The organism is Mycolicibacterium chubuense (assembly GCF_001044255.1).
Taxonomy (GTDB): domain Bacteria; phylum Actinomycetota; class Actinomycetes; order Mycobacteriales; family Mycobacteriaceae; genus Mycobacterium; species Mycobacterium chubuense.
In genome coordinates, this window is sequence record NZ_JYNX01000031.1 from 114,276 (window position 1) to 229,044 (window position 114,769).

The 114,769-nt window shown below is 69.7% G+C and carries 101 protein-coding genes and 7 pseudogenes (2 of these 108 only partly in view); 74 read left to right on the forward strand and 34 right to left on the reverse strand.

Annotated features, from left to right (window positions below; all coding sequences use genetic code 11):
* The 5 genes from MCHUDSM44219_RS08890 to mptB all read right to left on the reverse strand — a co-directional run.
* Positions 1-14 carry the beginning of a quinone oxidoreductase family protein gene (locus tag MCHUDSM44219_RS08890; RefSeq protein ID WP_048417869.1) on the reverse strand. 961 nt of this gene lie to the left of the window's left edge, so the window shows 14 of its 975 coding nt (coding positions 1-14); its start codon is at positions 12-14; the stop codon falls past the left edge of the window.
* A gap of 856 nt (positions 15-870) precedes the next feature.
* Entirely contained in the window at positions 871-1,899 is a 1,029-nt protein-coding gene (locus MCHUDSM44219_RS08895) for a COX15/CtaA family protein (RefSeq protein ID WP_048417870.1), read from the reverse strand.
* 44 nt (positions 1,900-1,943) lie between these two features.
* Complete coding sequence (locus MCHUDSM44219_RS08900) at positions 1,944-2,723, reverse strand: ABC transporter permease (RefSeq protein ID WP_048417871.1); 780 nt, start codon at positions 2,721-2,723, stop codon at positions 1,944-1,946.
* A complete protein-coding gene (locus MCHUDSM44219_RS08905; RefSeq protein WP_048417872.1) occupies positions 2,720-3,634 on the reverse strand; it encodes an ABC transporter ATP-binding protein in 915 nt (304 codons plus the stop codon). The genes MCHUDSM44219_RS08900 and MCHUDSM44219_RS08905 overlap by 4 nt, the downstream gene beginning before the upstream one ends.
* A gap of 20 nt (positions 3,635-3,654) precedes the next feature.
* Positions 3,655-5,313, reverse strand: a complete 1,659-nt coding sequence (mptB, locus tag MCHUDSM44219_RS08910; RefSeq protein WP_048417873.1) for a polyprenol phosphomannose-dependent alpha 1,6 mannosyltransferase MptB — start codon at positions 5,311-5,313, stop codon at positions 3,655-3,657.
* A gap of 48 nt (positions 5,314-5,361) precedes the next feature.
* On the opposite strand from mptB, the gene MCHUDSM44219_RS08915 reads away from it, so the two are divergent.
* Genes MCHUDSM44219_RS08915 through MCHUDSM44219_RS08945 form a run of 7 tightly spaced genes read left to right on the forward strand, consistent with a single transcriptional unit; the run spans position 5,362 to position 11,719 of the window.
* The gene (locus MCHUDSM44219_RS08915) at positions 5,362-6,165 is read left to right on the forward strand and encodes a helix-turn-helix transcriptional regulator (RefSeq protein ID WP_109777646.1); all 804 of its coding nucleotides are present in this window, start codon (positions 5,362-5,364) and stop codon (positions 6,163-6,165) included.
* Between the two features lie 58 nt (positions 6,166-6,223).
* A complete protein-coding gene (sufB, locus tag MCHUDSM44219_RS08920; protein WP_048417874.1) occupies positions 6,224-7,663 on the forward strand; it encodes a Fe-S cluster assembly protein SufB in 1,440 nt (479 codons plus the stop codon).
* Positions 7,663-8,853, forward strand: coding sequence for a Fe-S cluster assembly protein SufD (sufD, locus tag MCHUDSM44219_RS08925; protein ID WP_048417875.1), 1,191 nt, complete (start codon positions 7,663-7,665; stop codon positions 8,851-8,853). Before sufB ends, sufD begins: the two co-directional genes overlap by 1 nt.
* A gap of 2 nt (positions 8,854-8,855) precedes the next feature.
* Positions 8,856-9,626 (forward strand): Fe-S cluster assembly ATPase SufC, encoded by a 771-nt coding sequence (gene sufC, locus MCHUDSM44219_RS08930; RefSeq protein ID WP_048417876.1) that lies wholly within the window; start codon positions 8,856-8,858, stop codon positions 9,624-9,626.
* A 1-nt stretch (position 9,627) separates the two neighbouring features.
* A complete protein-coding gene (locus MCHUDSM44219_RS08935; RefSeq protein ID WP_048417877.1) occupies positions 9,628-10,872 on the forward strand; it encodes a cysteine desulfurase in 1,245 nt (414 codons plus the stop codon).
* A complete protein-coding gene (sufU, locus tag MCHUDSM44219_RS08940; protein ID WP_048417878.1) occupies positions 10,869-11,336 on the forward strand; it encodes a Fe-S cluster assembly sulfur transfer protein SufU in 468 nt (155 codons plus the stop codon). The genes MCHUDSM44219_RS08935 and sufU overlap by 4 nt, the downstream gene beginning before the upstream one ends.
* The gene (locus tag MCHUDSM44219_RS08945; protein ID WP_048417879.1) at positions 11,336-11,719 is read left to right on the forward strand and encodes a metal-sulfur cluster assembly factor; all 384 of its coding nucleotides are present in this window, start codon (positions 11,336-11,338) and stop codon (positions 11,717-11,719) included. The genes sufU and MCHUDSM44219_RS08945 overlap by 1 nt, the downstream gene beginning before the upstream one ends.
* On the opposite strand, the gene MCHUDSM44219_RS08950 is transcribed toward MCHUDSM44219_RS08945, so the two are convergent.
* Complete coding sequence (locus tag MCHUDSM44219_RS08950) at positions 11,709-12,401, reverse strand: haloacid dehalogenase type II (protein ID WP_048417880.1); 693 nt, start codon at positions 12,399-12,401, stop codon at positions 11,709-11,711. The two genes, MCHUDSM44219_RS08945 and MCHUDSM44219_RS08950, sit on opposite strands and share 11 nt — an antisense overlap.
* Before the next feature lie 101 nt (positions 12,402-12,502).
* Between MCHUDSM44219_RS08950 and MCHUDSM44219_RS08955 the strand changes: the two genes are divergently transcribed.
* The 6 genes from MCHUDSM44219_RS08955 (at position 12,503) to MCHUDSM44219_RS08980 (ending at position 18,330) form a co-directional block, all read left to right on the forward strand.
* Positions 12,503-13,219 (forward strand): flavodoxin family protein, encoded by a 717-nt coding sequence (locus MCHUDSM44219_RS08955; protein ID WP_048417881.1) that lies wholly within the window; start codon positions 12,503-12,505, stop codon positions 13,217-13,219.
* Positions 13,220-13,578: 359 nt separating this feature from the next.
* Positions 13,579-15,102, forward strand: coding sequence for a glycoside hydrolase family 16 protein (locus tag MCHUDSM44219_RS30840; protein WP_236695405.1), 1,524 nt, complete (start codon positions 13,579-13,581; stop codon positions 15,100-15,102).
* Positions 15,103-15,143: 41 nt separating this feature from the next.
* Positions 15,144-15,506 (forward strand): thioredoxin, encoded by a 363-nt coding sequence (trxA, locus tag MCHUDSM44219_RS08965; RefSeq protein WP_048417882.1) that lies wholly within the window; start codon positions 15,144-15,146, stop codon positions 15,504-15,506.
* A 31-nt stretch (positions 15,507-15,537) separates the two neighbouring features.
* The gene (locus MCHUDSM44219_RS08970; RefSeq protein ID WP_048417883.1) at positions 15,538-16,359 is read left to right on the forward strand and encodes an enoyl-CoA hydratase; all 822 of its coding nucleotides are present in this window, start codon (positions 15,538-15,540) and stop codon (positions 16,357-16,359) included.
* 94 nt (positions 16,360-16,453) lie between these two features.
* Positions 16,454-18,082 (forward strand): ABC-F family ATP-binding cassette domain-containing protein, encoded by a 1,629-nt coding sequence (locus tag MCHUDSM44219_RS08975; RefSeq protein ID WP_048417884.1) that lies wholly within the window; start codon positions 16,454-16,456, stop codon positions 18,080-18,082.
* A gap of 59 nt (positions 18,083-18,141) precedes the next feature.
* Positions 18,142-18,330, forward strand: a complete 189-nt coding sequence (locus tag MCHUDSM44219_RS08980) for a helix-turn-helix domain-containing protein (protein WP_048417885.1) — start codon at positions 18,142-18,144, stop codon at positions 18,328-18,330.
* Position 18,331: 1 nt separating this feature from the next.
* Here MCHUDSM44219_RS08980 and MCHUDSM44219_RS08985 read toward each other — a convergent pair whose 3' ends face one another.
* Together MCHUDSM44219_RS08985 and acnA are read right to left on the reverse strand one after the other, a co-directional pair.
* Positions 18,332-18,895 (reverse strand): TetR/AcrR family transcriptional regulator, encoded by a 564-nt coding sequence (locus MCHUDSM44219_RS08985; protein ID WP_048417886.1) that lies wholly within the window; start codon positions 18,893-18,895, stop codon positions 18,332-18,334.
* Between the two features lie 3 nt (positions 18,896-18,898).
* A complete protein-coding gene (gene acnA, locus MCHUDSM44219_RS08990) occupies positions 18,899-21,712 on the reverse strand; it encodes an aconitate hydratase AcnA (RefSeq protein WP_048417887.1) in 2,814 nt (937 codons plus the stop codon).
* Positions 21,713-21,868: 156 nt separating this feature from the next.
* Between acnA and MCHUDSM44219_RS08995 the strand changes: the two genes are divergently transcribed.
* The 9 genes from MCHUDSM44219_RS08995 (at position 21,869) to MCHUDSM44219_RS09035 (ending at position 30,645) form a co-directional block, all read left to right on the forward strand.
* The gene (locus MCHUDSM44219_RS08995; RefSeq protein ID WP_048417888.1) at positions 21,869-22,408 is read left to right on the forward strand and encodes an Rv1476 family membrane protein; all 540 of its coding nucleotides are present in this window, start codon (positions 21,869-21,871) and stop codon (positions 22,406-22,408) included.
* Between the two features lie 175 nt (positions 22,409-22,583).
* Complete coding sequence (gene ripA / locus MCHUDSM44219_RS09000) at positions 22,584-24,005, forward strand: NlpC/P60 family peptidoglycan endopeptidase RipA (RefSeq protein ID WP_413783595.1); 1,422 nt, start codon at positions 22,584-22,586, stop codon at positions 24,003-24,005.
* Positions 24,005-24,691 (forward strand): NlpC/P60 family peptidoglycan endopeptidase RipB, encoded by a 687-nt coding sequence (gene ripB, locus MCHUDSM44219_RS09005; protein ID WP_048417997.1) that lies wholly within the window; start codon positions 24,005-24,007, stop codon positions 24,689-24,691. The genes ripA and ripB overlap by 1 nt, the downstream gene beginning before the upstream one ends.
* A gap of 131 nt (positions 24,692-24,822) precedes the next feature.
* Positions 24,823-25,980: a chaperone MoxR1 gene (gene moxR1, locus MCHUDSM44219_RS09010; RefSeq protein WP_048417998.1), complete on the forward strand. Its 1,158-nt coding sequence runs from the start codon at positions 24,823-24,825 to the stop codon at positions 25,978-25,980.
* Positions 25,981-26,029: 49 nt separating this feature from the next.
* A complete protein-coding gene (locus MCHUDSM44219_RS09015) occupies positions 26,030-26,938 on the forward strand; it encodes a DUF58 domain-containing protein (RefSeq protein ID WP_048417999.1) in 909 nt (302 codons plus the stop codon).
* A 31-nt stretch (positions 26,939-26,969) separates the two neighbouring features.
* Positions 26,970-27,977: a VWA domain-containing protein gene (locus tag MCHUDSM44219_RS09020; protein ID WP_048417890.1), complete on the forward strand. Its 1,008-nt coding sequence runs from the start codon at positions 26,970-26,972 to the stop codon at positions 27,975-27,977.
* Between the two features lie 48 nt (positions 27,978-28,025).
* Positions 28,026-28,754, forward strand: coding sequence for a 3-oxoacyl-ACP reductase FabG1 (fabG1, locus tag MCHUDSM44219_RS09025; protein ID WP_048417891.1), 729 nt, complete (start codon positions 28,026-28,028; stop codon positions 28,752-28,754).
* Between the two features lie 24 nt (positions 28,755-28,778).
* Positions 28,779-29,585 (forward strand): NADH-dependent enoyl-ACP reductase InhA, encoded by an 807-nt coding sequence (inhA, locus tag MCHUDSM44219_RS09030; protein WP_048417892.1) that lies wholly within the window; start codon positions 28,779-28,781, stop codon positions 29,583-29,585.
* Between the two features lie 22 nt (positions 29,586-29,607).
* Positions 29,608-30,645 (forward strand): ferrochelatase, encoded by a 1,038-nt coding sequence (locus tag MCHUDSM44219_RS09035; protein ID WP_048417893.1) that lies wholly within the window; start codon positions 29,608-29,610, stop codon positions 30,643-30,645.
* Here MCHUDSM44219_RS09035 and MCHUDSM44219_RS09040 read toward each other — a convergent pair.
* Complete coding sequence (locus MCHUDSM44219_RS09040) at positions 30,642-31,508, reverse strand: Rv1486c family protein (protein WP_048417894.1); 867 nt, start codon at positions 31,506-31,508, stop codon at positions 30,642-30,644. The two genes, MCHUDSM44219_RS09035 and MCHUDSM44219_RS09040, sit on opposite strands and share 4 nt — an antisense overlap.
* A 59-nt stretch (positions 31,509-31,567) precedes the next feature.
* Between MCHUDSM44219_RS09040 and MCHUDSM44219_RS09045 the strand changes: the two genes are divergently transcribed.
* From MCHUDSM44219_RS09045 to MCHUDSM44219_RS28820, 3 genes are read left to right on the forward strand one after another with little or no spacing between them, the layout of a single operon-like run.
* Positions 31,568-32,002 carry an NfeD family protein gene (locus tag MCHUDSM44219_RS09045; protein WP_048417895.1) on the forward strand — a complete coding sequence of 145 codons (435 nt, stop codon included), beginning with the start codon at positions 31,568-31,570 and terminating at the stop codon, positions 32,000-32,002.
* 14 nt (positions 32,003-32,016) lie between these two features.
* The gene (locus MCHUDSM44219_RS09050) at positions 32,017-33,234 is read left to right on the forward strand and encodes an SPFH domain-containing protein (RefSeq protein ID WP_048417896.1); all 1,218 of its coding nucleotides are present in this window, start codon (positions 32,017-32,019) and stop codon (positions 33,232-33,234) included.
* A gap of 3 nt (positions 33,235-33,237) precedes the next feature.
* Entirely contained in the window at positions 33,238-33,627 is a 390-nt protein-coding gene (locus MCHUDSM44219_RS28820; protein WP_131722300.1) for a DoxX family protein, read from the forward strand.
* Here MCHUDSM44219_RS28820 and MCHUDSM44219_RS09055 read toward each other — a convergent pair.
* The gene (locus tag MCHUDSM44219_RS09055; protein WP_048418000.1) at positions 33,509-34,285 is read right to left on the reverse strand and encodes a TVP38/TMEM64 family protein; all 777 of its coding nucleotides are present in this window, start codon (positions 34,283-34,285) and stop codon (positions 33,509-33,511) included. The genes MCHUDSM44219_RS28820 and MCHUDSM44219_RS09055 overlap by 119 nt on opposite strands.
* A gap of 68 nt (positions 34,286-34,353) precedes the next feature.
* Between MCHUDSM44219_RS09055 and mutA the strand changes: the two genes are divergently transcribed.
* From mutA to lipL, 4 genes are read left to right on the forward strand one after another with little or no spacing between them, the layout of a single operon-like run.
* Positions 34,354-36,198 (forward strand): methylmalonyl-CoA mutase small subunit, encoded by a 1,845-nt coding sequence (mutA, locus tag MCHUDSM44219_RS09060; RefSeq protein WP_048417897.1) that lies wholly within the window; start codon positions 34,354-34,356, stop codon positions 36,196-36,198.
* A 1-nt stretch (position 36,199) separates the two neighbouring features.
* Positions 36,200-38,458, forward strand: coding sequence for a methylmalonyl-CoA mutase (scpA, locus tag MCHUDSM44219_RS09065; RefSeq protein WP_048417898.1), 2,259 nt, complete (start codon positions 36,200-36,202; stop codon positions 38,456-38,458).
* On the forward strand, positions 38,459-39,451 hold the full coding sequence (meaB, locus tag MCHUDSM44219_RS09070) for a methylmalonyl Co-A mutase-associated GTPase MeaB (protein ID WP_048417899.1): 993 nt from the start codon (positions 38,459-38,461) through the stop codon (positions 39,449-39,451).
* 54 nt (positions 39,452-39,505) lie between these two features.
* Complete coding sequence (lipL, locus tag MCHUDSM44219_RS09075) at positions 39,506-40,777, forward strand: esterase/beta-lactamase LipL (protein WP_048417900.1); 1,272 nt, start codon at positions 39,506-39,508, stop codon at positions 40,775-40,777.
* Between the two features lie 192 nt (positions 40,778-40,969).
* Here lipL and MCHUDSM44219_RS09080 read toward each other — a convergent pair whose 3' ends face one another.
* From MCHUDSM44219_RS09080 to MCHUDSM44219_RS09090, 3 genes are read right to left on the reverse strand one after another with little or no spacing between them, the layout of a single operon-like run.
* The gene (locus MCHUDSM44219_RS09080) at positions 40,970-42,559 is read right to left on the reverse strand and encodes a class I adenylate-forming enzyme family protein (protein WP_236695406.1); all 1,590 of its coding nucleotides are present in this window, start codon (positions 42,557-42,559) and stop codon (positions 40,970-40,972) included.
* Positions 42,535-43,269 carry a hypothetical protein gene (locus MCHUDSM44219_RS09085; protein ID WP_048417901.1) on the reverse strand — a complete coding sequence of 245 codons (735 nt, stop codon included), beginning with the start codon at positions 43,267-43,269 and terminating at the stop codon, positions 42,535-42,537. Before MCHUDSM44219_RS09085 ends, MCHUDSM44219_RS09080 begins: the two co-directional genes overlap by 25 nt.
* Before the next feature lie 12 nt (positions 43,270-43,281).
* On the reverse strand, positions 43,282-43,644 hold the full coding sequence (locus tag MCHUDSM44219_RS09090) for a hypothetical protein (protein ID WP_048417902.1): 363 nt from the start codon (positions 43,642-43,644) through the stop codon (positions 43,282-43,284).
* Positions 43,645-43,779: 135 nt separating this feature from the next.
* Here MCHUDSM44219_RS09090 and MCHUDSM44219_RS09095 point away from each other — a divergent pair, with 135 nt between their 5' ends.
* Both MCHUDSM44219_RS09095 and ileS read left to right on the forward strand, forming a co-directional pair.
* Entirely contained in the window at positions 43,780-44,388 is a 609-nt protein-coding gene (locus MCHUDSM44219_RS09095; RefSeq protein WP_048417903.1) for a hypothetical protein, read from the forward strand.
* Positions 44,389-44,618: 230 nt separating this feature from the next.
* Complete coding sequence (gene ileS, locus MCHUDSM44219_RS09100; protein WP_048417904.1) at positions 44,619-47,744, forward strand: isoleucine--tRNA ligase; 3,126 nt, start codon at positions 44,619-44,621, stop codon at positions 47,742-47,744.
* A gap of 3 nt (positions 47,745-47,747) precedes the next feature.
* On the opposite strand, the gene MCHUDSM44219_RS09105 is transcribed toward ileS, so the two are convergent.
* Positions 47,748-47,954: an RNA-binding S4 domain-containing protein gene (locus MCHUDSM44219_RS09105; protein WP_407661851.1), complete on the reverse strand. Its 207-nt coding sequence runs from the start codon at positions 47,952-47,954 to the stop codon at positions 47,748-47,750.
* A 32-nt stretch (positions 47,955-47,986) separates the two neighbouring features.
* Between MCHUDSM44219_RS09105 and MCHUDSM44219_RS09110 the strand changes: the two genes are divergently transcribed.
* The gene (locus MCHUDSM44219_RS09110) at positions 47,987-49,375 is read left to right on the forward strand and encodes a DNA polymerase IV (protein WP_082162119.1); all 1,389 of its coding nucleotides are present in this window, start codon (positions 47,987-47,989) and stop codon (positions 49,373-49,375) included.
* On the opposite strand, the gene MCHUDSM44219_RS09115 is transcribed toward MCHUDSM44219_RS09110, so the two are convergent.
* Positions 49,340-50,242 carry an asparaginase gene (locus MCHUDSM44219_RS09115; protein WP_048417906.1) on the reverse strand — a complete coding sequence of 301 codons (903 nt, stop codon included), beginning with the start codon at positions 50,240-50,242 and terminating at the stop codon, positions 49,340-49,342. The two genes, MCHUDSM44219_RS09110 and MCHUDSM44219_RS09115, sit on opposite strands and share 36 nt — an antisense overlap.
* A gap of 41 nt (positions 50,243-50,283) precedes the next feature.
* On the opposite strand from MCHUDSM44219_RS09115, the gene lspA reads away from it, so the two are divergent.
* The 6 genes and pseudogenes from lspA (at position 50,284) to dnaE (ending at position 56,935) form a co-directional block, all read left to right on the forward strand.
* Positions 50,284-50,865 (forward strand): signal peptidase II, encoded by a 582-nt coding sequence (gene lspA / locus MCHUDSM44219_RS09120; protein ID WP_048418003.1) that lies wholly within the window; start codon positions 50,284-50,286, stop codon positions 50,863-50,865.
* 392 nt (positions 50,866-51,257) lie between these two features.
* Positions 51,258-51,356 (forward strand): annotated as a pseudogene (locus MCHUDSM44219_RS30845) (aconitase family protein); the annotation flags it as partial.
* A gap of 1 nt (position 51,357) precedes the next feature.
* Positions 51,358-51,724, forward strand: a pseudogene (locus MCHUDSM44219_RS30850) (pseudouridine synthase); the annotation flags it as partial.
* Positions 51,721-52,611: an EamA family transporter RarD gene (gene rarD / locus MCHUDSM44219_RS09130; RefSeq protein WP_048417907.1), complete on the forward strand. Its 891-nt coding sequence runs from the start codon at positions 51,721-51,723 to the stop codon at positions 52,609-52,611. The pseudogene MCHUDSM44219_RS30850 and the gene rarD, both read left to right, overlap by 4 nt.
* Positions 52,612-52,664: 53 nt before the next feature.
* Positions 52,665-53,324, forward strand: coding sequence for a TetR/AcrR family transcriptional regulator (locus tag MCHUDSM44219_RS09135; RefSeq protein WP_048417908.1), 660 nt, complete (start codon positions 52,665-52,667; stop codon positions 53,322-53,324).
* A gap of 71 nt (positions 53,325-53,395) precedes the next feature.
* Positions 53,396-56,935, forward strand: a complete 3,540-nt coding sequence (gene dnaE, locus MCHUDSM44219_RS09140) for a DNA polymerase III subunit alpha (protein WP_048417909.1) — start codon at positions 53,396-53,398, stop codon at positions 56,933-56,935.
* Positions 56,936-56,946: 11 nt separating this feature from the next.
* Here the strand turns inward: dnaE and MCHUDSM44219_RS09145 are convergent, their stop codons facing one another.
* The gene (locus MCHUDSM44219_RS09145) at positions 56,947-57,189 is read right to left on the reverse strand and encodes a hypothetical protein (protein WP_048418004.1); all 243 of its coding nucleotides are present in this window, start codon (positions 57,187-57,189) and stop codon (positions 56,947-56,949) included.
* A gap of 89 nt (positions 57,190-57,278) precedes the next feature.
* On the opposite strand from MCHUDSM44219_RS09145, the gene ilvA reads away from it, so the two are divergent.
* Positions 57,279-58,568 (forward strand): threonine ammonia-lyase IlvA, encoded by a 1,290-nt coding sequence (ilvA, locus tag MCHUDSM44219_RS09150; RefSeq protein WP_048418005.1) that lies wholly within the window; start codon positions 57,279-57,281, stop codon positions 58,566-58,568.
* A gap of 18 nt (positions 58,569-58,586) precedes the next feature.
* Here ilvA and MCHUDSM44219_RS09155 read toward each other — a convergent pair whose 3' ends face one another.
* From MCHUDSM44219_RS09155 to MCHUDSM44219_RS09175, 6 genes and pseudogenes are all read right to left on the reverse strand, one after another.
* Positions 58,587-59,015, reverse strand: a complete 429-nt coding sequence (locus MCHUDSM44219_RS09155) for a hypothetical protein (protein ID WP_048417910.1) — start codon at positions 59,013-59,015, stop codon at positions 58,587-58,589.
* Between the two features lie 75 nt (positions 59,016-59,090).
* Positions 59,091-59,933 (reverse strand): annotated as a pseudogene (locus tag MCHUDSM44219_RS30855) (DUF3459 domain-containing protein); the annotation flags it as partial.
* Position 59,934: 1 nt separating this feature from the next.
* Positions 59,935-60,796: pseudogene (locus tag MCHUDSM44219_RS30860) on the reverse strand (alpha-amylase family glycosyl hydrolase); the annotation flags it as partial.
* The gene (gene treY, locus MCHUDSM44219_RS09165) at positions 60,789-63,089 is read right to left on the reverse strand and encodes a malto-oligosyltrehalose synthase (RefSeq protein WP_048417911.1); all 2,301 of its coding nucleotides are present in this window, start codon (positions 63,087-63,089) and stop codon (positions 60,789-60,791) included. The gene treY and the pseudogene MCHUDSM44219_RS30860, both read right to left, overlap by 8 nt.
* Entirely contained in the window at positions 63,089-65,215 is a 2,127-nt protein-coding gene (gene glgX, locus MCHUDSM44219_RS09170; RefSeq protein ID WP_048418006.1) for a glycogen debranching protein GlgX, read from the reverse strand. The genes treY and glgX overlap by 1 nt, the downstream gene beginning before the upstream one ends.
* Positions 65,212-67,395: an acetyltransferase SucT gene (locus tag MCHUDSM44219_RS09175; RefSeq protein WP_048417912.1), complete on the reverse strand. Its 2,184-nt coding sequence runs from the start codon at positions 67,393-67,395 to the stop codon at positions 65,212-65,214. Before MCHUDSM44219_RS09175 ends, glgX begins: the two co-directional genes overlap by 4 nt.
* Before the next feature lie 23 nt (positions 67,396-67,418).
* On the opposite strand from MCHUDSM44219_RS09175, the gene MCHUDSM44219_RS09180 reads away from it, so the two are divergent.
* The 5 genes from MCHUDSM44219_RS09180 to MCHUDSM44219_RS09200 are packed head-to-tail and all read left to right on the forward strand — an operon-like array spanning position 67,419 to position 71,895.
* A complete protein-coding gene (locus MCHUDSM44219_RS09180; RefSeq protein ID WP_048417913.1) occupies positions 67,419-68,720 on the forward strand; it encodes an adenosylmethionine--8-amino-7-oxononanoate transaminase in 1,302 nt (433 codons plus the stop codon).
* Positions 68,721-68,756: 36 nt separating this feature from the next.
* Positions 68,757-69,899: an 8-amino-7-oxononanoate synthase gene (locus MCHUDSM44219_RS09185; protein WP_048418007.1), complete on the forward strand. Its 1,143-nt coding sequence runs from the start codon at positions 68,757-68,759 to the stop codon at positions 69,897-69,899.
* Positions 69,896-70,573 carry a dethiobiotin synthase gene (bioD, locus tag MCHUDSM44219_RS09190; protein ID WP_048417914.1) on the forward strand — a complete coding sequence of 226 codons (678 nt, stop codon included), beginning with the start codon at positions 69,896-69,898 and terminating at the stop codon, positions 70,571-70,573. Before MCHUDSM44219_RS09185 ends, bioD begins: the two co-directional genes overlap by 4 nt.
* Positions 70,573-71,097, forward strand: coding sequence for a 2'-5' RNA ligase family protein (locus MCHUDSM44219_RS09195; RefSeq protein ID WP_048417915.1), 525 nt, complete (start codon positions 70,573-70,575; stop codon positions 71,095-71,097). Before bioD ends, MCHUDSM44219_RS09195 begins: the two co-directional genes overlap by 1 nt.
* A 21-nt stretch (positions 71,098-71,118) precedes the next feature.
* Complete coding sequence (locus tag MCHUDSM44219_RS09200; protein WP_048417916.1) at positions 71,119-71,895, forward strand: hypothetical protein; 777 nt, start codon at positions 71,119-71,121, stop codon at positions 71,893-71,895.
* On the opposite strand, the gene MCHUDSM44219_RS09205 is transcribed toward MCHUDSM44219_RS09200, so the two are convergent.
* Positions 71,892-72,470, reverse strand: a complete 579-nt coding sequence (locus MCHUDSM44219_RS09205) for a TetR family transcriptional regulator (RefSeq protein WP_048417917.1) — start codon at positions 72,468-72,470, stop codon at positions 71,892-71,894. The two genes, MCHUDSM44219_RS09200 and MCHUDSM44219_RS09205, sit on opposite strands and share 4 nt — an antisense overlap.
* An 85-nt stretch (positions 72,471-72,555) precedes the next feature.
* Between MCHUDSM44219_RS09205 and bioB the strand changes: the two genes are divergently transcribed.
* From bioB to MCHUDSM44219_RS09220, 3 genes are read left to right on the forward strand one after another with little or no spacing between them, the layout of a single operon-like run.
* Positions 72,556-73,551, forward strand: coding sequence for a biotin synthase BioB (gene bioB / locus MCHUDSM44219_RS09210; RefSeq protein ID WP_048417918.1), 996 nt, complete (start codon positions 72,556-72,558; stop codon positions 73,549-73,551).
* Entirely contained in the window at positions 73,551-73,778 is a 228-nt protein-coding gene (bsaP, locus tag MCHUDSM44219_RS09215; RefSeq protein ID WP_048417919.1) for a biotin synthase auxiliary protein BsaP, read from the forward strand. Before bioB ends, bsaP begins: the two co-directional genes overlap by 1 nt.
* Positions 73,775-74,404, forward strand: coding sequence for a DUF2567 domain-containing protein (locus tag MCHUDSM44219_RS09220; RefSeq protein WP_048417920.1), 630 nt, complete (start codon positions 73,775-73,777; stop codon positions 74,402-74,404). The genes bsaP and MCHUDSM44219_RS09220 overlap by 4 nt, the downstream gene beginning before the upstream one ends.
* Here MCHUDSM44219_RS09220 and MCHUDSM44219_RS09225 read toward each other — a convergent pair.
* Together MCHUDSM44219_RS09225 and MCHUDSM44219_RS09230 are read right to left on the reverse strand one after the other, a co-directional pair.
* Entirely contained in the window at positions 74,340-75,692 is a 1,353-nt protein-coding gene (locus tag MCHUDSM44219_RS09225) for a lipase family protein (protein WP_048417921.1), read from the reverse strand. The genes MCHUDSM44219_RS09220 and MCHUDSM44219_RS09225 overlap by 65 nt on opposite strands.
* 42 nt (positions 75,693-75,734) lie before the next feature.
* Entirely contained in the window at positions 75,735-76,439 is a 705-nt protein-coding gene (locus MCHUDSM44219_RS09230; RefSeq protein WP_048417922.1) for an NUDIX hydrolase, read from the reverse strand.
* 46 nt (positions 76,440-76,485) lie between these two features.
* On the opposite strand from MCHUDSM44219_RS09230, the gene nadA reads away from it, so the two are divergent.
* From nadA to MCHUDSM44219_RS09250, 4 genes are read left to right on the forward strand one after another with little or no spacing between them, the layout of a single operon-like run.
* Positions 76,486-77,529, forward strand: coding sequence for a quinolinate synthase NadA (nadA, locus tag MCHUDSM44219_RS09235; RefSeq protein WP_048418008.1), 1,044 nt, complete (start codon positions 76,486-76,488; stop codon positions 77,527-77,529).
* A complete protein-coding gene (locus tag MCHUDSM44219_RS09240; RefSeq protein WP_048417923.1) occupies positions 77,526-79,088 on the forward strand; it encodes an L-aspartate oxidase in 1,563 nt (520 codons plus the stop codon). Before nadA ends, MCHUDSM44219_RS09240 begins: the two co-directional genes overlap by 4 nt.
* Positions 79,085-79,951, forward strand: a complete 867-nt coding sequence (gene nadC / locus MCHUDSM44219_RS09245; protein ID WP_048418009.1) for a carboxylating nicotinate-nucleotide diphosphorylase — start codon at positions 79,085-79,087, stop codon at positions 79,949-79,951. The genes MCHUDSM44219_RS09240 and nadC overlap by 4 nt, the downstream gene beginning before the upstream one ends.
* Before the next feature lie 3 nt (positions 79,952-79,954).
* Positions 79,955-80,404 (forward strand): hypothetical protein, encoded by a 450-nt coding sequence (locus tag MCHUDSM44219_RS09250; RefSeq protein ID WP_048417924.1) that lies wholly within the window; start codon positions 79,955-79,957, stop codon positions 80,402-80,404.
* A gap of 3 nt (positions 80,405-80,407) precedes the next feature.
* Here MCHUDSM44219_RS09250 and MCHUDSM44219_RS09255 read toward each other — a convergent pair whose 3' ends face one another.
* On the reverse strand, positions 80,408-81,046 hold the full coding sequence (locus MCHUDSM44219_RS09255; RefSeq protein WP_048417925.1) for a LysE family transporter: 639 nt from the start codon (positions 81,044-81,046) through the stop codon (positions 80,408-80,410).
* Complete coding sequence (locus MCHUDSM44219_RS09260) at positions 81,043-81,414, reverse strand: nitroreductase family deazaflavin-dependent oxidoreductase (protein WP_048418010.1); 372 nt, start codon at positions 81,412-81,414, stop codon at positions 81,043-81,045. Before MCHUDSM44219_RS09260 ends, MCHUDSM44219_RS09255 begins: the two co-directional genes overlap by 4 nt.
* A 90-nt stretch (positions 81,415-81,504) precedes the next feature.
* Between MCHUDSM44219_RS09260 and hisD the strand changes: the two genes are divergently transcribed.
* From hisD to hisI, 8 genes are read left to right on the forward strand one after another with little or no spacing between them, the layout of a single operon-like run.
* Complete coding sequence (gene hisD, locus MCHUDSM44219_RS09265) at positions 81,505-82,848, forward strand: histidinol dehydrogenase (protein ID WP_048417926.1); 1,344 nt, start codon at positions 81,505-81,507, stop codon at positions 82,846-82,848.
* Positions 82,845-83,951, forward strand: coding sequence for a histidinol-phosphate transaminase (locus MCHUDSM44219_RS09270; protein ID WP_048417927.1), 1,107 nt, complete (start codon positions 82,845-82,847; stop codon positions 83,949-83,951). Before hisD ends, MCHUDSM44219_RS09270 begins: the two co-directional genes overlap by 4 nt.
* On the forward strand, positions 83,948-84,565 hold the full coding sequence (gene hisB / locus MCHUDSM44219_RS09275) for an imidazoleglycerol-phosphate dehydratase HisB (protein WP_048417928.1): 618 nt from the start codon (positions 83,948-83,950) through the stop codon (positions 84,563-84,565). Before MCHUDSM44219_RS09270 ends, hisB begins: the two co-directional genes overlap by 4 nt.
* On the forward strand, positions 84,562-85,182 hold the full coding sequence (gene hisH, locus MCHUDSM44219_RS09280; protein ID WP_048417929.1) for an imidazole glycerol phosphate synthase subunit HisH: 621 nt from the start codon (positions 84,562-84,564) through the stop codon (positions 85,180-85,182). The genes hisB and hisH overlap by 4 nt, the downstream gene beginning before the upstream one ends.
* Positions 85,179-85,931 (forward strand): bifunctional 1-(5-phosphoribosyl)-5-((5-phosphoribosylamino)methylideneamino)imidazole-4-carboxamide isomerase/phosphoribosylanthranilate isomerase PriA, encoded by a 753-nt coding sequence (priA, locus tag MCHUDSM44219_RS09285; RefSeq protein ID WP_109777655.1) that lies wholly within the window; start codon positions 85,179-85,181, stop codon positions 85,929-85,931. Before hisH ends, priA begins: the two co-directional genes overlap by 4 nt.
* Positions 85,928-86,746 carry an inositol monophosphatase family protein gene (locus MCHUDSM44219_RS09290; protein WP_048417931.1) on the forward strand — a complete coding sequence of 273 codons (819 nt, stop codon included), beginning with the start codon at positions 85,928-85,930 and terminating at the stop codon, positions 86,744-86,746. Before priA ends, MCHUDSM44219_RS09290 begins: the two co-directional genes overlap by 4 nt.
* Complete coding sequence (hisF, locus tag MCHUDSM44219_RS09295) at positions 86,743-87,528, forward strand: imidazole glycerol phosphate synthase subunit HisF (RefSeq protein WP_048417932.1); 786 nt, start codon at positions 86,743-86,745, stop codon at positions 87,526-87,528. The genes MCHUDSM44219_RS09290 and hisF overlap by 4 nt, the downstream gene beginning before the upstream one ends.
* On the forward strand, positions 87,525-87,872 hold the full coding sequence (gene hisI / locus MCHUDSM44219_RS09300) for a phosphoribosyl-AMP cyclohydrolase (RefSeq protein WP_048417933.1): 348 nt from the start codon (positions 87,525-87,527) through the stop codon (positions 87,870-87,872). Before hisF ends, hisI begins: the two co-directional genes overlap by 4 nt.
* On the opposite strand, the gene MCHUDSM44219_RS09305 is transcribed toward hisI, so the two are convergent.
* A complete protein-coding gene (locus MCHUDSM44219_RS09305) occupies positions 87,860-88,324 on the reverse strand; it encodes a peroxiredoxin (RefSeq protein WP_048417934.1) in 465 nt (154 codons plus the stop codon). The genes hisI and MCHUDSM44219_RS09305 overlap by 13 nt on opposite strands.
* A 32-nt stretch (positions 88,325-88,356) precedes the next feature.
* Here MCHUDSM44219_RS09305 and MCHUDSM44219_RS09310 point away from each other — a divergent pair, with 32 nt between their 5' ends.
* The 14 genes and pseudogenes from MCHUDSM44219_RS09310 (at position 88,357) to MCHUDSM44219_RS09375 (ending at position 107,505) form a co-directional block, all read left to right on the forward strand.
* On the forward strand, positions 88,357-89,880 hold the full coding sequence (locus MCHUDSM44219_RS09310; protein ID WP_048417935.1) for an anthranilate synthase component I: 1,524 nt from the start codon (positions 88,357-88,359) through the stop codon (positions 89,878-89,880).
* Positions 89,877-90,455, forward strand: coding sequence for a TIGR02234 family membrane protein (locus MCHUDSM44219_RS09315; RefSeq protein ID WP_048417936.1), 579 nt, complete (start codon positions 89,877-89,879; stop codon positions 90,453-90,455). Before MCHUDSM44219_RS09310 ends, MCHUDSM44219_RS09315 begins: the two co-directional genes overlap by 4 nt.
* 72 nt (positions 90,456-90,527) lie before the next feature.
* The gene (gene trpC, locus MCHUDSM44219_RS09320) at positions 90,528-91,346 is read left to right on the forward strand and encodes an indole-3-glycerol phosphate synthase TrpC (protein WP_048417937.1); all 819 of its coding nucleotides are present in this window, start codon (positions 90,528-90,530) and stop codon (positions 91,344-91,346) included.
* Positions 91,347-92,609 carry a tryptophan synthase subunit beta gene (gene trpB / locus MCHUDSM44219_RS09325; protein WP_048417938.1) on the forward strand — a complete coding sequence of 421 codons (1,263 nt, stop codon included), beginning with the start codon at positions 91,347-91,349 and terminating at the stop codon, positions 92,607-92,609.
* Entirely contained in the window at positions 92,606-93,394 is a 789-nt protein-coding gene (gene trpA, locus MCHUDSM44219_RS09330; protein WP_048417939.1) for a tryptophan synthase subunit alpha, read from the forward strand. Before trpB ends, trpA begins: the two co-directional genes overlap by 4 nt.
* A pseudogene (lgt, locus tag MCHUDSM44219_RS31695) lies at positions 93,391-94,362 on the forward strand (prolipoprotein diacylglyceryl transferase); the annotation flags it as partial. The gene trpA and the pseudogene lgt, both read left to right, overlap by 4 nt.
* A 2,263-nt stretch (positions 94,363-96,625) precedes the next feature.
* Complete coding sequence (locus MCHUDSM44219_RS09340; RefSeq protein WP_048417940.1) at positions 96,626-98,053, forward strand: HNH endonuclease signature motif containing protein; 1,428 nt, start codon at positions 96,626-96,628, stop codon at positions 98,051-98,053.
* Between the two features lie 25 nt (positions 98,054-98,078).
* Positions 98,079-98,507 carry an NINE protein gene (locus MCHUDSM44219_RS09345; protein WP_172506255.1) on the forward strand — a complete coding sequence of 143 codons (429 nt, stop codon included), beginning with the start codon at positions 98,079-98,081 and terminating at the stop codon, positions 98,505-98,507.
* On the forward strand, positions 98,497-98,910 hold the full coding sequence (locus MCHUDSM44219_RS09350; protein WP_048417941.1) for a DUF2752 domain-containing protein: 414 nt from the start codon (positions 98,497-98,499) through the stop codon (positions 98,908-98,910). The genes MCHUDSM44219_RS09345 and MCHUDSM44219_RS09350 overlap by 11 nt, the downstream gene beginning before the upstream one ends.
* 83 nt (positions 98,911-98,993) lie before the next feature.
* Positions 98,994-99,739, forward strand: a pseudogene (locus tag MCHUDSM44219_RS09355) (glutamate synthase subunit alpha); the annotation flags it as partial.
* A gap of 1 nt (position 99,740) precedes the next feature.
* Positions 99,741-103,668, forward strand: a pseudogene (gene gltB / locus MCHUDSM44219_RS09360) (glutamate synthase large subunit); the annotation flags it as partial.
* The gene (locus MCHUDSM44219_RS09365; RefSeq protein ID WP_048417943.1) at positions 103,661-105,169 is read left to right on the forward strand and encodes a glutamate synthase subunit beta; all 1,509 of its coding nucleotides are present in this window, start codon (positions 103,661-103,663) and stop codon (positions 105,167-105,169) included. The pseudogene gltB and the gene MCHUDSM44219_RS09365, both read left to right, overlap by 8 nt.
* A gap of 27 nt (positions 105,170-105,196) precedes the next feature.
* Positions 105,197-106,615: a pyruvate kinase gene (gene pyk / locus MCHUDSM44219_RS09370; protein ID WP_048417944.1), complete on the forward strand. Its 1,419-nt coding sequence runs from the start codon at positions 105,197-105,199 to the stop codon at positions 106,613-106,615.
* Between the two features lie 14 nt (positions 106,616-106,629).
* Positions 106,630-107,505 (forward strand): acyl-CoA thioesterase II, encoded by an 876-nt coding sequence (locus tag MCHUDSM44219_RS09375; RefSeq protein ID WP_048417945.1) that lies wholly within the window; start codon positions 106,630-106,632, stop codon positions 107,503-107,505.
* Here the strand turns inward: MCHUDSM44219_RS09375 and MCHUDSM44219_RS09380 are convergent.
* From MCHUDSM44219_RS09380 to MCHUDSM44219_RS09405, 6 genes are all read right to left on the reverse strand, one after another.
* Complete coding sequence (locus tag MCHUDSM44219_RS09380) at positions 107,489-107,977, reverse strand: DUF4190 domain-containing protein (protein WP_048417946.1); 489 nt, start codon at positions 107,975-107,977, stop codon at positions 107,489-107,491. The two genes, MCHUDSM44219_RS09375 and MCHUDSM44219_RS09380, sit on opposite strands and share 17 nt — an antisense overlap.
* Positions 107,974-109,431: an ATP-binding cassette domain-containing protein gene (locus tag MCHUDSM44219_RS09385; protein ID WP_048417947.1), complete on the reverse strand. Its 1,458-nt coding sequence runs from the start codon at positions 109,429-109,431 to the stop codon at positions 107,974-107,976. The genes MCHUDSM44219_RS09380 and MCHUDSM44219_RS09385 overlap by 4 nt, the downstream gene beginning before the upstream one ends.
* On the reverse strand, positions 109,418-110,980 hold the full coding sequence (cydD, locus tag MCHUDSM44219_RS09390; protein WP_048417948.1) for a thiol reductant ABC exporter subunit CydD: 1,563 nt from the start codon (positions 110,978-110,980) through the stop codon (positions 109,418-109,420). Before cydD ends, MCHUDSM44219_RS09385 begins: the two co-directional genes overlap by 14 nt.
* A gap of 50 nt (positions 110,981-111,030) precedes the next feature.
* Positions 111,031-112,071 (reverse strand): cytochrome d ubiquinol oxidase subunit II, encoded by a 1,041-nt coding sequence (gene cydB, locus MCHUDSM44219_RS09395; protein ID WP_048417949.1) that lies wholly within the window; start codon positions 112,069-112,071, stop codon positions 111,031-111,033.
* Positions 112,072-112,085: 14 nt separating this feature from the next.
* The gene (locus MCHUDSM44219_RS09400) at positions 112,086-113,543 is read right to left on the reverse strand and encodes a cytochrome ubiquinol oxidase subunit I (protein WP_048417950.1); all 1,458 of its coding nucleotides are present in this window, start codon (positions 113,541-113,543) and stop codon (positions 112,086-112,088) included.
* Positions 113,544-113,638: 95 nt separating this feature from the next.
* On the reverse strand, positions 113,639-114,232 hold the full coding sequence (locus MCHUDSM44219_RS09405) for an HdeD family acid-resistance protein (RefSeq protein WP_048417951.1): 594 nt from the start codon (positions 114,230-114,232) through the stop codon (positions 113,639-113,641).
* Positions 114,233-114,392: 160 nt separating this feature from the next.
* Between MCHUDSM44219_RS09405 and MCHUDSM44219_RS09410 the strand changes: the two genes are divergently transcribed.
* Positions 114,393-114,769, forward strand: the beginning of a protein-coding gene (locus MCHUDSM44219_RS09410; RefSeq protein ID WP_048417952.1) for an ABC transporter substrate-binding protein. Its footprint extends 562 nt past the window's final position; only the first 377 of its 939 coding nucleotides appear in the window; its start codon is at positions 114,393-114,395; its stop codon lies beyond the right edge, outside the window.

Consider the following 114,769-nt stretch of genomic DNA (forward strand, 5'->3'; position numbering starts at 1 on the left):
TCGATGGCGTACATAGGTACCCATCATGCCTTCCTCGGTAGCATCGGTCCGGCCATGAAGCTCGCGCGTCCGGACGTCTTCCATCCCCGCATCGTGCTGGCCGGCTGCCCGGCGCTGCCCGAGGGCGACGGCGATGACGCGGGGTTGGTGGAGGCGCTGCGCGCACGAGGTCTGCATCCGCGCTGGCTGTCCTGGGACGACCCCGCGACGCTGCGTGCCGACCTGGTGATCCTGCGGGCGACGTGGGACTACACCGAGCGGCTCGCGGAGTTCCTCGCCTGGACGCGGCAGGTGCCGCACCTGCTCAACCCCCCGGCGGTCGTGGCGTGGAACACCGACAAGCACTACCTGGCCGACCTGGCCGCCGCCGGCGTGCCGACGGTGCCGAGCGCGTTCTTCGCGCCGGGCGAGCGGGCGCACATCCCGGACGGGGAGGTCGTGGTGAAGCCGGCCGTCGGCGCGGGATCGGTGGGCGCGTTGCGCTTTCGGGACGCCGACGCGGCACGCGCGCACGCGGCGGCGCTGCAGGACACCGGACAGACCGCGCTGGTGCAGCCGTTCGATCCGCGAGTGGCCGACGGCGAGACGGCGCTGGTGTTCCTGCGCGGCCAGCAGTCGCACGCCTTCACCAAGGGGCCGATGCTGCCCCCGCCGGGGCGGGCGCCGGTGTTCGACGAGTCGGGCACCTACGCCGAGGAACGGCTCCGGCCCGCCGAGCCGGATTTCGAGCTGTGGGACCTCGGGCACGCGGCGCTCGCCGCTGCGGCCGGGCATCTCGGCATCCGGGTCAGCGATCTGCTCTACGCGCGCGTCGACGTGCTCGGCGACGCCGCGGCGCCGGCGCTGCTGGAGTTGGAGCTCGTCGAGCCGTCACTGGGTTGGCGGCAGCTCGACCCCACCGGCCGGTCCCGGCAGCAGCGCCTCTTCGCCCTCGGTGTCGAGGCGGCGCTCGAGGAGTTCGGGCTGGGCCCGTTCGCGCATCGACGCCCATAGCGCAGCCGTCGCCGCGGTGCAGGCAGCCGCCCCCGCGACGTGGAAGGCCACCAGGACGGCGGGCACCCCGGTGTTGAACTGCACCGCACCGAGCAGGCCCTGCGCGACGACCAACGCCACCAGGACGCCGAGCCGCCTCAGCACCGGCCGTGACGTGCGGGCCGCGACCAGACCGAACGCCAGCCCGATCAGCAGCGCCAGATACGCCACCAGCAGCGACGAGTGCAGGTGCACGAGCGTGGTGATCTCGACCTGCAGGCGCGGCACCGGCCGCTCGACGCTCTTGTCGCCGGCGTGCGGGCCCGCGCCGGTGACCATCGTTCCGGTGACCAGGACGGCCGACAAGGTGACGCCGCACAGCGCGGTCAACTGGCGCAACGGTTTCGGCGCCCGTCGCACCGGTACCCCGTCGTCCGGTTGCCCGATCTTGGCGTAGAGCAGCACCGCCAGCCACACCATCGCCATCGACACGAGCAGGTGCACAGCCACGGTCCACCACAGCAGCCCGGTGAGCACGGTGATGCCCCCGATGACGGCCTGCAGCACCGTCGACGCCGGCATCAGCCACGCGTAGATCAGCACCTCGCGGCGGCGGCGGGCCCGGGTGACCGCGAGGACGGCGGCGGCCGCGGTCAGCACGACGAGGAACGTGATCAACCGGTTGCCGAACTCGACGGCCTGGTGGATGACAGGCACCTCGGCGTGCGGCACCGGCGTGAAACTTCCGGGGAAGCACTGCGGCCAGGTCGGGCAGCCCAGCCCGGAGGCGGTGACGCGGACGATGGCCCCGGTGACGGCGATGCCGCCCTGGGTCAGGATCACGGCCGCGGCGACGATGCGCTGCACCCGCAGGCTGGGTTCGGGGAGCAGGTCGACGAGCCGCAGGAAGAGTCGTCCGACGGGCACGTGTCGATGGTAGAGCCCGGCTAACTACCGCTCGTAGTAGGGGCTCAGGTGAAGCGGAACCAGCGCAGCGCGCACAGGGCGGCGACCGCCCCCCAGACCGCCATCACCGCCAGGCCGAACCAGTCCACCGACAGCGTCATCGCCCGGGTCAGCGCCTCGGTCAGCGCACCCGACGGAGTCAGCCGCGCCACCCACTGGACGGCGCGCGGGACCACGGAGCCCTCCACGGTCAGCGCGCCCAGCCCGGCGAACACGAACCACATCAGGTTGGCGACCGCGAGCACGATCTCGGCTTTGAGCGTGCCGCCCAGCAGCAGACCCAGCGCGGCGAACACCGCCGTGCCCACTGCGATGATCACGGCGCCCAGCGCCAGCCCGGCCACCGCGGGCCGCCAGCCCAGCGCGACGCCGATCACGCCGAGCAGGATGGACTGCAGGAACACCACGGTCACGACGGCCAGCGACTTGCCGGCGATGATGCCCCACACGGGCAGTGCCGTGGCGCCGAGTCGCTTGAGCGCGCCGTAGCGGCGGTCGAACGCGACGGCGATCGCCTGGCCGGTGAAGGCGGTGGAGATGACGGCCAGCGCCATGATCGCGGGTGCGAACGTCGCTGCACGGTCGGGGCCGAACGAGCCCAGCGGCAGCAGCGTCAGCCCGATCAGCAGCGTGATGGGGATGAACATCGTCAGCAGCAGCTGCTCGCCGTTGCGCAGCAGCAGCCGCAGCTCCAGCCCGTACTGCGCGGTCAGCATCCGCGGCACCGCGGCCGGGCGCGGATCGGGGCGGAACGTGCCCGGCGCGAAGCGATTCGGCTGGGTCATTTGCGCAACTCCCGCCCCGTCAGTTCGAGGAAGACGTCCTCGAGGCTGCGCTGCTCGACCCGCATGTCGGTGGCCAGCACGTCGAGCCGGGCGCACCACGCGGTGACGGTCGCCAGGACCTGCGGGTCGATGCGGCCCTCGACGAGGTACTCACCTGGAGACGTCTCGGTGGCCCGGTAACTCTCCGGGAGCGCGGCGATCAGCAGTGACAGGTCGAGCATGCGGGGCGCACGGAACCGCAGCTGGTTCTCGGCGCCGTTGCGCATCAACTCCGTCGGGGTGCCGCTCGCCACGGCCGCGCCGCGGTCGATGATCAGGATGCGGTCGGCCAGTTCCTCGGCCTCGGTGAGCTGGTGGGTGGTCAGCACGACGGTGACGCCGTCGCGTCGCAGCGCGTCGATCAGCTCCCACACCACCAGGCGGGCGTGCGCATCCATCCCGGCCGTCGGTTCGTCGAGGAACACCAGCTCGGGCCGTCCGACCACGGCGCAGGCGAGCGCGAGCCGCTGCTGCTGACCGCCGGAGAGCCGCCGGTAGGTGGTGCGCGCCGAGTCGGTCAGGCCGAGCGTGTCGAGCAGCCACTTCGGATCCAGCGGGTTGGCGGCGTAGGAGGCGACGAGGTCGAGCATCTCGCCCGCGCGGGCGGCCGGGTAGGCACCGCCGCCCTGCAGCATCACGCCGGTGCGGGCACGCACCGCGGCGTTGTCGGACACCGGGTCCAGACCCAGGATCTCGATGGTGCCGCCGTCGGGCCGCAGGAACCCTTCGCACATCTCGACCGTGGTCGTCTTACCGGCCCCGTTCGGGCCGAGCAGGGCGAAGACTTCGGCGGGACCGACGTCGAGGTCGAGGTCGGACACCGCCACCGTCGAGCCGTACTGCTTGCGCACACCACGCAGCCGCACGGGCATCGACGAAGCGGGGTGGGGGGTCACGGAGATTCAGCGTAGGCGTCGGACTTCGCGGGCGGCGCGACCGGCTCGTCCACCCGGCCCGACGCCGCCTTCGGCACCGCCCGCCACGGCAGCCACCGATAGGTCATCGCGATCAGGGCCAGCACGATCACGGTGCTGGCCAGCGTCGCCAGCACGATCTGGAACAGGGCGAACCGGTCCCCGTTGGCGGTGGGGCCGAAGATCCCGACGATCAGCGTGACCGCGATGACCGCGGCGCGGAATCCCGGCCGGGTGGCCCACGCGGCGAGCGGGATGATCGCCCACAGCAGGTACCAGGGCTGGACGACGGGGAACAGCAGCACGGTCACCCCCAGCGCGACACCCAGGCCGCCCACCGGGTGCAGCCGGCCGCGCAGCACCGCGAACAGCAGCCAGGTGACGATGATCGCGATCAGGCTCACACCGATGGCACGGGTCAGCGCCAGGACAGCGGTGGTGTGGTCGCCGAGGCCCAGCAGGATGCCGACCTGCCCCGTGCCCAGCGCCAGCAGCGTCGGCGGCGACATCCAGCTGCGCACCACGTTCGCGGTGCCCAGCGTGAACAGCCAGCCGAACCCGAGGCCGCTGGCCCAGCCGATCAGCGCCATCACCGCCAGCGACACGGCGCCCAGCGCGCCGCCGGCGAGGAAGAACGCCTTCACGGTGCCGCCCCAGCGGTTCGCCAGCGCCATCGCGACGAACCCCAGCGCCAGCAGGCCCGGCAGCTTCACCTGCGAGGACATCGTGATCAGCACCGTGCCGGCCAGCAGCATGCCGGGGGCGTACCAGCGGCCGCGCGCGGCCACCGAGGAACTCGAGATCGCCGCGATGCCGCGCAGCGCGAACTCGGTGCCGGCGAGCATCAGCCCGAGCATCAGCGCCTCGTTGTGGATGCCGGCCACCAGGTGCATGAACAGCAGCGGGTTGGTCGCGCCCAGCCACAGCGCGCTGACCTCGGCGACGCCGCAGCGGCGTGCCAGCCGGGGTGTGGCCCAGACGATCAGGCCGACCCCCAGCAGCACCATGAGCCGGTGGAAGAGCACCGCCTCGACGATGTTCTCCCCGGTGATCGCCGAGATGCCGCGCCCGATCCACAGGAACAGCGGCCCGTACGGCGCGGGGGTCTCCCGCCACAGGCTCGGCACCGACAGCGTGAACACATGGTCGAGGCCCAGGCCGGGTGCCGGTCCCACCCGGTAGGGATCGCTGCCCTGCAGCGAGATCTCGCTCTGCGCGAGGTAGGAGTAGACGTCCTTGCTGTACATCGGCGGCGCGATCAGCAGCGGCAGCGCCCACAGCAGCAGCGTGCGGTCGACCTGGCTGCGCGTCATTCGCCGCTTGCCCAGCGCGAAACGGCCGAGCATCAGCCAGGCCAGGGTCATCATCACCGCGCCGGTGGTCGTCATGGTCAGCGAGACCGTCTGGATGCGGGACGGCAGGTTGAGCAGCCGGACCCCGAACGTGGGATCCTGGACCACGGGTCGTGCGCCGGCGCCCAGGGCGCCGATCGCCATCAGCACGGTGCCCGTCGCCCCGAACAGGCGGGTGCGGTGCAGCGCCACCACTTCGGCGTCGTCGAGGGGGCTGCCGACGGTCCGCTCATCGCCGTGCAGGCCGGCGATCGACGTGCTGAGCGAATGTCGGCGGGCTGCCACTCAGGCAGCGTAGCGGGCGGATATTCCCGCTCCTTCGGCCATCGCGGTGTGATGATCCCGACGGTGCCGATAAGGGTGGCCTTGGTGGACCCGCCCCCCGAATTGCGTCACACTGGTGTTGTGAAAATCCGTTCGGAGGGCACGACTGTGCCGTCGACGGCGCCTTCCGGGGCGCCTTCCACGGTGCCGCCGCATGCTGCCGACGGTGACACCAGGACGGCGATCGTCAAGTTGCTGCTGGAGTCGGGCCCGACGACCGCGGGCAGCATCGGCGAGCGCCTCGGGCTCTCGGCCGCCGGCGTACGCCGGCACCTCGACGCATTGATCGAGGCCGGTGACGCCCAGGCGAAGTCGGCCGCGGCGTGGCAGCAGGAGGGCCGCGGCAGGCCCGCCAAGCGCTACCAGCTCACCGCGGCCGGCCGCGCCAAACTCGAGCACACCTACGACGACCTGGCTTCGGCGGCCATGCGGGCGCTGCGCGAGATCGGCGGTGACGACGCGGTACACACCTTCGCCCGCCAGCGCATCGACACGATCCTGGCCGGTGTCGAACGGGTTGCGGCCAGCGCCGGCCCCGACGACGTCGAAGCCGCGGCCGACCGGGTCGCCGACGCGTTCAGCCGCGCCGGATACGCGACCACCACCACGCAGGTGCGCGGACCGGTGCGCGGGGTGCAGATCTGCCAGCACCACTGCCCGGTCTCGCACGTCGCGGAGGAATTCCCCGAACTCTGTGAAGCCGAACAGCAGGCGATGGCCGAGGTTCTGGGTACCCACGTGCAGAGGCTGGCGACCATCGTGAACGGCGACTGCGCCTGCACCACCCACGTCCCGCTGAACCCGACCGCATGACAGCCTCGGCGCACGGCCCGCGCCGAAGCCCCGACACGAACAAAAGGAGTGTGTCGCAATGACACTCACACCGGAGGTCAAGCCCGAGGCGTTGACCCAGGAGGAGACCATCGCCTCCCTGGGCAAGTACGGCTATGGCTGGGCCGACTCCGACGTCGCGGGGGCCAGCGCGCAGCGCGGCCTGTCCGAGGCGGTCGTCCGGGACATCTCGGCGAAGAAGAGCGAGCCCGAGTGGATGCTCGACATCCGCCTCAAGGCGCTGCGCACCTTCGACAAGAAGCCGATGCCCAACTGGGGTTCCAACCTCGAGGGCATCCACTTCGACAACATCAAGTACTTCGTGCGGTCCAGCGAGAAGCAGGCCGCCACGTGGGACGACCTGCCCGCCGACATCAAGAACACCTACGACAAGCTCGGCATCCCCGAGGCGGAGAAGCAGCGCCTGGTCTCCGGTGTGGCCGCGCAGTACGAGTCCGAGGTGGTCTACCACTCGATCCGGGAGGACCTCGAAGCCCAGGGCGTCATCTTCCTGGACACCGACTCGGGTCTGCGGGAACACCCGGAGCTGTTCCGGGAGTACTTCGGCACCGTGATCCCGGCCGGCGACAACAAGTTCTCCGCGCTGAACACCGCGGTGTGGTCGGGCGGCTCCTTCATCTACGTGCCCAAGGGTGTACACGTCGACATCCCGCTGCAGGCCTACTTCCGGATCAACACCGAGAACATGGGCCAGTTCGAGCGCACGCTGATCATCGTCGACGAGGACGCCTACGTGCACTACGTCGAAGGCTGCACCGCGCCGATCTACAAGAGCGACTCGCTGCACAGCGCGGTCGTCGAGATCATCGTCAAGCCGGGTGGCCGCTGCCGCTACACGACCATCCAGAACTGGTCGAACAACGTCTACAACCTGGTGACCAAGCGGGCCCGCGCCGAGGCCGGCGCAACCATGGAATGGGTCGACGGCAACATCGGCTCGAAGGTCACGATGAAGTACCCGGCGGTGTGGATGACCGGTGAGCGCGCCAAGGGCGAGGTGCTGTCGGTGGCGTTCGCCGGCGAGGGCCAGCATCAGGACACCGGCGCCAAGATGCTGCACCTGGCGCCGAACACGTCGAGCAACATCGTCTCCAAGTCGGTGGCGCGCGGCGGTGGCCGGGCGTCCTACCGCGGCCTCGTCCAGGTCAACAAGGGTGCGCACGGGTCACGCTCGAGCGTCAAATGCGATGCGCTGCTGGTCGACACGATCAGCCGCAGCGACACCTACCCCTACGTCGACATCCGCGAGGACGACGTCACGATGGGCCACGAAGCCACCGTGTCCAAGGTCAGCGAGGATCAGATGTTCTATCTGATGAGCCGCGGGCTGACGGAGGACGAGGCGATGGCGATGGTCGTGCGCGGCTTCGTCGAGCCGATCGCCAAGGAGCTCCCGATGGAGTACGCGCTGGAGCTCAACCGGCTGATCGAGCTGCAGATGGAAGGCGCGGTCGGCTAGTGGCGGGTACGAATCTGAGCGAGGCAGTGGAGGGTTCGGCACTGTCCGCGGCGAACAAGGGTGAGCTCTTCGCCTCGTTCGACGTCAACGCGTTCGAGGTGCCGGGCGGCCGCGACGAGATCTGGCGGTTCACGCCGCTGAAGCGGCTGCGCGGCCTGCACGACGGTTCGGCGGTCGCGACCGGCACCGCGACCATCGAGGTCGCCGCGCCCGACGACGTCCGCGTGGAGACCGTTGCGCGCGATGACGCTCGCCTCGGCGAGGCCGGTGCGCCGGCCGATCGGGTTGCCGCGCAGGCCTACTCGTCGTTCACCTCCGCGACGCTGATCGACATCCCGAAGAACGCCGTGGTGCGCGACCCGATCGAGGTCACGATCACCGGCCCCGGCGAGGGGGAGACGGCGTTCGGGCACCTGCAGATCCGGGTCGGCGAGCTGGCCGAGGCGGTCGTCGTCATCGACCAGCGCGGGAGCGGAACCTACGCCGACAATGTCGAATTCGTCGTCGGCGACGCGGCGACGCTGCGCGTCGTGTGGATCGCCGACTGGGCAGACGACGTAGTGCACGTCAGCACCCACCACGCGGCGCTGGGCCGCGACGCCGTGCTGCGTCACGCCGCGGTCACCCTCGGCGGTGACGTGGTCCGGATGACCGGCCGCGTCCGCTACACCGCGCCCGGCGGCGATGCCGAACTGCTGGGGCTGTACTTCGCCGACGACGGCCAGCATTTCGAATCCCGGCTGCTGGTCGATCACGCTCAGCCGAACTGCCGCTCCAACGTCATGTACAAGGGTGCGCTGCAAGGCGATCCGGAGTCGCGTAAACCCGACACCCACACCGTCTGGGTGGGCGACGTGCTGATCCGGGCCGAGGCCGCCGGCACCGACACCTTCGAGGTCAACCGCAATCTGGTGCTGACCGACGGGGCCCGGGCCGACTCCGTGCCCAACCTCGAGATCGAGACGGGCGAGATCGTCGGCGCCGGACACGCCAGCGCCACCGGTCGTTTCGACGACGAGCAGCTGTTCTATCTGCGTGCGCGCGGCATTCCGGAGGACCAGGCCCGGCGCCTGGTGGTCCGCGGCTTCTTCAACGAGATCATCGCCAAGATCGCCGTGCCGACCGTCCGCGACCGTCTGACCGAAGCCATCGAACGAGAACTGGCCATCACCGAAGCGAGAAGTAACTGAACATGACCACTCTGGACATCAAAGACCTGCACGTCTCGGTGATCACTCCCGAGGGCGACGAGATCCCGATCCTCAAGGGTGTGAACCTGACCGTGAGGTCGGGGGAGACGCATGCGGTGATGGGGCCCAACGGGTCGGGCAAGTCGACGCTGTCGTACGCGATCGCCGGCCACCCGAAGTACACCGTCACCTCCGGGTCGATCACCCTCGACGGCGAGGACGTGCTCGAGATGAGCGTCGACGAGCGCGCGCGCGCCGGCCTGTTCCTGGCCATGCAGTACCCCGTCGAGGTGCCCGGCGTCTCGATGTCGAACTTCCTGCGCACCGCCGCCACCGCCGTGCGCGGCGAGGCCCCGAAACTGCGGCACTGGGTCAAAGAGGTCAAGGGCGCGATGACCGACCTCGGCATCGACCCCGCCTTCGGGGAACGCAGCGTCAACGAGGGTTTCTCTGGTGGCGAGAAGAAGCGCCACGAGATCCTGCAGCTCGGCCTGCTCAAGCCGAAGATCGCGATCCTCGACGAGACCGACTCCGGTCTGGACGTCGACGCGCTGCGCGTGGTCAGCGAGGGCGTGAACCGGTACGCCGAGGCCGAGGACGCCGGCGTGCTGCTGATCACCCACTACACGCGGATTCTGCGCTACATCCATCCGCAGTTCGTGCACGTGTTCGTCAATGGCCGGATCATCGAGTCCGGCGGCCCGGAACTGGCCGACGAACTCGAGGAGAACGGCTACGAGCGCTTCGCTCAGGCCGCCGCCGCCGGAGCCTGACATGACGGTCGCGCGCACGCTGGACCTCAGCGCGATCAGGGCGGACTTCCCGATCCTGCAGCGGGTGATGCGCGGCGGACAACAACTCGCCTACCTCGACTCCGGGGCGACGTCGCAGAAGCCGCTGGCCGTGCTCGACGCCGAGCGGGAGTTCCTGCTCACGTCCAACGGCGCGGTGCACCGCGGCGCGCACCAGTTGATGGAGGAAGCGACCGACGCCTACGAGCAGGGCCGTGAGGACATCGCGGCGTTCGTCGGCGCCGACGCCGACGAACTGGTGTTCACCAAGAACGCCACCGAAGCCATCAACCTGGTCGCCTATGCGTTGGCGGACAAGCGGTTCGACCATGCGGTCGGCCCCGGGGACGTCATCGTCACCACCGAGATCGAGCATCACGCGAACCTGGTGCCCTGGCAGGAACTCGCGCAGCGCACGGGTGCGACGCTGCGCTGGTACGGCGTCACCGACGACGGCCGCATCGACCTGGACTCGCTCGAGCTCGACGAGCGGGTGAAACTCGTTGCCTTCAGCCATCATTCGAATGTCACCGGAGCGGTGGCGCCGGTCGCCGAACTGGTGGCGCGGGCCCGTGCTGTCGGAGCACTGGTGCTGCTCGACGCCTGCCAGTCCGTCCCGCACCAGCCCGTCGACGTCCACGCCCTCGACGTCGACTTCGCGGCGTTCTCCGGCCACAAGATGCTGGGACCCACCGGCATCGGCGTGCTGTACGGCAAGCGGTCGCTGCTCGGGGCGATGCCGCCGTTCCTGACCGGCGGCTCGATGATCGAGACCGTGACGATGGAGGCCACGACGTTCGCGCCCGCCCCGCAGCGTTTCGAGGCGGGCACGCCGATGACGTCACAGGTGGTCGGTCTGGCTGCCGCTGCGCGCTACCTCGACGCGCTCGGAATGCCCGCGGTCGAGCAGCACGAACGTGAGCTCGTCGCCGCCGCCCTGGCCGGGCTCTCGGAGATCGAGGGCGTCCGGATCATCGGCCCGGCGTCGATGACCGATCGCGGGTCGCCGGTGTCGTTCGTGGTCGACGGCGTGCACGCCCACGACGTGGGGCAGGTGCTCGACGACGACGGGGTCGCGGTGCGCGTCGGGCACCACTGCGCGTGGCCGCTTCACCGCCGGTTCGGCATCGCGGCGACTGCGCGGGCGTCGTTCGCGGTGTACAACACCGCAGACGAGGTGGAGCGGCTGGTCGCCGGCGTCCGGCGGGCGGTGGAGTTCTTCGGGTGAGGCTCGAGCAGATCTACCAGGAAGTGATCCTGGACCACTACAAGCACCCGCACCACCGCGGCCTGCGGGAACCGTTCGCTGCCGAGGTGCACCACGTGAACCCCACGTGCGGCGACGAGGTCACCCTGCGGGTGGCGCTGTCCGAGGACGGAGAGACCGTCACCGACATCTCCTACGACGGGCAGGGCTGCTCCATCAGTCAGGCGTCGACGTCGGTGCTCACCGACCAGGTGATCGGTCAGACCGTCGGGGATGCACTCAAGACGGTCGCGGCGTTCTCCGAGATGGTGTCGTCGCGGGGCAGGATCGACGGCGACGAGGACGTGCTCGGAGACGGCATCGCGTTCGCCGGTGTCGCCAAGTACCCGGCGCGGGTGAAGTGCGCGCTGTTGGGGTGGACGGCGTTCAAGGCAGCACTGGCCCAGGCGCACGGGCCCGACGAGATTTCTGTGGAGGAGAACTGATGAGTGAGACTGCACCGGCGGGCACGAGCGAAGCGAGCGGGGAATCGATGGTGCCGAATGAGGAGCTGTTGGCCGATCTCGAGGAGGCGATGCGTGACGTGGTCGACCCCGAACTCGGCATCAATGTCGTGGACCTCGGGCTGGTGTACGGCCTGAACGTCGAAAAGGGCGACGGGGGCGACGTGGCGCTGATCGACATGACGCTGACGTCGGCGGCCTGCCCGCTGACCGACGTCATCGAAGATCAGTCCCGTACGGCGCTCGTCGGAGCCGGGCTGGTCAACGACATCAAGATCAACTGGGTGTGGAACCCGCCGTGGGGTCCGGACAAGATCACCGAGGACGGCCGCGAGCAATTGCGGGCCCTGGGCTTCACCGTCTGAGCTCGCGTTCGTCGAGCAGCCGGGCCAGCTCGAGCAGATCGGCAACGACCACGGTCGGCTGCGGAAGCGCGGGCACCGGGAGCAGGGCGTTGCCGCGGCGGGCGATGAAGGCACCCTGCATCCCCGCGCTCTGCGCCCCGATCGTGTCCCACACGTGCGCGGCGACCATCATGCAGTCGCCGGGCGGCACGCCCAGTGCCGCCGCGACGTCGACATACAACCGGGTGGCCGGCTTGAATGTCGCGAAGGTGTCGACGCTGAATTGCCGCTCGACGTACTCGCCCAGGCCGGCCCTGTCGAGCGGCGTAGGCGAACCGCTGCCCGGTGGCGAATTCGTCAGGGTCACCAGCCGGTCGCCGCGGTCGCGCAGCTTCGCCAGGCCGGGAGCGACGTCGGGATGTGCCGGCATCGACCTCAGCGCCGTGCCGACCCGCCGCCAGTCGTCGTCGGTGATGTGTACGCCGTGGACCGCGCCGACCATCTCCAGGACACCGCGGCCGAGGGTGAAGAAATCGACGTAGGACCCGGCCAGCGTCGCCGTCATCGAGTAGGTGATCAACTGCGCGAACCACTGGCGCAGCACCTGCCCGTCACCGAAGATCTCCTCGAACGCCGGCATCAGCGTCTCGATGTCGAGCAGGGTCTCGTTCACGTCGAAGATCAGCAGTGCAGGTCTCGGCATGGGATTCATCATCTGCCCATAGCCGCACCGGGCTTCGTGTAACGCTCGAGGCGGATCAGCGCACTGCATCTCGACGGCACCTACGGCGACAGGAGCGCACGATGAGCGACACCGATCTCGACTTCAGTGGTCTGCGAGCGTTGTTCATCAACTGCACGCTCAAGCGGTCGCCCGAGATCAGCAACACCGACGGCCTGGTGCGCATCAGCACCGCGATCATGGAGAAGCACGGTGTCGCCGTCGATGTGGTTCGTGCCGTGGACCATGACATCGCCACCGGCGTGTGGCCCGACATGCGTGAGCACGGCTGGGCCACCGACGACTGGCCGGCGATCTTCGACAAGGTGCTCGCGGCCGACATCCTGGTGCTGGCCGGCCCGATCTGGTTGGGCGACAACAGTTCGGTGATGAAGAAGGTGCACGAGCGGCTCTACGGCGGGTCGCACCTGCTCAACGACGCAGGCCAGTACCTCTATTACGGCCGGGTCGGTGGGTGTCTGATCACCGGCAACGAGGACGGCGTCAAGCACTGCGCCCAGAATGTGCTGTACACGCTGCAGCACATCGGCTACACCATCCCCCCGCAGGCCGATGCCGGGTGGATCGGCGAGGCCGGTCCCGGGCCGTCGTACCTCGACCCCGGCTCCGGCGGACCGGAGAACGACTTCACGAATCGCAACACCACGTTCATGACGTGGAACCTGATGCACCTCGCCCGACTGCTGAAATCGGCGGGCGGGGTGCCGGCGTACGGGAACGTCCGCTCGGGATGGGACGCGGGCTGCCGGTACGACTTCGCCAACCCCGAGTACCGCTGACTCTCCGCGGCGACTTGCCTGACGATGTCGGGCAATCAACGGACTGTGCTTCACGAAAACGTTCACCTGCGACTTCCGCCTCGCCGTCCCGGTTGAGCAATTCTCACGCACTATGCTGCAAATGCAAATAGTGGAAAACGTCAATTGCGCCGAAAATGACGTCCCCCCATTTCGCATAAAGAATTGACGCGAAAAGACGCGCTCACCCACGTCGTTGGCTAACGTTTGCTGTGCATGCACCGCTGCGCAGCTGCAGGTGAGTTGAACTGCGCAGTAGTCGAACCACGGTGTTCGCTGACTGCGGCTGTGCGTGTGCGGTTGTTCTGCTTTGTCTTTCGTTGAACGTCTCACTGAGGGAAATGGATTCGGTGATGCACTGCACCCAGCGAAGCGCCCCGACGATTGTCAGCGGCAAACATCTTCTCGCCGGCGGCTTCATCGCCGCGGCACTCATGGCCGGCGGCGTGGCGGGCGCGGCGTGCGCCGCGGCCAGCCCCGCCGATGCGGGTGCCGACACCTCGCAGACCTCCGCCTCGTCGGCCGGGTCGACAACCGAGGCCACCGACCGCCCCGACACGTCCACGAAGTCGGATGACCGCGACTCCGGTGACCGTGGCCGCGACACCGAGTCGCAGGACTCCGAGGACGCCGACGCGGCCGAATCCGCGCCTCGGGACAGCACGGCGGACGCCGACGCGGCCGATGTGGCGCCCGAAGACACCCGGCCCGTCCGTCATGAGCGCACCCGCCGCGCCGAACGCATCCGCACCGCCGTCGCCGACACATCCGAACCCGTCGTCCGCCGCAGCGCGCGCCGCACCCCACCGGAGCCCGCACCCGCCGCCGCGAAGGCCGCGACCACCACCCTGGCCGCTGCACCGGCTGCCACCGCCACCGCCACCGCGACCGCCTCCGATCCGGTGCTGGTCGCGGCCGCCACCAGCACCCGGGTCACCGTCGGATCGATGATCGTCGACTCGCTGTACTCGATGGGTATCCGGAGCAGCCGGATGGGCACCACCTGGCTCGACATCCCCGTCTCCCAGGCGACCGCCGACCGGTGGCTGGTCAAGAGGAAGCGGATCTACCGCGACGTCGTCGTCAGCACGCCGTCGCAGCCCAGGCTGCTGTGGGAGACGAACTTCAGCAGCCGGGAGGAGGCTCTCAAGTACTGGGGGATGCAGACCGGCCGCTGGGGGCAGTCCGCGGGGGAGAACCAGTACTACACCGACGGCAACAACATCACCGTCGACGCCGACGGCAACCTGGTGATCACCGCGCGCCGCGAGCCCGCCCCGGACGGGCTCGGCGCGCCGTACAACTACACCTCCGCGCGCGTAGTCACCTACGGCAAGCAGTCGATCGGCGTCGGCACCCGCGTCGAGGCCCGCATCAAGATGCCCGTCGACAAGGGGGTGCTGCCGGCGTTCTGGTCGGTCGGCCTGGAACCGGGACACGAGTTCGACTGGCCCCGGCAGGGCGAGATCGACATCGCGGAGGTGCCCGGTTTCGGCACGCCCGAGGCCGCCCGCATGTGGACCGGAAACATCCACGGCCCGTCGAAGGCGAACAACACCGTCGACGTCAAGCTCAACGGCGTCGACGCCGACCTGGGCGTCGACCTGTCCGCCGACTACCACGTCTACGGCATGGACTGGTACGCCGACCGCATCACCTGGCGGGTGGACGGCGTCGAGGTGGGCAGCGTCACGAAGGCGCAGTACGAGGCGCTCGGCGGGGACTGGACACCGTTCTCCGGCCAGTGGCAGCACTATCTGATCCTCAACGTGGCCGTCGGCAACCCCTGGACCGGCGATCCCAGCGCGTCGGCGCCCCTGAACGCGGAGATGAAAGTCGACTGGGTGCGCGCCTACCAGCTCTGAGGCGGGGGAACACAGGTCGCCGGAGCGACGTTGAAGCATTCGTGGCTACGAAAGACATCACCGCCGAAGAGTTCAACACCACCATCAACGACAACGAGATCGTGCTGGTCGATTTCTGGGCGTCGTGGTGCGGGCCGTGTCGGGCGTTCGCCCCGACCTTCAAGGCGTCGTCGGAGAAGCACCCCGACGTCGTGTACGCCAAGGTCGACACCGAGGCCGAGCAGCAGCTCGCCGCCGCGGCGGACATCCGCTCCATCCCCACGCTGATGGCGTTCAAGAAGGGCAAGCTGGTCTTCAACCAGGCCGGTGCCCTGCCGCCCGCCGCGCTGGAAGACCTCGTGCAGAAGGTCAAGGAGTTCGACATCGACGCGGCGATCGCCGCGCAGGACGACAGCCAGGGCTGACCCCCGCTCGCGCGCCCGCTACCGTGCAGGCGTGAGCGCGCGCGAACAGTTCGTCCTCGTCGACAAGCCCCGGCCGCACGTCGCGCGGGTGACGCTGAACCGCCCCGAGCGGATGAACTCCATGGCCTTCGACGTCATGCTGCCGCTGCGCGACGCGCTCCGCGAGCTCACCCACGACAACGATGTGCGCGCGGTGGTGCTCACCGGCGCCGGTCGCGGCTTCTCCTCGGGCGCGGATCACAAGTCCGCCGGATCCGTTCCACACGTCGACGGCCTGACCCGGCCCACGTTCGGGCTGCGGTCGATGGAAGTCCTCGACGACGTCATCCTGGGCATGCGCAAGATGCACCAACCGGTCATCGCGGCTGTCAACGGCGCTGCCATCGGCGGCGGTCTGTGCCTGGCACTGGCGGCCGACATCCGCGTCGCCGCCACCGACGCCTACTTCCGGGCCGCGGGTATCAACAACGGCCTCACGGCCAGCGAACTGGGCCTCAGCTATCTGCTGCCGCGGGCCATCGGGTCCTCGCGGGCCTTCGAGATCATGCTGACCGGCCGCGACGTCAGCGCCGAGGAGGCCGAGCGCATCGGGCTGGTGTCGCGCCGGGTTCCGCTCGGGGAGCTGCTCGACACCTGCTACGACATCGCCGAGCGGATCGCGGCGTTCTCCCGGCCCGGAACCGAGCTGACCAAACGCACGCTGTGGAGTGGGCTCGACGCCGGTTCGCTGGAAACGCACATGCAGGCCGAAGGTCTCGGACAGCTCTACGTCCGGCTGCTGACCAGCAACTTCGAGGAAGCGGTCGCGGCACGCAAGGAGCACCGTCCCGCGGTCTTCACCGACGACAAGTAACCGATTGGCCACAGGGCCGCTGCTGCCATTAGCCTTTGAGGTCAGCCGCGGCATGGGGTTTTGCCATGCCCTCGTTCTTTCCAGGAGCTTCAGCGTGATCACCGCAACGGACCTCGAGGTCCGCGCCGGAGCGCGCACGCTGCTCGCGATCGAGGGCGCGGCGCTGCGCGTGCAACCCGGTGACCGCATCGGCCTGGTCGGCCGCAACGGTGCCGGCAAGACCACCACGATGCGCATCCTCGCCGGCGAGGGCGAACCGTATGCCGGGTCGATCAGCCGCTCCGGTGAGATCGGGTACCTGCCGCAGGACCCCAAAGAGGGTGACCTCGACCAGCTGGCCCGGGACCGGGTGCTCTCGGCGCGCGGCCTCGACACGCTGCTGTCGGATCTGGAGAAGCAGCAGGCGCTGATGGCCGAGGTCGCCGACGACGCGGCCCGGGACAAGGCGGTGCGCCGGTACGGCCAGCTCGAGGAGCGCTTCGCCGCGCTGGGCGGATACGCCGCGGAGAGCGAGGCGGGCCGGATCTGCGCCAGCCTCGGGCTGCCCGACCGCGTCTTGACCCAGCCGCTGCGCACCCTCTCGGGTGGGCAGCGCCGCCGCGTCGAGCTCGCGCGCATCCTGTTCGCCGCGTCGGATACCGGCTCGGGGTCGGACACCACGCTGCTCCTGGACGAGCCCACCAACCACCTCGACGCCGACTCGATCGGCTGGCTGCGGACCTTCCTGCAGAACCATGCCGGTGGCCTCGTGGTGATCAGCCACGACGTCAGCCTGCTCGCCGACGTCGTGAACCGGGTGTGGTTCCTCGACGCGGTCCGCGGCGAGGTCGACGTCTACAACATGGGCTGGCAGAAGTATCTCGACGCCCGCGCCACCGACGAGCAGCGTCGCCGGCGCGAGCGGGCCAACGCCGAGAAGAAGGCGGGGGCACTGCGCGCCCAGGCGGCCAAGATGGGCGCGAAGGCCACCAAAGCCGTTGCCGCGCAGAACATGTTGCGTCGCGCCGAGCGGATGATCGCCGAGCTGGACGACGAGCGGGTGGCCGACAAGGTGGCGCGGATCAAGTTCCCGACGCCGGCCCCGTGCGGCAAGACACCGCTGATCGCCAAAGGGCTGACCAAGACCTACGGCTCACTGGAGATCTTCACCGGTCTGGACCTGGCGATCGACCGCGGGTCGCGCGTCGTCGTGCTCGGGCTCAACGGCGCCGGCAAGACCACGCTGCTGCGCCTGCTCGCCGGCGTGGAGAAGCCGGACGCCGGTGGTCTGGAACCCGGGCACGGGCTCAAGATCGGCTACTTCGCCCAGGAGCACGACACCCTCGACAACATGGCGTCGGTCTGGGAGAACATCCGCCACGCCGCCCCGGACACCGGCGAACAGGACCTGCGCGGCCTGCTGGGCGCGTTCATGTTCAGCGGCCCCCAACTCGAGCAACCCGCGGGCACGCTGTCCGGTGGCGAGAAGACCCGGCTGGCGCTGGCCGGTCTGGTCGCGTCCACGGCCAACGTGCTGCTACTCGACGAGCCGACCAACAACCTGGACCCCGCCTCGCGCGAGCAGGTGCTCGACGCGCTGCGCAGCTACGCCGGCGCCGTGGTGCTGGTGACCCACGATCCCGGCGCGGCCGAGGCGCTGGAACCGCAACGGGTGGTCCTGCTGCCCGACGGCACCGAGGACTTCTGGTCCGACGAGTATCGGGAACTGATCGAGCTGGCCTGATCGGGTTCAACGCTTCCGACGCTGGGTATGCGACTGCTGCACAGCGCGGGAGGGCGTCAATGAAGAAGAACGGCAAAGACAGGGATCAGCTCATCACCGAGCTCCGCAGCGCCTACGAGGGGGGAGCCAGCATCCGGACTCTGGTGGCCTCGACCGGCCACTCCTACGGCTCGGTGCACAGCATGCTCCGCGAGTCGGGCACGACCATGCGCAGCCGGGGCGGGCCCAACCATCGCGGCAGGCGCTGACTCAGCGCTGGCGGACCGAGTCCTCGACCAGATCCAGGACGGCGCCGAGCCGTTCTGGGTCGTCGCCGGACGCCAGGCGTGCCACCAGCCCGTCCAGCACCAGTTCCAGGTAGGTCCGCAGCACCTCGCCGGGCACGTCGTCGCGGAGACGCCCGGCCTGCTTCTGCTTGCGCAGCCGCTCTGCGGTGGCCGCTGAGAGCTCCGCCGACCGTTCCGACCAGCCCCGGCTGAACGCCGGGTCGTTGCGCAGCTTGCGGGCGATCTCCAACCGCGTTGCCAGCCAATCGAACTGATCGGGCGCGGCCAGCATGTCCCGCATCACCTGGATCAAGCCCTCGCGCGCCGCCACATCGGCCATCCGCTCCGCGTCCTCACGCGCCAGTTCGAAGAATAGCGTGTCCTTGTCGCGGAAGTGGTGGAAGATGGCGCCGCGCGAGAGCCCGATCGTCTGCTCGAGCCGTCGCACGGTGGCCCGGTCGTACCCGTACTCGGCGAAGCACCGCCGGGCGCCGTCGAGGATCTGACGACGCCGCGCCGCCAGATGATCGTCGGTGACCCGGGGCACGTGTCAGGACTTCAGCATGTTGCGCAGCACGTACTGCAGGATGCCGCCGTTGCGGTAGTAGTCCGCCTCGCCGGGAGTGTCGATGCGCACGACGGCGTCGAACTCGACCGCGTCCCCACCGTCCTTCGAGGCCTTCACATGCACCGTCTTCGGCGTCTTCCCCTCGTTGAGCGCCTCGATCCCGGTGATCTCGAACGTCTCGGTGCCGTCCAGCTTCAGCGACGCCGCCGACTCACCCTCGGGGAACTGCAGCGGGATCACCCCCATGCCGATCAGGTTCGAGCGGTGGATGCGCTCGAAGGACTCGGTGATGACCGCACGCACACCGAGCAGCGAGGTGCCCTTGGCCGCCCAGTCGCGCGATGACCCCGACCCGTACTCCTTGCCGCCCAGCACCACCAGCGGGATGTCGGCCGCCGCGTAGTTCTGCGCCGCGTCGTAGATGAACGCCTGCTCACCGCCGTTGGTGAAGTCGCGGGTGTAGCCGCCCGAGACGTCGTCGAGCAACTGGTTCTTGAGCCGGATGTTGGCGAAGGTGCCGCGAATCATCACCTCGTGGTTGCCGCGCCGGGAGCCGTAGGAGTTGTAGTCCTTCTTCTCCACGCCGTGCGACTCCAGGTACTGGGCGGCCGGCGTCCCCGGCTTGATGCTGCCGGCAGGGGAGATGTGGTCGGTGGTGACCGAATCGCCCAGCAGCGCAAGCACCCTGGCGTTGTGGATATCGGTGACCGGCTGCGGCTCGGCGGGCATGCCGTCGAAGTACGGAGGCTTGCGCACGTAGGTCGAGTTCTGATCCCACTCGAACGTGTCGCCGCTGGGCGTCGGCAGATTGCGCCAACGCTCGTCGCCCTTGAACACGTCGGAGTAGTTCTTGACGAACATCTCGGTGTTGATCGCGCTGGCGATGGTGTCGTTGATGTCCTGCTGCGAGGGCCAGATGTCCTTGAGGAACACGTCGTTGCCCGACTCGTCCTGGCCCAGCGGCTCGGTCTCGAAGTCGAAGTCCATGGTGCCCGCCAGCGCGTAGGCGATCACCAGCGGCGGGGAGGCCAGGTAGTTCATCTTCACGTCGGGGTTGATGCGGCCCTCGAAGTTGCGGTTGCCCGACAGCACCGCAGTCACCGACAGGTCATTGTCGTTGATCGCCTTGCTGATCTCGTCGGGCAGCGGCCCGCTGTTGCCGATGCAGGTGGTGCAGCCGTAGCCGACCAGGAAGAAGCCCAGCTTCTCCAGATAGGGCCACAGACCGGCCTTCTCGTAGTAGTCGGTGACCACCTGCGAGCCGGGGGCCATGGTGGTCTTGACCCAGGGCTTGCTGGTCAGGCCCTTGTCGACGGCGTTCTTGGCCAGCAGCGCCGCACCGATCATGACCTCCGGGTTGGAGGTGTTGGTGCACGAGGTGATCGCCGCGATGACGACCGCGCCGTGGTCGAGGATGCAGTCGCCTCGCTCGGCGGACTCCACCTTCACCGGTTTGGTCGGTCGGCCCTCGGCGCCGTTGGCGGCCGAGTGGAGCGGCACCGCGCCCTCGTCGGCGAACGACAGCGACACCGGGTCGCTGGCGGGGAAGGTCTCGTCGACGGCCTCGTCGACGTTGGTGCGCACCGACTCCTCTTCCTCGCCGCCGACGTAGTTGTGAATGTCCTTGCGGAAGGCCGACTTCGCATCGTCGAGGGCGATGCGGTCCTGTGGGCGCTTGGGGCCCGCGATCGAGGGCACCACGTCGGACAGGTCCAGCTCGATGTACTCGGAGAACTTCGGCTCGCGGCTCGGGTCGTGCCACATGCCCTGCGCCTTGGCGTAGGCCTCGACCAGCGCGAGCTGCTGATCACTGCGGCCGGTCATCCGCAGGTAGTCGATGGTCACCTCGTCGATCGGGAAGATCGCTGCAGTGGAACCGAATTCGGGACTCATGTTGCCCAGCGTCGCCCGGTTGGCCAGCGGCACCTCGGCCACGCCCTCGCCGTAGAACTCGACGAACTTGCCGACCACGCCGTGCTTGCGCAGCATCTCGGTGACCGTGAGCACCACGTCGGTCGCCGTCACGCCGGCGCGCCGCTCACCGGAAAGCTTGAAGCCGACCACGCGGGGGATCAGCATCGACACCGGCTGGCCGAGCATTGCCGCCTCGGCCTCGATACCACCCACGCCCCAGCCCAGCACGCCGAGGCCGTTCTCCATCGTGGTGTGGCTGTCGGTGCCCACACAGGTGTCGGGATAGGCCACCCCGTCGCGGTCCATCACGACGCTGGCCAGGTATTCGATGTTGACCTGGTGCACGATGCCCGTGCCGGGCGGCACCACCTTGAAGTCGTTGAACGCGCCCTGACCCCACCGCAGGAACTGGTAGCGCTCGCCGTTGCGCTCGTATTCGATCTCGACGTTGCGCTCGAAGGCGTTCGCGGTGCCGAACAGGTCGGCGATCACGGAGTGGTCGATCACCAGGTCCGCCGGAGCGAGCGGATTCACCTTCTGCGGGTCGCCGCCCAGATCGCCGACCGCCTCGCGCATCGTGGCCAGGTCCACGATGCACGGCACGCCGGTGAAGTCCTGCATGATCACCCGCGCCGGGGTGAACTGGATCTCGATGCTGGGGTCAGCCGACGGATCCCAGCTCGCGATGGCGTCGATGTGGTCCTTGGTGATGTTGGAGCCGTCCTCGGTGCGCAGCAGGTTCTCGGCGAGGACTTTGAGGCTGTAGGGCAGCTTCTCGGTGCCGGGTACGGCGTCCAGACGGTAGATCTCGTAGCTGCGGTCTCCGACCTCGAGCGTGTCTTTCGCTCCGAACGAGTTCACGGATGAATTCTTGCTGCTCACATCAACTCCCGGCTTGAATCATCGCCGCGACGGGCTGTGTCGGCGGCGTTTGTCACCTTAACAGTACGCTTGTCCTGTATTGAATCCCAGGGTGCGCTCCATTCTTGTCGGTGTGTGCGCGTGATGCCACCCCCGCAGGTCGCGTACCGTGCTCGTGTGACCGGACCGCAGGTGATTCCGTTCCTGCCGGCGTACATCCCGCCGGAGATCGACATGGATCAGGTTCAGGCCGACGTCAAGGACGACGGCATCAGCGTGCCGCCCGCCGATCAGGCCGAGGTGCCGGCGCTGCGGCAGGTGGTCGAGGACGCCAAGCAGCAGGGCATCGACCTCAAGATCGTGGTCATCGCGAACAACCCTCCGATCGACACGCCGCTGCGCGACATCGCGACGGTCGTCGGCAACGCCAACCCCGGATCCACGGTGCTGGCGCTCAGTCCGTCTTTCGCCGGGACCTACAGTCCGGTGCTCGATCGGTCGACGCTCGAGGCGGGCCAGGACCTCGCCCGAACGGGCGATCCGGTGCAGTCGTCGAAGAATTTCCTGGGGGAGTTGACCACCCCGCACTTTTCGTGGACCGCATTCACGATTGTGCTCGTATTCCTGGTGCTCATCGCCGCTGCCGCGACCCGCGTGCTGCAGAAATACGGCAAACGGTCGACCGGTTCCAGCGCAGCCTCCACCAGCAACGATTGAGGAATAACCGCCTCGCGCGTTAATTCAAACATCACCGTTTGATAACGCCCATTGCAATTACATTGTTGTAATTTGTGACTAAAGTTTCTTTAGCGTCAGATGTGACGTACGGTGCAATCGGTGCCTGTAGTTGCAGTTGTGCATTGTGTGACTTCTGCGCGAAGCCTGAGGAGACCTGAGTCGAATGAGACGCCCCCTTGGCGGCGCGCCCGCCACCCGGTTGTGCGCGGTGTCGCTGGCGTTCGGCATGGTGATGACGACGCCGCACCTCGCCCAAGCGCAACCCGGCAACGGTGACCTGGCCCAACTCGTCACCGAGGTCGCCAACGTCAACCAGAAGCTGCAGGATCTCGGAGCCGCGATCCAGACGCAGCAGGAGAGCGTGAACAAGGCGATCCTCGACGTGGCCACCGCACGCGAGAACGCGGCCAAGGCGCAGCAGCAGGTCGACGCCAGCGCGGTCGGGGTCAAAGAGGCCAACGCCGCGATCGACGCCGCGCAGGGACGCTTCGACAAGTTCGCGGCCGCGATGTACGTCAACGGCCCGTCGAGTTCGTACCTGACCGCCAAGGACCCCGTCGACATTCTCGACACGGCGGCCACCGGGCAGGCGCTCTCGCTGAGCTCCCAGAAGGTCATGACCGACCTGTCGCGGGCGCGCACCGAGCAGGTCAACAAGGAGTCCGCCGCACGGCTGGCCAAGCAGCAGGCCGACGATGCGGTCAAGGCCGCCGAGACCAGCCAGCAGAGCGCCGTCGACGCGCTGACCAACGCTCAGCAGACCTTCAAGGCCCAGCAGAGCGAGCTCGACCGGCTCACCGCCGAGCGGGCCCAGGCGCAGACGAAACTCCAGCAGGTACAAGCGCTTTCGGCGCCGTCGTCGCCGGTCTCGGGTCGCGCGCCAACGGGATCGGGAGCGGGAGCGGGAGCCACCCCGGCGCCGTCGGGTGCCAACGCGAACTGGGATGTCGATCCGGCCACCGGCAACCGCGACACCGCCTGGGACATGACGTTGCCCCAGATCCCGAGCGCGTTCGTCAGCGGCGACCCGGTCCAGATCATCAACGCGGTCCTGAAGATCATCACCACCTCACTGGAGGTGACCCAGAACCTCGGCCGCAAGTTCCTGCAGAGCATCGGCCTGCTGCCGACACCGACCGGTATCACCAACGGCGCGATCCCGACGCTGTACGGACGGCAGGCCACCGAGTACGTGATCAAGCGGGGAATGTCGCAGATGGGTGTGCCCTACTCGTGGGGCGGCGGCAACGCCTCGGGGCCGAGCCGCGGCATCGACTCCGGCGCGGGCACGGTCGGCTTCGACTGCTCGGGTCTGATGCTGTACATGTTCGCCGGTGTCGGCATCAAGCTCGACCACTACTCGGGCTCGCAGTACAACGCCGGGCGCAAGGTGCCGTCCTCGCAGATGCGCCGCGGCGACATGATCTTCTACGGCCCCAACGCCAGTCAGCACGTCGCGATGTACCTCGGTGACGGGCAGATGCTCGAGGCGCCCTACACCGGCTCGGTGGTCAAGATCTCGCCGGTGCGGACCAGCGGTATGACGCCGTTCGTGACCCGAATGATCGAGTGGTGATCGCGCTGCGCCGCCTTCTCGTCTCACTCACCGTCGCGGTCGCGGTGCTGATCGGCGCGGCCTCGCCCGCCGCCGCCCAGCCCGAGGCCGGGCAGTGGGATCCCACGCTGCCCAAGCTGATCAGCGCCGGCGCCCCCGGTGATCCGCTCGCCATCGCCAACGCGTCGCTGGCGGCCACCGCACAGGCCACGCAGGTGACGATGGACCTGGGCCGAAAGTTCCTGCAGAGCATCGGGTTGGCGCCGGCCGACCCGGTCGGGGTGGCGCCGGGCATGGTGCGCGGCCCCGCGGCCATCGAGTACGTCATCCGCCGCGGCGGCAGCCAGATGGGGGTGCCGTACTCGTGGGGCGGCGGGAAACCGACCGGACCCAGCCGCGGCATCGATTCCGGCGCCAACACCGTCGGCTACGACTGCTCGGGCTTCACCCAGTTCTCTTACGCCGGCGTCGGCGTCCTCATCCCGAAGTACTCGGGCGACCAGTACGACACCGGTCGCAAGGTGCCCATCGCTCAGGCCAAACGTGGAGACCTCCTGTTCTGGGGTCCCGGCGGCAGCCAGCACGTCGCGATGTACCTCGGCGGCGGCAGGATGCTCGAGGCCTCCGGCAGCGCCGGCAAAGTGACCGTGAGTCCGGTGCGGACCTCGGGCCTGCAGCCCTACGCGGCGCGCATCATCGAATCCTGAGTAGCGGCTGAGTTAATTCGGGCGGCGTCGACGGATTCCGAGCCGCCTGGAATAGTTGACGGCGGGTGTCCGGCCACCATCGGCCGGCGCCGCACCGACCATCAGGTAGTGCGCATGTGGAAGGAACGTTGATGACCTCACCGAGTGGGCCGCCGCAGGGCTCTGGAGGATTTCCCGGACAGAACCCGGGTCAGGGCTACTCCGCAGGCGCGCACGCTGCTCCAGCTCCGTCGGCTCAGGCGCAGAACAACGGCGGCCTGCAGCACGAGGTGCACACGCTGGAACGGGCGATCTTCGAGGTCAAGCGGATCATCGTCGGCCAGGACCAGCTCGTCGAGCGCATGCTCGTCGGACTGCTGGCCAAGGGGCACGTGCTCCTCGAGGGTGTGCCCGGCGTGGCCAAGACGCTGGCCGTCGAGACGTTCGCCAAGGTCGTCGGCGGCACCTTCGCGCGTATCCAGTTCACCCCCGACCTGGTCCCGACCGACATCATCGGCACCCGGATCTACCGGCAGGGCAAAGAGGAGTTCGACATCGAACTCGGGCCCGTGGTGGTGAACTTCCTGCTCGCCGACGAGATCAACCGCGCGCCCGCCAAGGTGCAGTCGGCGCTGTTGGAGGTCATGGCCGAGCGCAAGATCTCCATCGGCGGCAAGACCTTCCCGCTGCCCAGCCCGTTCCTGGTGATGGCCACGCAGAACCCCATCGAACAGGAGGGCGTCTACCAGCTCCCCGAGGCGCAGCGCGACCGCTTCCTGTTCAAGCTCAACGTCGACTACCCGTCGCCGGAGGAAGAGCGCGAGATCATCTACCGGATGGGCGTCAAGCCGCCGGAGCCCAAGCAGATCCTCAACACCGGTGACCTGCAGCGCCTCCAGGACGTCGCGGCGAACAACTTCGTGCATCACGCGCTGGTCGACTACGTGGTGCGCGTCGTGACCGCCACCCGCGAGCCGGAGAAGTTCGGCATGCCCGACGCCAAGGCCTGGATCGCCTACGGCGCGTCGCCCCGTGCCTCCCTCGGCATCATCGCCGCGGCCCGCGCGCTGGCGCTGGTCCGCGGCCGCGACTACGTGATCCCGCAGGACGTCGTGGAGGTCATCCCCGACGTGCTGCGCCACCGCCTGGTCCTCACCTACGACGCGCTGGCCGACGAGATCTCCGCCGAGACCGTGGTCAACCGCATTCTGCAGACCGTGGCGCTGCCTCAGGTGAACGCCATTCCGCAGCAGGGTCATTCGGCTCCACCCGTCGTCCCGGCCGCTGCGGCCGCGGCGAACGGCCGCTGACCAGGTGGCTCCGATTCCGCGGTCCACCCGCTCCGTCGACCTGCCGTCGATGAAGCGTGGCGAGATCCGTGACCCGGCACTGACGGCGGCGCTGCGCAAGCTGGAACTCACGGTCCGCCGCAAGCTCGACGGTGTGCTCCACGGCGATCACCTCGGTCTGCTGCCGGGGCCGGGATCCGAACCCGGTGAGTCGCGGATCTACCAGCCCGGCGACGACGTGCGCCGGATGGACTGGTCGGTCACCGCACGCACCACCCACCCGCACGTTCGGCAGATGATCGCCGACCGGGAGCTGGAGACCTGGCTGGTGGTCGACGTGTCGGCCAGCCTCGACTTCGGCACCACCGGGTGCGAGAAGCGGGACCTGGCCGTGGCCGCCGCGGCGTCGATCGCGTTCCTCAACAGCGGCGGCGGCAATCGGATCGGCGCGATCATCTCCAACGGCGAGACCACGCGTCGGGTGCCGGCACTGTCGGGGCGCATGCACGAGCAGGAGTTGCTGCGGGCGATCGCCACCATTCCGCGCGCGCCGGTCGGTGTGCGCGGTGATCTCGCGGCGGCGATCGACGCGCTGCGCAGGCCGGAGCGCCGACGCGGTATGGCGGTGATCATCAGCGACTTCCTCGGGCCCATCAACTGGATGCGGCCGCTGCGGGCCATCGCCGGACGCCACGAGGTGCTCGGCATCGAGATCCTCGATCCGCGCGACATCGAGCTGCCTCCGGTCGGCGACGTCGTGCTGCAGGACACCGAGACCGGGCGGACCCGCGAGTTCACCATCGACGAACAACTGCGCACCGATTTCGAGAAGGCCGCCGCAGCCCACCGTGCCGACGTGGCGCGCACGCTGCGCCGGTGCGACGCACCGCTGCTGACGTTGCGCACCGACCGCGACTGGATCGCCGACGTGGTGCGGTTCGTCGCGAGCCGGCGCCGCGGCGCCCTCGCAGCACGGTGATCGCTGTCAACGACGAAAAGACAAGTAGGACATGACTTTACCGTTGCTCGGACCGATGTCGCTGTCGGGCTTCGAACACCCGTGGTTCTTTCTGTTCTTCCTCGTGGTGCTCGGCCTCATCGGGCTCTACATCGTGGTGCAGCTGTCCCGGCAGCGGCGGATGCTGCGCTTTGCCAACATGGAGCTCCTCGAGAGTGTGGCTCCCAAGCGCCCCAGCCGATTGCGCCATCTGCCCGCGATCCTGCTGATCCTGTCGCTGACGTTCTTCACGGTCGCGATGGCCGGACCGACCCACGACGTCCGGATCCCGCGCAACCGCGCGGTGGTGATGCTCGTCATCGACGTGTCGCAGTCCATGCGCGCGACCGATGTGGCCCCCAACAGGCTCGCGGCGGCCCAGGAGGCGGCCAAGCAGTTCGCCGACCAGTTGACCCCCGGCATCAACCTCGGTCTGATCTCCTACGCCGGCACCGCCACGGTGCTGGTCTCGCCGACCACCAACCGTGAGGCGACCAAGAACGCGATCGACAAGCTGCAGCTGGCCGACCGGACCGCAACCGGTGAGGGCATCTTCACGGCGCTGCAGGCGATCGCGACCGTCGGCGCCGTCATCGGCGGCGGCGACGAACCGCCGCCCGCGCGCGTCGTGCTGATGTCGGACGGCAAGGAAACGGTTCCGTCGAACCCGGACAACCCGAAGGGCGCCTACACCGCGGCGCGGACCGCCAAGGACCAGGGCGTCCCGATCTCGACGGTGTCGTTCGGCACGCCCTACGGCTACGTCGAGATCAACGACCAGCGTCAGCCGGTGCCCGTCGACGACGAGATGCTCAAGAAGATCGCCGACCTGTCCGGCGGTGACGCGTTCACCGCGTCGAGCCTCGAGCAGCTCAAGGAAGTGTTCACCAACCTGCAGGAACAGATCGGCTACGAGACCATCAAGGGCGACGCGAGCGTGGGATGGCTGCGGCTGGGTGCGCTCGTGCTGGCCGGTGCCGCGCTGGCCGCGTTGCTCATCAATCGCAGGCTGCCCACCTGAGTGGGGCGATTTGGTGAGAAGCCGACCGCACCGGCTAAGTTGACGGGCATGACTTCGACCCGACCGGAATTCGTCTCCCGCTCGGTGCTGGTGACCGGTGGCAACCGGGGTATCGGTCTGGCCATCGCGCAGCGCCTCGCCGACGACGGCCACAAGGTGGCTGTCACCCACCGCGGGTCGGGCGTTCCCGACGGACTGTTCGGCGTCGAGTGCGACGTCACCGACAGTGATTCCGTGGACCGCGCGTTCAAGGAGGTCGAGGAACACCAGGGCGCTGTCGAGGTGCTGGTGTCCAACGCGGGCGTGGCGGCCGACGCCTTCCTGATGCGGATGACCGAGGAGAAGTTCACGAAGGTCATCGACGCGAACCTCACCGGCGCCTTCCGGGTGGCCCAACGGGCCACCCGCACCATGCAGCGCAACCGATTCGGCCGGATGATCTTCATCGGGTCGGTCTCGGGCACCTGGGGCATCGGCAATCAGGCCAACTACGCCGCCTCCAAGGCCGGGCTGATCGGCATGGCCCGCTCCATCGCCCGCGAGGTGTCCAAGGCCGGCGTCACCGCGAACGTGGTGGCTCCGGGCTACATCGACACCGACATGACCCGCGCCCTCGACGAGCGAATCCAGAAGGGCGCGTTGGAGTTCATTCCCGCCAAGCGGGTCGGCACCGCCGCCGAGGTCGCCGGCGTGGTCAGCTTCCTGGCTTCCGAGGACGCCGGCTACATCTCCGGTGCGGTGATCCCGGTCGACGGCGGCATGGGCATGGGCCACTAGGACAGGACAGGTAAGGACCTTCACATGACGCTTCTTCAGGGGAAACGGATCCTCGTCACGGGGATCATCACCGACAGCTCGATCGCGTTCTACATCGCCAAGGTCGCCCAGGAGGCGGGCGCCGAGCTGGTGCTCACCGGCTTCGACCGGATGAAGCTCATCCGTCGCATCGCCGACCGGCTGCCGAACCCGGCGCCGCTGATCGAGCTCGACGTGCAGAATCAGGAGCACCTCGACTCGCTGGCCGATCGGGTCACCGCCGAGATCGGTGAGGGAAACAAGCTCGACGGCGTGGTGCACTCCATCGGCTTCATGCCGCAGACCGGTATGGGCATCAACCCGTTCTTCGACGCGCCCTACGAGGACGTCGCCAAGGGCATCCACATCTCCGCCTACTCGTACGCATCGCTGGCCAAGGCCGTGCTGCCGATCATGAACCCGGGCGGCGGCATCGTGGGCATGGACTTCGACCCGACTCGGGCCATGCCGGCCTACAACTGGATGACGGTCGCCAAGAGCGCGCTGGAGTCGGTGAACCGCTTCGTCGCGCGCGAGGCCGGCAAGGTCGGCGTGCGTTCCAATCTCGTTGCCGCCGGCCCGATCCGGACACTGGCGATGAGCGCGATCGTCGGCGGTGCGCTCGGCGAGGAGGCGGGCGCGCAGATGCAGCTGCTCGAGGAGGGCTGGGATCAGCGCGCCCCGCTCGGGTGGAACATGAAGGACCCGACGCCGGTGGCGCGGACCGTCTGCGCGCTGCTGTCCGACTGGCTGCCGGCGACCACGGGCACCGTGATCTTCGCCGACGGTGGAGCGAGCACCCAGCTGCTGTGACGAGCGCTCGCGCGAGGAACCAATGACCACGGCCGGCGATTTCGACGCGCTGCTGCTGCTGTCCTTCGGCGGACCCGAGGGACCCGAGCAGGTGATGCCGTTCCTGGAGAACGTCACCCGCGGCAGGGGCATCCCACGCGAGCGGTTGGCCAGCGTCGCCGAGCACTATCTGCATTTCGGTGGCGTGTCACCGATCAACGGGATCAACCGCGACCTGATCGTGCAGATCGAGGCCGAGCTGGCCCGGCGCGGCATGGAGGTGCCGGTCTACTTCGGCAACCGCAACTGGGAACCGTTCGTCGAGGACACCGTTGCGCACATGCGCGACAACGGTGTTCGTCGTGCGGCGGTGTTCTCCACCTCCGCGTGGGGCGGCTACTCGGGATGCACGCAGTACCAGGAGGACATCGCCCGCGCCCGCGCCGCCGTCGGCCCGGAGGCGCCGGAGCTGACGAAGCTCCGCCAGTACTTCGACCACCCACTGCTGATCTCGATGTTCGCCGAGGCGATCCGCGACGCCGCGGCGACGCTGCCCGAGGAGCTGCGCGCCCAGGCGCGCCTGGTGTTCACCGCGCACTCGATCCCGCTGCGCGCCGCGTCGCGGTGCGGCCCGGACCTCTACGAACGCCAGGTCGACTACACTTCGCGGCTGGTTGCGGCCGCCGCGGGCCATCAGGACTTCGACCAGGTGTGGCAGTCCCGGTCGGGCCCGCCGCAGGTGCCGTGGCTGGAGCCCGATGTGGGCGATCACCTCGACGCCCTGGCGCGTGACGGGGTGAAGGCGGTGATCGTCTGCCCGGTGGGCTTCGTCGCCGACCACATCGAGGTGGTGTGGGATCTCGACACCGAACTGGCCGAACAGGCCGCCGAGGCGGGCATCGCCCTGGCGCGCGCGTCGACGCCCAACAGCAGCCCCGGATTCGCGCGGCTGGCGGTGGATCTGATGGACGAACTGCAGCGCGGGTTGCCCGCCGCTCGTGCCGACGGTGCCGACCCGGTGCCGGGCTACGGGTGCACCGTCAACGGGGCACTGTGCACGCCTGCGTGCAGCAGTTCCTAAGTCCTCCAGGCCGACTGCAGGATCGCGTCGACGGCGGCCAGTCGCGCCGACCGGACCACGCCGCCCAGCGGGCGTAGCGCGTCGCTGGCCAGCTGAACCTCCGACGAGCTCTGCAACCCGATCGGGATCAGCCCCGAGCTGACGGTGATGATCGCGTCCACGTGCGCGGCGTTCTCGAGCACCCGCACCGCGCGCACCGGCGCGTGGTCGGGAATGCGGTGCGCCCGCGTCGGTTCGAGGACCTGCTCGACGAGCCTGCGCGGATCCGCGACATCGGCGCCCGACGTTCCGGCCCGCAGCGCACCGAGCGCGTCGGCGGCCGAGCGGACCGCGTCGCGCAGCGCGTACTCGGCCTCGCCGAGATCGACGGGGGACGTCACCGGCAGGGTGTCGAGTGAGTACACCGTCCAGGACAGCCCACACAGTTCGGGCTCGAATTCGTCGTCGTCGCCGTCGGGGGAGTCCGCGTAGTCGTCCGGGTATTCGAAGTCGGGGACCATGCCGATCGCGGCGCCGGTGCCGCCGACGATGATCGCCTCACCCGCCGCGATCGCGTCGCGCCCGAACTGGGTCCCCGGCGGGAGGCCCCGGACGTCGCCGGGCACCGGCAACGCGAGGGCGATCGCCGGCTGCGCCTGGGCCGCGCGGGCCACGGTGCGCATCGTCTGCAGCAGCGACATCGCCCCGGCGTTGTCCAGATCCGGCCACGGCAGCCCGGTGCGCTGCGCGGCGACGGAATCGTAGGCGGTCACGGAATGCGTTGGCGTCCATTGGGATAACGCATCCAGGACATCGTCGGGCGCAGCGGCACCGGCCAGCCAGGAGTTGGCCCACACCGACAGCGAAACACTGGGACACCACATGATGGCTGCAGTGTAGTTGTTAGCCGCTCGCGAAGGGGTCTGCGCGCTACGCTGGCGCCATGGCCGTACCGCTGATCTGGCTGATCGCAGCGCTGGCGCTGGCCGGGGCCGAGGCGCTGACCGGCGACCTGTTCCTGCTGATGCTCAGCGGCGGTGCGCTCGCGGCGGCCGGATCGAGCGCGCTGCTGGACTGGCCGGTGTGGGCCGACGGGCTGGTGTTCCTGGTGGTGTCGGTGCTGCTGTTGGTCGGGGTGCGCCCGGCGCTGCGGCGCCGGATGAACGCCGGCACCGGGCTGCCCGAGCCGGTCCGGGCGCTGGAGGGCAAGAGCGCGCTGGTGCTGGACCGGGTCGCCCGGCACGGGGGTCAGGTCAAGCTCGACGGCGAGATCTGGACGGCGCGGCCCTACAACGAGAACGATGTCTACGAACCCGGCGACCACGTGACCGTCGTGCACATCGACGGAGCAACCGCGGTCGTGTCCAAGATCGCCTGAGTGAGGAGTCCCCGGTGGAAGGTGCGGTAGCAGGCCTGGTCCTGCTCGGAGTGCTGGTGGTGTTCGCCAGCATCATCGTCGCGAAGTCGGTGGCGCTGATCCCGCAGGCGGAGGCCGCGGTGATCGAGCGGCTCGGCCGCTACAGCAAGACGGTGTCGGGTCAGCTGACCCTGCTGCTGCCGTTCGTGGACAAGATCCGCGCGCGGGTGGATCTGCGCGAGCGGGTGGTGTCGTTCCCGCCGCAACCCGTGATCACCGAGGACAACCTGACGGTCAACATCGACACGGTGGTGTATTTCCAGGTCACCAACCCGCAGGCCGCCGTCTACCAGATCAGCAACTACATCGTGGGTGTCGAGCAGCTGACCACCACGACGCTGCGCAACGTCGTCGGCGGCATGACACTCGAGCAGACCCTGACCTCGCGGGACTCGATCAACGGCCAGCTGCGCGGCGTGCTCGACGAGGCCACCGGCCGCTGGGGCCTACGGGTGGCGCGGGTGGAGCTGCGCAGCATCGATCCGCCGCCGTCCATCCAGGACTCGATGGAGAAGCAGATGCGCGCCGACCGCGAGAAGCGCGCGATGATCCTCACCGCGGAAGGCAACCGGGAGGCGTCGATCAAGCAGGCCGAGGGGCAGAAGCAGGCGCAGATCCTCGCCGCCGAGGGGGCCAAGCAGGCGGCGATCCTGGCCGCCGAGGCCGATCGCCAGTCCCGGATGCTGCGCGCCCAGGGTGAACGCGCCGCGCAGTACCTGCAGGCGCAGGGGCAGGCGAAGGCCATCGAGAAGACGTTCGCGGCGATCAAGCGCGGCCGCCCCACTCCCGAGATGCTGGCCTACCAGTACCTGCAGACGCTGCCGCAGATGGCCAAAGGGGAGGCCAACAAGGTGTGGCTGGTGCCCAGCGATTTCGGCTCCGCGCTGGAGGGCTTCACCAAGATGCTCGGCGCACCCGGCTCCGACGGCGTCTTCCGGTACACCCCCTCCCCGGTGGAGGAGGACCTGCCCGCACCGGAGGACGACTCCGCCGAGGTGGCCGAGTGGTTCAACACGCAGACCGATCCGGAGATCGCGCAGGCCGTCGCGCAGGCCGTCGCCGAGGCGCGCACCCCGGTGGCCGGGTCGCTGGACGCACCGCCGCAGTACCCTCCGCTGTCCCAGCAGACCCAGCCCCCGGCGACCGATTACACCCAGCCGCCGGCGGCGCCCCGGCACGGCGCCGCGGAGTAGCCGATGAGTGCGGCAGGCCTGCTGGGCTCCCGACGCACCTACGCGGTGCTCGCCGCGATGGAGGTCGGAGACGCGCTGGCCTGCATCGGTCCCATCGCACCGGTCCGCAAGGCACTCGACGACGTCGGCCTGCCCGACGAACTCCGCCCGGTGCTTCCGGTCGTCAAAGGGGCCGCTGTGGTGGGGCTGCTGTCGGTGTACCGGTTTCCGGCACTGGCCCGGCTGACCACCTTCATGCTGACGGTGTACTTCACGCTCGCCGTCGGGGCGCACATCAGGGCGAAGGATTGGAGTCCGGGGCTGGCGGCGGCGTCGTCGTTGCTGGCGCTGTTCGGGACGATGACGGTGCAGGGACCGCCGCCGCGCGCCGATGCGTCCGCAGCTCGTAGATGAGGCCGGCCACGCCCAGCGCGGCGGTGCACAGCGACACCACGAACAGCAGCGGGCTGACGTTGCCGGTGAGCGCGTCACCGAGGATGACGACTGCGGCGGTGCCGGGCAGCAGGCCCGCGATCGTGGCCAGCGTGTAGGGCAGCAGCCGCACCGCCGACGCGCCGGCGGCGTAGTTGAGAACCGAGAAGGGCACCGCGGGGATCATTCGCATCGCGATCACGGCGACCCAGCCGCGCTCACGCAGCCGGGTGTCCAGCGCGTCGACCTTCGGATGGCTGACCAGCCTGCTGAGCTGCCAGCCCGCCGCGCGGACGAGCAGCACCGCGAGCACCGCGCTCAGCGTGCTCGCCACCACCGCGATCGGGATCCCGAGGTAGGGGCCGAACAGCAGCCCCGCCGCCAGAGTGAACGCCGTTCGCGGGAACGGGAAGACAGTGACGACCACGTGCGCGGCCAAAAACGCGAGCGGGAACCAGGGGCCGACCGACGTCGCCCAGTCGCGGAGCTGCACCGCGGTGGGCAGCGGCACCAGAATTGCGACTGCGACGAGAATCACAATCGTGATCAGCATGGCCGCCAACCGGGCGGGAGGCACCGTCCGCAGGGTCGCGAGCACCGTGGCCGGCACGGCGCGCAACGCGCTGACGACGGGTTTCACGACTCCCCACAGTACGGGCACGGCCCGGTCACCTCGCGACACCGACGTGACGGACATCATTTAGCCTGATGGCTGTGCAGACACCCACCGATGTGGACCAATGGCGCTCTGCGGTGGCAGCCGTGCTGGCCAAGTCGAGTCGGCGGGAGCCGGCCGAGCTGGGTGCCGAGCCCGAGCGGTTGCTGGACTCTGACACCTACGAGGGCTTCCCGATCCGGCCGCTCTACACCGGCGCCGATGAGCTTCCGGAGCAGGCCCTGCCCGGCAGCTGGCCGTTCGTGCGCGGCGGTGACGCACTGCGCGACGTCAAGTCCGGCTGGAAGGTGGCCGAGGCGTTCCCCTCCGGTGATGCTGCCGTGGCCGAGGTCAACGGGGCGGTGCTGCTCAGCCTGACCGAGGGGGTCAGCGCGCTGGCCCTGCGCGTCGGTGACGGCGCGATCGCGACCGACGACCTGAACCGTGTGCTCGACGGGGTGTACCTCGACCTGGTGCCGATCGTGGTGGAGGTGGCCGGCGACGGATCGGTGTACCGCGCGGCCGCCGAGGCGCTGCTGGCGATGCTCGAGGGCCTCGACGACGACCAGTGCTCCCGCCTGTCGGTGGATCTGGGCGGCGATCCACTGACCGCCCCGCTGGCCGGGCGGCCGGCGCCGTCGCTCGCCGACGTGACCGCGGTGGCCGAGAAGGCGGCCCGCTTCGACGGGCATGTCCGGACCGTCACCGTCGACGGCCCCACGCTGCACGACCTGGGGGCGAACGCCTCGTGGGAGCTCGGCGCCGCGATCGGCGCCGGGGTGGCCCACCTGCGCGCGCTGCTTGAGGCGGGCCTGCCCGCCGCCACGGCGCTGCGGCAGATCAGCTTCCGGTTCGCCGCCGACGACGACCAGTTCATGACGATCGCGAAACTGCGTGCGGCGCGCCGACTCTGGGCCCGGGTGGCCGAGGTGGCCGGAGCCCCCGAAGCCGGCGCGGCGACCCTGCACGCAGCCACGTCGCTGCCGATGATGGCCCAGCGCGATCCGTGGGTGAACATGCTGCGCACCACGGTGGCCGCCTTCGCCGCCGGCGTGGGCGGCGCGGACACCGTGCTGGTGCACCCGTTCGACGTCGCCATCGACGGCGGATTCCCCGGCACCGCACGCAGTTTCGCCCGGCGCATCGCTCGCAACACCCAGCTGCTGCTGCTCGAGGAGTCCCATCTGGGTCAGGTGCTCGACCCGGCGGGCGGGTCCTGGTTCGTCGAGGACCTCACCTCCCGGCTGGCCGATGCGGCCTGGACGAACTTCCAGGAGATCGAGGCCGCCGGCGGTTTCGAGGCGGCGCGTGAGCACGTGCGTGAGCGCATCGCCGAGGTCGCCGGCCGACGCGCCGAGGACATCGCCCACCGGCGCACCGCGATCACCGGTGTCAACGAGTTCCCTGATCTCGCCGAAGTCCCGCTCCCGCAGGGCGATCCGCTGCCCACCGTGCACCGCTACGCGGCGGACTTCGAAGCGCTGCGCAATCGCTCCGACGCCCATCTGCACAAGACCGGAGCCCGGCCCGCCGCCCTGCTGTTGCCGCTGGGCCCGCTGGCCGAGCACAACATCCGTGCCACGTTCGCGGTGAACCTGCTCGCCTCCGGCGGTATCGAGGCCGTCAACCCCGGACCGCTCGACGCGGCCGGTGTCGGCGCCGCGGTGTCGGCGGCCGGCGGCGCGCAGGTCGCGCTCATCTGCGGCACCGACGCCCGCTACGGGGACGAGGTGGCCGACGTGGTCACCGCAGCACGGGCCGCCGGGGTCGAACACATCCTGCTGGCCGGGCCGGAAAAGGCGGTCGCCGAAGCCGATTCGAAGCCTGACGGCTACGTGACCGCGAAGATCGACGCGGTCTGCGTGCTGTCGGATCTGCTGACCCGATTGGGGGCATGACATGACCGCTACGGAACCCCGCACGTCACTCGGCAGTTTCGCCGACGTTCCGTTGCACGGCGGGTCCACCGTCGCGGCGCCGACGCGCGAGCAGGTCGGTGAGCAGGTGGCCGCGGCCGCCGCCGCGCACGGCTACAGCGCCGATCAGCTGGACTGGGGCACCCCCGAGGGCATCGACGTCAAACCCGTCTACATCGCCGCCGACCGGGACGAGATCGCAGCCGCGGGCTATCCGCTGGGCAGCCTGCCGGGGCTTCCGCCGTTCGTGCGCGGGCCGTATCCGACGATGTACGTCAACCAGCCGTGGACCATTCGGCAGTACGCCGGTTTCTCCACCGCGGCCGAATCCAATGCGTTCTACCGGCGCAACCTCGCCGCCGGGCAGAAGGGACTGTCGGTCGCGTTCGACCTGGCCACCCACCGCGGTTACGACTCCGATCATCCGCGGGTGGCCGGCGATGTCGGCATGGCCGGAGTCGCCATCGACTCGATCCTCGACATGCGCCAGCTCTTCGACGGCATCGACCTGTCCACGGTGTCGGTGTCGATGACGATGAACGGCGCGGTGCTGCCGATCCTGGCGCTCTACGTGGTCGCCGCCGAGGAGCAGGGGGTGCCGCCGGAGAAGCTGGCCGGGACCATCCAGAACGACATCCTCAAAGAGTTCATGGTCCGCAACACCTACATCTATCCGCCGAAGCCGTCGATGCGGATCATCTCCGACATATTCGGCTACACCAGCGTCAAGATGCCGAAGTTCAATAGCATCTCGATCTCCGGGTACCACATCCAGGAGGCCGGGGCGACCGCCGATCTGGAGTTGGCCTACACGCTGGCCGACGGGGTCGAGTACCTCAAGGCGGGCCTCGACGCCGGGCTGGACATCGACAAGTTCGCGCCGCGGCTGTCGTTCTTCTGGGGCATCGGGATGAACTTCTTCATGGAGGTCGCCAAACTGCGGGCCGGCCGGCTGCTGTGGAGCGAGCTCGTCGCCGAGTTCGGCGCGAAGAACGCCAAATCGCTCTCGCTGCGCACCCATTCGCAGACCTCGGGTTGGTCGCTGACCGCGCAGGACGCGTTCAACAACGTGGCCCGCACATGCGTCGAGGCGATGGCCGCCACCCAGGGGCACACGCAGTCGCTGCACACCAACGCGCTCGACGAGGCGCTGGCGCTGCCCACCGACTTCTCGGCGCGCATCGCGCGCAACACCCAGTTGCTGCTGGCCCAGGAGTCGGGTACCACCCGGCCCATCGACCCGTGGGGCGGCTCCTACTATGTGGAGTGGCTGACCCATCAGCTGGCGCAGAAGGCGCGCGAGCACATCCGGGAGGTCGCCGAGCACGGCGGCATGGCGCAGGCGATCGGCGAGGGCATCCCGAAGCTGCGCATCGAGGAGGCCGCCGCGCGCACCCAGGCCCGCATCGACTCCGGGACCCAGACGGTGATCGGCGTGAACCGCTACCAGGTCGACGAGGACCACGAGATCGAGGTGCTCAAGGTCGAGAACAGCAGGGTCCGCGCCGAACAGATCGCCAAACTCGAGCGGTTGCGCAGTGAGCGTGATGACGCCGCAACCCAGGCTGCACTCGCCGAATTGTCCCGTGCCGCAGCAGCTTCCGGCATCGCTGGCGAGGACGGGCTGGGCAACAACCTGCTGGCACTGGCCATCGACGCCGCCAGGGCGAAGGCTACGGTCGGTGAGATCAGCGACGCGCTGGAGAAGGTGTACGGCCGCCATCAGGCCGAGATCCGGACCATCGCCGGGGTGTACCGAGACGAGGTGGGGATGGCCGGCAACGTCAGTACCGCAACCGAACTCGTCGAGAAGTTCGCCGAGGCGGACGGCCGCCGTCCGCGCATCCTCGTCGCAAAAATGGGCCAGGACGGTCACGATCGCGGACAGAAGGTGATCGCGACCGCCTTCGCCGACATCGGCTTCGACGTCGACGTCGGCTCACTGTTCTCCACGCCCGACGAGGTGGCGCGCCAGGCCGCCGACAACGACGTCCACGTGGTCGGGGTGTCCTCGCTCGCGGCCGGGCACCTGACCCTGGTGCCCGCGTTGCGCGACGCGTTGGCCGAGGTCGGGCGCCCCGACATCATGATCGTGGTCGGCGGGGTGATCCCGCCCGGCGACTTCGACGAGCTCTACGCCGCCGGTGCGACGGCGATCTTCCCGCCGGGCACGGTGATCGCCGACGCCGCGATCGGGCTGCTGCGCAAGCTCGGCGAGCGCCTCGGCTACGACCTCGACTAGATGAGCCGACCGGTCGAGCTGGCGTCCGCACTGCGCGGCGGTGACCGCTCCGCGCTGGCGCGGGCGATCACGCTGGTCGAGTCGACGCGTGCCGATCACCGGCAGCAGGCCCAGGAGCTGCTGCTCGAGCTGATGCCCGACGCGGGCAAGGCGGTCCACGTCGGCATCACCGGCGTCCCCGGCGTCGGGAAGTCCACCACCATCGAAGCGCTCGGGATGTCGCTGATCGACCAGGGCCATCGCGTCGCGGTGCTGGCCGTCGACCCCTCGTCCACCCGCACCGGCGGCTCGATTCTCGGCGACAAGACGCGGATGGCCCGGCTCGCGGTGCACCCCGACGCCTACATCCGGCCGTCGCCGACGTCGGGCACCCTCGGGGGCGTCGCGAAGGCGACCCGCGAGACGATCGTGCTGCTCGAGGCGGCCGGCTACGACGTCATCCTGGTCGAGACGGTCGGGGTGGGGCAGTCCGAGGTGACGGTCGCCAACATGGTCGACACCTTCGTGTTCCTGACCCTGGCCCGCACCGGCGACTCGCTGCAGGGCATCAAGAAGGGCGTCCTCGAGCTCGCCGACGTCGTCGTGGTGAACAAGGCCGACGGCGAGCACGCCGTCGAGGCCAAGGCGGCCGCTCGTGAACTGGCCGGGGCGCTGCGTTTGCTCTATCCGCGTGAAACACTGTGGCGCCCTCCGGTTCTGACCATGAGCGCGCTGGAGGGCACCGGACTGCAGGAGCTGTGGAACGCCGTGCTCGAGCATCGCCGGGTGCTCACCGAGGCCGGGGAGTTCGAGGCGCGCCGACGCACCCAGCAAGTGGAATGGATGTGGTCGATGGTCCGCGACACGGTGCTCGACCGCGTGCTGTCCAGCACCGGCGTGCGCGCGGTCCGCGCCGAGGTGGAACGCCGGGTCCGGGACGGGGAGCTGACGCCGGCGCTTGCTGCTCAGGAGATCCTGGACGCCGCCGAGCGCCCGGGCAAATCTTTAGATTAACGAATCGGTAACTCTCCGGTTGTTTGCCGCGCGGCGGAGTACATTCACGTCATTGTGACGGGCGTCAAGAACGATCCGGAGCGCAATGAGGCGCTCCCACCCGGGGTCCAGGGAGCTGCCGACCCCGCCTTCGCGTGGGCGGTCCGGGCGTTCAAGCAGATGTTCCCGCACCGCCGGTTCGGCGGCGGCGCCCTGGCGGTGTACCTGGACGGTGAGCCCGTCGTCGACGTCTGGACCGGCTGGTCGGACCGTCGGGGACGCCGGCACTGGACCGCCGACACCGCGCCGATGGTGTTCTCGGCCACCAAGGGAGTGGCGGCGACCGTCATCCACCGGCTGGCCGACCGCGGCCTGATCGACTACGACGCCCCGGTCGCCGAGTACTGGCGCGAGTTCGGCGCCAACGGCAAGGCGAAGATCACCGTCCGCGACGCGCTGCGGCACCGCGCCGGGCTGTCGCAGCTCAACGGTGTCGCCGGCGCCGATCTGATGGACCACTTCGGCATGGAGGAGCGGCTCGCCGCGGCACCCGCGAGCTGGCTGGTCGGTCGCCCCGCCTACCACGCGTTCACGTTCGGCTGGCTGCTGTCCGGGCTGGCCCGCTCCGTGACCGGAACCGGGATGCGGGAGCTGATGCGCAGCGAGATCGCGGCGCCGCTGAACACCGACGGCCTGCATCTGGGTCGCCCGCCGGTGCAGGCGCCGACGCAGCCGGCCCGGATCATCGGTCCGCAGACCCGGCTGCAGAACCCGGTGTTCAACCTGGTGGCGCCGCATCTGGCCGCGCTGCCGTTCTCCGCGGCGTTCGGCGCGATGTACTTCCCGGGTGTGAAGGCGTTCGTGCAGGGCGACACACCGATGCTGGACAGTGAGATCCCGGCCGCGAACGGGGTGGCCACCGCGCGGGCGCTGGCCCGGATGTACGGCGCGATCGCCAACGGCGGACGCATCGAGGACACCCAGTTCCTGTCGAGCCGGACGGCCGCAGCCCTGGTCGGCAGGCCGAGCCTGCGCCTGGACCACAGCATGATCATGCCGCTGTCGTTCCACCTCGGTTACCACGGGCTGCCGCTGCCGGGGGTACTGCCCGGCTTCGGGCACGTGGGTCTCGGCGGGTCGCTGGGGTGGGCCGATCCGGACCGGGGACTGGCGTTCAGCTTCGTGCACAACCGGTTGTTGACCCCGTTCGTGGTCAGCGACCAGGCCGGCTTCGTCACCACCGCGGCGCTGATCCGCCGCGGGGCCGCGCTGGCCCGCAGAAACGGCTACCGCCGGGTGCCGGACTTCGGTGCGCCGTTCGCCGACGTCACCGCGCAGGCGATGTAGCACCCACCTCGGTTCGAAGAGTGGCGACTCGGGTCAGTGCTGTTTGCTGAACACTGCGGTTGCGGTCCACTCCGTCGCCCGGCGCCGAAGCGGAAGCAACCATTCCCCGTCCCACGCCGGGGCCATGGTATCGCCGATTTCGCTCAGTGGATAGGACCCGCCGCCGGAGCGGCTTCCGTGTCCTGCCGCGGATCAGGATTTGCCGAACTCGGCCGCAAGTGTCTTCTTGTCGACTTTCTCGCCCGCGAGCGTCGGCAGCGGGTTGTCGGTGAGGTGCCAGCTGGTCGGCACCGCGAACGACGCGACCGTGTCGGACAGGTGCTCGCGGAGCGCGTCGACCGCGGGCGGCTCGGCGCCCTCGCGATAGACGACCACCGCCGCCAGTTCCTCGCCGAGGTCGGGGTGGGGGATACCGAAGACCGCCGCCTCCACGACCGCCGGGTGAGATGTCAGCGCGGCTTCGACCTGCGGGCACGCGATGTTCTCACCGCCCCGGATGACCATGTCCTTGCTGCGGCCGTCGATGTAGAGGTAGCCGTCGTCGTCGAGGTGGCCGAGGTCGCCGCTGTGCAGCCAGCCCTCGCCGTCGACGGTGCCGTCATCACGCCCGGCGTAGCCGAGCATCACGGTGGGGGAACGGGCCAGCACCTCGCCGACGCCGTCGGCGTCGGGCCGGTCGATCCGGACCTCGACGACCGGATACGGCCGGCCGACGGTCCCGGGGCGCTCGAGCAGGTCGCGCCCGTCGGCGACGGTCAGGAAACCGCCGGCCTCGGTCATGCCCCAGGTGTTGCTCAGCCCCCGGGTGGCCAGGTTCGGCAGCGCGGTCCGTATCCGCTGCAGCAGATGCGGGCTGACCGGAGCGCCGCCCAACGGCCAGGACCGCAGGCTGGTCAGATCGTAGGAGCCGAAGTCGGGGTGTTCGAGCACGCGCACGGCCATCGTCGGCACCGCGCCCCACACCGCGACCCGTTCGGCCTCGATCAGCGCCATCACCGCGCCCGCGTCGAACCGCCCCTGCGTCAGCACGATCCGGCCGCCGGTCAGGAAATGGGTCAGCAGCGAGGAGCAACCTCCGATGTGGAACATCGGTGTGCTCGCGAGGCTGACCACCGCGGGGGAGTCCGGCGCCAGCCGGTGCGGCTGCCTGCCGCTGCGGGCGAAGATGTTCTGCTGGTTGGCGATCACCGAGCGGCGGGACAGCTGCACGGCCTTGGGCATGCCGGAGCTGCCCGAGGTGAACAGCACCAGTGCCACGTCGTCGCGGCCGCGTTCCGCCGACGCGAGCTCCCCGTCGGCTCCCGCGCCGGTGAACGCGTCGGCCAGCTCGGTGAGGTCACTGGTGGCGGTGGGCGCGTCGACGGCGGTGTCGGTCAGGATGTGGCGCAGGTCCAGCAGCGTGGTGGCGTGAGCGACCTCGGCGCGGGACCACCAGCGGTTGCCGAGAACCGGGACAGCGCCGCTCAGCCAGAGCGACCACAGGGCGAGCACCCATTCCGGGCTGTTGTAGCCGAACACCATCACGCGGTCGCCGACGCCGATGCCGCGGGCGGTCAGCTGCTCGACCGCTCGCGGCAGCGCTGCGCGGAAGTTCGCATAGGAGATGCGGCGCTCGCCGTGGACCAGGAAGTCGCGGTCGGTCCAGCGGCGCGTTCCGGCGATCAGCTCGGAGAACGTTCGGGGGCCGTGCCGGTACAGCAGACCGGGATGTCCGGCGTAGGAACCCTGGTCGACGTCGGCCGACCACGGCGCTGTCGTCAGGTCCGGGCCCGGGTGAACCACTTGGTCCTGATCCGCCACGAGTGCGCCGACGTCAGCGCGAACCCGGCGCCGCAGGCACAGGCGAAGATCCACACCAGGATGCTTCCCGCCACGGTCTGCAGTGGGGGGACGAAGGCGGTGACGATGCGCACGACGCACGCGATCACGCCCATCGCCGAGGCCAACAGGTAGGTGTTCGCGATGCGTCGTGACCGGGGATCGCTGCGCAGGATCAGCAGGGCCCGCGACCCGTAGGCGAGCAGATAGATCAACATGCCGCACAGCAGCAGCCAGTACATGTTCAGCCAGAAGTCGGTCGGCACCTCGAAGAAGTCCCGGCGGTACACCGTGGCGCCGTTGCCGAGCCAGAACGCGGCGAGCAGCAGCGGAATGCACAGCGTGGCGGGGCGCTCGACGAACTGTTTGAACCGTTGATGCATCGCATGATCGGCCTCGAGCCGGCCGAGGGTGTTGTAGACGATGGCCGACGCGGCGACGATGTACGCGTCGTGGCCGAGGTAGTCCTCGAGGTTCCACTTGCCGGTGAGCCCATACAGCCAGTGGCCGACGGTCTCCGAGGCCCACGGTGACATCAGCAGGACCGCGACGCCCTGCAGGGCGATGTTGAGGGTGGCGGCCACCTCCCAGCGGCACGACCAGGTGACACGCCGGATCCAGAGGCTCCACGCGATGCACAGCAGCGTGATGGCGATGAGTGTTGCCAGGGCCATGAGCGGACCGATCTACAGCGGCGGAGCGTCCAGCCGCGGCGTCAGCTCGGACAACCGCGGGATGCGTCGGACCGGCGCCTGCGCCGTCTTCTGCCGGGTCGCCACCGCCGCACGCGCGGACTCGACGTAACTGAAGACTTCCTGCCGGGTCATCAGGCCGAACTGGATCTGCAGATCCGGGTAGCTCAGATCGAACCGGTCCGCCACCCGCCGCAGCTCCTCGGCGTTGGGGTAGTCCGGCTCCTTGATGCGCCGGTAATAGGTACTGCTGGACGTGCCGAGGGCGTCGTAGATGTCTTTCGCATCGATCTCCCCGTCGAGGAGATAGTCGAGCAGGGCTTTGAGCTGTCTGCCGTTCTCGTCCGTCCTGGGCACCTGACCACTGTAAACCGTGCGCCGGTTCTGGTCAGCCCCCGCCGGCAAACAGATAACACATTCTTAATTGACACGGCCGTCACAGTTTTGGGAGCAGTCTCCCAAATCTGGGACAACCCCTGTACGGTTAGCTGCATGGTCGCTCCTTACCTGCCTGACGAGGTCAAGCACACTTTCGTCAATTCCGCGCCGATAGCGCTGGAGGTGTTCGATCGCGCTGCGGCGCCGTGTTCGGGGGCGCAGCGGGCCCGATGCACCACCGCTCCATCGAGCGAATTGGCCGAGGAGATCGACGGCGCCGCCGAGTGGCTCGGCGTGCAGCCCGAGGAGATCCTGCTGGCGGCGCTGGGCCGCACCTTCGGACGGACCCGCGGCGAGGGCGCGGTCGCCGTCGACGTCCGCACGGGGCGGCAGCGGCAGTCCCGCCCCGTCTCGCTGCTGTGCGCCGCCTCCTGGCCCATGGGGCCCAGCGAGATGCTGCAGGGTGCCCACAACGCGCTCGCCGCGGCGTCGGCTCACCACGGCGCCCCCGCGGAGATCGCGCTGACGATCGCCCCAGTCGCCGATGACGACACCGCGGGAACCGCGGCCCTCGAGCTGCGGGTGCTGCGCATCGACGGCATGCTGCACCTGCAGTGGGCCTACGACGCGGCGCGGCTGGACGGCTACTCCGTCGAGGAGATGGCCGAGCAGTTCCCCCTGGCCCTGATCGAGATCACCTCGGACGCCGGCGCACCGCTGTAGCGTCTCCCGGCCCGCTAGACTGTGGGCCACGGGCGCCGATCCGGCCATCACCGGGGAGCCTTCGGAAGAACGGCACGCAGCGCGTGCTCACTAGACCCGAACGGGTGGGCCCGTCACAGCCTGCGAATGAGCGGCGTACCGCAGGTACGCAAGCGGGGTGGTACCGCGGTGCTCGCGCGAAGCGCGGCGTCGTCCCCGTGCCTGGAACCTGGCACAGGAGAACAGACGCCGTGAGCGCCTACCCCAAGCCGGCGAGTGGATCGCCCGACTTCCCGAACCTCGAGCTCGAGGTCCTCGACTACTGGGACCGCGACGACACGTTCCGCGCGAGCATCGCCCATCGCGAGGGCGCCCCCGAGTACGTGTTCTACGACGGCCCGCCGTTCGCCAACGGCCTGCCCCACTACGGCCACCTGTTGACCGGCTACGTGAAGGACATCGTGCCGCGCTACCGCACCATGCGCGGATACAAGGTCGACCGGCGGTTCGGCTGGGACACCCACGGACTGCCCGCCGAACTCGAGGTGCAGCGCCAGCTCGCCATCACCGGCAAGGCGCAGATCGAGGAACTCGGCATCGAGAAGTTCAACGACGCCTGCCGTGCGTCGGTGCTCAAGTACACCGGCGAGTGGCGCAGCTATGTCACCCGCCAGGCCCGCTGGGTGGACTTCGACAACGACTACAAGACCCTCGACATCGGCTTCATGGAGTCGGTGCTGTGGGCGTTCAAGCAGCTGTGGGACAAGGGCCTGGCCTATGAGGGCTACCGGGTGCTGCCGTACTGCTGGAATGACGAGACGCCGCTGTCCAGCCACGAGCTGCGGATGGACGACGACGTCTATCAGAGCCGCCAGGATCCCGCGCTCACGGTCGGGTTCCGGATCGTCGGCGGTCCACGCGCCGACCTCGTCGGGGCCCACCTGCTGATCTGGACCACGACGCCGTGGACGTTGCCGTCCAACCAGGCGGTGGCCGTGAATCCGGACGTCAGCTACGTGGTGGTCGAGCATGACGGCCGGCGCTACATTCTTGCCGAGGCACGGCTGGGCGCCTACGCCCGCGAGCTCGGCGACGAGCCCGCCGTGGTGGCCACCTACCCCGGCCGGGAACTCCTGGACGTCACCTACGCCCCGCCGTTCCCGTACTTCATGGACTCGCCCAACGCTTTCCGCGTGCTGCCGGGCGACTTCGTCAGCACCGAGGACGGCACCGGCCTGGTGCACATGTCCCCGGCCTACGGCGAGGACGACATGGCGACCGCCACGGCCGGCGGGATCGAAGCCGTCACCCCCGTCGACGCCCGGGGCCGCTTCGACGCGACCGTGCCCGACTACGCCGGACAGCACGTGTTCGACGCGAACCCACAGATCATCCGTGATCTCAAAAACGGCACCGGATCCGCGGGCATCAACGGCGCGGTGCTGCTGCGCCACGACAGCTACGAGCACTCCTACCCGCACTGCTGGCGCTGCCGGAACCCGTTGATCTACCGGGCGGTGTCCTCGTGGTTCATCAAGGTCACCGAGATCCGCGACCGCATGGTCGAGCTGAACCAGCAGATCACCTGGTACCCCGAACACGTCAAGGACGGTCAGTTCGGCAAGTGGCTGGCCGGCGCCCGCGACTGGTCGATCTCGCGGAACCGGTACTGGGGCAGCCCGATTCCGGTGTGGAAGTCCGATGACCCGGCCTATCCGAGAGTCGATGTATACGGCAGCCTCGACGAGCTCGAACGCGACTTCGGGGTGCGTCCGGACAACCTGCACCGGCCCTACATCGACGAGCTGACCCGGCCCAATCCCGACGATCCGACCGGCCGCTCGACGATGCGGCGCATCGAGGACGTGTTCGACGTCTGGTTCGACTCGGGCTCGATGCCCTACGGGCAGGTGCACTATCCCTTCGAGAACCAGGACTGGTTCGAGTCGCACTTCCCCGGCGACTTCATCGTCGAGTACATCGGCCAGACCCGCGGCTGGTTCTACACGCTGCACGTCCTGGCGACCGCGCTGTTCGACCGCCCGGCCTTCCGGACGTGCGTCAGCCACGGCATCGTGCTGGGCAACGACGGCCAGAAGATGAGCAAGTCGCTGCGCAACTATCCCGACGTCACCGAGGTGTTCGACCGGGACGGATCCGACGCGATGCGCTGGTTCCTGATGGCCTCGCCGATCCTGCGCGGCGGCAACCTCGTGGTCACCGAGCAGGGCATCCGCGAGGGGGTCCGGCAGGTGCTGCTCCCGCTGTGGAACGCGTACGCCTTCCTGGCGCTCTACGCCCCGCAGAAGGGGACGTGGCGCACCGACTCCACCCACGTGCTGGACCGCTACATCCTGGCCAAGCTCGCCGCGCTGCGCGACGAGCTGACCGAATCCCTGGATGTCTGCGACATCTCGGTGGCGTGCGACCAGCTGCGGCAGTTCACCGAGGCGCTGACGAACTGGTATGTGCGCCGGTCGCGTTCGCGCTTCTGGGAGGAGGACCGCGACGCGATCGACACGCTGCACACCGTGCTGGAGGTGACGAGCCGGCTGGCCGCGCCGCTGCTGCCGCTGACCACCGAGCGGATCTGGCGGGACCTGACCGGCGAGCGCTCGGTGCACCTGACGGACTGGCCCGAGGCGGGCTCGCTGCCCGCCGACCCGCAGTTGGTCGCCGACATGGACCTCGTGCGGGAGGTCGCGTCGGTGGGCTCGTCGCTGCGCAAGGCCAAGAAGCTGCGGGTGCGCCTACCGCTGCTGAAACTCACTGTGGCTGTTGAGGATCCGCAGCGGCTGGCGCCCTACCGCGACCTGATCGCCGACGAGCTCAACGTCAAGGCCGTCGAGCTCACCGACGACATCGCTGCGCACGGCCGTTTCGAGCTCGCGGTCAACGCCCGCGCCGCCGGGCCCCGCATCGGCAAGGACGTGCAGGCCGCGATCAAGGCCGTGAAGGCGGGGGAGGGCGTGCTCAACGCGGACGGCACGCTGACGGCCGGCCCGGCGGTGCTGCTGCCCGAGGAGTTCACCTCCCGGCTGGTGGCCGCCGACCCGGAGTGGACCGCGGCGATGCCCGACGGCGCGGGTCTGGTGGTGCTCGACGGCACCCTCACCGAGGAGCTCGAGGCCGAAGGCTGGGCCAAGGACCGGATCCGGGAGCTGCAGGACCTGCGCAAGGCGACGGGCCTGGACGTCTCCGACCGCATCGCGGTCGTCATGGCCGTACCCGCCGACAAGGAACCGTGGGCGCGCACGCACGCGGAGTTGATCGCCGGTGAGATCCTCGCCACCGACTTCGCGTTCGTCGGGACCGACGAGCTGCCGGAGGAATCGGCGATCGGCGACGGCGTGCGGGTCAGCATCGCCAAGGTGTGACGGTCAGCCGACGCGCGCGTTCTGCCCGCCGAAGGTGACCACGTCGCCGCTGCGCAGCTGGCGGCCGCGTCGCGTCTCGACCTCGTCGTTGACCAGGACCTGACCGTCGGCGATCGCCTCCTTGGCGTCGGCGCCGCTGTCGATGAGGTTCGCCAGCTTGAGGAACTGGCCCAGCCGGATCGTCTCGTCGCGGATCGGTACGTCGTGCACGCCCGCCACGCTAGCCCGCCTACAGTCGCGGTGTGGGCGCGCGATGGGTGCTGCACCTGGACATGGACGCGTTCTTCGCGTCGGTCGAGCAGCTGACGCGGCCGACGCTGCGGGGCCGGCCGGTGCTCGTCGGCGGCCTCGGGGGGCGCGGCGTGGTGGCCGGGGCCAGCTACGAGGCGCGGGTGTTCGGCGCGCGCTCGGCGATGCCGATGCACCAGGCCCGCCGTCAGGTGGGTGCCGGCGCTGTGGTGCTGCCTCCGCGCGGCGTGGTCTACGGGCTGGCCAGCCGTCGGGTGTTCGACACGGTCCGAGCGAAAGTGCCTGTGCTGGAACAACTGTCCTACGACGAGGCGTTCGGTGAACCGCCCGAGCTGGCCGGCGCGAGCGCTGCCGAGGTGGAGGGGTTCTGTCAGCAGCTGCGCGCCGACGTGCGCGACGTGACGGGCCTGGTGGCCTCGGTGGGGGCGGGCTCGGGCAAGCAGATCGCCAAGATCGCCTCGGGCCTGGCCAAACCGGACGGTGTGCGGGTGGTGCCGCGCAACGAGGAGTCGACCCTGCTCGCCGGCCTGCCCGTGCGCCGACTGTGGGGCATCGGGCCGGTGGCCGAGGACAGGTTGCACCGGCTGGGCATCGAGACGATCGGCGCGCTGGCCGCGCTCACCGAACGGGAGGTGGCCGACGTCCTGGGCGCGACGGTCGGACCGGCGCTGCACCGCCTCGCACGGGGCGTCGACGACCGGCCGGTCGCCGAGAACGCGCCGGCCAAGCAGATCAGCGCCGAGTCGACGTTCGCCGAGGACCTCATCACGCTGGCCCAGTTGCGCGAGGCGATCGGCCCGATCGGCGACCATGCGCACCGGCGGCTGGAGAAGGACGGCCGCGGCGCACGCACCATCACCGTCAAGCTCAAGCGCTCCGACATGAGCACCCTGACCCGGTCGGCGACGCTGCCCTACGCGACCACCGAGGCCGCGACGCTGATCGGCACCGCGCGCCGGCTGCTGCTCGACCCGGTCGAGATCGGGCCGGTCCGCCTTGTGGGCGTGGGCTTTTCGGGACTCACCGAGGTCCGCCAGGAGCCGCTCTTCACCGATCCGGAGCTGGCGATGGAGGAGACGTCCGATGCGGGCGTGCCGGCCACCCTGTCCGATGTCGCGGCCGCTGCGCCCGCGTGGCGGATCGGCGACGACGTCCGTCACGCCGCGCACGGGCACGGCTGGGTGCAGGGCGCCGGCCACGGGGTGATGACCGTCCGGTTCGAGACGCGGGCGTCAGGCCCGGGCACGGCCCGCACGTTCCCGGTCGACGACCCCGCGCTGACCCGCGCCAACCCGGTGGACAGCCTGGACTGGCCGGATTACGTCGAGGCGATGGGCCGGGAGCCGTCAGCCCCAGCGGGCGAAGACGTCCCCGGCCGGTGAGCCGGCGGCCAGCGCCGCGATCAGCAGCACCCGCGCCTGCGGCGGTCGCAGCGTCGGCACCACGACCGCACCGGCCGCGATCAGGTCGCGGCCCGGCCCGTATCCGGGGCTGACCCGGCCGCCGGGCACCCGCGTCGACACCGCCACCGCGACGCCGGCCGCGCAGTGCTGCGCGACGCCGTCGATCAGGGCGGTCCCCGCGTTGCCCGCGCCCAGCCCTTCGATCACGATGCCGCGCGCCCCGGCGGCCACACAGGCGTCGAGCGCGACGCTGTCCGCGCCCGGGTAGGCCGCGACGATGTCGACCCGCGGCGCCGCGGCGGCGCGCAGCCGGCCCAGGTAGGGCCGATGACGGTCCGGTCCGAGCGGGCGGCCTGAGAAACTCTGCCGACCGGTGGTGCTGACCTTCGCCAGCCCCAAAGCCTCGAACACCTCCCCGGCGAACGCGACCACCACCCCGACGCCGCGCGAGCCCGGGTCGGCCGCGACCGCCAGCGCCTGCCGCAGATTGGCGGGGCCGTCGGCGTCCGGGTCGTCAGCGCTGCGCTGCGCACCGGTCAGCACGACGGGGACCGCGCCGTCGTAGGTGAGCTCCAGCCACAGCGCGGTCTCCTCCATGGTGTCGGTGCCGTGCGTTACGACGACGCCGTCGACGTCCCCGGTCCCGGCGGCGCGGTGCACCGCTGCGGCGACGACGTCCCAGTCCCCGGGCGTCAACTGCGAGCTGTCGGCGCGCATGGCCTCGATCACCTCGACGTCGAGCCCCTCGGTGAGGTCGGCGCCCGACCGGGTGGGGCGTTTGACGCCCTCGGCGTCGGCACTGGTCGAGATGGTGCCGCCGGTGGCGACGACGACGAGGCGGCCCATGGCTGGAATTCTGCATCACCGCGCCTGGGATGATGGTCGGCGTGACTGACGAATCTTCGAGCCCCGCCGAACCGGCGACCGGCGAGCCTGCCGTGGAACCGGCAGCCGGCGGATCACCGCGACGACGGCTTCGCCTCCTGCTCACCGTGGCGGGTGTGGTGCTCGTGGCCGACATCGTCACCAAGGTGCTCGCAGTCAAGCTGCTGACCCCCGGCCAGCCCGTGTCGATCATCGGCGACACCGTGACCTGGACGCTGGTGCGCAACTCCGGGGCGGCGTTCTCGATGGCCACCGGCTACACGTGGGTGCTCACACTGGTCGCCACCGGCGTCGTAATCGGCATCATCTGGATGGGCCGGCGGCTGGTCTCGCCGTGGTGGGCGGTCGGCCTCGGAATGATCCTGGGCGGCGCGATGGGCAACCTGGTCGACCGATTCTTCCGGTCGCCCGGGCCGCTGCGCGGCCACGTCGTCGACTTCCTCTCGATCGGGTGGTGGCCGGTGTTCAACGTGGCCGACCCGTCGGTCGTCGGCGGGGCGATCCTGCTGGTGGTGTTGTCGCTGTTCGGCTACGACTTCGACACCACGGGGAGGCGCCGGCCCGACGGCGGCGACACCCGATGACGACCCGGTCGATGCCCGTGCCCGAGGGGCTGGCCGGTATGCGCGTCGATGCGGGCCTGGCCCGGCTGCTGGGGCTGTCGCGGACCGCGGCGGCGGCCCTGGCCGAGGAGGGCGGCGTCGACCTGGACGGCGCCCCGGCCGGCAAATCCGACAAGCTGACCGCCGGCGCGTGGCTCGAGGTGCGGCTGCCCGAAGCGCCCGCGCCCGTCGAGAACACGCCCGAGGAGATCGAGGGGATGGCCATCCTCTACTCCGACGACGACATCGTCGCGGTCGACAAACCGCCCGGTGTCGCCGCGCATGCCACCGTGGGCTGGCACGGCCCCACCGTGCTCGGCGGCCTCGCCGCCGCGGGCTTCCGCATCAGCACGTCGGGGATCCACGAACGCCAGGGCATCGTGCACCAGGTCAACATCGAATACCTGGCCAGCGTCGTGATGGACCGCGACGGGGTGGCCTATCCCGACACCTGTGTGGGCACCGACAGCCACNCCCGATCGGCCGGCACCGCGGACACGACTGGAAGTTCGCGGTCGTCGAGGGCGGGCGCAACAGCGTGACGCACTACGACACCGTGGAGGCCCACCAGGCCGCGAGCCTCCTCGACATCCACCTCGAGACCGGCCGCACCCATCAGATCCGGGTGCACTTCGCCGCGCTGCACCACCCGTGCTGCGGTGACCTGACCTACGGCGCCGATCCGACGCTGGCCGCCCGGCTCGGCCTGCAACGGCAGTGGCTGCACGCGCGCTCGCTGGCCTTCGCCCATCCCGCCGACGGCCGTCGGATCGAGATCACCAGCCCCTATCCGGCCGATCTGCAGCACGCGCTGGACGTTCTGCGCGATCAGCGCCTGTGAGGTCCGGACTGCTCTTCGGCGCCGGCGCCTATGCCATGTGGGGGCTTTTCCCGGCCTTCTTCCCGCTGCTCAAACCCGCAGGCGCGGTCGAGGTGCTGGCGCACCGGATCATCTGGAGCTTCGTGCTGATGGTGGTGGTGGTCACCGCGGTGCGTCGGCTCGGTGACCTCCGGCAGATCACCGGCCGGGTGTGGCTGCTGCTGACCGCGGCGGCGGCGCTGATCTCGGTGAACTGGCTGATCTACGTGTACGCGGTCAACAACGGTCACGTGGTCGACGCGGCGCTCGGTTACTTCATCAACCCGTTGGTGTCGATCGCGTTGGGGCTGATCATCTTCCGGGAGAAGCTGAACCGCTGGCAGGTCGGCGCGCTGGTGATCGCGCTCGCGGCGGTCGTGGTGCTGACGGTCGACGTCGGGTCGCCACCGCTGATCGGGCTCGGCCTCGCGCTGTCGTTCGGTCTGTACGGCGCGGTGAAGAAGCTGGTGCCGACCGACCCGCGGGTCAGCGTCGGGGTGGAGGCGGGTCTGGCCGCGCCCTTCGCGGTGGCCTACGTGGTGGTGCTGCAGCTCACCGGGCATGCCACGTTCACCGATCACGGGACGCGGCACGTGGTGCTGATGGTGTTGGCGGGCGTGCTGACCGCGCTGCCGCTGCTCCTGTTCGCCGCGGCCGCCCAGCGGTTACGCATGGTGACGTTGGGACTCCTGTTCTATCTCACGCCGGCGATGCAGCTGTCCTGGGGAGTGCTCGTCGGCCACGAGCCGATGCCGCCCGCTCGCTGGCTGGGCTTCGCGCTCATCTGGGTGGCGCTGCTGGTGTTCACCGTCGACGCGGTGCGTGGCGCGCGAGCCGATCGGCGTGCCGCGCAGCCCTCGCGCGTGTGAGCTTTGCGGATTTGCTGATTGACCGGCTGGCAGCAATGTCATAGCGTTTGCCCGTGGAGCATGCGACGTCGCCGGTTGTCAGAGGGCGCGGCCGCCCGGTGGGCGCCGACTCGGAACAGACCCGGCGCACGATCCTGCGCGCCGCCCGCGACGTCATCGCCGAGTGCGGGTACGCCGCGGCCACATTCGCGCAGATCGCGAACCGGGCCGGGGTCAGTAGGCCGACGCTGCACTACTACTTCGGCACCCGGGAGCAGGTCTACGAGACCCTGCTGGGTGAGCTGCACGCTCAGATCACCTCGTGCGTCGCCGAGGCGCAGGAACAGCCGCAACCTCGGCTGCAGCTCGTCGCTTTCACCGGCGCTGTCCAGCGGATGTGCGCCGAGGACCCCGCTGCCATGCGCTTCCTCGTCGCAGCCCGGGTGGAGCAACGACGAGGCGCGCACCGCAGTGCGGCCGCCCAGCGGGTGGTCTCCGCGGTCCACGACTTCTACGACGCCCTGGCCGAGGCCGCGCACCGCAGCGGCGAACTGGCGCCGGACGCCGACCCCCGCGGGGTGGCCGACATGCTGGCGTCGTTGTTCTGGGGCATGGGCTTTCATGCCGGCTTCGTCGCCGAGGACGGGACCGCTTCGATCGTTGCCAGGCAATTGTTACAGCTATTCGATGACGGATTGCTGACATTGCCGATCGGTGCGCCCGTCGACGCGTGAGCCGGCGCCGGCGAGACACGCACCGCGACACGCCGAGCGCTGTCGGTGCTCGGCCATAGACTGGCCTGCCTATGAGCGGGTCATTCGTGCATCTCCACAACCACACCGAGTACTCGATGCTCGACGGTGCCGCGAAGGTCAAGCCGATGCTCGCCGAGGCGCAACGCCTCGAGATGCCCGCGATCGGCATGACCGACCACGGAAACATGTTCGGCGCCAGCGAGTTCTACAACGCGGCCACCGACGCGGGCATCACGCCGATCATCGGCGTCGAGGCCTACATCGCGCCGGCGTCGCGGTTCGAGACCAAACGGGTGCTGTGGGGCGATCCCAGCCAGAAGTCCGACGACGTGTCGGGCAGCGGCTCGTACACACACATGACGATGGTCGCCGAGAACGCGACCGGGCTGCGCAACCTGTTCAAGCTGTCGTCGCTCGCCTCGTTCGAGGGCCAGCTCGGCAAGTGGTCCCGGATGGACGCCGAGATCATCGCCGAGCATGCCGAGGGCATCATCGCCACCACCGGCTGCCCGTCGGGTGAGGTGCAGACCCGCCTGCGGCTCGGGCACTTCGACGAGGCCGTGGCGGCCGCTGCCAAGTGGCGGGAGATCTTCGGTCCGGAGAACTTCTTCCTCGAGCTGATGGACCACGGGCTCGACATCGAACGCCGGGTCCGGGAGGGCCTGCTCGAGATCGGGCAGAAGCTCGGTATCCTGCCGCTGGCCACCAACGACTGCCACTACGTCACCCGCGACGCCTCGCGCAACCACGAGGCGCTGCTGTGCGTGCAGACCGGCAAAACGCTGTCGGATCCGACGCGCTTCAAGTTCGACGGTGACGGCTACTACCTGAAGTCCGCGGCCGAGATGCGCGCCCTGTGGGACGACCAGGTGCCCGGCGCGTGCGACTCCACGCTGCTGATCGCCGAGCGGGTGCAGTCCTACGCCGACGTGTGGGCGGTCCGGGACCGGATGCCGATCTTCCCGGTGCCCGAGGGGCACGATCAGGCGTCGTGGCTGCGGCACGAGGTGATGGCCGGGCTGGAGCGCCGCTTTCCCGGCGCGGTCGGGCAGGACTACGTCGACCGCGCCGAGTACGAGATCAAGGTCATCTGCGACAAGGGCTTCCCGTCGTACTTCCTGATCGTCGCCGACCTGATCAACTACGCGAAGTCGGTCGACATCCGGGTCGGCCCCGGCCGCGGGTCGGCCGCCGGCTCGCTGGTGGCCTACGCGCTCGGGATCACCAACATCGACCCGATCCCGCACGGTCTGCTCTTCGAGCGGTTCCTGAACCCGGAACGGCCGTCGGCCCCCGACATCGACATCGACTTCGACGACCGCCGGCGCGGCGAGATGCTGCGCTACGCCGCGAACAAGTGGGGCAGCGATCGCGTCGCTCAGGTCATCACCTTCGGCACCATCAAAACCAAAGCCGCGCTGAAGGATTCGGCGCGCGTCAACTACGGCCAGCCGGGCTTCGCGATCGCCGACCGGATCACCAAGGCGCTGCCGCCGCCGATCATGGCCAAGGACATCCCGCTGTCGGGCATCACCGACCCCAGCCACGAGCGGTACAAGGAAGCCGCCGAGGTCCGCGGGCTGATCGACACCGACCCGGACGTCCGCACGATCTACGAGACCGCCCGCGGCCTGGAGGGCCTGGTCCGCAACGCCGGCGTGCACGCGTGCGCGGTGATCATGAGCTCCGAGCCGCTGATCGACGCGATCCCGCTGTGGCGCCGGCCGCAGGACGGCGCGGTGATCACCGGCTGGGACTATCCGTCGTGCGAGGCCATCGGCCTGCTGAAGATGGACTTCCTCGGGCTGCGGAACCTGACGATCATCGGCGACTGCATCGAGAACATCAAGGCCAACCGCGGGGTCGACGTCGACCTCGAGTCACTGGCCCTCGACGACCCGAAGGCCTATGAGTTGCTCGGGCGCGGTGACACTCTGGGCGTGTTCCAGCTCGACGGCGGGCCGATGCGCGACCTGCTGCGCCGCATGCAGCCGACCGAGTTCAACGACATCGTGGCCGTGCTCGCGCTGTACCGGCCCGGCCCGATGGGCATGAACGCCCACAACGACTACGCCGACCGCAAGAACGGCCGGCAGCCGATCAAACCGATCCACCCCGAGCTCGAGGAGCCGCTCAAGGAGATCCTGTCGGAGACCTACGGTCTGATCGTCTACCAAGAGCAGATCATGTTCATCGCCCAGAAGGTCGCCTCGTACACGATGGGCAAGGCCGATGCGCTGCGCAAGGCGATGGGTAAGAAGAAGCTCGAGGTGCTCGAGGCCGAGTACAAGGGCTTCCGCGAGGGCATGACCGCCAACGGATTCTCCGAGGGTGCGGTGAAGGCGTTGTGGGACACCATCCTTCCGTTCGCCGGCTACGCGTTCAACAAGTCGCACGCGGCCGGCTACGGGCTGGTGTCCTACTGGACGGCCTACCTGAAGGCCAACTATCCGGCCGAGTACATGGCCGGTCTGCTCACCTCGGTCGGCGACGACAAGGACAAGGCCGCGGTCTACCTGGCCGACTGCCGCCGCCTCGGCATCACGGTGCTGCCGCCCGACGTCAACGAGTCGGTGCAGAACTTCGCCTCGGTCGGCAACGACATCCGCTTCGGGCTGGGGGCGGTGCGCAACGTGGGCGCCAATGTCGTTGCCTCACTGGTGAAGACGCGCGCGGACAAGGGTAAGTACACCGACTTCTCCGACTACCTCAACAAAATCGACATCGCGGCGTGCAACAAGAAGGTGACGGAATCGCTGATCAAGGCGGGCGCCTTCGACTCGCTCGGTCACCCGCGCAAGGGCCTGTTCCTGGTGCACACCGATGCCGTCGACTCGGTGCTCGGCACCAAGAAGGCCGAGGCGATGGGGCAGTTCGACCTGTTCGGCGGCGGCTCCGAGGACGGTTCCTCGACCGACGCGGTCTTCACGATCAAGGTGCCCGAGGACGAGTGGGAGGACAAGCACAAGCTCGCCCTCGAGCGCGAGATGCTGGGTCTGTACGTGTCCGGTCACCCCCTCAACGGGATCGCGCACCTGCTCGCCGCGCAGGTCGACACCCAGATCCCGGCGATCCTCGACGGCGATGTCGCCAACGACACCCAGGTCCGCGTCGGCGGGATCCTCGCCTCGGTGAACCGGCGCGTCAACAAGAACGGCCTGCCCTGGGCATCGGCGCAGATCGAGGACCTCACCGGTGGCATCGAGGTGCTGTTCTTCCCGCAGACGTACTCGATGTTCGGCGCCGAGATCGCCGACGATGTGGTGGTGCTGATCGGGGCGAAGGTGGCGATCCGCGACGATCGGATCTCCCTGATCGCCAACGAGCTGATCGTGCCGGACTTCTCCAGCGCCCAGGTCAACCGGCTCGTGGCCGTCAGCCTGCCGACGCGGCAGTGCACCGTCGACAAGGTCAGCGCGCTCAAGCAGGTGCTGGCGCGGCATCCGGGCACCGCACAGGTGCATCTGCGGCTGATCAGCGGGGAGCGCATCACCACGCTCGAGCTCGATCAGTCCCTGCGGGTGACGCCGTCGTCGGCGCTGATGGGTGACCTCAAGGAGCTGCTGGGTCCGGGCTGCCTGGGCGGGTGAGCGGTGGGCGCTCAGTCCTTCGGCGCGCCCAGCATGCCTGCGGTGAGCCACACGATCGCGGCCACCCCGGCACCGGAGAGCACGGCGGGAGCGGCTGATGCCGTCGTCATGGCGACCACGGCGAAGACGATGAGACCAGTCAGCAGGGCAGCCACCTTGTAGGTGGGCCACGGCACACCGGCGATAGACACCGTCCCGGCGGGACGGGTCACGGCGTCACCCAGATCCTGCGAGAATTCCTGCGCAGTGGTCATGTGTTCCACGATAACCCTCAGAAGAGTTTTCGGCTAGCCGAAACTCGCGCGTTTCCGCTGGGGAGGGTTCCAGTGGCACCATGGTCGGCGTGTCCACCGAGCTGAGTCAGAGCCCCAGGATCGATCCCGCTGCGCCACTGCGCGCCGCGGACATCGACGAGGCCGCTCGGCGAATTTCGGGCGTGGTCTCCCAAACCCCGTTGCAGTTCAGCGACCGGCTCTCGGCGCTGACCGGCGCGCAGGTCTACCTCAAGCGCGAGGACCTGCAGGCGGTGCGCTCGTACAAGCTGCGCGGCGCCTACAACCTGCTCATGCAGCTGACGCCGGAGGAGAAGGCGGCCGGCGTGGTGTGCTCGTCGGCGGGCAACCACGCGCAGGGCTTCGCGCTGGCATGCCGCTCGATGGGGGTGCACGGCCGGGTATACGTGCCGGCCAAGACGCCCAAGCAGAAGCGCAACCGGATCCGCTATCACGGCGGGGACTTCATCGAGCTCATCGTCGGTGGAAAGACCTACGACCTGGCCGCCGAGGCCGCACGCGAGGACGTCGCGCGCACAGGGGCCACGCTGGTGCCGCCGTACGACGACCTTCGCACGATGGCCGGTCAGGGCACCATCGCCGTCGAGATTCTCGAGCAGCTCGGCGCGGAACCGGACCTGGTGGTCGTGCCGGTCGGTGGCGGCGGCTGCATCAGTGGCGTGACGACCTACCTCGCCGAGCGCACGGCCACCACGTCGGTGCTCGGCGTGGAGCCTGCGGGCGCGGCGGCCCTGGTGGCCGCGCTGGCGACGGGGGAGCCCGTCACACTGACCGAGGTCGACCAGTTCGTCGACGGCGCCGCGGTCGCCCGGGTCGGCACGCTGCCGTTCGCGGCGCTGTCAGCGGCGGGGGACATGGTGTCCATCACCACGGTCGACGAGGGCGCGGTGTGCACCGCGATGCTCGACCTCTACCAGAACGAGGGCATCATCGCCGAGCCCGCCGGCGCGCTGTCGGTGGCGGCGCTGCTCGACGCCGACATCGAGCCCGGCTCCACGGTGGTGTGCCTGATCTCCGGCGGAAACAACGACGTGTCCCGCTATGGCGAGGTGCTGGAGCGGTCGCTGGTGCACCTCGGCCTGAAGCATTACTTCCTGGTCGACTTCCCGCAGGAGCCCGGCGCCCTGCGCCGGTTCCTCGACGAGGTGCTGGGCCCCAACGACGACATCACGCTGTTCGAGTACGTCAAGCGCAACAACCGGGAGACCGGTGAGGCACTGGTCGGCATCGAGATGGGCTCGGCCTCCGACCTCGAGGGCCTGCTCGCCCGCATGCAGACCTCGGAGTGCCATGTCGAGCTGCTCGAGCCGGGCTCACCGACCTACCGCTACCTGACCTGACGCAGCACGGCGACGCCCTCACGCGGCCACCTGCAACAGGGCCTCGTCGTTGACGCGGAAGAAGGGCTCGACGGGAACCTCGAAATCCGCGGCGCAGTCCCTGATCAGCGATGCCCAACGGCGGTCGACCCGTGACACGCTGCCGAGGCCCGGTCTGGTCAGGCAGAACGCCACCGTCGTTCCCGGCTCGAAGGTCGTGAGGAAGTCCGACAGCACCGCCATGAGGTCGGCCACCAGCGTCGGGTCGGGCGCGGCCGGGATCTCGATGTCGCTGAGTACTTTGAGGAAACAGCGGTTCGGCCCGACGAGCACGAAGCGCAGCAGGCGTTCGCCGAAGCCGAGGGGTCCCATCACAGCACGCCAGCGTTGACGCAAATCGGCCTCGGACCGGATAGGTTCTGTTGCGGTCTCGATCGCCGGGATCGCCGTCAGCTCTGTGTGTTTCATGCCGACATCATCGACCCGGCTACGTCACCGGGCTATTCGTCCATCCACAGGCCGGTTGGCTGTGGATGACCGGCGTCAGGTCTTCAGGACCGTGACAGAATGCCCGCCCAGCCGGGTCGCGTCAGCCCCGAGGTCGGGCTCGCCCCACGTGAGCACCGCCTGACCGGTCACCGGCACATCGACGTCCTTCTCGCCGAGGTTGCACGCGATCGCGAATGCGCCACGGCGCATCAGGAACCAGCGGGCGTCCTCGTCGTAGTCGATCTGCAGGTGGTCCAGCCACGGATCGGCCAGGTCAGGATCGTTGCGCAGCGCGATCAGGCCTTGGTAGAAGGCCCGCAGCCGACCGTGGTCACCCTCGTCGACCTCGTCCCACTTCAGCTTCGACCGCTCGAAGGTCGCGGGGTCCTGCGGATCGGGGATCTCGTCGGCGTCCCAGCCGTGGTCGGCGAACTCCCGCTTGCGGCCCTCGGCGGTCGCCCGGGCCAGATCGGGTTCGGGGTGACTGCTGAAGAACTGGAACGGCGACGACGACGCCCACTCTTCGCCCATGAAGAGCATTGCGGTGTAGGGCGATCCGAGCGCGAGGGCAGCCTTGATGGCCAGCTGGCCGGTGGTGAGGTTCTGTGACGGTCGGTCCCCGATGGCCCGGTTGCCGACCTGATCGTGGGTCAGCGTGTAGGCGAGCAGGCGGGTGGCCGGGATCGTCGCGGTGTCCAGCGGTCGGCCGTGCCGGCGCTGCCGGAACGACGAGAACGTGCCCGCGTGGAAGTAGCCGTGCCGCAGCGTCTGCGCCAACGCTTCCAGCGTGCCGAAATCGCTGTAGTAGCCCTGACGTTCCCCGGACACCGCGGTGTGGATCGCGTGGTGGATGTCGTCGTCCCACTGCGCGGTAGATCGGAAGAGCGTCGTGTAGGGNCGTTGAGGTCGCTCTCGGCGACCAGCGACAGCGGACGGCCGAGTTCGCCTGCCAGCGAATCGGTTTCGGCCGACATCTCCTCGAGGATGTGGATGGCGGTGGTGTCGACGAGCGCGTGGACGGCGTCCAGACGCAGACCGTCGGCGTGGAACTCGCGCATCCAGCGCAGCGCGCAATCCAGGATGTAGCGCCGCACCTGGTCCGCGCCGGCATCGGCGATGTTGATCGACTCGCCCCACGGGTTCGAGCCCGAGGACAGGTACGGGCCGAACTCGGGCAGGTAGTTTCCCGACGGGCCCAGGTGGTTGAAGACGGCGTCGATCAGCACCCCGAGGCCGCGCCGGTGGCACGCGTCGATCAAGCGGATCAGCCCGTCCGGGCCGCCGTAGGGTTCGTGCACGGCGTACCAGAGCACGCCGTCATAACCCCACCCGTGGGTGCCGCCGAACGCGTTGACCGGCATCACCTCGACGAAATCCACGCCGAGATCGACGAGGTAGTCCAGCTTGTCGATCGCCGAGTCGAACGTGCCGTCGGGCGTGAAGGTCCCGATGTGCAGTTCGTAGATCACCGCACCCTCGATCGAGCGGCCCTGCCAGTCGGCATCCGACCACGCATCGGCCTGCGGTTGCCACAGCTGCGAACGTTCGTGCACGCCCTCGGGTTGGCGCGGGGAGCGGGGATCGGGAAGCACTTTGGGGTTGTCGTCGAGCACGAACCCGTAGCGCGCATCCGGGGCAGCGTCCACGACCGCGCGCCACCAGCCGTCCTCGGCGCGCTCCATCGGATGCAGGGTGCCCTCGACGTCCAGGCGGACGACGTCGGGTTTCGGCGCCCAGACGGTGAACTCGTGCTCAGGCATCGGCACGCACCAGCAACGCCACCGGAAGGTCGGCGAACAGGTCCGCCGCCGCCACCGCGTCGGTGTGGTTGCGGCCGGAAAGCCGGTCGGTCCACGCACCTGCCGGAAGCGTCACAGTGGTTTTCCCCCAATCGGTTTCGGCGAGCCGCACCGTCCACCGGCGTACCGCCACCACGACGTCGTCGCCGCGTCCGAACGCGAGGACGTGCTGGGCGTGGGTCCCGTCGGCGGGCACCGGGCGGTAGCCGCCGGCCAGGAACGACTCGGGGCGCTCACGGCGCAACCGCAGCGCCTCCCGCACGACGCGCAGCTTCGGATGCGTCAGCTCGGCCAGCGCGGTCCGTCGGGCCGCGTAGTCCACCGCACGCCGGTTGTCCGGGTCGACCAGGCTGTCCTCCCAGAGCTCGGTGCCCTGATAGACATCCGGCACGCCGGGCCCAGTGAGCGCGATCAGCTTCTGGCCCAGCGCATCGGCCTGCGCGTGCTCCTCGAGACGCGCCACCAGTTCGGTCAGCCCGGCGGCGACCGGTCCGTCGAGCACGGCGTCGATCCAGCTGTGCACCGCGGACTCGAAGTCGGTGTCCGGGTCGTTCCACGTGGTGTGCAGCGCGGCCTCGCGGATCGCCTTCTCCGTATAGGCGTGCAGACGTTCGCGCAACGCGTCGGTGACCGAGCCGTCGGCCGGCCAGACGCCGAAGATGTTCTGCAACAAGAAGAGTCCGGTGAGCGGATCGGGGGAGGGGGTCGTGCGTTCCCAGCCCTGCACCATCTCGGTCCACAGCGAGGGCACCTGCGAGAGCACCCCGATGCGGGCGCGGACGTCCTCGCCGCGTTTGGTGTCATGGGTCGACAGCGTCGTCATCGCGGTCGGCCACAGCGCCGCGCGCACCTGCGCCCGGGTGTGGAACTCCGCCGCGCTGACCCCGAAGTACTCGGGCTCACCGCCCACCTCGTTGAGCGAGACCAGCCGCGCGTCGCGGTAGAACAGGCAGTCCTCCATCGACTTCGCGGTCGCGGCGCCGCACAGTTGCTGCAGCCGCACCCCGACCTCACTGCCCGCGGCCAGGGCGGCGGTCAGCAGCTGGAGCGCCTCGGCCAGATCCGGCCGGGCGGCGACGGTCTCGGAGAGGGCCTCCGGCAGCACCAGCGGCAGCGACAGGTAGTCCGAGCGGTACACGCCGATGTGGCTGAGCAACTCGGCGATCGCCTCACCGAGCAGGTCGTGATCGCGACCGGTGGCGGCGGTCACCGCGCGGCGCACCCGGGCCAGCTCACTGGCGAGCGTGACGGTCACCGCCTGCACCTTGAGCCGGCGGGCCTCGGCGGTCATCCCGGAGTAGTCCACGCCGGCCGAGGAGATGAGTGCGGTCAGCGACTCCTCACCGGTGGGGTCGACGAACACGCCGCCGGCCTCGCGCAGTGCGTCATAGCCGGTGGTACCGGCCACCGGAAGGCTCGGATCCAACGGTTCGGGGACGGCGAGGATCTTCTCGATGACGATCCACGCCTGCGGGCCGGCCAGTTCCCGCAACCAGCCGAGATAGCCGGTGGGGTCGGACAATCCGTCGGGGTGGTCGATCCGGATGCCGTCGACCAGCCCTTCGTCGAACCAGCGTTTGACCTCGACGTGGGTGGCGTCGAAGACCGCCCGATCCTCCTGACGCAGCCCGGCCAGTGAGGTGATCGAGAAGAAGCGGCGATATCCGCAGATCCCGTGTCGCCACCCGATCAGCTTGTAGTGCTGCCGGTCGTGCACCTGCGATCCGGTGGCGCCGTCGTCGGCGGTACCGGGGCTGATCGGATACGCCAGGTCACCGAGGCGCAACGTGTCCCCGTCGACGACCAGATCGGCGACGTCGTCGTCGGAGCCCAGCACGGGGAGCACGATCCGCCCGTCGGGGTCCAGCGACCAGTCGATGTCGAAGTACGAGGAGTACGCGGAGTCCCGGCCGTGGGTGAGCAGGTCCCACCACCACGCATTCTGCCGGGGGATGTCGACGCCGACGTGGTTGGGCACGATGTCCACGATCACGCCGAGTCCGGCTGCCTTCGCCGTCGCGACGAGGCTCGAGAACCCTTCGGGTCCACCGAGTTCGGCGGAGATCGTGGTCGGATCGGTGACGTCGTAGCCGTGCGTGGAGCCTTCGGCGGCGGTCAGGATGGGGGACAGGTACAGGTGCGACACCCCGAGGTCGGCGAGGTAGTCGACGAGCTTCTCGGCGTCGGCGAACGTGAAGGCCTCACCGCTGGCGGCGCCGCGCATCTGCAGGCGGTAGGTCGAGAGAACGGCCATCAGGCGGTCTTACGCAGAACGAGCAGGGACCGGGGCGCCAGCGTGATCTTCTCGCCGGCCGCCACGGTCACGTCGGCGGCGCCGGTGGGATCGGCGGTGTTCAGGTCGGCCACCCATTCCTTGGCGTAATCATCTTGCGGCGCAACGAAATCCTGGTCTTCACCGTGGGCGTTGAAGCACAGCAGGAAGGAATCGTCGATGACCCGTTCCCCCCGTTCGTTCGGTGCGGCGATCGCGTCGCCGTTGAGGAACACCGCCACGCACTGGCCCAGCCCGGTCTCCCAGTCCGCCAGGTCCATCTCCTTGCCCGACGGGGTCAGCCAGGAGATGTCGCGGACCTGGTGGCCGGTGCGGATCGGTTTGCCTTCGAAGAAGCGCCTGCGCCGGAACACCGGGTGGCTCTTGCGGAACTTGATCACCTTGCGGGTGAACTCCAGCAGGTCGGCGTTGGTCTCGCACAGCGACCAGTCCATCCAGGACAGCTCGTTGTCCTGGCAGTAGACGTTGTTGTTACCGCGCTGCGTGCGGCCGATCTCATCGCCGTGGGCGATCATCGGCGTGCCCTGGGAGAGCATCAATGTGCCGACGATGTTGCGCATCTGCTTACCGCGCAGCGCGAGGATGTCGGGATCGTCGGTGGGGCCTTCGACGCCGCAGTTCCAGGACCGGTTGTGGCTTTCGCCGTCCCGGTTGTCCTCGCCGTTGGCCTCGTTGTGTTTTTCGTTGTAGGACACCAGGTCAGCCAGCGTGAAGCCGTCGTGACACGTGACGAAGTTGATGCTCGCACTCGGCCGCCGGCCGGTTGCTTCGTAGAGGTCGGACGAACCCGTCAGCCGGGACGCGAACTCACCTAGGGTTGCGGGCTCTCCCCGCCAGTAATCACGCACAGTGTCGCGATACTTCCCATTCCATTCGGTCCACAAACCTGGGAAATTGCCGACCTGGTAACCGCCTTCACCGACGTCCCACGGCTCGGCGATCAGCTTGACCTGACTGACGACCGGATCCTGCTGCACCAGGTCGAAGAACGCCGACAGCCGGTCCACGTCGTAGAACTCGCGGGCCAGGGTGGCCGCCAGGTCGAAGCGGAAACCGTCGACGTGCATCTCGAGCACCCAGTACCGCAGCGAATCCATGATGAGCTGCAGCGTGTGCGGGTGGCGGGCGTTGAGACTGTTGCCGGTTCCGGTGAAATCCTTGTAGTACCGGGGGTCGCCGTCGAGCAGCCGGTAGTAGGCGGCGTTGTCGATGCCGCGGAAGTTGATGGTCGGCCCCAGGTGATTGCCCTCGGCCGTGTGGTTGTAGACGACGTCGAGGATCACCTCGATACCCGCCTCGTGGAACGCGCGCACCATCGTCTTGAACTCGGCGACCGCGCCGCCGGCGTACCTGCTGGCGGCATACTGGTAGTGCGGGGCGAAGAACCCGAACGTGTTGTAGCCCCAGTAGTTTCGCAGCCCGAGGTCGAGCAGGCGGTGGTCGTGCATGAACTGGTGCACCGGCATCAGTTCGATCGCGGTCACGTTCAGCGACTTGAGGTGGTCGATGATCGCGGGATGCCCGAGGCCGGCGTAGGTGCCGCGCAGCTCCTCGGGGATTCCCGGGTGCGTCTGCGTCATGCCTTTGACGTGGGCCTCGTAGATGATGGTCTCGTGGTAGGGGGTGCGCGGCGCCCGGTCGGACGCCCATTGGAAGAACGGGTTGATCACCACGCTGGTCATGGTGTGACCCAGTGAGTCGATGCGCGGCGGCACACCGCCGCTGGCGAGGTCCTCGGCGTTCAGGTCGTAGGAGTACAGCGCCTGGGAGAACTCGAAGTCCCCGTGGAAGGCCTTGCCGTACGGGTCGAGCAGCAGCTTGCTCGGATCGCAGCGGTGCCCCGAGGCGGGATCCCATGGCCCGTGCACCCGGAACCCGTAGCGCTGGCCCGGAGTCACGGTCGGCAGGTAGGCGTGCCACACGTAGCTGTCGACCTCGTCGAGGTTGACGCGCTCCTCGCGGCCGTCCTTGCCGATCAGGCACAACTCGACCCGCTCGGCGACCTCGGAGAACACCGAGAAGTTGGTGCCCGAGCCGTCATAGGCGGAGCCCAGCGGATACGGCGAGCCCGGCCAGACCGTCGTCATCGGACCGGCCACCAGCCGGTGGCGGCACCCAGCTGACGGCCCAGTTCACCGGTCATGGTCCTCATGTAGGTCGACGAGATGTGGTGAGCGTCGTGATAGATCAACACGTTCCCCTCCACGGCTCGGCAGTAGTCCGGACGACACACCGCGTCGCTCATGTCGAGCGGCTTGAGCAGCGGGAACTGGGCGACGTAGTCCAGCGTCGGGTTGTGATCCGACAGTACTTCGGATCGGGGGATTCCGCAGGAGATGGCGTCACCTCCGTCGGCGAGGCAGTCCGACGGGAAGAAGGGTTCGCCGTCGCGCACCATCCACGGCGTGTCCCGCATCGCCAGTATCGGAATTTTGTTGTCCGACAGTTCTTTCCAGATGCCCAGATAGCTCGAGGGCATCACGTCGCCCGGTTTGATGTTCCACGGCCGGGTGGAGGTCGTGAACACGAAGTCGGGCTTGTCGACGACCAGCTTGCCCATCACCCGCTGGTTCCACTGATGGCACTTCGGGTAGGGGTCGTTGTTGCCCATCACCAGCGGGACTTCCTCGGTGGTCAGCGGGCAGCCCATCTTCAGATAGGTGACGACCTTGAAGTGGTGCATCCGTCCGAGCAGGTCCAACGCGGTGATCCAATGCTCGGCGTGCGAGCCGCCCGCCAGGGCGATGGTGCGGGTGGCCGCCTTGTCGCCGTAGGTGCAGTTGATGACGCCGACGTTGTCGAAGTCGCTGATGCAGCCGTCGACGGTGGACTCGGGGATGTCGTTCTTGGCCTCGAGCGCCGTCGGGCGCATCGGCAGCTTGGGTACCCGGGCGTTGTTCACCAGCGCCCGCGCGCCCGGGTAGTCCCGCGGCGACAGTTCGGCGAGTTCCTTGCCGTTGGCCCGCAGCACGGTGACGTGTTCACGCCACGTGAACGAGGTGGCCGTCAGCGCGACGCCGAGCAGCGCCACCGTGGAGCCCAGCACGATCGTCGGGCGGCGCAGCCGGGTGCGCAGCGGCACCGACGGCGCTTTCGCGGCGGGCCGGGTCGCCGGCCGGCGGCCCGCGCGCAGCGGCTCCTCGACGTAGCGGGTGGTCAGCCAGGCCAGCAGACCGGACACCAGCAGGACCCCCGCGCCCTCGACGACGTTGACCGCCGAGCGCCCGGTGTAGGCCAGATAGAAGATCAGCAGCGGCCAGTGCCACAGGTACAGCGAGTACGCCATCGCACCCAGCGACACGAACGGCGCGGTGGCCAGCAGCCGGTTCGGGGCGGGGAGGCGGCCGCCGGTGTGCGGGTCGGCGTACCGGTTGGCGGCCGACAGGATGAACAGCACCGTGGCGCCCACCGGCACCAGCGCCCACGGCCCGGGGAACTCGCGCACGCCGTCGATGAGTGCCCCGCAGGACAGGATCGCGCCGAGCCCGACGAGCGCGGCCAGCGTGCGCAGCCACATCGGGCACCGCAGCGACGGGACGACCGCGCCGACGAGGGCGCCCAGCAGCAGCTCCCAGGCCCGCGCGAAGCTGTTGTAGTAGGCCGTGGCCTGGTCGGTGTCGTGCGCGATGATGGCGTAGACGAACGACGCGATGGTCAGCGCCGTCAGCAGCACCACGAACGCGGTGCGCATGTGCCTGCCGAACACCCGCCGAAACAGCAGCGCCGCGAGCAGGATCAGCGCCAGGAACGCGATGTAGAACTGCCCCTGCACCGACATCGACCAGATGTGCTGCAGCGGGCTGACGGCCTCCCCGGCGCGCAGGTAGTTCGACGCGGTGTTGGCCAGTTCCCAGTTCTGGTAGTACCCGAGGCTGGCCAGGCTCTGATCGGCGAAGGTCTCCCAGCGGGTCTCGGGCTGGATCAGGATCGTCAGCACCGCGGACACGGCGAGCACGACGACCAGCGCGGGCAGCAGCCGCCGGATGAGGCGGGTGATCTCGGGCACCGGGCGCGGGAACGCACCCGGGGTCAGCACCCCGCGCAACAGCCGGCCCCCGAAGAAGAAGCCGGACAGCACCAGGAACACGTCGACGCCGCCCGAGACGCGGCCGAACCAGACGTGGAACACCGCCACCAGTGCGATCGCGATGCCCCGCAGCCCGTCGAGATCGTGGCGGTAGAACCCGGCGGTCCGCGTCCCCAGGGAGGTCACCGGTGGCGGCCCCGAGGCTTTCGTGGCCGGCCGGGCGGGAGCGAGGGTCATCATGATCGACGGCTAATCTACCGAAGGTGCCTGCGTTGACGCCTATCGAGATCAGCGCCATCGACGCCGCTCACATCTGGCATCCGTACAGCCCGATGGGGGCCGACGCGCTGGCCCCGGTGGTCGCCCTGGGTGCCCGTGGCGCCTGGCTGACCCTCTCGCACGAGGGTCGCACCGTCGAGGTTCTCGACGCGATGGCGTCGTGGTGGACCGCCGTGCACGGCCACGGCCATCCCGCGCTGGACGCGGCGATCACCCGTCAGCTCGCGACGATGAACCACGTCATGTTCGGCGGGCTGACCCACGAGCCCGCGGCGCGGCTGGCGCAGCTGCTCGTCGAGCTGACGCCGGCCGGGCTGGAGACGGTGTTCTTCAGCGACTCCGGGTCGGTGTCGGTGGAGGTCGCGATCAAGATGGCGCTGCAGTACTGGCGCGGCAGCGGCCACGCCGGCAAGCGCCGGCTGATGACCTGGCGCGGCGGCTATCACGGCGACACGTTCACCCCGATGAGTGTGTGCGACCCGCAGGGTGGCATGCACGCGCTGTGGACCGGGGAGCATTCACTGCTGGCCGACCAGGTCTTCGCGCCCGCGGTGCCGTCGGCCTACGACCCCGGCTACAGCGAGGCGTTCGAAGAGCAGCTGGCCCGGCACGCCGACGAACTGGCCGCGGTGATCGTGGAACCCGTGGTGCAGGGCGCGGGCGGCATGCGGTTCCACGACCCGCGGTATCTGGCCGACCTGCGCCGGATCTGCGACGAGCACGACGTGCTGCTGATCTTCGACGAGATCGCCACCGGGTTCGGGCGCACCGGTGCGCTGTTCGCCGCCGACCACGCCGGGGTGAGCCCGGACATCATGTGCGTGGGCAAGGCGCTGACGGGCGGCTACCTGACGCTGGCGGCCACGCTGTGCACCCGGCGCATCGCCGAGTCCATCAGTTCCCATCCGCCCGGTGCGCTGATGCACGGGCCGACGTTCATGGCCAACGCGCTGGCGTGCGCGGTCGGTGTGGCGTCGGTCGAGCTGCTGCTCGCCGGCGACTGGCGCGCCCAGGTGCAGGCGATCGAGCAGGGGCTGCGGACCGGTCTGGAACTCGCGGCGGAGTTGGACAACGTCGCCGACGTGCGTGTCCTCGGCGCGGTGGGTGTCCTGGAGCTCGACCGCGACGTCGACCTGCGCATCGCCACGCCGGCGGCGATCGAGCACGGGGTGTGGCTGCGCCCGTTCCGCAATCTGATCTACGTGATGCCGCCCTACATCTGCACGCCGGGGGAGATCGGCCAGATCACCTCGGCGATGACCGAGGTCGCGCGTGCACTAACCTGAACGGTGTTCAAGTCCCCGTTCGAGTGAGGAGTGCCGGTGACGCGCATCGGTCTGTCGCCGCTGGCGTGGCTCGACGACGTCGAGGTTCAGCGGCGCGCCGCCGGGCTGCGGCGGTCACTGCGCACCCGCCCGCCCGTCGAGGCGGAGCTCGACCTCGCCTCCAACGACTACCTCGGCCTCGCGCAGCACCCGCGGGTGCTCGACGGCGGCGTCGCGGCGCTGCGCACCTGGGGCGCCGGCTCGACAGGCTCGCGGCTGGTCACCGGCAACACCGAACTCCACGAGGTGTTCGAGCAGGAGTTGGCCGCGTTCGTCGGGGCGGCGTCGGCGCTCGTGTTCTCCTCGGGGTACACGGCCAATCTCGGCGCGGTCGTCGCGCTGTCGGGTCCCGGATCGCTGCTGGTCTCCGATGCGCTGACCCATGCGTCGCTGGTCGATGCCTGCCGGTTGTCGCGGGCCCGTGTCGTCGTGACACCCCACGCCGACGTCTCCGCCGTGGAGGCCGCGCTGGCTGCGCGATCCGAGGAGCGCGCCGTGGTGGTCACCGACTCGGTGTTCTCCGCCGACGGGACGTTGGCGCCGCTGCGGGCGCTGCACGACGCCTGCCGTCGGCAGGGTGCGCTGCTGATCGTCGACGAGGCCCACGGCCTCGGGGTGCGCGGCACCGGCGGCAGGGGTCTGCTGCACGAGGTCGGGCTGGCGGGCGCCCCCGACGTGGTGATGACGACGACGCTGTCCAAGGCGCTGGGCAGCCAGGGCGGTGTCGTGCTCGGCCCCACGGCGGTGCGCGACCATCTGATCGATGCGGCGCGGCCGTTCATCTTCGACACCGGCCTGGCGCCGGCCGCCGTCGGCGCCGCCCGCGCCGCCCTGCAGGTACTGATCGACGAGCCGTGGCGCGCGCAGCGCGTCCTCGACCACGCCGCGACACTGGCCGCGCTCTGTGACGTCGCCGAGGTGCCGGCGTCGGCGGTGGTGTCGGTGATCCTGGGCGAGCCCGAGGTCGCGCTGGCCGCGGCGGCGGCGTGCGCACAGCGCGGCGTCCGGGTCGGGTGCTTCCGTCCGCCGACCGTGCCCGCGGGCACCTCCCGGCTGCGGCTCACGGCCAGGGCGTCGCTGTCCGACGAGGAGATGGCGCTGGCGCGTGACGTGCTGACCGACGTGCTGGCGGCCCGATGAGTGTGCTCGTCGTCACCGGAACGGGAACGGGGGTCGGCAAGACCGTCGCCACCGCTGCGCTGGCCTGTCAGGCCCGGCTCTCCGGGCGCGACGTCGCGGTGTGCAAGCCCGTGCAGACCGGCACGGTCGACGGCGACGACGACCTCGCCGAGATCGGCCGGCTGGCCGGCGTCGACGCGCTGTATCCGGGTTGGCGCTATCCCGAGCCGCTGGCCCCGCTGGCCGCCGCCGAGCGGGCGGGCGCCGCGCTGCCGACCCGGGCGGAGCTGATCGACCTGGTCGCCCGCGCCGACGCGCCGGGGCGCCTGACGCTGGTCGAGGGGGCCGGCGGGCTGCTCGTCGAACTGGGGGAGGGTGGCGTGACGCTGCGCGACCTCGCCGCGGACCTCGCCGCGCCGGTGCTGATCGTGGTCGCGGCCGGGTTGGGCACCCTCAACCACACCGCCCTGACGCTCGAAGCGCTTGCCGCCCATGATGTTTCGTGTGCCGGCCTGGTGATCGGAGCGTGGCCGGCGCAGCCGGGCACCGCCGAGATCGACAACCGGGACGCGCTGGCGCGGCTGGCGCCGGTGCGGGCTGCGCTGCCGGCGGGGCTGGGCACGCTCGGCACGGCCGACTTCGGTCAGATCAGCTCGACGGCGTTCGACCCGGTCTGGTTGGCGGGCCTGCGCTAGTGGCGCACTCCGTGGAGGTGCTCTTCGACGCCGCCACCGAGGCCGTGCTGCGTGGTCTGTGGGACGCGCTGGCCGCCGCCGGGCTGCCGAGCCAGGCCGGCCACACCGCGCCGAGCAACCGACCGCACGCGACGCTGACCGTCGCCGAACACATCGACGCATCGGTCGACATCGCCTTACGTCCGACGCTCGAACACCTGCCGCTGCCGTGCGTGATCGGCGCTCCGATGCTCTTCGGGGGCGGTCGCACCGTCACGCTCGTGCGGCTCGTGGTGCCCTCGTCGGAGCTGCTGGCCCTGCATGACGACGTCCACCGGGTGTGCCTGCCGCACATGCCGAACGGGCCGCTGCCGCATGCTGATCCGGGTCACTGGACACCACACGTCACGCTGGCGCGGCGCCTGGCGCCCGATCGGTTACCGGCCGCGATGGCGGTGCCGGACCTGAGCCGCGAGGTGGAGGGCCTCATCACGGGCCTTCGACACTGGGACGGCAACGCCAAAGAGGAACACTGGATCAGCTGATCTGCGGTACCTTCCTGGTCGGTGGCCAAGCGATCCGACGAGGAGCCCGGCCGGACCTCCGACTGGAGCCCCGGCCGCGTGCACTGGTGGACGACCACCTCGATCGCGATCATCGGTGCGATCGTCGGCGGGACGTCGCTCATCCTGAACTTCTTCTATCAGCCGAGCCCGCCGCCGACCACGATCTCCTCAGGTCACTCCGAGTTCATGAAGCTGAGCTATTCCGACCGGATCGACCGCTGCGTGCCGTACATCTCGGCGAACCTCCCGGCGTGGCAGGACCGCTGGCGCACGGCCCTGGACGGCAGCGGCGGCGCGCGCCAGAAGCCGCCGGTGCCGTTCGCCGGGCTCGGTGACGCGGACGCCAGGGGGCAGGCGATCGTGAACACCTATCTGGCGGTGGTCAACTACGCCGAGAAGCTCGCGCCCACCGACGAGGGCGAGAACCTGCTGTCGTGCATCTACGCTCCGGTGCTGAAAATGGATCCCGCACAGCGCTATCCGGACGTCGAGGCGCTGGTCGGCAGTGGCAACGAAACCCCCAAGGCCGACAACATCGTGGTCGCCGAGAGCCCGACCTACACCCAGGGCGAGTTCGCCGGCGTCACCGCCGAGGGTCGTCCGAGCAAGATCGTCGAGGTGGTCATCCGCCCGGGTCCGAGCGAGGCGCACCGCCAGCTGGGGTTCGCGTTGGTGTCGGGCCACGAGCAGGGGGTCCGGATGTGGGCACTCAACGCCTCGGTGGACCGGGGTGATCCGCAGTGGATGGCCGACATCCCGCGGTACCGCGGCTTCTAGACCCGCTGTTCCCGTCGCGCCAGGATTCCGTCGATCAGCAACTGCACCCCGAAATCGAAGCGGGCACCCGGATCGTCGGTCAGCAGTGAGGGCCCCTCGGGCAGCTCCGCCCCCGCCGCATCCCACTGCCGCCGCGACTGCTCGTCGACGGTGAACCCGAGCACGTAGTACACGACGGTGCGCGCGGTCAGCTCCGCGTTGGCGGTCGCCACCCCGGCGTCGAGGGCCGCGTCGCCGAGCCGGCCGAGCACGTCGGTCATCACGGCGGACTGCCCGGCCGCGAAGCTCGCCGACACCAGCTCGGCGCCGTCGGTGTGCGAGAGCAGCGCGTCACGCAGTTGGGCGCAGATGCCGGCGACGCGGGTGCGCCAGTCACCGGCGGGCGCGCCCACCGGCTGCAGGATCCGGTCGGCCACCGCGCCGAGCAGTTGCTGCTTGTTGGCGAAGTGCCAGTACAGCGCGCCCGGTGAGACCTCGAGCTCGCGCGCCAGCCGCCGCATCGACAGATCGGCGATCCCGTATTCGTCCAGCAGGGCCGTCGCCGCGTCGACCACGTCGCGTTTGTGGAGCTGCACGCCAGTACCCTAACCTGAACACCGTTCAATTGTCGGCTCCGCCGACGGTGTTCGAGAGCGTGAGACCACGAGGGAGACGGAACTGATGAGCGACATTCTGGCGGTGGCACGCGAGCAGGTGCTCGAGCGGGGTGTCGGCCTCGACCAGGACCAGACCCTGCAGGTGCTGCAGCTGCCGGACGATCGCCTCGACGATCTGCTGGCGCTGGCCCACGAGGTCCGGATGGCGCATTGCGGTCCCGATGTCGAGGTCGAGGGCATCATCAGCCTGAAGACCGGCGGCTGCCCCGAGGACTGCCACTTCTGTTCGCAGTCAGGGCTTTTCGCGTCACCGGTGCGCAGTGCGTGGCTGGACGTCCCGAGTCTGGTGGAGGCCGCCAAGCAGACCGCCAAGACCGGCGCCACCGAGTTCTGCATCGTGGCCGCGGTGCGTGGCCCCGACGAGCGCCTGCTGGCCCAGGTCGCCGCGGGCATCGAGGCGATCCGCAACGAGGTGGACATCCAGATCGCGTGCTCGCTGGGCATGCTCACCCAGGAGCAGGTCGAGCAGCTCTCCGCGATGGGCGTGCACCGCTACAACCACAACCTGGAGACCGCGCGGTCGTTCTTCACCAACGTGGTGACCACCCACAGCTGGGAGGAGCGGTGGGAGACGCTGCAGATGGTGCGCGACGCCGGCATGGAGGTGTGCTGCGGCGGCATCCTCGGCATGGGCGAGACGCTGGAGCAACGCGCCGAATTCGCCGCTAACCTCGCCGAACTGGATCCGCACGAGGTGCCGCTGAACTTCCTCAACCCGCGCCCGGGCACCCCGTTCGGTGACCTCGAGGTGCTGCCAGCGGCCGAGGCGCTCAAGGCCGTCGCCGCGTTCCGGCTGGCCCTGCCCCGCACGATGCTGCGGTTCGCCGGCGGTCGCGAGATCACGCTCGGCGACCTGGGCGCCAAGAAGGGCATCCTCGGCGGCATCAACGCCGTCATCGTCGGCAACTACCTGACGACGCTGGGCCGGCCCGCCGAGGCCGATCTCGAGCTGCTCGAGGACCTGCAGATGCCGATCAAGGCACTCAACGCCAGCCTGTGATGGTGCGCGATCTGCCCGCGCCGGTGGGTGCCGGCGTCTACAACGTCTACACCGGCGAACCCGCGGGCAGTACCGTGCCGACCGCCGCCGCGCTGGGACTGGAACCGCCGCGGTTCTGTGCCGAATGCGGGCGGCGGATGATCGTGCAGGTGCGTCCCGACGGGTGGTGGGCCAAGTGCTCGAGGCACGGGCAGGTGGACTCGAGAGATCTGGAGTTGTACCGATGAGCCGGACGCATGCGGTGCTGTGGGTCGTGGTCGGGCTGGCCGCTGCCGGAGCGCTGTGCGGCGCGGTGTGGGCCTGGCTGGCCCCGCCGATCCACGGCGTGGTGGCGCTGACCCGCAGCAACGAGCGGGTCAAGGCGTACCTGGGCAACGAGGCCGACCACTTCTTCACCGCGGCAGCACTTCTCGTCGGAATGCTGGCGGTGCTCGCCGTCGTGGCCGCGGTCGCGGTGTGGCAGTGGCGCCGCCACCGCGGACCGGTGATGATGGCCGCGCTGTGCCTGGGGTCGGTGGCCGCGTCGGCGGCCGCGGTGGGCGTCGGGGCGGCCCTGGTGCGCTGGCGCTACGGCCACATCGACGTGGCGACGGTTCCGGTCTCCGAGCAGAACCGGGTGCACTACGTGACGGAGGCGCCGGCGGTGTTCTTCGGTCACACACCGCTGCAGGTGGCGCTCACGCTGCTGTTCCCCGCGGCGGTGGCGGCCATCGTCTACGTGCTGGCGGCGGTGTCCACCTCGCGTGACGATCTCGGCGGCTGGCCGCCGGTCGAGCCGGCCGCGCCGGTTATCGGTCGAACCGCGACAGAGGTTGACGCTCCACCCGTCGCCCCGTCATCACCTTCACCGTGATCGTGCCCAGGGTGAGCATCCCGCGGTAGGTCGAGGGGTTCAGCAGGGTGGGCCATTTGGTCCGCTTCACGTGCGTGCGCAGCGGCGCCCCGGCGAATCGGTCCCGGAGCCAGCGCAGCGTCATCGGCGCCGACATGGGGTGCAGCAGCAGGTGCTCGCTGAGCAGGTCGCGGTGGTAGGTCACGCGCGCTCCGCCCCGGGTGTAGGTGTGGGTCAGCTCGTCGATGTCGTCGACGGAGATGATGCGGTCGTGCACGGCCTGCACGATCAGCAGCGGGATCGTCGGTGCGGCGGTGCCGAGCTTGATGCTCGCGAAGACGTTCTGCACCTCCGGCGTCAGCAGGATCTCCTCGAGCGGGCGGTCGATCATGGTGGCCATGTCGCGGCCGGCGCAGGTGACCATCGCGTGCGCGGTGGTCATCTTCTGAATCCGGTCCAGCATCGCTTTGCCCTCGTCGGTGGCGTGGGTCTGGATGATCTCGTCGAGCTCGGGGTAGATGTGGCACAGCGCGGCGACCACCAGCGCGGGCAGGCCGGCGTAGATGCTGCCGTTGAGCCGGCGGAACGCATGGCCGAGGTCGCCGACGGGCGAACCGAGGACCGCGCCCACGACGTTCAGCTCGGGCGCGTAGCTGTCCTGCACCTCGGCGGCCCAGGCCGAGGCCAGTCCGCCGCCCGAGTAGCCCCACAGCCCGATCGGCGACTTCGACGTCAGGCCGAACGACTGGTGGTTGATGGCCGCACGGATGCCGTCGAGGATGTGGTAGCCCGGCTCGTAGGGCGCGCCCCACATGCCGGCCGACCCTTCGTGGTCGGGCACCGAGACGGCCCAGCCCTCCGCCAGCGCGGCGGCGACCAGCAGGAACTCGAACTGCGCGACGGCGCCGATGGCCTTGGCGCCCCGGCGAAGGGCGTACGACGGGAAGCAGCGGCTCGCGACGGCGTCGATCGCGCACTGGTAGGACATGATCGGCAGCGGTCGTTCGGGATCGCGCTCGGTGGGGATCACCACGGTGGTGACGCCGGCCTGCGGGTCACCCTTGAAGTCGGTGGTGCGGTAGAGCAGCTGGGTGGCGGTGAATTTCTGCGGGACGAACCCGAGAAACGCCAGTTCGACGTCCCGGGAGCGCAACACCGTGCCGGGGCGGGCGTGCTCGAAACCCTCCGGCGGCTGGTAGAAGGGATCCTCGGCCGGGAGGATGGGCCGGTGCCTGGGCCGGAGCGGCTCGTGGTGGGGTTGGCCGATCCATTCGGCCCCGGTCGCCCGCGCCACATTGCCCAAGTCCATCCCCGCATTGTTACTTAAGAAGGCGTTAAGAAGCCAGCCGACTCACCCGGGCGGGCGCAAAGCAGCGAATTCGTCGGTCACCCGGTAGCGCGGATCGGCGAAGCGGTACAGGGCGGCCGGGCGGCCCCCGCTGCGGCCTGACCGGGCGGTGGTGCCCGTCCTGGTGATGACATGGCGACGCTCGAGCACCCGCTGCAGATTGGTCGCGTCGACCGGGTGCCCGAGTGCCGCGCTGTAGATGTCCCGCAGCGTCGACAGCGCGAATTCACCTGGTGCCAAGGCGAATCCGATGTTGGTGTACGACAACTTGGCCACCAGCCGGTTGTGCGCGTGGTCGACCATCGGGCCGTGGTCGAACGCCATCGGCGGTAGGTCGCTGACCGGGTGCCAGCGCGTGTCCGACGGGAGCTCGGGCGTCGCGGGGGAGGGCACCAGGCCCAGGAAGGTGGACGCGATCGTGCGATCGCCCGGCACCCGGTCGGGGTCGGAGAACACCGCCAACTGCTCGAGGTGAGCGAGTTCACGCAGGTCCACCTTCTCGGCCAGTTGGCGCCGCACCGAGTCCGTCAGCGTCTCGTCATGACCCAGTCGGCCGCCGGGCAGGGACCACCTGCCGCGCTCCGGATCCAGGGCCCGCTGCCATAACAGCACGTGAAGCGCCGGTTTCCCGGCGGTGGCGGGTCCCTGCTGCGGACGAACCTGGAACACCGCGGCCAGGACCTCGTGGTGAGTGCTACGATGTGGCATGTTTTCGATTGTAAGTCGAAAACCTGGAAGAGTGAAGGAGACGGCGATGACCGTACTCACGGGGTCCTTCGACGCCGCGCTGGCCGACAAGATCGTCGACGGCCCCGAGGGCTTCTCCGGCGTCGAGGGCGACGCCGCCTGGGCGGCGGAGGTCCGCCGACTTCTCGACCTGCGGGGCGCGACGCTGCTGGCGCACAACTATCAGTTGCCGGCCATCCAGGACGTCGCCGACCACGTCGGCGACTCGCTGGCCCTGTCGCGGATCGCCGCCGAGGCGCCCGAGGACACCATCGTGTTCGCCGGTGTGCACTTCATGGCCGAGACCGCCAAGATCCTCTCGCCGGACAAGACCGTGCTGATCCCCGACCAGCGGGCCGGCTGCTCGCTGGCCGACTCGATCACCGCCGATGAGTTGCGCGCCTGGAAGGCCGATCATCCCGGCGCCGTCGTGGTGTCCTACGTCAACACCACCGCCGCGGTGAAGGCCGAGACCGACATCTGCTGCACGTCGTCGAACGCCGTCGAGGTCGTCGCGTCGATCCCGGCCGACCGCGAGGTGCTGTTCTGCCCGGACCAGTTCCTCGGCGCGCACGTGCGCCGCATTACCGGCCGGACCAACCTGCACGTCTGGGCCGGCGAATGCCACGTGCACGCGGGCATCAACGGCGACGAACTCGCCGCGCAGGCCCGCAGCCACCCCGATGCGGAGCTGTTCGTCCACCCCGAATGCGGATGTGCCACCTCGGCGCTGTACCTCGCCGGTGAGGGCGCCTTCCCGGCGGACCGGGTGAAGATCCTGTCCACCGGAGGGATGCTCGACGCCGCCAAGACCTCGCACGCCACGCAGGTGCTGGTCGCGACCGAGGTCGGCATGCTGCACCAGTTGCGCCGTGCCGCACCGGGTATCGATTTCCAGGCCGTCAACGACCGGGCGTCCTGCAAGTACATGAAGATGATCACGCCGGCGGCGCTGCTGCGCTGCCTGGTCGAGGGCGCCGACGAGGTGCACGTCGACCGCGACGTCGCGGCCGCGGCCCGTCGCAGCGTGACCCGGATGATCGAGATCGGGCAGCCCGGCGGCGGGGAATGACCGCCGCCACCGGCTGCGGCGGCGCCGGCGTCTGGCGCCGCCGAGCCGACGTCGTCGTGATCGGCACCGGGGTGGCCGGGCTGGCCGCCGCGCTGGCCGCACACCGCCGTGGCCGCACGGTCGTGCTGCTGAGCAAGGCGGGGGAGACCGCCACGTTCTACGCCCAGGGCGGCATCGCCGTCGTCCTGGCCGGCGTGCACGCCGACGGTGACTCGATCGACGCCCATGTGGCCGACACACTCGCCGCGGGCGCCGGTCTGTGCGATCCCGAGGCGGTGCGGTCCATCGTCGCCGACGGCTCCCGGGCCGTCGCCGAATTGGTCGGCGCCGGAGCCCATTTCGACGAGTCCGCGCCCGGCCAGTGGGCGCTGACCCGCGAGGGTGGGCATTCCCGGCGACGCATCATCCACTCCGGTGGCGACGCGACCGGCGCGGAGGTGCAGCGCGCCCTCGACCACGCCGCCGCCCACCTGGACATCCGCCGCAATCACGTCGCGCTCGACCTGCTGATCGACGACGGCGCGATCGCCGGCGTCTCGGTGCTCAGCGAGGACGGCCTCGGCGCCGTCTACGCGCCCTCGGTGATCCTGGCGACCGGCGGGGCGGGGCACCTCTATCAGGCCACCACGAACCCCGAGGGGTCCACCGGCGACGGGGTCGCGCTGGCGATGTGGGCCGGAGTGCCGGTCTCCGACGTCGAGTTCGTCCAGTTCCACCCGACCATGCTCTACACCGGCCCGGCCGGCGGGCGGCGACCGCTCGTCACCGAGGCACTGCGCGGCGAGGGCGCCAGACTGGTTGATGCACAGGGCAACTCGGTGACTTCCGGAGTGCACCCGATGGGCGACCTGGCCCCGCGCGACGTCGTCGCCGCGGCCATCGAGGCGCGGCTGGCCGAATCCGGCGATGCCTGCGTCTTTCTCGACGCGCGGGGCGTGGCCGACGTCGCGCGCCGCTTCCCGACCGTCACCGCCGCCTGCCGGGCGGCGGGGCTCGATCCGGCGGCGCAGCCGATCCCCGTCGTTCCCGGTGCGCACTACAGCTGCGGGGGCGTGGTCACCGATGTCCACGGCCGTACCGCGATCCCCGGTCTGCTCGCCGCCGGCGAGGTGGCCCGCACCGGGATGCACGGCGCGAACCGGTTGGCCTCCAACAGCCTGCTCGAAGGTCTGGTGGTGGGCGGTCGCGCGGGAGTCGCAGCCGCGGAGCACGCCGTCGACGCCGGTCCGGCCCGGGTGGTCGCGCCGGTACCGTCGCCGCGGCCCGTGCTCGCCCGCCCCGAGCTGCAGCAGGCGATGAGCCGGCACGCCTCCGTCGTCCGCGACGACGCCGGGTTGGGTCTGCTGATCGAGCGGCTCGACTCGGCCGCTTCGCGAATCGTCAACTCGCGCAGCACCTTCGAGGACGCCGCGCTGACCACGGTGGCCGGCGCCGTCGCCGCCGCCGCGCGGGCCCGCACCGAGACCCGCGGCAGCCACCACCGTCGCGACTTCCCCGACACCGACCCGGCGCAGGCGGCCAGTATCGTCTGCGCTCCGGTGGCAGCGGGGTGCCGATGAGGGCCACGACGTTGTCGGCCGACGAGCTCACCGACGCTCGTGCGCTGATCGGCCGCGCACTGGAGGAGGACCTGCGGTACGGGCCCGACGTCACCACGCTGGCCACCGTGGCGGCCGACGCCGCCACGACGGCGTCGGTGGTGGCCCGCGAACCGGGGGTGATCGCGGGCGGGGAACTCGCGCTCATCGTGTTCGACGAGGTGCTCGGCCCTGACGGCTACCGGGTGACGCACCAGGTGCCCGACGGCACCCGGCTCGAGGCAGGCGGTGCGGCGCTGACCGTGGAGGGTCCGACGCGTGGCCTGCTGACCGCCGAACGGACCATGCTCAACCTGCTCTGCCACCTGTCGGGTATCGCCACCGCGACGGCCGCCTGGGTCGACGCGGTGTCCGGGACCTCGGCCCAGATCCGGGACACCCGCAAGACGCTGCCGGGTCTGCGCTCGCTGCAGAAGTACGCCGTGCGGGTCGGCGGGGGCGTGAACCACCGGCTGGGACTCGGCGACGCGGCGCTGATCAAGGACAACCACGTCGCCGCCGCCGGCTCCGTGGTGGCCGCGCTGCGCCAGGTGCGCGCGGCTGCGCCCGATCTGCCGTGCGAGGTCGAGGTCGACTCGCTCGAGCAGCTCGACGACGTGCTGGCCGAAGGGGTCGAACTGGTGCTGCTGGACAACTTCCCGGTATGGCAGACGCAGATCGCCGTGCAGCGGCGCGCCGCCCGATCACCGGAGACGAAGCTGGAGTCCTCCGGCGGGCTGTCGCTGGAGACCGCTGCGGAGTACGCGGGCACCGGCGTGGACTACCTCGCCGTCGGGGCGCTCACCCACTCGGTGCGGGTCCTCGACCTGGGGCTGGATCTGTAGCCGATGCGCGTACCCCCGTCCGCGGCGCTGGCCGTGGCACTGCTCTCGCTGGGTGTCTCGGCGGCCGCGCTGGTCCGGTCCTTCGACCACGGCGCCGACTACACCGACGCCCAGCGCGCCGAGGCGACGGCCACGATCTGCACCGCCTTCGCGACAGTCCGGACCGGGGTCGCGACGAACACCAATGTGACGCCGCCCGGCGACGTCAGCGGGGCGCTCGCGGCGGCCGCGAACGCCCGGCTGGCTCTGTCGGACGGCGGGCAGTACCTGCTCGCCCGCCTGGACCCCGCCACGCCGGGTGATCTGGCCGCCGAGGTGACGAGGTTCGCCGATGCGCTGATGGACATCGGCGCGGCGGCCACCGCGGGAGTGCCCAACACCGATCCCGCGCAGGCCAAGCGGCTGGAGGCCGCGGAGGCCGCCAGTGCCGCCGTGAGCAACCGCTGCCGCTAGCCCTCAGATGGTGGCGGGGCCCCGGCGCAGCAGCGAGAGCACGACGGCCGCGGTGGCGAACAGCCCGGAGAACACGCGGTTGAGCACTGTCTGCTGGCGCGGGGTCCGCAGCCAGGTCAGCAACCGGACCGCCAGGCCGGTGTAGAGGCCCATCACCACCAGGTCCACGGCGACCATCGTCACCCCGATCGCGAGGTACTGCGGCAGCAGCGGCGCCGTCGGCACCACGAACTGCGGCATCACCGCGAGGAAGAACAGCAGGCCCTTCGGGTTGGTCGCGTTGACCAGGAAGCCCCGCGCCACCAGCGACGCGCGTCCGCCGGCGACCACCCGGTCGACCTGGGTGCGCAGGTCCACCGCCGCGGTGCGCCACTGCCGGATCGCCAGATAGGCCAGGTAGGCCACGCCCACCCACTTGATGATCGTGAACGCCAGGATCGAATTGGACACCGCGGCGCCCAGGCCGACCGCGACGAGGGTGAGTTGCAGCATCAGGCCGATCTCGAGACCGATGATGCTCCAGTAGCCGCGCCGCACCCCGTGCGTCAGGCCGGTGGCCATCGACTGGATGGCGCCGGCGCCGGGGGAGACCGCGATCAGGATGGCGGCGCCGAAGAACGCCAGCCACATCTGCGTGCTCATGAGGCGATGTCGGCGACGAACACCCCGGACCGTTTGGCCACCACCTGCGCCATCCGCGGCAGCGACGGGTCCGTGGTGCCCGCCGGCAGCACCCGGGGCCGCACCAGGTGCAGTTCCTTGGCCCCGATCCGGATGTCGGCCTCACCGGCGGCGAGCACGTTCTTCACCCAGTTGGTCTTGCCGTGCGCGAGCCCGATCGCCAGCACCGAGCCCTTGCGGTAGGGCGTGACGATCGTCTCGTAGTCCTTGCCGGACGTGCGGCCGCGGTGCTTGATCACGCCCAGGCCCGGCATCCGCTTCGACAGTGGACGCAGCAGCGGGTTGATGTACTTGATCTGCAGCCGCTCGAACCACGGCGGGAAGATCATCGGCACGCCGGGCGCGTTGTTGGGGTGGCTGCTTCTGCTCGGTCGATCGGACACGACGCCTCCGATACTGATTTGTGCTGCTCTGGGACAATGGTCAGCGTGAATGTATCGCCACGGCTCCTGCGGCGCATCGACCTGCGTGGTGCGACGCTGTCGACGGCCCGTCTGCGCACCGCGCTGCCCCGTGGCGGCGTCGACGTCGACGCGGTGCTGCCCACGGTCCGGCCCATCGTCGAGGCGGTCGCGGACCGCGGCGCCGACGCGGCGCTCGAGTACGGCGCCTCCTTCGACGGCGTGCGGCCCGGCCAGGTGCGGGTGCCCGCCGACCGGCTGGCGGCCGCGTTGGCCGAGCTCGATCCTGGTGTCCGCGCCGCCCTCGAGGTCGCCATCCAGCGGGCCCGCGCCGTGCACGCCGACCAGCGCCGCACCGACACCACCACCACGCTCGGCCCCGGCGCGACCGTCACCGAGCGCTGGGTCCCCGTGGAACGCGTGGGCCTCTACGTGCCGGGCGGCAACGCCGTCTATCCGTCCAGCGTGGTGATGAACGTCGTCCCGGCACAGACCGCCGGCGTCGACTCGCTGGTGATCGCCAGTCCGCCGCAGGCCGAATTCTCCGGCCTGCCCCATCCGACGATCCTGGCCGCCGCCGCGCTGCTCGGCGTCGACGAGGTGTGGGCGGTCGGCGGCGCGCAGGCGGTCGCGCTGCTCGCCTACGGCGGCACCGACACCGACGGCGCCGAACTCGCCCCGGTCGACATGATCACCGGACCCGGCAACATCTACGTCACCGCGGCCAAGCGGATCTGCCGGTCGCGGGTCGGCATCGATTCCGAGGCCGGTCCCACCGAGATCGCGATCCTGGCCGACCACACCGCCGACCCGGCGCACGTCGCCGCCGACCTGATCAGCCAGGCCGAGCACGACGAGATGGCCGCCAGCGTGCTGGTCACCGACAGCACCGCGCTGGCCGACGCCACGGACGCCGAGCTGGCTGTGCAGCTGGAGACGACGGTGCACCGCGAGCGGGTGACCGCCGCGCTGAGCGGCGAGCAGTCGGCGATCGTGCTCGTCGACGACGTCGACGCCGGTCTGCGCGTCGTGAACGCCTATGCCGCCGAACATCTCGAGATCCAGACCGTCGACGCCGCCGACGTGGCGGGCCGGGTCCGGTCCGCCGGCGCGATCTTCGTCGGACCGTGGGCACCGGTCAGCCTCGGCGACTACTGCGCCGGGTCGAACCACGTGCTGCCCACGGCCGGCTGTGCGCGCCACTCGAGCGGGCTGTCGGTGCAGACGTTCCTGCGCGGCATCCACGTCGTCGACTACACCGAGGCGGCGCTCAAGGACGTGGCCGGTCACGTGATCACGCTGGCGCAGGCCGAGAACCTGCCCAGCCATGGCGAAGCCGTGCGCCGGAGGTTCGAGAGGTGACCCCCGGCGAGACCGTGACCCTCGACGCGCTGCCGCTGCGCGAGGACCTGCGCGGGAAATCCCCCTACGGCGCCCCGCAGCTCGTGGTGCCCGTGCGGCTGAACACCAACGAGAATCCGCATCCGCCGACGCAGGCGCTGATCGACGACGTCGCCGCGTCGGTGCGCGAGGCCGCCGCCGAGCTGCACCGCTACCCCGACCGCGACGCCGTGGCGCTACGCACCGACCTGGCCGGTTACCTGAGCGCACAGACCGGTGTCCGGGTGGGCGTCGAAAACGTCTGGGCCGCAAACGGTTCCAACGAGATCCTGCAGCAGCTGCTGCAGGCCTTCGGCGGGCCGGGCCGCAGCGCGATCGGGTTCGTCCCGTCCTACTCGATGCACCCGATCATCGCCGACGGCACGCAGACGGCGTGGCTGGCGGCGCACCGCGCCGAGGACTTCGGCCTCGACGCGGCCGTGGCGGCCACGGCGATCAAGGAGCACACTCCCGACGTCGTGTTCGTCACCAGCCCCAACAACCCGTCGGGACAGAGTGTTTCGCTCGACGACCTGCGGCAGCTGCTGGACGCCATGACCGGGGGCGTGATGGTCGTCGACGAGGCCTACGGCGAGTTCTCGTCGCGGCCCAGCGCGATCGGGCTCATCGACGAGTACCCGACCCGCCTGGTGGTGTCGCGCACCATGAGCAAGGCGTTCGCGTTCGCCGGAGGGCGGCTGGGTTACCTGGTCGCCGCGCCCGCCGTCGTGGAGGCGATGCTGCTGGTGCGCCTGCCGTACCACCTGTCGTCGCTCACCCAGGCCGCTGCGCGGGCCGCGCTGCGGCACGCCGACGACACCCTCGGCAGCGTCGCCACGTTGATCAGCGAACGGGAGCGGGTGTCGACGGCCCTGACCGGCATGGGTTTCCGGGTGATCCCCAGCGATGCGAACTTCCTGCTGTTCGGCGAGTTCGCCGACGCCGCCGCCACGTGGCGGGCCTACCTCGATGACGGGGTGCTGATCCGCGACGTCGGCATCCCCGGATATCTGCGCACCACCATCGGCCTCGCCGAAGAGAACGACGCGCTGCTCAACGCCAGCGCCCGACAAGGAGTGAAGTGAGCCGTCCCCACAGGTACGCGAAGGTCGAACGCAAGACCAAGGAATCCGACATCGTCGTCGAGTTGGACCTCGACGGCACCGGGCAGGTGAGTGTCGAGACCGGGGTGCCGTTCTTCGATCACATGCTCACCTCGCTGGGCACCCACGCGCGCTTCGACCTGACGGTGAAGGCCGTGGGCGACATCGAGATCGAGGGCCACCACACCATCGAGGACACGGCGATCGTGCTCGGCCAGGCGCTCGGGCAGGCGCTGGGGGACAAGTCCGGGATCCGCCGCTTCGGTGACGCGTTCATCCCGATGGACGAGTCGCTGGCGCACGCCGCGGTCGACGTCTCGGGCCGGCCGTATTTCGTGCACACCGGCGAACCGGATTTCATGGTCGAGTTCACCATCGCCGGATCGCAGGCGCCGTACCACACCGTGGTGAACCGGCACGTCTTCGAATCCCTGGCGTTCAACGCGCGCATCGCGCTGCACGTGCGCACCCTGTACGGCCGGGATCCGCACCACATCACCGAGGCGCAGTACAAGGCCGTGGCGCGCGCGCTGCGCCAGGCCGTCGAGTACGACGAGCGGGTCAGCGGGGTTCCGTCGACCAAAGGGACGTTGTGACAGCAAAACTCGTGGTGCTGGACTACGGCTCGGGAAATCTCCGATCCGCCCAGCGGGCGCTGGAGCGTGTCGGCGCCGAGGTCGAGGTCAGCGCCGACCCCGGTGCCGCGATGGCCGCGGACGGCCTGGTGGTGCCGGGTGTCGGCGCTTTCGAGGCGTGCATGACCGGGCTGCGGAAGGTCGGCGGCGACAAGATCATCGCCGACCGCGTCGCGGCCGGACGGCCAGTGCTCGGCGTGTGCGTGGGCATGCAGATCCTGTTCTCCCGCGGCGTCGAGTTCGGTGTCGAGACGGCCGGTTGTGGGCAGTGGCCCGGCTCGGTGGTCCGGCTCGATGCGCCGGTGATCCCGCACATGGGATGGAACGTGGTCGACGCCCCCGCGGACAGCGTGCTGTTCGCGGGCATGGATCCGGCCACCCGGTTCTATTTCGTGCACTCCTATGCCGCCCAGCAGTGGGAGGGCGACCGCGGCGCGGTGCTGACGTGGGCCACCCACCACGTGCCGTTCCTGGCCGCCGTTGAGGCCGGTCCGCTGTCGGCCACCCAGTTCCACCCCGAGAAGAGCGGGGACGCCGGCGCCGAGTTGCTGTCGAACTGGATCGGGGCGCTAAGTTGACCGGCGTGAACGCACCGAAGCTGGTCCTGCTGCCCGCCGTCGACGTGGTCGAGGGGCGCGCCGTGCGCCTGGTGCAGGGGCAGGCGGGCAGCGAGACCGAGTACGGCTCGGCCCTGGATGCGGCGATGACATGGCAGCGCGACGGCGCCGAGTGGATTCACCTGGTGGACCTCGACGCGGCGTTCGGTCGCGGCTCCAACCGGGACCTGCTCGCCGAGGTGGTCGGCACGCTCGATGTGGCCGTGGAGCTCTCCGGCGGTATCCGTGACGACGAGTCCCTCGCCGCCGCGCTGGCCACCGGATGCGCCCGGGTCAATCTCGGCACGGCGGCATTGGAGAACCCGCAGTGGTGCGCCCGCGTGGTCGCCGAGCACGGTGACAAGGTCGCGGTCGGGCTCGACGTGTTGATCGCAGACGGTGCGCACCGGTTGCGTGGCCGCGGCTGGGAGACCGACGGCGGCGACCTGTGGACGGTGCTCGACCGCCTCGACGCCGAAGGCTGCTCGCGTTTCGTCGTCACCGACGTCACCAAGGACGGCACGTTGAACGGGCCCAACCTGGATCTGCTCTCGGCGGTGTGTGAGCGCACCGACGCCCCGGTCATCGCCTCCGGCGGGGTGTCGAGCCTGGACGACCTGCGGGCGATCGCGACCCTGACCGGCGTCGGCGTCGAGGGTGCGATCGTCGGGAAAGCCTTGTACGCCGGTCGATTCACGTTGCCGCAGGCGCTGGCCGCGGTCGACGCGTGACCCTCGACGACCGGCAGCTCTCGGAGCTGCTCGACACGGCTGCGGGCGTCCTCGACGGTGCCTCGACGCAGTTCGTCGCCGGGCATCGCGCCGACTCCGCGGTCGCCAAGAAGGGCGACGACTTCGCCACCGAGGTCGACCTCGCGATCGAACGCCGGGTGGTTGCCGAGCTGCAACGGCTGACCGGCATCGGTGTGCACGGCGAGGAGTTCGGCGGCGAGTCGGTCGATTCGGAGATGGTGTGGATCCTCGACCCGATCGACGGGACGTTCAACTACGCCGCGGGGTCGCCGATGGCGGCGATCCTGCTGGGGCTGCTGGTCGGCGGCGAGCCGGTGCTCGGCCTGACGTGGCTGCCGTTCATGGCGCAGCGCTACACCGCGATCGTCGGGGGTCCGCTGCGGTGCAACGGCGGTGAGCTGGCGCGCCTGGAGCACGGGGACGTACGCGATGCGATCGTCGGCACCGGCACCTTCAACATCGACTCGCGGGGGCGCTACCCCGGCCGGTACCGCGCGACGGTCTTGGCGAATCTCAGCAGACAGTGTTCGCGAATGCGCATGCACGGGGCGACGGGCATCGACCTCGCCTACGTCTCGGCCGGAATTCTCGGCGGGGCAATCAGTTTCGGTCATCACATCTGGGACCACGCAGCGGGCGTCGCGCTGGTGCGCGCGGCCGGTGGCGTCGTCACCGACCTCGCCGGGGAGCCGTGGACGCTGACGTCGCCCTCGGCGCTGGTGGCTGCGCCGGGAGTGCACGAGCAGATGCTCGAGATCGTCGCCTCGGCGGGGAATCCGAAGGACTACCTGTGAGTACCGGAGGCGATGTCGCGACCCGGGTGATCCCCTGTCTGGACGTCGACGCCGGCCGCGTCGTCAAGGGGGTCAACTTCGAGAACCTGCGCGACGCCGGGGATCCCGTCGAGTTGGCCGCCGTCTACGACGCCGAGGGCGCCGACGAGTTGACGTTCCTGGACGTGACGGCGTCGTCGTCGGGCCGCTCGACGATGCTCGAGGTGGTGCGGCGCACCGCCGAACAGGTGTTCATCCCGTTGACCGTCGGCGGTGGGGTGCGTTCGGTGGCCGACGTCGACATGCTGCTGCGTGCCGGGGCGGACAAGGTGTCGGTGAACACCGCCGCGATCGCACGCCCTGAACTGCTCTCCGAGCTCTCCCGGCAGTTCGGATCACAGTGCATCGTGCTGTCGGTCGACGCGCGCACCGTGCCCGCGGGTGCCGAACCCACGTCGTCGGGCTGGGAGGTCACCACGCACGGCGGTCGGCGGGGGACCGGCATCGACGCGGTGGAATGGGCCACCCGCGGCGCCGAACTCGGCGTCGGAGAGATCCTGCTGAACTCGATGGACTACGACGGCACCAAGGCCGGATTCGACCTCGCCATGCTGCGTGCAGTGCGCGGCGCGGTGTCGGTGCCGGTGATCGCGAGCGGCGGCGCCGGCGCGGTGGAACATTTCGCGCCCGCGGTTGTTGCAGGTGCCGATGCGGTGCTCGCGGCCAGCGTGTTCCACTTCCGGGAGCTGACCATCGGTCAGGTGAAGGCCGCGATGGCGGCTGAAGGGATAGTGGTCCGATGACTCTCGACCCGGCGATCGCGTCGCGGCTCAAACGCGACGCCAACGGCCTGGTCGCCGCCGTGGTGCAGGAGCGCGGCACCGGCCAGGTGCTGATGGTGGCGTGGATGGATGACGACGCGTTGGCCCGCACGCTGGAAACCCGTGAGGCGACCTACTTTTCGCGCTCGCGCGGGGAGCAGTGGATCAAGGGCGCGACCTCCGGCCACACCCAGCAGGTGCACTCGGTGCGGCTGGACTGCGACGGCGACACCGTGCTGCTCGAAGTCGACCAGGTCGGCGCCGCCTGCCACACCGGCGACCACACCTGCTTCGACGCCGACCTGCTGCTGGCTCAGGCCGACTGACGCTTGCGCAGCGTTTCGAGCGCCTTGTCGGCGTGGGTGTCCATGCTGAACTCGCTGGCGATCACGTCCAGCACCGTGCGGTCGGTGTCGATCACGAACGTGGTGCGCTTGACGGGCATGAACTTGCCCAGCAGCCCGCGCTTGACGCCGAACTGCGTGGCCACCACGCCATCGGTGTCCGACAACAGCGGGTAGTCGAACTTCTGCTGGTCGGCGAACTTGGCCTGTTTGTCGACCGGGTCGGCGCTGATGCCGACCCGGGTGGCGCCGACCGCGGCGAACTCGGCGGCCAGGTCGCGGAAGTGGCACGCCTCCTTCGTGCACCCGGGCGTCATCGCCGCCGGGTAGAAGAACAGCACGATGGGCCCGTCGGCGAGCAGCCCGGTCAGGCTCCTCGTCGTCCCCGTCTGGTCCGGCAGTTCGAACTCGGCCACGGTGTCGCCACGATTCATGGTTCTCACCGTACTTCTGGGAGAATGCCGGTGTGCAGTCCACCGCCAGCCTCGCTCTGACGTCGCGTGAGGACTTCCGGGCGCTGGCCGCCGAGCACCGTGTGGTGCCGGTGACCCGCAAGGTGCTCGCCGACAGCGAGACGCCGCTCTCGGCGTACCGCAAGCTCGCCGCGAACCGGCCCGGAACGTTCCTCCTGGAGTCCGCGGAGAACGGGCGGTCCTGGTCGCGGTGGTCGTTCGTCGGCGCCGGCGCCCCGTCTGCGCTGACCGTGCGCGACGGCCACGCCGCCTGGCTGGGCGTCACCCCGCAGGACGCCCCCGTCGGCGGTGATCCGCTCGAGGCGCTGCGTGCCACCCTCACGCTGCTGGAGACCGCGGCGCTGCCCGGTCTGCCGCCACTGTCGTCCGGGCTGGTCGGCTACTTCGCCTACGACTTCGTGCGCCTGCTCGAGCGGTTGCCCGAGCTCGCGGTCGACGACCTCGGGCTGCCCGACATGGTGCTGCTGCTCGCCACCGACATCGCGGCGCTGGACCACCACGAGGGCACCATCACGCTGATCGCCAACGCCGTGAACTGGAACGGCACCGATGAGCGCGTCGACGAGGCCTACGACGACGCGGTCGCTCGGCTGGACGTGATGACCGCGGCGCTGGGCGAACCGCTGGCCTCGACGGTGGCGACGTTCAGCAGGCCGGCGCCGCTGCACCGGTCGCAACGCACCGTCGAGGAGTACACCGCGATCGTCGACAAGCTCGTCGGCGACATCGAGGCCGGCGAGGCCTTCCAGGTGGTGCCGTCGCAGCGTTTCGAAATGGACACCGACGCCGATCCCCTCGATGTCTACCGGATGCTGCGGGTGACCAACCCCAGCCCGTACATGTACCTGCTCAACGTGCCGAACGCCGAAGGCGGACTGGACTTCTCGATCGTCGGCTCCAGCCCGGAGGCGCTGGTCACCGTGAAGGACGGGCGGGCCACCACGCATCCGATCGCGGGCACCCGCTGGCGCGGGGACACCGAGGAGGAGGACCTCCTGCTCGAGAAGGAACTGCTCGCCGACGAGAAGGAACGGGCCGAGCACCTGATGCTTGTCGACCTCGGTCGCAACGACCTGGGCCGGGTGTGCACACCGGGCACCGTGAAGGTCGAGGACTACAGCCACATCGAGCGCTACAGCCACGTCATGCACCTGGTGTCGACGGTGACGGGCATGCTCGCCGAGGGCAGGACCGCGCTCGACGCGGTGACGGCCTGCTTCCCGGCCGGCACGCTGTCCGGGGCGCCGAAGGTGCGGGCGATGGAACTGATCGAGGAGGTCGAGAAGACCCGTCGCGGCCTCTACGGCGGTGTGTTGGGCTACCTGGACTTCGCCGGCAACGCGGACTTCGCGATCGCGATCCGTACCGCACTGATGCGTGACGGCACCGCCTACGTGCAGGCGGGCGGCGGCGTCGTCGCCGACTCGAACGGCCCGTACGAGTACAACGAGGCGGCCAACAAGGCCCGCGCGGTGCTGAGCGCGATCGCGGCCGCCGAGACGTTGAGCGAACCGTGACCCGCCTCGGGCAGCTCCTGCTGGTGGTGGCCGCAGCCGGGCTGTGGGGCTCGTCGCGCCTGACGTGGGTGGAGGTCACCTCGTTCGACGGCCTCACCCATCCCAGGACCGACGAGCTCACCGGTGCCACCTGGTCCACGGCGCTGATCCCGTTGGCGCTGGTGGTGTTGGCGGCTGCGGTGGCGGGACTGGCGGTGCGGGGCTGGGTGCTGCGGATCCTGGCGGTGCTGGTGGCGGCGGCGAGCGCGGCGATGGGCTACCTGGCGATCAGCCTGTGGGTGGTGCCCGACGTCGCGGCCCGGGCGGCGCGTCTGGCCGAGGTGCCGATCACCGACCTGGTGGGCACCGAGCGGTACTCGACGGGCGCGGTGCTGACGCTGGTCGCGGCGGCGCTGTCACTGGTCGGCGCGGTGCTGCTGCTCAGATCGGCGACGCGGGGCGGCGCCGACGCGGCGCGGTACACCCGGCGTCGCACCGAGGTCGAGGAGCCTGGCGCGGAAATGTCGGAGCGGATGATCTGGGACGCGCTCGACGCCGGGCAGGACCCGACCACCCCGGACAACAAGGGGCGGTGACGGGCTGTGGTGTGGTGGCGACTACCCTTCGTAAAGAATCAAACGGCCGTCAGGGGAAGGGAAACGACAGCTATGGGTTCGGCAACCGTCCTCGACTCCATTCTCGAAGGGGTCCGTGCTGACGTTGCCGCTCGCGAAGCCGTCGTCAGCCTGGCCGAGGTCAAGGAAAAGGCCAGGCACGCACCGGCGCCGCTGGACGTGATGGCGGCGCTGCGTGCGCCGGGCATCGCGGTCATCGCCGAGGTGAAGCGCGCCAGCCCGTCGCGCGGTGCGCTGGCGTCCATCGCAGACCCCGCCGAGCTGGCCCGCGCCTACGAGGACGGCGGCGCGCGGGTCATCAGCGTGCTGACCGAGCAGCGCCGCTTCCACGGCTCGCTCGACGATCTTGACGCGGTGCGCGCGGCGGTGTCGATTCCGGTGCTGCGCAAGGACTTCATCGTGCGGCCCTACCAGATCCACGAGGCCCGCGCCCACGGCGCCGACCTGCTGCTGCTGATCGTCGCGGCCCTCGAACAACCCGCCCTGGAATCGCTGCTCGAACGCACCGAATCGCTGGGCATGACCGCCCTGGTCGAGGTGCACACCGAGGAGGAGGCCGACCGGGCGCTGCAGGCCGGAGCCAGGCTGATCGGTGTGAACGCCCGCGACCTGAAGACTCTCGAGGTCGACCGGGACTGCTTCGCCCGCATCGCGCCGGGGCTGCCGAGCAACGTCATCCGGGTCGCCGAGTCGGGTGTGCGGGGGACCGCCGACCTGCTGGCCTACGCCGGTGCGGGCGCGGACGCCGTGCTCGTCGGCGAAGGTTTGGTCACCAGTGGGGATCCCCGCGGCGCCGTCGCTGACCTCGTCACCGCCGGCACGCATCCGTCGTGCCCGAAACCTGCGCGCTAAGTGACCGCGCATCTCGGACCGGAACTGCCGCGCGCCAGCGCCGCGGTGGCCGAACCCACGTCGCACGATCCGGATGCCCGCGGCCATTTCGGCGTCTACGGCGGCCGGTATGTGCCCGAAGCGCTGATGGCGGTCATCGAGGAGGTGACCGCCGCGTACGAGAAGGCGCGCGGCGACCAGACCTTCCTCGACGAGCTGGACCGGCTGCAACGGCATTACACCGGTCGCCCGTCCCCGCTGTACGAGGCGGAGCGGATGAGCGAGCACGCCGGTGGCGCGCGGATCTTCCTGAAGCGGGAAGACTTGAATCACACCGGTTCTCACAAGATCAACAACGTGCTGGGGCAGGCGCTGCTGGCACGTCAGATGGGTAAGACCCGCGTCATCGCCGAGACCGGCGCCGGCCAGCACGGTGTGGCAACGGCGACCGCCTGCGCGCTGTTGGGCCTGGAGTGTGTGATCTACATGGGCGCGGTGGACACCGCGCGCCAGGCGCTGAACGTGGCGAGGATGCGCCTGCTCGGCGCGTCGGTGGTGCCGGTCGAGTCGGGCTCCAAGACGCTCAAGGACGCGATCAACGAGACGTTCCGCGACTGGGTCACCAACGCCGACAACACGTACTACTGCTTCGGCACCGCGGCGGGACCGCACCCGTTCCCGATGATGGTCCGGGATTTCCAGCGGGTCATCGGTCTCGAGGCCCGCGCGCAGATGCTCGACCAGGCCGGCCGGCTGCCCGACGCCGTGGTCGCCTGTGTCGGCGGCGGCTCGAATGCCATCGGCATCTTCCACGCGTTCATCGACGATCCCGACGTGCGCCTGGTCGGCTATGAGGCCGCCGGTGACGGCGTCGAGACCGGACGGCACGCGGCCACGTTCACCGGCGGATCGCCGGGCGCCTTCCAGGGCTCGTATTCGTACCTGCTGCAGGACGAGGACGGCCAGACCATCGAATCGCATTCGATCTCGGCGGGCCTGGACTATCCGGGTGTCGGGCCGGAGCACGCGCTGCTCAAAGACATCGGCCGCGCCCAGTACAAGCCGATCACCGACACCGAGGCCATGGACGCGCTGTCGCTGCTGAGCCGCAAAGAGGGCATCATCCCGGCGATCGAATCGGCCCACGCGGTGGCCGGCGCGATGAAGCTGGGCGCCGAACTGGGCCCCGGCGCGATCATCCTGATCAACATGTCCGGTCGCGGCGACAAGGACGTCGAAACCGCGGCGCGCTGGTTCGGGCTGCTCGAGGACGGCGCCAGATGAGCCGGTTGGCAAGCGTTTTCGCGTCGTGCCGGGATGAGGACCGGGCGGCGCTGATCGGCTACCTGCCGACCGGGTTCCCGGATGTCGAGACCTCGATCGCCGCGATGGTCGCCCTGGTCGAGGCGGGCTGCGACGTGATCGAGGTCGGCATCGCGTACTCGGACCCGGGCATGGACGGCCCCACCATCGCGGCGGCGACGGAGGTCGCGCTGCGGGGCGGGGTGCGGGTGCGGGACACGTTCCGGGCTGTCGAGGCGATCAGCAACGCCGGCGGCCACGCCGTGGTGATGACCTACTGGAATCCCGTGCTGCGCAAGGGTGTTGACGCATTCTCCCGCGACCTCGCCTCGGCGGGCGGGCTCGGGATGATCACGCCGGACCTGATTCCGGACGAGGCCGACGAGTGGCTGGCCGCTTCGGAGGCGCACGACTTGGACCGAATCTTCGTGGTTGCGCCGTCCTCGACGCCGGAGCGGCTGAGCGCGACGGTCGATGCGTCCCGGGGATTCGTGTACGCGGCGTCGACGATGGGTGTGACCGGTGCTCGCGACGCAGTCTCCAACGCGGCGCCGGAACTCGTCCAGCGGATCAAGGAACTCTCCGACATCCCGGTCGGTGTCGGTCTGGGCGTGCGGTCGCGCGAGCAGGCGGCGCAGATCGGCTCCTACGCGGACGGGGTGATCGTGGGGTCGGCGCTGGTGTCGGCGCTGACCGACGGCGTCCCCGCGATGCGGGCATTGACAGAAGAACTGGCTGACGGGGTACGGCAGAGGATCACTGCGTGACATCGACGGTCTTGGCGTACATCCCGAGTCCTTCGCAGGGTGTGTGGCACCTCGGCCCGTTCCCGCTGCGGGCCTATGCGCTGTTCATCATCGCCGGCATCGTGGCTGCGCTGGTCCTGGGTGACCGGCGCTGGGTGGCACGCGGTGGCGAGCCCGGCGTCATCTACGACATCGCGCTGTGGGCGGTGCCCTTCGGTCTCATCGGCGGTCGGCTCTATCACGTCATCACCGACTGGCGGACCTACTTCGGGGAGGACGGAGCGGGATTCGGGGCCGCCCTGCGGATCTGGGACGGCGGGCTCGGCATCTGGGGCGCGGTGGCGCTGGGCGCCATCGGAGCGTGGATCGCCTGCCGGCGGCGGGAGATACCGCTGCCCGCGTTCGGGGACGCGATCGCGCCGGGAATCATCCTCGCCCAGGCGATCGGGCGGATCGGCAACTACTTCAACCAGGAGCTGTACGGGCGCGAGACGACGCTGCCGTGGGGCCTGGAGATCTACGAGCGGGTGAATTCCGCCGGGGTGCCGGACTCGCTGAACGGGGTGTCGACCGGGGAGCTCATCCAGGTCGTCCACCCGACGTTCCTGTACGAGTTGCTGTGGAACCTGCTGGTGTTCGCGGCGCTGCTGATCATCGATCGCCGGTTCCGCATCGGGCACGGCCGACTTTTCGCGATGTATGTGGCCGGGTACTGCGTGGGCCGGTTCTGGATCGAGCTGATGCGCAGCGACGCCGCGACGCACCTGGCGGGCATCCGGGTGAACTCCTTCACGTCGACCTTCGTGTTCATCGGCGCGGTGGTGTACATCATGGTCGCGCCGAAGGGCCGCGAGGATCCGATGCTGCTGCGCGGCAAGCAGGAGGGCGACGAGTCGCGCGCCGAGGAGTTGGTCAAGGATCTGGCGGTCGGCGCGTCGACGGCGGGTGTGGTCGCCGCGGCGACCGTCGCGGCCGAGGACGACGAGAAGTCGGTGGCGCAGGCGGCCGAGGACGACGCCGACGAGACCGATGTCCTGGTCGGGCGGGAAGCGGACCTGGAAACCGTCGAGGGCGACGAGGTCGCTGACGGTGAGGAGTTGGTCGTTCCTTCCGACGACAGCATTGAGCCCGAAGCGGGCCTGGGGTCCGTCGAGGGTGACGAGGTCGCTGAGGCGGTAGACGGTGCGGCCGAAGCGCACGCCGTCGCGGTCGACGGTGAGGAAGCGGCCGAGGCGCTGGTCGAGCCTGAGGGCGAACCGGAGTCACTGGAAGCAGACGAGGTCGCGGACGCTGTTGATCTGGCGGACGAGGCGCCCGAGGTGGCAGTTGAGGGTGAGGATGCCGCTGAGGCGTTGACCGATGAGGCCGAGAGCGAGTCTGAAACTGCCGAGCCGGAGGCGGGTCTGGGGTCGGTCGAAGGTGACGAGGTCGCGGAGGCTGTGGGCGATGCTGCGGTGGCTCACCAGGTCGCCGTGGAGGGCGAGGACGCTGCTGAGGCGTTGACCGATGGGGCCGAGCTCGAGACTGCTTCGCCCGAGGCGGGTCTGGGGTCGGTCGAGGGTGACGAGGTCGCTGACGCTGTGGGCGATGCTGCGGTGGCGCACGAGGTCGCGGTGGAGGGCGAGGACGCTGCTGAGGCGTTGACCGATGGGGTCGAGAGCGAGCCCGAGGCTGCCGAGCCGGAGGCGGGTCTGGGGTCGGTCGAAGGTGACGAGGTCGCGGAGGCTGTGGATGACGCCGCCGTGGCGCACGAGGTCGCCGTCGAGGGCGAGGACGCTGCTGAAGCGCTGACTGATGAGGCCGAGAGCGAGCCCGAGGCTGCCGAGCCCGAGGAAGAGCCCGAGTCTGCCGAGCCGGAGGCGGGTCTGGGGTCGGTCGAGGGTGACGAGGTCGCGGAGGCTGTGGGCGATGCTGGGGTGGCGCACGAGGTCGCGGTGGAGGGCGAGGACGCTGCTGAGGCGTTGACCGATGGGGTCGAGAGCGAGCCCGAGGCTGCTGAGCCCGAGTCTGCTGAGCCCGAGTCTGCGGAACCTGAGGCGGGTCTGGGGTCGGTCGACGGTGACGAGGCCGCCGAGGCTGTTGACGATGCTGCGGTGGCGCACCAGGTCGCCGTAGAGGGCGAGGACGCTGCTGAGGCGTTGACCGATGAGGCCGAGAGCGAGCCCGAGACTGCGGAGCCCGAGTCTGCCGAGCCGGAGGCGGGTCTGGGGTCGGTCGACGGTGACGAGGCCGCCGAGGCTGTTGACGATGCTGCGGTGGCGCACCAGGTCGCCGTAGAGGGCGAGGACGCTGCTGAGGCGTTGACCGATGAGGCCGAGAGCGAGCCCGAGACTGCGGAGCCCGAGTCTGCCGAGCCGGAGGCGGGTCTGGGGTCGGTCGACGGTGACGAGGCCGCCGAGGCTGTTGACGATGCTGCGGTGGCGCACCAGGTCGCCGTAGAGGGCGAGGACGCTGCTGAGGCGTTGACCGATGAGGCCGAGAGCGAGCCCGAGACTGCGGAGCCCGAGTCTGCCGAGCCGGAGGCGGGTCTGGGGTCGGTCGACGGTGACGAGGCCGCCGAGGCTGTTGACGATGCTGCGGTGGCGCACCAGGTCGCCGTAGAGGGCGAGGACGCTGCTGAGGCGCTGACCGATGGGGCCGAGGCAGAGCCCGAGGCCGAGCCCGAGTCTGCCGAGCCCGAGTCTGCTGAGCCCGAGGCGGGTCTGGGCTCGGTCGACGGCGATGAGGCCGCCGAGGCGGTTGACGATGCTGCGGTGGCGCACCAGGTCGCCGTAGAGGGCGAGGACGCTGCTGAGGCGTTGACCGATGGGGCCGAGGCCGAGCCCGAGTCTGCCGAGCCAGAGGCGGGTCTGGGGTCCGTCGAAGGTGACGAGGTCGCTGTGGCTGTTGACGACGCCGCGGTGGCGCACGAGGTCGCCGGCGGCGACACCGACGCCGTTGAGACGTCCGACGAGCCGGCTGCCGACGACAGCGATGAGGCCACATCGACCGATGACGAGGCATCTGCCTCTGACACGGCTGCCGTCGAGGGCACGGGCGCGGCTGAAGCCCTCACCGCCGACCCCGAGCCACCCGCGCCGACCTCGCCACCGGCCATGACTTATCGCGAATCCCGCACTCCGACAACCATTCCCGCGGAGGTCGGCCAGCGGGTCCGGCAGTGGATCCGTCGGCGCAGGAACCGCTGACAGTTATCCACAGGCCGGAAATTGGTGCCGGCCGGTGTCGGCCGCCGCAATTAGGATCGAATGTATGTTCGATGCCGGTGATCCTGCGACGCTGATCGACGCGATGGCTGCGGCCTCGCGGGCGGAGTCGGCGGCGATCGCCGAGCGCCTTCGTGCGGTTGCCGCGCTGTATGAGGTGCGTTGCGTCGATTACGCGGAGGCGCAGTTCTGGCGCACGGACGTGTTCGAGGCGGTCGCGGCGGAGGTGTCCGCGGCGCAGAACATCAGCCGGGGGCGCGCGGGATGCCAGGTGCGGGTCGCGGTGTCGCTGTATCAGCGCCTGCCGCAGGTGGCGGCGGTGTTCGCCCGCGGCGACATCGACTATCGGGTGCTGCAGATGGTGATCAACCGCACCGCGAACGTCGAGGACGACATCATCGCCGGTCTGGACGCGTCGCTGGCCGAGCAGGTGCGCAAGTGGATGCGTCTCTCCAAGAAGAAACTGCGTGACCGCATCGACGTGTGGGTGGCCGACTACGATCCTGCCGCGGTTCGGGTGCCGCCCACCGTGGCGGAAAACTGCTACCTCGAGGTCGAAGCCCACCCCGAGGCGGCGGGTATGGCGATGGTGGGCGGTGTGCTGGATGCGGTCGACGCTTCAGCTTTCGATCAGCGCCTGGACTTGATCGCGGACTCGGTGTGCGCCAACGATCCACGCTCCAAGCAGCAGCGCCGCGCGGCGGCGTGTGGCGCTATGGGGCGGCTGGAGTCGTCGTTGGCCTGCCTGTGCGGATCCACCGACTGTCCGGCGGCGAAGGTGCGGGAGTCTGCCGCGCAGGTGGTCGTTCACGTGTTGGCTGAGCAGGCGACGCTGGAGGGGACCAGTCGGCGGCCGGGGTATCTGTCCGGGTTCGGTGTGCTGCCGGCCGAATCGGTCCGCAAGGCCGCCACGACCGCAAAGCTCAAGCCGGTGCGCTTCCCGAGCAATGAGCCCGAATCCGGTTACCGGCCCTCGGCCGGGCTGCGGGACTTCTTGCAGTGGCGGGATCTGACGTGCCGCTTTCCGGGATGCGACCGCCCGGTGGCTGGATGCGATCTCGACCACACGACATCGTGGCCGTTCGGACCCACCCATGCCTCCGGCCTGAAGCATTACTGCCGCACCGATCATTTGATCAAGACCTTCTACACCGGGCCGAACGGGTGGAGCGACGAGCAGCGCCCCGACGGCACGATCGTGATCACGGCGCCGACCGGGCACGTCTACACCACCGACGCCCTCGGGGGAATCCTGTTCCCCGGGTTGGCGGTACCGACCGGGACCATAACGACCTCGACGCCGGTCGACGGCGCCGGGCGCACCGCGATGATGCCGATGCGCAAGACCACCCGAGAACAAGACCGCCGCGAGCGAGTCAAACAGGAACGCCGGCGCCGCCTCGAACTCAACGCCGAACAGGAACGCCAACGACAAGCCTGGCTGGCCGCCACATACGAACCCCCACCGTTCTGAGTCGACGGTCTGGCATGCTTGGGGCATGACCGAGCCGCAGTTCAGTGGCAGTGAGGGTGGCAACCCCTACATGCCTCCGCCGCAGCAAGCGGGATACCCGCCGCCCGGCCAGCAGTACGGTCCGCCGCCGGGGCAGTACCCGCCTCCGCTCGGCCAGTATCCGCCGGCCTACATGGACCCTGCCGCGCCCTACGGTCGGCACCCGCTGACGGGGGAGCCGCTGTCGGAGAAGTCGAAAGTGGTCGCGGGACTTCTGCAGCTGCTCGGCCTCCTGGGACTGGTCGGCATCGGCCGCATCTACCTCGGCTACACAGGCCTCGGCATCGCTCAGCTCGTCGTCGGGCTCATCACCTGCGGCATCGGCGCCGTCATCTGGGGCATCATCGACGCCGTCCTGATCCTCACCGACAAGGTGCGCGACCCCGAGGGGCGTCCTCTGCGCGATGGCACCTAGCCCGCCGTCCACCCGCCGCAACCGGCTGCTCATCGGCCTCGGCACCGGGGCCGCGCTGGTGGGCAGCCTCGCCTACATCGGGATCGGTGACCCGCACAGTCCCAGCTTCGTGTTCCCGGCCTGTCCGTTCAAATCTCTCACCGGCTGGCTCTGCCCGGCCTGCGGCGGACTTCGGATGACCCACGATCTGCTCCACGGTGATCTGGCCGCGGCCTTCGTCGACAACGCCTTCCTGCTCATCGGACTACCGTTGCTTCTCGCCTTCGTGATCGTGCAACGCTCCCGCGGCAAACGCGTGTCCAGTATGCCGATGCTCACCGTCATCATCGCGGCGGCCGTCGTATGGACCGTCGCCCGGAATCTGCCCGGATTCCCGCTGGTCCCGACCGTTCTCAGCGGGTAGCCGCGCACCCCCGCTGATACACTCGCACGACGGGCCGGTGCAGTCCCTGACATCGAATTTCAGGACTGCGAGGAGCATCGTCCATGCTGTTCTCGGCATTGCCCGAACCCCAAGGCCTCTACGATCCCGCCAACGAGGCTGACTCCTGCGGTGTGGCCATGGTGACCGACATCCAAGGGCGGCGCTCGCACGGGATCGTCACCGACGGACTCATCGCCTTGGAGCACCTCGAGCACCGCGGCGCGGCGGGTGCGGAACCCAACAGCGGCGACGGGGCCGGCATCCTGATCCAGCTTCCCGTCGAGCTCCTGCGCGAGGTCGTCGACTTCGACCTGCCCGCACCCCACGCCGACGGCACCAACACCTTCGCCGCCGGGATCTGCTACCTCCCGCAGGATCCGAGCGCCCGCGACGAGGCGTGCGCCGCCATCGCCGCCATCGCCGCCGAGGAAGGCCTCGAGATCCTCGGCTGGCGTGAGCTTCCCGTCGATCCCGAGGGCGCCGAGGTCGGTCAGACCGCGCTCGGCTGTATGCCCCACATGGCGCAGTTGTTCGTCGCGGCACCGGAGCACCACGGCGTCCGTCCCGGCGGCAGCGATCTCGACCGCCGGGTGTACCCCCTGCGCAAGCGTGCCGAGCGCGGCGACGTGTACTTCCCGTCGCTGTCCAGCCGCACCATGGTCTACAAGGGCATGCTGACCACACTGCAACTGCCGCAATACTTTCCGGATCTGCGCGACGAACGCTGCCTGAGCGCGATCGCCATCGTGCACAGCCGCTTCTCGACGAACACGTTCCCGTCCTGGCCGCTGGCCCACCCGTTCCGCCTNTGACCACACTGCAACTGCGCAATACTTTCCGGATCTGCGCGACGAACGCTGCCTGAGCGCGATCGCCATCGTGCACAGCCGCTTCTCGACGAACACGTTCCCGTCCTGGCCGCTGGCCCACCCGTTCCGGTTCGTCGCCCACAACGGCGAGATCAACACCGTGCGCGGCAACCGCAATCGCATGCACGCCCGTGAGGCCATGCTCGCCAGCAGCAAGATCCCCGGTGAACTCGACCGGTTGTCACCCATCTGCACGCCCGGCGCGTCGGACTCCGCGTCCTTCGACGAGGTCCTCGAACTGCTCCACCTCGGCGGCCGCAGCCTGCCCCATGCCGTGCTGATGATGATCCCCGAGGCGTGGGAGAACAGCGCCACGATGGACGCCGCCGAGCGCGCGTTCTGGCAGTTCCACGCCTCGCTGATGGAACCCTGGGACGGTCCGGCGTGCGTCACCTTCACCGACGGTGTGCTCGTCGGAGCGGTGTTGGATCGCAACGGATTACGACCCGGACGGTGGTGGCGCACCATCGACGACCGCGTCATTCTCGCCAGCGAGAGCGGCGTCCTCGACGTGCCGTCGGCGCAGATCGTCGCAAAGGGCCGCCTGCAGCCGGGCAAGATGTTCCTGATCGACACCGCCGCGGGCCGCATCGTCTCCGACGACGAGGTGAAAGAGGAACTGGCGCAAGCCGAACCCTACGGTGAGTGGCTGCACGCCGGCCTGCTCGACCTCAAGACGCTGCCCGAGCGCGCCCGCGTTCAGCCCAACCACGAGTCCGTCGTCCGCCGACAGATCAGCTTCGGCTACACCGAGGAGGACCTGCGAATCCTGCTCACCCCCATGGCCGCATCCGGCGCCGAACCGCTGGGCTCCATGGGCACCGACACCCCGGCCGCCGTGCTGTCCCAGCGGTCGAAGTTGCTCTACGACTACTTCGTCGAGCTCTTCGCCCAGGTCACCAACCCGCCGTTGGACGCCATCCGCGAAGAGGTGGTCACCTCGATGTCGCGGGTGATGGGGCCCGAGCAGAACCTGCTCGAACCGTCGGCGGCCTCCTGCCGTCAGATCACGCTGGCGTGGCCCGTCCTCGACAACGACGAACTCAACAAGATCGTCCACATCAACGACGACGGTGAGCAACCCGGGCTGCGCACCGCCGTGCTGAAGGCCCTCTACCGTGTGGAACGCGGGGGAGAAGGCCTGGCCGACGCCCTCGAGGACCTGCAGCTGCGCGCCTGCGACGCGATCGCCAGAGGTGCTCGGACGCTGGTGATCTCGGACCGCGACTCCGACCACACCAAGGCGCCGATCCCGTCGCTGCTGGCCGTGTCCGCCGTCCACCACCATCTCGTGCGGACCAAGCAGCGGACCACCGTGGCGCTGGTCGTCGAGAGCGGGGACGCCCGCGAGGTGCACCACATCGCGATGCTCATCGGCTTCGGCGCCGCCGCGGTCAACCCGTATCTGGCCTTCGAGTCCATCGAAGACCTCATCCGCGAAGGCGAACTCACCGGCATCGAGCCCGCCACCGCGGTGCGCAACTACCTCAAGGCGCTGGGCAAGGGCGTCATGAAGGTGATGAGCAAAATGGGCATCTCGACGGTCGCGTCCTACACGGGCGCGCAGGCATTCGAGGCGGTGGGCATCGACAAGAGCGTCATCGACCAGTACTTCACCGGCACCCCCACCCAGCTCGGCGGCATCGGGCTCGATGTCATCGCCGAAGAGGTCAAGTTGCGGCACCGCCGCGCATACCCGGAGAACCCCACCGAGCGGGTGCACCGTCGCCTCGAGGTCGGCGGCGAGTACGTCTTCCGCCGGGAAGGGGAGTTGCACCTGTTCACCCCGGAAGTGGTTTTCCTGCTGCAACATTCGACCCGGACGGGCCGCTACGAGGTCTTCGAGAAGTACTCCGAGGAGGTCGACCGACTCGCCCGCGACGGCGGCGCGCTGCGCGGGCTGTTCGAGTTCAAGAAGGGTGTGCGTCCACCGGTGCCGCTGGACGAGGTGGAGTCGGTGGAGTCGATCGTCACCCGGTTCAACACCGGCGCCATGAGCTACGGATCCATTTCGGCCGAAGCCCACGAGACCATGGCCATCGCGATGAACAGGCTCGGTGGCCGGTCCAACAGCGGCGAAGGCGGTGAGGACGCCGACCGGCTGTACGACCCGCTGCGTCGCAGTGCGGTCAAGCAGGTGGCCTCCGGCCGTTTCGGGGTCACCAGCGACTACCTGGTCAACGCCACCGACATCCAGATCAAGATGGCCCAGGGTGCCAAACCCGGTGAAGGCGGGCAACTCCCGGGCTACAAGGTGTACCCGAACATCGCCAAGACACGGCACTCGACCCCGGGCGTCGGGCTGATCTCCCCGCCGCCGCACCACGACATCTACTCCATCGAAGACCTGGCCCAGCTGATCCACGACCTCAAGAACGCCAACGCCGACGCACGCATTCACGTCAAGCTCGTCAGCTCGGTCGGGGTCGGCACCGTCGCCGCGGGGGTGTCCAAGGCGCACGCCGACGTCGTGCTGATCTCCGGCTACGACGGCGGCACCGGCGCGGCGCCGCTGACCAGTCTCAAGCATGCCGGCGCGCCGTGGGAGATCGGCCTGGCCGACACCCAGCAGACCCTGGTGCTCAACGGGTTACGCGACCGCATCACGGTGCAGTGTGACGGCGGGATGCGCACCGCACGGGATGTGATGGTGGCGATGCTGCTGGGCGCCGAGGAGTTCGGTTTCGCCACGGCCCCGCTGGTGGTGTCGGGCTGCATCATGATGCGGGTCTGCCATCTCGACACCTGCCCGGTGGGCGTCGCCACGCAGAACCCGGAGCTGCGCGCCCGCTTCACCGGCAAACCGGAGTTCGTGGAGACCTTCTTCCGGTTCATCGCCGAGGACATCCGCCGGCACCTGGCCGAACTCGGGTTCCGCAGTGTCGACGAGGCCGTCGGGCACGCCGAGCTGCTCGACACCGACCCCGGTGTCGCGCATTGGAAGAGCAAGGGCCTGGACCTCAGCCCCATCTTCGCCGTGCCCGCGAACACCGAGCAGCGTCGGCGTGTGCGCGGCCAGGAACACGGCCTGGACCAGGCGTTGGACCGGACGCTGATCCAGCTGTGCGAGGGTGCGCTCGAGGACGCCCATCCCGTCCGGCTCGAGCTGCCCGTGCGCAACGTGAACCGCACCGTCGGAACCCTGCTCGGCAGCGAGGTCACCCGCCGCTACGGGGCCGATGGCCTCCCGGACGACACCATCCACGTCACGTTGACGGGCTCGGCGGGCCAGTCGATCGGCGCGTTCCTCCCGCCGGGCATCACCCTCGAGCTCATCGGTGACGCGAACGACTATGTCGGCAAGGGGCTTTCGGGTGGCCGGGTGATCGTCAGACCGCAGGACGACGTGCTCTTCCTGCCGGAGGACAACGTCATCGCCGGCAACACCCTGCTCTACGGGGCCACCTCCGGCGAGGTGTTCCTGCGCGGCCGCGTCGGAGAGCGATTCGCCGCGCGGAACTCCGGCGCCCTGGCGGTCACCGAAGGTGTCGGTGACCACGCCTGCGAGTACATGACCGGGGGACGCGTCGTCGTGCTCGGTCCGGTCGGCCGCAACATGGCCGCCGGCATGTCGGGTGGCATCGCCTATGTGCTCGGGCTGAATCCGAGGCGGGTCAACACCGACATGGTGGAACTGCAGGTCCTGGAACCCGAAGATCTACTGTGGCTGCGCGAGGTGATCGGCCGGCACGCCCACCACACCGGGAGCACCGTCGCGACGTCGGTGCTGTCGGACTGGCCGCGCCGCAGCGCCCAGTTCACCAAGGTCATGCCCCGCGACTACCAGCGGGTGCTGCAGGCCACCCGGATGGCCAAGGCGGAGGGCCGAGACGTCGACGCAGCGATCATGGAGGCAAGTCGTGGCTGATCCGCACGGTTTTCTGGAAGTGGCGAAGGTCGAGGCCGCCAAACGCCCCGTCGACGAACGCGTCGGTGACTGGCGCGAGGTCTACGAACAGCAGGATCCGCATCAGCGGGCCGGTGAGGTCTCGCAGCAGGCGCGCCGCTGCATGGACTGCGGAATCCCGTTCTGTCACAGCGGAAGTGCGGGTTGCCCGCTGGGGAACCTGATCCCGGAGTGGAACGATCTGGTGCGCCGGGGCCGTTGGGACGCGGCCAGCGAGCGGCTGCACGCCACCAACAACTTCCCGGAGTTCACAGGCCGGCTCTGTCCGGCCCCCTGTGAGGCCGCCTGTGTGCTGTCGATCGCCGAGGAGCAGACCGGCGGCAGCGTGACGATCAAGCGCATCGAGCAGACCATCGCCGACCAGGCCTGGATGGACGGCATCGTCGAACCCCAGCCCGCCGCGATCGCCACCGGCAAGCGCGTCGCGGTGGTGGGATCCGGACCCGCCGGACTGGCCGCGGCCCAGCAGCTCACCCGTGCCGGCCACGACGTGACGGTTTACGAGCGCGACGACCGCATCGGCGGGCTGATGCGCTACGGCATCCCGGAGTACAAGCTGGAGAAGGCGACGCTCAACCAGCGGCTGGCCCAGATGCGCGCGGAGGGAACACGTTTCGTCACCGAGTGCGAGGTCGGCGTCGACGTGACGATCGACGCGCTCCGCGCCCAGTACGACGCCGTGGTGCTCGCGGTGGGCGCGCTGCGCGCCCGGGACAACGAGGTCGAGGGCCGGCACCTGGCCGGAGTGCACCTCGCGATGGAGCACCTCGTGCCCGCCAACAAGGAGTGCGAGGGCGACGGTCCCAGTCCCATCTCGGCCGAGGGCAGGCACGTCGTGATCATCGGCGGCGGTGACACCGGAGCGGACTGCCTGGGCACCGCGCACCGGCAGGGCGCCGCGTCGGTGACCCAGCTGGACTACAACCCCGAACCGCCCGAGTACCGCGACGACTCGAGCGCGCCCTGGCCGATGTGGCCCGTGGTGCTGCGGACCCGGCTCTCGCCCGCGCACGCCGAGGGCGGCGCGCGCCGCTACCAGGTCGCGGTGCAGCGGTTCCTCGGCGACGATCAGGGCAATCTGCGTGCGCTGGAGATCGCGGAGGTCGAGGTCGAACGCGACGAGACGGGCCGGCGCCGGATCACGCCGGTGGGGCAGTCGCTGGAGATTCCGTGCGATCTGGCCCTGCTCGCGATCGGCTTCGACGGGGTCGAACACATGCCGCTGCTGGACGGTCTGGGGCTGACCCTGACGGGGCGCGGCACACTGCGCTGCGGTCAGGACTGGCAGACCGACGCGCCCGGCGTGTTCGTCTGTGGCGACGCTCACCGTGGCGCGTCGCTGATCGTCTGGGCCATCGCCGAGGGCCGCAGTGTGGCCCATGCGGTGGACACCTACCTGATGGGCGAGTCGGACCTTCCCGCGCCGGTCAGGCCCGGTGCGCTCCCGCTGGCCGTCATCTGAATCGATTAACGACTATGCTCGGCATCCGTGAGTAGACGCGGAAAGATCGTCTGTACGTTGGGTCCGGCGACCGCCTCCGAGGAGGCGGTCCGCAAACTTGTCGAGGCGGGGATGGACGTCGCCCGGCTCAATTTCAGCCACGGCGACTACCCCGATCACGAGGCCAATTACAAGCGTGTCCGGATGGCGTCGGACAGCACCGGACACGCTGTCGGCATCCTCGCCGACCTGCAGGGACCGAAGATCCGGCTCGGCCGCTTCGCCGACGGACCGACCGTCTGGGAGAACGGCGAGACGGTCCGGATCACGGTCGAGGACGTGGAGGGCACCCACGACCGGGTGTCGACGACCTACAAGCGGCTGGCGCAGGACGCGCGCCCCGGTGACCGTGTCCTCGTCGACGACGGCAACGTCGGGCTGGTCGTCGAGCACATCGACGGCAGCGACGTGGTGTGCACCGTCACCGAGGGCGGCAGGGTCAGCAACAACAAGGGCATGTCGCTGCCCGGCATGAACGTGTCGGCGCCCGCGCTGTCGGAGAAGGACATCGACGACCTGGAATTCGCGCTGCGCCTGGGCGTCGACCTGGTCGCGCTGTCGTTCGTCCGGTCGCCCGCCGACGTCGAGCTCGTGCACGAGATCATGGACCGCGTCGGCCGGCGGGTGCCCGTCATCGCCAAGCTGGAGAAGCCGGAGGCGATCGACAACCTCGAGGCCATCGTGCTCGCATTCGACGCGATCATGGTCGCGCGCGGCGATCTCGGCGTCGAGCTGCCGCTGGAGGAAGTGCCGCTGGTGCAGAAGCGGGCCATCCAGATGGCAAGGGAGAACGCCAAACCCGTCATCGTGGCCACCCAGATGCTGGAGTCGATGATCGAGAACTCCCGGCCCACCCGGGCCGAGGCCTCCGATGTGGCCAACGCCGTGCTCGACGGCGCCGACGCCGTGATGCTCTCCGGTGAGACGTCGGTCGGCAAGTGGCCCTTCGAGACCGTCCGGACGATGGCCCGCATCATCTCGGCGGTCGAGGAGAACTCGGTGGCCGCCCCGCCGCTGACCCACGTGCCGCGCACCAAGCGCGGTGTCATCTCCTACGCCGCCCGCGACATCGGGGAGCGCCTCGACGCCAAGGCGCTGGTCGCGTTCACCCAGTCCGGTGACACCGTGCGCCGGCTGGCCCGCCTGCACACCCCGCTGCCGGTGCTCGCGTTCACCGCGCTGCCCGAGGTGCGCAGTCAGCTCGCGTTGACCTGGGGCACCGAGACGTTCATCGTCCCGCACATCCAGACCACCGACGGCATGATCCGGCAGGTCGACAAGTCGATGCTCGATCTCGGCCGCTACAAGCGCGGCGATCTGGTGGTCATCGTCGCGGGCGCACCTCCGGGCACAGTAGGGTCGACGAATCTCATCCACGTCCACCGCATCGGGGAGGACGACGTCTAGACCCAGGGGGTTGTGTGTCGGCGGACTTCGACGAGCTGCTGGCCATCCTCGACCTGGACCGTGTCGACGACGACACGTTCCGCGGCGCCCACCCGAGCAAGAACCCGGTGCGCACGTTCGGCGGTCAGATGATGGCCCAGGCGTTCGTCGCGGCGGGCCGCTCGCTCGCGCATCCGGTGCCGCCCAGTGCGATGTCGGTGCACTTCATCGCCGGCGGCGACCCGGCGCAGGACCTCGAGTTCCATGTGGTGCGGTTGCGCGACGAGCGCCGCTTCGCCAACCGCCGGGTCGACGTGATGCAGAACGGGCAGCTGCTGACCACGGCGCTGGTGTCGTATCTGGCCGGCGGCAAGGGGCTCGAGCACGGCGTGCAGCCGCCTGAGCTGGCCGATCCGCTCACGATCCCGCCGATCGACGACCTGCTGCAGGGTTACGAGGACGTGGTGCCGCACTTCGTCAACGCGCTGCGGCCCATCGAATGGCGCTACACCAACGACCCCGCCTGGATCATGCGGGACAAAGGCGACCGCCTCGCCCACAACCGGGTGTGGATGACGGCACGGGGGGCCATGCCCGACGATCCCGTCCTGCACGGCGCGGCGCTGGTGTACTCGTCGGACACCACGGTGCTGGACTCGATCATCACCACGCACGGCCTGTCGTGGGGCCACGACCGGATCTTCGCGGTGACCACCAACCACTCGGTGTGGTTCCACCGGCCGGTGCGCTTCGACGAGTGGGTGCTCTACTCGACGTCGTCGCCGGTCGCGGCGGATTCGCGCGGCCTGGGCTCCGGGCACTTCTTCGACCGGTCGGGCCGGCTGCTGGCCACCGTCGTGCAGGAGGGGATCGTCAAGTACTTCCCGGCCCGCACTACGGCGTCGGCGTGACCGTGAGCGAGAACTGGTCTTCGACGCGCTGGGTGAACTCGTCGGCGCACCGCTGCGCGGCCTCGGCGTCGTTGCCGGCGCGGCTCAGGCAGTCCACGTAGTCGGTCCCGCCGACCTGATCGAACAGACCGATGTAGATCGGGATGAACACCAGCGCGGCGACGATCGCGACGGCGCCGAGCACGATGCCCGCGATCGCGACGCCGCCGTTGGTCGCCTCGCCGCGCTTGACGCGGCCGCGGGCGACGAACCCGATGATGACCGCGCACAGGCCGAGGATGATGCCGCCGGCGATCGACCAGCACAGCACGAGGCCGACGATCGCGAGGATCAGCGCCGCGGTGCCCAGGCCGTTGCGCGGCGCGGACGCCGGAGGCGGAACGGGGTAGCCACCGTAGCCGCCGTACTGCGGCGGCGGGGGTGGGTAGCTGCCCGGAGTCGGCCCGTACGGGGGCGGCGGCGGTTCGCTCATGCCGGTGAGATTACTCGCACGCCCGCCGTTTCCGGCAGGTGATGCGTGGCGACGACGACGGTCCGATCCGGGCCGAACAGACCGCCGGGGGTGAGAAGGTCGATGAGCATCGCGTCGGCGTCGGAGGCGTCGAGGTGCTCGGTCGGTTCGTCGAGGAGCACGGTCGGTGCGGTCGAGATCAACGCGCGCGCGAGCAGTAGCCGACGCCGCTGTCCCGCCGACACCGAGGCGGCACCGCCGGTGAGCACGGTCGACAACCCGTCGGGTAGATGGTCGAGCCAGCGGCTCAATCCCACCCGGTGCAACGCGTCGGTCAGTTCGGCGTCGGAGGCGTCGCCGCGGGCGACCAGCAGGTTGTCCCGCACGGTCGTGGCGAACAGGTGTGCGTCCTCGGCGAAGAACGTGCCCTCGGTGCGCATCAGCAGCGTCGTCTTCCCGCAGCCGCTGGGCCCGACGACGGCGACGCGCTCGCCGTGCGAAAGGTGCAGGGGCGCGACGTCGGGGCGGCGGCCGTCGTCGTCGACCGGCTCGGTGAGGGCGCGCAGCCGTCGGGCGGCGATGCGGGCCCGGGTCAGCGTGACGGCGGCACCGGGCAGCGTGGCCATGGCTTCGAAGGCGGACAGCGGCAACAACATCAGCACCGCGACGGTGGTCGGTGCGACCGCATTCGACAGCGCGATGCCGGCGATCAGCGCACCGAGGACGCTCACCCCGATTGCCGCCGTGGGAGCGGCGGCAGCCACGGCCGCCGGGGCCGCCGCGCGGTCCATCGCGCGTCCCCAGCGGCGCTGCTCGTCGCCGGCATCGGCGATGAGGCCGGCCAGCCGGCCACTGACCCGGAGCTCGGGTGCGTGCTCGAGCGCCAGCATGGCCGCGGTGTCACGCTGCGCATGATGCTGTGCGGCAACCTCTTCGGCGTTCGCGGCGGCGCGGGCGGCAAGCGCGGGCGCCAGTACACCCGCGACGAGCATGCACATCGCGAGCACCGCCGCCGCAACGGGCGAGATCACCGCGACCGCGCCGACGGCGGCCACCCCGAGCACGGCGGCGACGCAGATCGGCACGACGGCGCGCACCACGACATCGGACAGTTCGTCGACACCGGCACCGGCCTGTGCGACGAGTTCGCCGCTGTGCCTGCGCAAGACGGTGCCGGCCGGCGCGGCCGCGAGCCTGGAGAACAGCTGCTCGCGGGCCGAACCGGCGGACCGCAGCGCGGTGTCATGGGAGGCCAGCCGTTCGCAATAGCCGAGCACGCCCCGCGAGATGCCGAACGCCCGCACGGCGACCACCGCGACCGTGAGGTCGAGCACGGGCGGCATCTGCCACGCGCGGGTGATCAGCCACGCCGACACTCCGGCCAGAGCCAGGGCGCTGCCCAGCGACAGCACCCCGAACGTGACGGCGAGCGCGACCCGCGACACCCGGGGACGCAGCAGCTCATACGCCCACATGGACACCTCCCATGTCGACCACGACGTCGCCGATCGCGAGCACCGGATCCCGGTGGCCCACCACGATCACGGTCGCGCCGTGTGCGGCACGCTGAGCGATCGCGCGCAGCACGCGTGCCTCCGTCGGCGCATCGAGGTGGGCGGTCGGTTCGTCGAACAGCAGCACCCGCGCCGGCGAGCCGAGCACCCGGGCCAGTCCGAGGCGCTGCCGCTGTCCCAGCGACAGCCCGAGTCCGCCGCGTCCGATGACGGTGTCCAGTCCCTCCGGCAATCCGGCCAGCACTTCGTCGAAACACGCTGCGGCGCAGGCGCCGGCGAGATCGGGCAGAGCGCCGAACAGGTCCAGGTTCTCCCGGACCGTGCCGGGGATGAGCACGGGGCGCTGCGCGAGCCACGCCACCTCGGCCCACCATCGCTGCGGATCGAGATCGGCGACGTCCACACCGCCGATGCGAACGCGTCCCGCCTGGGGCGGGTCGAGTCCGAGAATCGCCTGCAGCAGCGTGGACTTTCCGATGCCGTTGGGGCCGGTGAGCACCGTGACCCTGCCCGGTTCGGCCACCATCTCAGGGGCGTCCACCTCGATGGTCAGTGCGTGGTCCGGCAGCGCCGACGTTCCCGTCGGCGGCGGCTGCGCGGTGTCGAGGAAGCGGAACGCCGCAGCCACCGCGGTCTTCCCGTCCTGGGAGGAGTGGAACGCGGCACCGACTCGGCGCAGCGGCCAGAACACCTCGGGGGCCAGCAGCAGCGCGGTCAGCGCGGCGGTCAGCGGGATGTGTCCGTACACCAGGCGCATTCCGACGCTGACCGCGACCAGCGCGACGCCGAGGGTGGCCAGCAGCTCGAGCACCAGCGCGGACAGGAACGCGATGCGCATCGTCGCCATCGCCGAGCGCCGATGCGCGGCATTGAGTTCGGCGATCCGGGCCACGGATCCTTCGGCCCGTCCGAGAGCCCGCAGGGTGGGCAGGCCCGCCACGAGGTCGAGCAGGCGCGCCTGCAGCGTGGTCATCGCGGCCAGTGCGGTCACCGAGCGCTCCTCGGTGGCCAGCCCGATGAGCACCATGAAGATCGGGATGAGCGGCAACGCGATCAGCACGATCACCGCCGACTGCCAGTCGAAGAGTGCGATCACCGCGGCGGTGGCGGGGGTGAGGATCGCCGCCAGGAACAGCGACGGCAGATAGGTGGTGAAGTAGACGCGCAGGCCGTCCAGGCCGCGGGTCACGACGGCCGCGGCGTCGTCGCGGCGCAGGTTGAGGTCGCGTGGGGGCAGCGAGGTGGCCGTCTTCAGCACCTGATCGGTGAGGTCGGCGATCACGGCGCTGGCGCCGCGTTGGGCGAGCCGGCCCTGCAGCCACTGCGCCAGGGTGCGAACACCCCACAGCGCCACCAGGATCGCGATCGGCCCGGCCAGCACGCCCACCGACCGGGACGCCGGATCGGTGATGACGCGGGCGACGATCGCCGCGAGCGCCACCGACGAGCCGATCGTCGCGGCCGCGATGACCACACCGCACACCGTGGTGGCGGCCAGGAAGCGGCGCATCGCCGTCGAGACCCGCCACAGCCGCGGGTCGACGGGGCCGGAGTTCTCGGTCAGGAGGGGTGCCTCGACAATCCGACGGAGGCCGGGATCGCGTCGGCCGTGATGCGTTTGCGGAACACCCAGTACGTCCAGGCCTGGTAGCCGATCACCAACGGCAGCAACGTCAACGACGCCCAGGTCATGATCTTCAGCGTGTACGGCGTCGACGACCCGTTGTAGATGGTGACGCTCCACTCGGGATTCAGCGTGGAGGGCAACAGGTTCGGGTACAGCGACCCGAACAGCAGGACCGCGACGGCCGCGACGACGAGGATCGTCGAGAAGAACGCGACTCCCTCCCGCTCGTGATTCCACATCAGCCGGACGGCGGTCAGCAGCGCGACGACCGCGACCGCCAGGGCCAGCCACGTCCAGGTCTTTCCGTGCGCCAGTTGGGTCCACAGACCGAAGCCGCCGGCGAGCACGACCACCGGGGCGGACAGGATCCGGGCGAACCGGAACGCGTCCTCGCGCACCGGCCCCGCGGTCTTGAGGGCGACGAACACCGAGCCGTAGAACGCGAACAGCGAGGCGGTCGCCAGGCCACCGAGCAGGGTGTAGACGTTGACGACGTCGGTCAGCGTGGCCTGGGAGCGTCCGTCGGCGTCGATCGGAAGGCCCTGCACCAGCACGGCGAAGGCGACACCCCACAGGATCGCGGGAAGCCAGGAGCCGACCGCGATCCCCAGATCTGCCCAGCCGCGCCAGCGCGGATCGTCCACCTTGCCGCGCCACTCGATGCCGACGATGCGCACGATCATGCCGACCAGGATCGCCAGCAGGGGCAGGTACAGCGACGAGAACACCGTGGCATACCAGTTCGGGAACGCCGCGAACATCGCTGCGCCGGCGGTGATCAACCACACCTCGTTGGCGTCCCACACCGGCCCGATGGTGTTCAGCGCCGCCCGCCGGTGCTGTTCCCGATCGCCCACCCCGACGGCTCCGAACGGGATCATCAGCATGCCGACGCCGAAGTCGAAACCCTCGAGCACGAGGAATCCGAGGAACAGCGCTGCGATGAGGAAGAACCAGAGTTCCTGCAGTCCCATGGTTTCGCGTCCTCTCAGTAGGCGAAGGACAGGGGAGCGACGTCGTCGTCGCTGGGCGCTTTCGGCGGGGCCGGTTCGGAGTCGTGCTCCTGCGGGCCCTCGACGACGTAGCGGCGCATCAGCCAAAACCAGATCACCGCCAGCACCCCGTAGAGGAGCGTGAAGGTGGCCAGCGAGAACAGCACCAGTCCGGCGGAGTGCCCGGACACACCGTCCTGCACCGTCATTCGCACCAGCTGATCACCGGTCGGGTTGGGCACCACCACCCACGGCTGCCGTCCCATCTCGGTGAAGACCCAGCCGGCCGAGTTGGCGAGGAACGGGGCGGGAATGGTGAGGATGCCGAACCGCCCGTACCAGCGTTGGTCGGGGATGCGTCCACCGCGGGTGAGCCACAGGGTGGCCAGGGCGAAGGCGACCGGCACCAGCAGCAGGCCGATCATCGCGCGGAACGCCCAGTAGGTGACGAACAGGTTGGGCCGGTAGTCGCCGGGCCCGAACTTGTCCTGATACTGCTGCTGAAGGTCCTGGACCCCCTGCAACGTCACGCCGCTGAACTTGCTCTCGGCGAGGAACGGGAGCACGTAGGGCACCTCGATGAGGTGGGTGACGCTGTCGCAGTTGTTGTGGGTGCCCACGGTGAGGACGGAGAACATCGGGTCGGTTTCGGTGTGGCACAACGATTCCGCCGAGGCCATCTTCATCGGCTGCTGGACGAACATCAGCTTGCCCTGGATGTCACCGGTGAAGAACAGGCCGAGTGCGGCGACGAGGGCCACCAGACTGCCGAGAATCGCGGCGGGCCGGTACATCGCGCGACTGTCGGCCGCACCGGAGGACCGGGCGTCACGCACCATCAACCACGCCGAGATGCCGGCGACGAACGCGCCCGCAGTGAGGAACGCCCCGGTGACCGCATGCAGGAACGCCCAGATCGCCGTGTTGTTGGTGAGCAGCGCACCGAAGTCCGTCAGTTCGGCGCGTCCGCTCTCCGGGTTGAAGCGGGCTCCGACGGGGTGCTGCATGAACGAGTTCGCCGCGATGATGAAGTACGCCGAGGCGTTCACGCCGAACGCGACGATCCAGATGCACACCAGGTGCACGGCCTTCGGCAGCCGATTCCAGCCGAAGATCCACAGGCCGATGAACGTCGACTCGAAGAAGAACGCGATCAGTCCCTCGAACGCCAGTGGCGCACCGAAGATGTCGCCGACGAACTTCGAGTACTCGCTCCAGTTCATCCCGAACTGGAACTCCTGCACGATGCCCGTGGCGACACCGAGGGCGAAATTGATCAGGAACAGTTTGCCGAAGAAGCGGGTCAGTCGGTACCACGACGGGTTGCCGGTGACGTGCCACACCGTCTGCATGACCGCGATCAGCGGTGCCAGGCCGATGGTCAGCGGGACGAAGATGAAGTGGTAGACGGTGGTGATCCCGAACTGCCACCGCGACACGTCCAAGGCATTCATGGGCCCACTCCCAAGGTCTACGCGGTCAGTCTACGACCAATCTACGACAGAGTGTAGTAGCGAAGTGGGCGGAAATTCCTAGGGGCTTTCGGCCCTCATTCCGGGGACGGTGCGGTGACCTTCTCCCGCCATTCGGCCATGTTCTTGCTGGCCTTGCGGATCCCGAACGCCGACACGGTCTCGAAGACGCCGATCACGACCAGCCAGATGCCGACGACCAACGACAGCGTGGCCAGTGACTCGAACGGCGAGGCGAGCATGACGACACCCGCGATCAGGCTGATCACGCCGATGAAGATCTCCCAGCCCCGGCCGGGCAGCGTGGGATCGCTGATCGCCGACACCGCCGTGGCGACGCCGCGGAAGATGAATCCGACGCCGATCCAGATGGCCAGCAGCAGGATCGAGTCCTGCAGGCTGCGGAAACACAGCACCGCAAGGATCAGTGCGGCCGCGCCGCTGAGGAACAGCAGCACCCGGCCGCCGGCGGAAACGTGCAGGCTGAAGGCGAAGACGACCTGCGAGATGCCCGAGATCAGCAGGTAGGCGCCGAAGAAGATCGCCGCGACGACGATGGTGATGGCCGGCCAGACGAGCACCATGACGCCGAGGACCACCGCGAGAATGCCCGACAGCAACGCGGACTTCCACAGATGCTGCAACATGCTTGGGGGAGCAGGGGTTTCCATGCGCGCAGTGTGGCACACGGGTGCCCGCCACCTTCCAGTTTCGCGGTACCGCTGTGATGTCTCTACACGGTCGTTAATGTTCCGTTACCGGCGCTGCGCGTCGGGTCATCGGTCGTTAACGTCCTTGGCTGGACATGCCGCAGAGAAAGTAGAGGCAACTGTGTTGGGTGGAAAGCAAGACCGCCGGGCCAAGATCTGGCGGGTCGCGGCCGTGTTCGTCGCAACGGGTGCCCTGGCGTTGTCAGGGTGCGCGAGCGGCTCAGACTCCGGAGGCAGCGGCGGAGGAGGAGGAGGAGGTGAATCCTCGACGAGCTCGGCCCCGGCCGAGAAGGTCGAGGCGATCGCCAACACCGTGCCGGAGGCCATCAAATCCTCCGGCAAGCTCGTCATCGGGGTGAACATCCCGTACGCGCCGAACGAATTCAAGGATCCCGAGGGCAAGATCGTCGGCTTCGACGTCGACCTGATGAACGCGATCGCCGGCACGCTCGGCCTGACCCCGGAGTACCGGGAGGCCGACTTCGCCAAGATCATCCC

Excerpts from the sequence above, each read along its gene's own strand:
- nadC (WP_048418009.1), top strand. The coding sequence starts at position 79,085 with ATGAGGGCCACGACGTTGTCGGCCGACGAGCTCACCGACGCTCGTGCG.
- trpA (WP_048417939.1), top strand. The coding sequence starts at position 92,606 with ATGAGCCGGTTGGCAAGCGTTTTCGCGTCGTGCCGGGATGAGGACCGG.
- MCHUDSM44219_RS09085 (WP_048417901.1), bottom strand. The coding sequence starts at position 43,269 with ATGGCCCTGGCAACACTCATCGCCATCACGCTGCTGTGCATCGCGTGG.
- dnaE (WP_048417909.1), top strand. The coding sequence starts at position 53,396 with ATGAGCGGGTCATTCGTGCATCTCCACAACCACACCGAGTACTCGATG.
- inhA (WP_048417892.1), top strand. The coding sequence starts at position 28,779 with ATGACGCTTCTTCAGGGGAAACGGATCCTCGTCACGGGGATCATCACC.
- MCHUDSM44219_RS09220 (WP_048417920.1), top strand. The coding sequence starts at position 73,775 with ATGAGCCGGACGCATGCGGTGCTGTGGGTCGTGGTCGGGCTGGCCGCT.
- MCHUDSM44219_RS09385 (WP_048417947.1), bottom strand. The coding sequence starts at position 109,431 with ATGTGGGCGTATGAGCTGCTGCGTCCCCGGGTGTCGCGGGTCGCGCTC.
- moxR1 (WP_048417998.1), top strand. The coding sequence starts at position 24,823 with ATGACCTCACCGAGTGGGCCGCCGCAGGGCTCTGGAGGATTTCCCGGA.
- MCHUDSM44219_RS09115 (WP_048417906.1), bottom strand. The coding sequence starts at position 50,242 with ATGGGCCGCCTCGTCGTCGTCGCCACCGGCGGCACCATCTCGACCAGT.
- MCHUDSM44219_RS09380 (WP_048417946.1), bottom strand. The coding sequence starts at position 107,977 with ATGAGCGAACCGCCGCCGCCCCCGTACGGGCCGACTCCGGGCAGCTAC.
- MCHUDSM44219_RS09095 (WP_048417903.1), top strand. The coding sequence starts at position 43,780 with ATGGTCGCTCCTTACCTGCCTGACGAGGTCAAGCACACTTTCGTCAAT.
- MCHUDSM44219_RS08935 (WP_048417877.1), top strand. The coding sequence starts at position 9,628 with ATGACGGTCGCGCGCACGCTGGACCTCAGCGCGATCAGGGCGGACTTC.
- cydB (WP_048417949.1), bottom strand. The coding sequence starts at position 112,071 with ATGGGACTGCAGGAACTCTGGTTCTTCCTCATCGCAGCGCTGTTCCTC.
- MCHUDSM44219_RS09250 (WP_048417924.1), top strand. The coding sequence starts at position 79,955 with ATGCGCGTACCCCCGTCCGCGGCGCTGGCCGTGGCACTGCTCTCGCTG.
- MCHUDSM44219_RS09020 (WP_048417890.1), top strand. The coding sequence starts at position 26,970 with ATGACTTTACCGTTGCTCGGACCGATGTCGCTGTCGGGCTTCGAACAC.
- MCHUDSM44219_RS30840 (WP_236695405.1), top strand. The coding sequence starts at position 13,579 with ATGGATTCGGTGATGCACTGCACCCAGCGAAGCGCCCCGACGATTGTC.
- MCHUDSM44219_RS09255 (WP_048417925.1), bottom strand. The coding sequence starts at position 81,046 with ATGAGCACGCAGATGTGGCTGGCGTTCTTCGGCGCCGCCATCCTGATC.
- bioB (WP_048417918.1), top strand. The coding sequence starts at position 72,556 with ATGAGCGACATTCTGGCGGTGGCACGCGAGCAGGTGCTCGAGCGGGGT.
- MCHUDSM44219_RS09400 (WP_048417950.1), bottom strand. The coding sequence starts at position 113,543 with ATGAATGCCTTGGACGTGTCGCGGTGGCAGTTCGGGATCACCACCGTC.
- MCHUDSM44219_RS08900 (WP_048417871.1), bottom strand. The coding sequence starts at position 2,723 with ATGACCCAGCCGAATCGCTTCGCGCCGGGCACGTTCCGCCCCGATCCG.
- MCHUDSM44219_RS08945 (WP_048417879.1), top strand. The coding sequence starts at position 11,336 with ATGAGTGAGACTGCACCGGCGGGCACGAGCGAAGCGAGCGGGGAATCG.
- MCHUDSM44219_RS09040 (WP_048417894.1), bottom strand. The coding sequence starts at position 31,508 with ATGTGGTGTCCCAGTGTTTCGCTGTCGGTGTGGGCCAACTCCTGGCTG.
- bsaP (WP_048417919.1), top strand. The coding sequence starts at position 73,551 with ATGGTGCGCGATCTGCCCGCGCCGGTGGGTGCCGGCGTCTACAACGTC.
- nadA (WP_048418008.1), top strand. The coding sequence starts at position 76,486 with ATGACCGTACTCACGGGGTCCTTCGACGCCGCGCTGGCCGACAAGATC.
- MCHUDSM44219_RS08980 (WP_048417885.1), top strand. The coding sequence starts at position 18,142 with ATGAAGAAGAACGGCAAAGACAGGGATCAGCTCATCACCGAGCTCCGC.
- MCHUDSM44219_RS09155 (WP_048417910.1), bottom strand. The coding sequence starts at position 59,015 with ATGAAACACACAGAGCTGACGGCGATCCCGGCGATCGAGACCGCAACA.
- fabG1 (WP_048417891.1), top strand. The coding sequence starts at position 28,026 with ATGACTTCGACCCGACCGGAATTCGTCTCCCGCTCGGTGCTGGTGACC.
- MCHUDSM44219_RS09045 (WP_048417895.1), top strand. The coding sequence starts at position 31,568 with ATGGCCGTACCGCTGATCTGGCTGATCGCAGCGCTGGCGCTGGCCGGG.
- scpA (WP_048417898.1), top strand. The coding sequence starts at position 36,200 with ATGACCGCTACGGAACCCCGCACGTCACTCGGCAGTTTCGCCGACGTT.
- MCHUDSM44219_RS09350 (WP_048417941.1), top strand. The coding sequence starts at position 98,497 with ATGGCACCTAGCCCGCCGTCCACCCGCCGCAACCGGCTGCTCATCGGC.
- MCHUDSM44219_RS09345 (WP_172506255.1), top strand. The coding sequence starts at position 98,079 with ATGACCGAGCCGCAGTTCAGTGGCAGTGAGGGTGGCAACCCCTACATG.
- MCHUDSM44219_RS09175 (WP_048417912.1), bottom strand. The coding sequence starts at position 67,395 with ATGATGACCCTCGCTCCCGCCCGGCCGGCCACGAAAGCCTCGGGGCCG.
- MCHUDSM44219_RS09260 (WP_048418010.1), bottom strand. The coding sequence starts at position 81,414 with ATGATCTTCCCGCCGTGGTTCGAGCGGCTGCAGATCAAGTACATCAAC.
- MCHUDSM44219_RS09015 (WP_048417999.1), top strand. The coding sequence starts at position 26,030 with ATGAAGCGTGGCGAGATCCGTGACCCGGCACTGACGGCGGCGCTGCGC.
- MCHUDSM44219_RS09225 (WP_048417921.1), bottom strand. The coding sequence starts at position 75,692 with ATGGACTTGGGCAATGTGGCGCGGGCGACCGGGGCCGAATGGATCGGC.
- meaB (WP_048417899.1), top strand. The coding sequence starts at position 38,459 with ATGAGCCGACCGGTCGAGCTGGCGTCCGCACTGCGCGGCGGTGACCGC.
- hisD (WP_048417926.1), top strand. The coding sequence starts at position 81,505 with ATGGTCAGCGTGAATGTATCGCCACGGCTCCTGCGGCGCATCGACCTG.
- MCHUDSM44219_RS09340 (WP_048417940.1), top strand. The coding sequence starts at position 96,626 with ATGTTCGATGCCGGTGATCCTGCGACGCTGATCGACGCGATGGCTGCG.
- MCHUDSM44219_RS09035 (WP_048417893.1), top strand. The coding sequence starts at position 29,608 with ATGACCACGGCCGGCGATTTCGACGCGCTGCTGCTGCTGTCCTTCGGC.
- MCHUDSM44219_RS08950 (WP_048417880.1), bottom strand. The coding sequence starts at position 12,401 with ATGCCGAGACCTGCACTGCTGATCTTCGACGTGAACGAGACCCTGCTC.
- treY (WP_048417911.1), bottom strand. The coding sequence starts at position 63,089 with ATGGCCGTTCTCTCGACCTACCGCCTGCAGATGCGCGGCGCCGCCAGC.
- MCHUDSM44219_RS28820 (WP_131722300.1), top strand. The coding sequence starts at position 33,238 with ATGAGTGCGGCAGGCCTGCTGGGCTCCCGACGCACCTACGCGGTGCTC.
- mutA (WP_048417897.1), top strand. The coding sequence starts at position 34,354 with ATGGCTGTGCAGACACCCACCGATGTGGACCAATGGCGCTCTGCGGTG.
- bioD (WP_048417914.1), top strand. The coding sequence starts at position 69,896 with ATGAGTGTGCTCGTCGTCACCGGAACGGGAACGGGGGTCGGCAAGACC.
- MCHUDSM44219_RS09305 (WP_048417934.1), bottom strand. The coding sequence starts at position 88,324 with ATGAATCGTGGCGACACCGTGGCCGAGTTCGAACTGCCGGACCAGACG.
- cydD (WP_048417948.1), bottom strand. The coding sequence starts at position 110,980 with ATGCGCCGCTTCCTGGCCGCCACCACGGTGTGCGGTGTGGTCATCGCG.
- MCHUDSM44219_RS09240 (WP_048417923.1), top strand. The coding sequence starts at position 77,526 with ATGACCGCCGCCACCGGCTGCGGCGGCGCCGGCGTCTGGCGCCGCCGA.
- glgX (WP_048418006.1), bottom strand. The coding sequence starts at position 65,215 with ATGACGACGGTCTGGCCGGGCTCGCCGTATCCGCTGGGCTCCGCCTAT.
- MCHUDSM44219_RS09230 (WP_048417922.1), bottom strand. The coding sequence starts at position 76,439 with ATGCCACATCGTAGCACTCACCACGAGGTCCTGGCCGCGGTGTTCCAG.
- MCHUDSM44219_RS08955 (WP_048417881.1), top strand. The coding sequence starts at position 12,503 with ATGAGCGACACCGATCTCGACTTCAGTGGTCTGCGAGCGTTGTTCATC.
- MCHUDSM44219_RS08905 (WP_048417872.1), bottom strand. The coding sequence starts at position 3,634 with ATGCCCGTGCGGCTGCGTGGTGTGCGCAAGCAGTACGGCTCGACGGTG.
- trpC (WP_048417937.1), top strand. The coding sequence starts at position 90,528 with ATGGGTTCGGCAACCGTCCTCGACTCCATTCTCGAAGGGGTCCGTGCT.
- MCHUDSM44219_RS09405 (WP_048417951.1), bottom strand. The coding sequence starts at position 114,232 with ATGGAAACCCCTGCTCCCCCAAGCATGTTGCAGCATCTGTGGAAGTCC.
- hisI (WP_048417933.1), top strand. The coding sequence starts at position 87,525 with ATGACTCTCGACCCGGCGATCGCGTCGCGGCTCAAACGCGACGCCAAC.
- sufC (WP_048417876.1), top strand. The coding sequence starts at position 8,856 with ATGACCACTCTGGACATCAAAGACCTGCACGTCTCGGTGATCACTCCC.
- sufB (WP_048417874.1), top strand. The coding sequence starts at position 6,224 with ATGACACTCACACCGGAGGTCAAGCCCGAGGCGTTGACCCAGGAGGAG.
- MCHUDSM44219_RS09145 (WP_048418004.1), bottom strand. The coding sequence starts at position 57,189 with ATGACCACTGCGCAGGAATTCTCGCAGGATCTGGGTGACGCCGTGACC.